Source organism: Laceyella sacchari (assembly GCF_004343255.1).
GTDB classification, from domain to species: Bacteria; Bacillota; Bacilli; order Thermoactinomycetales; family Thermoactinomycetaceae; genus Laceyella; species Laceyella sacchari.
On the sequence record NZ_SMDD01000001.1, the window covers coordinates 346,030 to 461,372 of the forward strand.

General features: G+C 48.3%; 100 protein-coding genes, 1 pseudogene, 1 CRISPR repeat array and 1 riboswitch (2 of these 103 only partly in view). Of the genes and pseudogenes, 67 read left to right on the top strand and 34 right to left on the bottom strand.

Annotated features, from left to right (window positions below; translation table 11 throughout):
- Positions 1-627, top strand: partial view of a homoserine dehydrogenase gene (locus tag EDC32_RS01680; protein WP_132219773.1) — the end only. The gene continues 675 nt to the left of window position 1, outside the view; 627 of the gene's 1,302 nt are visible here — the last part of the coding sequence; its start codon lies off the left edge, out of view; it ends in the stop codon at positions 625-627.
- Positions 628-843: 216 nt separating this feature from the next.
- On the opposite strand, the gene EDC32_RS01685 is transcribed toward EDC32_RS01680, so the two are convergent.
- Both EDC32_RS01685 and sigJ read right to left on the bottom strand, forming a co-directional pair.
- Positions 844-1,296: a carboxymuconolactone decarboxylase family protein gene (locus EDC32_RS01685; protein WP_132219774.1), complete on the bottom strand. Its 453-nt coding sequence runs from the start codon at positions 1,294-1,296 to the stop codon at positions 844-846.
- A 131-nt stretch (positions 1,297-1,427) separates the two neighbouring features.
- Positions 1,428-2,291 (bottom strand): RNA polymerase sigma factor SigJ, encoded by an 864-nt coding sequence (gene sigJ / locus EDC32_RS01690; RefSeq protein ID WP_132219775.1) that lies wholly within the window; start codon positions 2,289-2,291, stop codon positions 1,428-1,430.
- A 318-nt stretch (positions 2,292-2,609) separates the two neighbouring features.
- Here sigJ and EDC32_RS01695 point away from each other — a divergent pair, with 318 nt between their 5' ends.
- Positions 2,610-2,858, top strand: a complete 249-nt coding sequence (locus tag EDC32_RS01695; protein WP_132219776.1) for a hypothetical protein — start codon at positions 2,610-2,612, stop codon at positions 2,856-2,858.
- A gap of 535 nt (positions 2,859-3,393) precedes the next feature.
- Here EDC32_RS01695 and EDC32_RS01700 read toward each other — a convergent pair.
- Both EDC32_RS01700 and EDC32_RS01705 read right to left on the bottom strand, forming a co-directional pair.
- A complete protein-coding gene (locus EDC32_RS01700) occupies positions 3,394-3,855 on the bottom strand; it encodes a hypothetical protein (protein WP_132219777.1) in 462 nt (153 codons plus the stop codon).
- 412 nt (positions 3,856-4,267) lie between these two features.
- Positions 4,268-4,897: a competence protein CoiA family protein gene (locus tag EDC32_RS01705; protein ID WP_132219778.1), complete on the bottom strand. Its 630-nt coding sequence runs from the start codon at positions 4,895-4,897 to the stop codon at positions 4,268-4,270.
- 387 nt (positions 4,898-5,284) lie between these two features.
- On the opposite strand from EDC32_RS01705, the gene EDC32_RS01710 reads away from it, so the two are divergent.
- The 11 genes from EDC32_RS01710 to EDC32_RS01760 all read left to right on the top strand — a co-directional run bounded on the left by EDC32_RS01710 (position 5,285) and on the right by EDC32_RS01760 (position 19,707).
- Positions 5,285-5,746: a hypothetical protein gene (locus tag EDC32_RS01710; RefSeq protein WP_132219779.1), complete on the top strand. Its 462-nt coding sequence runs from the start codon at positions 5,285-5,287 to the stop codon at positions 5,744-5,746.
- Between the two features lie 461 nt (positions 5,747-6,207).
- The gene (locus EDC32_RS01715; protein ID WP_132219780.1) at positions 6,208-7,737 is read left to right on the top strand and encodes a multicopper oxidase family protein; all 1,530 of its coding nucleotides are present in this window, start codon (positions 6,208-6,210) and stop codon (positions 7,735-7,737) included.
- A 215-nt stretch (positions 7,738-7,952) separates the two neighbouring features.
- The gene (gene sbnA, locus EDC32_RS01720; RefSeq protein WP_132219781.1) at positions 7,953-8,939 is read left to right on the top strand and encodes a 2,3-diaminopropionate biosynthesis protein SbnA; all 987 of its coding nucleotides are present in this window, start codon (positions 7,953-7,955) and stop codon (positions 8,937-8,939) included.
- Between the two features lie 30 nt (positions 8,940-8,969).
- Positions 8,970-9,989, top strand: coding sequence for a 2,3-diaminopropionate biosynthesis protein SbnB (sbnB, locus tag EDC32_RS01725; protein WP_132219782.1), 1,020 nt, complete (start codon positions 8,970-8,972; stop codon positions 9,987-9,989).
- Positions 9,990-10,115: 126 nt separating this feature from the next.
- Entirely contained in the window at positions 10,116-11,951 is a 1,836-nt protein-coding gene (locus tag EDC32_RS01730) for an IucA/IucC family protein (protein ID WP_158283184.1), read from the top strand.
- A gap of 4 nt (positions 11,952-11,955) precedes the next feature.
- Positions 11,956-13,200, top strand: a complete 1,245-nt coding sequence (locus tag EDC32_RS01735) for an MFS transporter (protein WP_158283185.1) — start codon at positions 11,956-11,958, stop codon at positions 13,198-13,200.
- A gap of 29 nt (positions 13,201-13,229) precedes the next feature.
- Complete coding sequence (locus tag EDC32_RS01740) at positions 13,230-15,017, top strand: IucA/IucC family protein (RefSeq protein WP_132219785.1); 1,788 nt, start codon at positions 13,230-13,232, stop codon at positions 15,015-15,017.
- Positions 15,014-16,852, top strand: coding sequence for an IucA/IucC family protein (locus EDC32_RS01745; protein ID WP_132219786.1), 1,839 nt, complete (start codon positions 15,014-15,016; stop codon positions 16,850-16,852). The genes EDC32_RS01740 and EDC32_RS01745 overlap by 4 nt, the downstream gene beginning before the upstream one ends.
- Positions 16,839-17,603: an HpcH/HpaI aldolase family protein gene (locus EDC32_RS01750; protein WP_132219787.1), complete on the top strand. Its 765-nt coding sequence runs from the start codon at positions 16,839-16,841 to the stop codon at positions 17,601-17,603. Before EDC32_RS01745 ends, EDC32_RS01750 begins: the two co-directional genes overlap by 14 nt.
- Before the next feature lie 29 nt (positions 17,604-17,632).
- Positions 17,633-18,868 (top strand): type III PLP-dependent enzyme, encoded by a 1,236-nt coding sequence (locus tag EDC32_RS01755; protein WP_132220881.1) that lies wholly within the window; start codon positions 17,633-17,635, stop codon positions 18,866-18,868.
- Positions 18,856-19,707 carry a ParB N-terminal domain-containing protein gene (locus EDC32_RS01760; protein ID WP_132219788.1) on the top strand — a complete coding sequence of 284 codons (852 nt, stop codon included), beginning with the start codon at positions 18,856-18,858 and terminating at the stop codon, positions 19,705-19,707. The genes EDC32_RS01755 and EDC32_RS01760 overlap by 13 nt, the downstream gene beginning before the upstream one ends.
- 89 nt (positions 19,708-19,796) lie before the next feature.
- Here the strand turns inward: EDC32_RS01760 and EDC32_RS01765 are convergent, their stop codons facing one another.
- The 3 genes from EDC32_RS01765 to EDC32_RS01775 form a co-directional block, all read right to left on the bottom strand.
- Positions 19,797-20,393 (bottom strand): ATP-dependent Clp protease proteolytic subunit, encoded by a 597-nt coding sequence (locus EDC32_RS01765; RefSeq protein ID WP_170176046.1) that lies wholly within the window; start codon positions 20,391-20,393, stop codon positions 19,797-19,799.
- A gap of 74 nt (positions 20,394-20,467) precedes the next feature.
- The gene (locus EDC32_RS01770; protein WP_132219790.1) at positions 20,468-20,719 is read right to left on the bottom strand and encodes a hypothetical protein; all 252 of its coding nucleotides are present in this window, start codon (positions 20,717-20,719) and stop codon (positions 20,468-20,470) included.
- Positions 20,712-21,323: a winged helix-turn-helix domain-containing protein gene (locus EDC32_RS01775; RefSeq protein WP_425460152.1), complete on the bottom strand. Its 612-nt coding sequence runs from the start codon at positions 21,321-21,323 to the stop codon at positions 20,712-20,714. Before EDC32_RS01775 ends, EDC32_RS01770 begins: the two co-directional genes overlap by 8 nt.
- 100 nt (positions 21,324-21,423) lie before the next feature.
- Here EDC32_RS01775 and EDC32_RS01780 point away from each other — a divergent pair, with 100 nt between their 5' ends.
- Together EDC32_RS01780 and EDC32_RS01785 are read left to right on the top strand one after the other, a co-directional pair.
- Complete coding sequence (locus tag EDC32_RS01780) at positions 21,424-22,056, top strand: TetR/AcrR family transcriptional regulator (RefSeq protein WP_132219792.1); 633 nt, start codon at positions 21,424-21,426, stop codon at positions 22,054-22,056.
- A 54-nt stretch (positions 22,057-22,110) separates the two neighbouring features.
- Positions 22,111-23,730 carry an FAD-dependent monooxygenase gene (locus EDC32_RS01785; RefSeq protein WP_158283186.1) on the top strand — a complete coding sequence of 540 codons (1,620 nt, stop codon included), beginning with the start codon at positions 22,111-22,113 and terminating at the stop codon, positions 23,728-23,730.
- Positions 23,731-23,775: 45 nt separating this feature from the next.
- Here the strand turns inward: EDC32_RS01785 and EDC32_RS01790 are convergent, their stop codons facing one another.
- Positions 23,776-24,303 (bottom strand): DUF420 domain-containing protein, encoded by a 528-nt coding sequence (locus EDC32_RS01790; protein ID WP_132219794.1) that lies wholly within the window; start codon positions 24,301-24,303, stop codon positions 23,776-23,778.
- A 379-nt stretch (positions 24,304-24,682) separates the two neighbouring features.
- Here EDC32_RS01790 and EDC32_RS01795 point away from each other — a divergent pair, with 379 nt between their 5' ends.
- The 5 genes from EDC32_RS01795 (at position 24,683) to EDC32_RS01815 (ending at position 29,604) form a co-directional block, all read left to right on the top strand.
- On the top strand, positions 24,683-26,176 hold the full coding sequence (locus EDC32_RS01795; RefSeq protein WP_246026817.1) for a sensor histidine kinase: 1,494 nt from the start codon (positions 24,683-24,685) through the stop codon (positions 26,174-26,176).
- Positions 26,154-26,843 carry a response regulator transcription factor gene (locus EDC32_RS01800; RefSeq protein ID WP_132219795.1) on the top strand — a complete coding sequence of 230 codons (690 nt, stop codon included), beginning with the start codon at positions 26,154-26,156 and terminating at the stop codon, positions 26,841-26,843. The genes EDC32_RS01795 and EDC32_RS01800 overlap by 23 nt, the downstream gene beginning before the upstream one ends.
- 225 nt (positions 26,844-27,068) lie before the next feature.
- On the top strand, positions 27,069-27,962 hold the full coding sequence (locus EDC32_RS01805; RefSeq protein ID WP_132219796.1) for a dimethylarginine dimethylaminohydrolase family protein: 894 nt from the start codon (positions 27,069-27,071) through the stop codon (positions 27,960-27,962).
- Positions 27,963-28,053: 91 nt separating this feature from the next.
- Positions 28,054-28,566, top strand: a complete 513-nt coding sequence (locus EDC32_RS01810) for a mismatch-specific DNA-glycosylase (protein WP_132219797.1) — start codon at positions 28,054-28,056, stop codon at positions 28,564-28,566.
- Between the two features lie 267 nt (positions 28,567-28,833).
- Positions 28,834-29,604: a DeoR/GlpR family DNA-binding transcription regulator gene (locus EDC32_RS01815; protein ID WP_132219798.1), complete on the top strand. Its 771-nt coding sequence runs from the start codon at positions 28,834-28,836 to the stop codon at positions 29,602-29,604.
- Here EDC32_RS01815 and EDC32_RS01820 read toward each other — a convergent pair.
- Positions 29,601-30,551, bottom strand: a complete 951-nt coding sequence (locus EDC32_RS01820) for a class I SAM-dependent methyltransferase (RefSeq protein WP_022738339.1) — start codon at positions 30,549-30,551, stop codon at positions 29,601-29,603. The two genes, EDC32_RS01815 and EDC32_RS01820, sit on opposite strands and share 4 nt — an antisense overlap.
- Positions 30,552-30,694: 143 nt before the next feature.
- On the bottom strand, positions 30,695-32,059 hold the full coding sequence (locus EDC32_RS01825) for a sigma-54 interaction domain-containing protein (protein WP_246026818.1): 1,365 nt from the start codon (positions 32,057-32,059) through the stop codon (positions 30,695-30,697).
- Between the two features lie 198 nt (positions 32,060-32,257).
- Between EDC32_RS01825 and EDC32_RS01830 the strand changes: the two genes are divergently transcribed.
- Entirely contained in the window at positions 32,258-33,178 is a 921-nt protein-coding gene (locus EDC32_RS01830; protein ID WP_022738341.1) for a proline dehydrogenase family protein, read from the top strand.
- A 147-nt stretch (positions 33,179-33,325) separates the two neighbouring features.
- Here EDC32_RS01830 and EDC32_RS01835 read toward each other — a convergent pair whose 3' ends face one another.
- Positions 33,326-33,571: a hypothetical protein gene (locus EDC32_RS01835; protein WP_022738343.1), complete on the bottom strand. Its 246-nt coding sequence runs from the start codon at positions 33,569-33,571 to the stop codon at positions 33,326-33,328.
- 380 nt (positions 33,572-33,951) lie between these two features.
- Here EDC32_RS01835 and ald point away from each other — a divergent pair, with 380 nt between their 5' ends.
- The 3 genes from ald (at position 33,952) to trhA (ending at position 37,676) form a co-directional block, all read left to right on the top strand.
- On the top strand, positions 33,952-35,085 hold the full coding sequence (gene ald / locus EDC32_RS01840; protein ID WP_022738344.1) for an alanine dehydrogenase: 1,134 nt from the start codon (positions 33,952-33,954) through the stop codon (positions 35,083-35,085).
- A gap of 231 nt (positions 35,086-35,316) precedes the next feature.
- Positions 35,317-36,924 carry a PucR family transcriptional regulator gene (locus tag EDC32_RS01845; RefSeq protein ID WP_022738345.1) on the top strand — a complete coding sequence of 536 codons (1,608 nt, stop codon included), beginning with the start codon at positions 35,317-35,319 and terminating at the stop codon, positions 36,922-36,924.
- Between the two features lie 89 nt (positions 36,925-37,013).
- The gene (gene trhA, locus EDC32_RS01850) at positions 37,014-37,676 is read left to right on the top strand and encodes a PAQR family membrane homeostasis protein TrhA (protein ID WP_246026819.1); all 663 of its coding nucleotides are present in this window, start codon (positions 37,014-37,016) and stop codon (positions 37,674-37,676) included.
- Positions 37,677-37,733: 57 nt separating this feature from the next.
- Here the strand turns inward: trhA and EDC32_RS01855 are convergent, their stop codons facing one another.
- Together EDC32_RS01855 and EDC32_RS01860 are read right to left on the bottom strand one after the other, a co-directional pair.
- Positions 37,734-38,699 carry an L-threonine 3-dehydrogenase gene (locus tag EDC32_RS01855; RefSeq protein WP_132219799.1) on the bottom strand — a complete coding sequence of 322 codons (966 nt, stop codon included), beginning with the start codon at positions 38,697-38,699 and terminating at the stop codon, positions 37,734-37,736.
- 86 nt (positions 38,700-38,785) lie between these two features.
- Positions 38,786-39,976: a glycine C-acetyltransferase gene (locus tag EDC32_RS01860; RefSeq protein ID WP_022738349.1), complete on the bottom strand. Its 1,191-nt coding sequence runs from the start codon at positions 39,974-39,976 to the stop codon at positions 38,786-38,788.
- A gap of 829 nt (positions 39,977-40,805) precedes the next feature.
- On the opposite strand from EDC32_RS01860, the gene EDC32_RS01865 reads away from it, so the two are divergent.
- The 3 genes from EDC32_RS01865 (at position 40,806) to EDC32_RS01875 (ending at position 43,910) form a co-directional block, all read left to right on the top strand.
- Positions 40,806-41,537, top strand: coding sequence for a M15 family metallopeptidase (locus tag EDC32_RS01865; RefSeq protein WP_425460163.1), 732 nt, complete (start codon positions 40,806-40,808; stop codon positions 41,535-41,537).
- 85 nt (positions 41,538-41,622) lie between these two features.
- On the top strand, positions 41,623-42,792 hold the full coding sequence (locus EDC32_RS01870) for an MFS transporter (protein WP_132219801.1): 1,170 nt from the start codon (positions 41,623-41,625) through the stop codon (positions 42,790-42,792).
- 146 nt (positions 42,793-42,938) lie between these two features.
- Positions 42,939-43,910, top strand: a complete 972-nt coding sequence (locus EDC32_RS01875) for a DMT family transporter (RefSeq protein ID WP_022738353.1) — start codon at positions 42,939-42,941, stop codon at positions 43,908-43,910.
- Positions 43,911-43,999: 89 nt separating this feature from the next.
- Here EDC32_RS01875 and EDC32_RS01880 read toward each other — a convergent pair whose 3' ends face one another.
- Complete coding sequence (locus tag EDC32_RS01880) at positions 44,000-44,938, bottom strand: DMT family transporter (protein ID WP_132219802.1); 939 nt, start codon at positions 44,936-44,938, stop codon at positions 44,000-44,002.
- A 173-nt stretch (positions 44,939-45,111) separates the two neighbouring features.
- Here EDC32_RS01880 and EDC32_RS01885 point away from each other — a divergent pair, with 173 nt between their 5' ends.
- A complete protein-coding gene (locus EDC32_RS01885) occupies positions 45,112-45,990 on the top strand; it encodes a LysR family transcriptional regulator (RefSeq protein WP_022738356.1) in 879 nt (292 codons plus the stop codon).
- A 60-nt stretch (positions 45,991-46,050) separates the two neighbouring features.
- On the opposite strand, the gene EDC32_RS01890 is transcribed toward EDC32_RS01885, so the two are convergent.
- A complete protein-coding gene (locus EDC32_RS01890) occupies positions 46,051-47,487 on the bottom strand; it encodes an NAD(P)/FAD-dependent oxidoreductase (RefSeq protein WP_054096118.1) in 1,437 nt (478 codons plus the stop codon).
- A 381-nt stretch (positions 47,488-47,868) separates the two neighbouring features.
- Here EDC32_RS01890 and EDC32_RS01895 point away from each other — a divergent pair, with 381 nt between their 5' ends.
- The 3 genes from EDC32_RS01895 (at position 47,869) to EDC32_RS01905 (ending at position 50,371) form a co-directional block, all read left to right on the top strand.
- Complete coding sequence (locus EDC32_RS01895; protein WP_054096117.1) at positions 47,869-48,864, top strand: fatty acid desaturase family protein; 996 nt, start codon at positions 47,869-47,871, stop codon at positions 48,862-48,864.
- 132 nt (positions 48,865-48,996) lie between these two features.
- A complete protein-coding gene (locus tag EDC32_RS01900; protein ID WP_022738359.1) occupies positions 48,997-49,731 on the top strand; it encodes a B3/B4 domain-containing protein in 735 nt (244 codons plus the stop codon).
- Positions 49,732-49,753: 22 nt separating this feature from the next.
- On the top strand, positions 49,754-50,371 hold the full coding sequence (locus EDC32_RS01905) for a LysE/ArgO family amino acid transporter (protein WP_022738361.1): 618 nt from the start codon (positions 49,754-49,756) through the stop codon (positions 50,369-50,371).
- Between the two features lie 122 nt (positions 50,372-50,493).
- On the opposite strand, the pseudogene EDC32_RS16575 reads toward EDC32_RS01905, so the two are convergent.
- A pseudogene (locus tag EDC32_RS16575) lies at positions 50,494-51,078 on the bottom strand (IS701 family transposase); the annotation flags it as partial.
- A 206-nt stretch (positions 51,079-51,284) separates the two neighbouring features.
- Here EDC32_RS16575 and helD point away from each other — a divergent pair.
- Positions 51,285-53,618, top strand: coding sequence for an RNA polymerase recycling motor HelD (gene helD / locus EDC32_RS01920; protein WP_054096181.1), 2,334 nt, complete (start codon positions 51,285-51,287; stop codon positions 53,616-53,618).
- A gap of 27 nt (positions 53,619-53,645) precedes the next feature.
- Here the strand turns inward: helD and EDC32_RS01925 are convergent, their stop codons facing one another.
- The 4 genes from EDC32_RS01925 to EDC32_RS01940 all read right to left on the bottom strand — a co-directional run bounded on the left by EDC32_RS01925 (position 53,646) and on the right by EDC32_RS01940 (position 57,953).
- Positions 53,646-54,161 carry a DinB family protein gene (locus tag EDC32_RS01925; RefSeq protein ID WP_132219804.1) on the bottom strand — a complete coding sequence of 172 codons (516 nt, stop codon included), beginning with the start codon at positions 54,159-54,161 and terminating at the stop codon, positions 53,646-53,648.
- A 522-nt stretch (positions 54,162-54,683) separates the two neighbouring features.
- The gene (locus EDC32_RS01930; RefSeq protein ID WP_022738366.1) at positions 54,684-56,024 is read right to left on the bottom strand and encodes a helix-turn-helix domain-containing protein; all 1,341 of its coding nucleotides are present in this window, start codon (positions 56,022-56,024) and stop codon (positions 54,684-54,686) included.
- Positions 56,025-56,342: 318 nt separating this feature from the next.
- On the bottom strand, positions 56,343-57,056 hold the full coding sequence (locus tag EDC32_RS01935; protein ID WP_022738367.1) for a hypothetical protein: 714 nt from the start codon (positions 57,054-57,056) through the stop codon (positions 56,343-56,345).
- A 36-nt stretch (positions 57,057-57,092) separates the two neighbouring features.
- Complete coding sequence (locus EDC32_RS01940; protein WP_022738368.1) at positions 57,093-57,953, bottom strand: protein phosphatase 2C domain-containing protein; 861 nt, start codon at positions 57,951-57,953, stop codon at positions 57,093-57,095.
- A gap of 340 nt (positions 57,954-58,293) precedes the next feature.
- Positions 58,294-58,654: a CRISPR direct-repeat array (repeat unit 30 nt; unit sequence GTTTAGTTGGAACCATAGTGGTATTGAAAT).
- A 376-nt stretch (positions 58,655-59,030) separates the two neighbouring features.
- Here EDC32_RS01940 and EDC32_RS01945 point away from each other — a divergent pair.
- Both EDC32_RS01945 and EDC32_RS01950 read left to right on the top strand, forming a co-directional pair.
- Positions 59,031-59,441, top strand: a complete 411-nt coding sequence (locus EDC32_RS01945; protein WP_054096114.1) for a DoxX family protein — start codon at positions 59,031-59,033, stop codon at positions 59,439-59,441.
- Positions 59,442-59,529: 88 nt separating this feature from the next.
- Positions 59,530-59,949, top strand: a complete 420-nt coding sequence (locus EDC32_RS01950) for a YugN family protein (protein ID WP_022738371.1) — start codon at positions 59,530-59,532, stop codon at positions 59,947-59,949.
- Positions 59,950-60,045: 96 nt separating this feature from the next.
- On the opposite strand, the gene EDC32_RS01955 is transcribed toward EDC32_RS01950, so the two are convergent.
- Complete coding sequence (locus EDC32_RS01955) at positions 60,046-60,978, bottom strand: CobW family GTP-binding protein (protein ID WP_054096113.1); 933 nt, start codon at positions 60,976-60,978, stop codon at positions 60,046-60,048.
- A 297-nt stretch (positions 60,979-61,275) separates the two neighbouring features.
- Here EDC32_RS01955 and EDC32_RS01960 point away from each other — a divergent pair, with 297 nt between their 5' ends.
- Both EDC32_RS01960 and EDC32_RS01965 read left to right on the top strand, forming a co-directional pair.
- On the top strand, positions 61,276-61,632 hold the full coding sequence (locus EDC32_RS01960; protein WP_106343170.1) for a (2Fe-2S) ferredoxin domain-containing protein: 357 nt from the start codon (positions 61,276-61,278) through the stop codon (positions 61,630-61,632).
- 234 nt (positions 61,633-61,866) lie between these two features.
- Complete coding sequence (locus EDC32_RS01965; RefSeq protein ID WP_132219805.1) at positions 61,867-62,649, top strand: class I SAM-dependent methyltransferase; 783 nt, start codon at positions 61,867-61,869, stop codon at positions 62,647-62,649.
- A 292-nt stretch (positions 62,650-62,941) separates the two neighbouring features.
- Here EDC32_RS01965 and EDC32_RS01970 read toward each other — a convergent pair whose 3' ends face one another.
- Positions 62,942-64,333, bottom strand: coding sequence for a S8 family peptidase (locus tag EDC32_RS01970; protein ID WP_054096111.1), 1,392 nt, complete (start codon positions 64,331-64,333; stop codon positions 62,942-62,944).
- 412 nt (positions 64,334-64,745) lie between these two features.
- Between EDC32_RS01970 and EDC32_RS01975 the strand changes: the two genes are divergently transcribed.
- Positions 64,746-66,068, top strand: a complete 1,323-nt coding sequence (locus tag EDC32_RS01975; protein WP_132219806.1) for a 6-phospho-beta-glucosidase — start codon at positions 64,746-64,748, stop codon at positions 66,066-66,068.
- A 53-nt stretch (positions 66,069-66,121) separates the two neighbouring features.
- On the opposite strand, the gene EDC32_RS01980 is transcribed toward EDC32_RS01975, so the two are convergent.
- The 3 genes from EDC32_RS01980 to EDC32_RS01990 all read right to left on the bottom strand — a co-directional run bounded on the left by EDC32_RS01980 (position 66,122) and on the right by EDC32_RS01990 (position 72,000).
- Entirely contained in the window at positions 66,122-67,441 is a 1,320-nt protein-coding gene (locus EDC32_RS01980; protein ID WP_132219807.1) for a Na+/H+ antiporter NhaC family protein, read from the bottom strand.
- A 94-nt stretch (positions 67,442-67,535) separates the two neighbouring features.
- Positions 67,536-67,645, bottom strand: a riboswitch (SAM riboswitch).
- Positions 67,646-68,302: 657 nt separating this feature from the next.
- Positions 68,303-70,168: an ATP-dependent helicase gene (locus EDC32_RS01985; protein WP_132219808.1), complete on the bottom strand. Its 1,866-nt coding sequence runs from the start codon at positions 70,166-70,168 to the stop codon at positions 68,303-68,305.
- Positions 70,165-72,000 carry an ATP-dependent nuclease gene (locus EDC32_RS01990; RefSeq protein WP_132219809.1) on the bottom strand — a complete coding sequence of 612 codons (1,836 nt, stop codon included), beginning with the start codon at positions 71,998-72,000 and terminating at the stop codon, positions 70,165-70,167. The genes EDC32_RS01985 and EDC32_RS01990 overlap by 4 nt, the downstream gene beginning before the upstream one ends.
- A gap of 529 nt (positions 72,001-72,529) precedes the next feature.
- Between EDC32_RS01990 and EDC32_RS01995 the strand changes: the two genes are divergently transcribed.
- Together EDC32_RS01995 and EDC32_RS02000 are read left to right on the top strand one after the other, a co-directional pair.
- Entirely contained in the window at positions 72,530-75,568 is a 3,039-nt protein-coding gene (locus EDC32_RS01995) for a hypothetical protein (RefSeq protein ID WP_132219810.1), read from the top strand.
- Between the two features lie 142 nt (positions 75,569-75,710).
- Positions 75,711-79,259 carry a hypothetical protein gene (locus EDC32_RS02000; RefSeq protein ID WP_132219811.1) on the top strand — a complete coding sequence of 1,183 codons (3,549 nt, stop codon included), beginning with the start codon at positions 75,711-75,713 and terminating at the stop codon, positions 79,257-79,259.
- Positions 79,260-79,519: 260 nt separating this feature from the next.
- Here the strand turns inward: EDC32_RS02000 and EDC32_RS02005 are convergent, their stop codons facing one another.
- The 3 genes from EDC32_RS02005 to EDC32_RS02015 form a co-directional block, all read right to left on the bottom strand.
- Entirely contained in the window at positions 79,520-80,281 is a 762-nt protein-coding gene (locus tag EDC32_RS02005; protein ID WP_132219812.1) for a DUF3800 domain-containing protein, read from the bottom strand.
- Between the two features lie 169 nt (positions 80,282-80,450).
- A complete protein-coding gene (locus EDC32_RS02010; protein WP_132219813.1) occupies positions 80,451-81,170 on the bottom strand; it encodes a YqjF family protein in 720 nt (239 codons plus the stop codon).
- Between the two features lie 68 nt (positions 81,171-81,238).
- Positions 81,239-81,856 carry a YczE/YyaS/YitT family protein gene (locus EDC32_RS02015; protein ID WP_132219814.1) on the bottom strand — a complete coding sequence of 206 codons (618 nt, stop codon included), beginning with the start codon at positions 81,854-81,856 and terminating at the stop codon, positions 81,239-81,241.
- A gap of 245 nt (positions 81,857-82,101) precedes the next feature.
- On the opposite strand from EDC32_RS02015, the gene EDC32_RS02020 reads away from it, so the two are divergent.
- The 4 genes from EDC32_RS02020 (at position 82,102) to EDC32_RS02035 (ending at position 83,456) form a co-directional block, all read left to right on the top strand.
- Positions 82,102-82,410: a hypothetical protein gene (locus tag EDC32_RS02020; protein ID WP_132219815.1), complete on the top strand. Its 309-nt coding sequence runs from the start codon at positions 82,102-82,104 to the stop codon at positions 82,408-82,410.
- Between the two features lie 2 nt (positions 82,411-82,412).
- Positions 82,413-82,631, top strand: a complete 219-nt coding sequence (locus tag EDC32_RS02025) for a hypothetical protein (RefSeq protein WP_102991797.1) — start codon at positions 82,413-82,415, stop codon at positions 82,629-82,631.
- Positions 82,632-82,642: 11 nt separating this feature from the next.
- Positions 82,643-82,936, top strand: coding sequence for a hypothetical protein (locus tag EDC32_RS02030; RefSeq protein ID WP_132219816.1), 294 nt, complete (start codon positions 82,643-82,645; stop codon positions 82,934-82,936).
- 139 nt (positions 82,937-83,075) lie between these two features.
- Entirely contained in the window at positions 83,076-83,456 is a 381-nt protein-coding gene (locus EDC32_RS02035) for a DoxX family protein (RefSeq protein WP_132219817.1), read from the top strand.
- Positions 83,457-83,870: 414 nt separating this feature from the next.
- Here EDC32_RS02035 and EDC32_RS02040 read toward each other — a convergent pair whose 3' ends face one another.
- On the bottom strand, positions 83,871-84,428 hold the full coding sequence (locus EDC32_RS02040; protein ID WP_035952743.1) for a hypothetical protein: 558 nt from the start codon (positions 84,426-84,428) through the stop codon (positions 83,871-83,873).
- A 172-nt stretch (positions 84,429-84,600) separates the two neighbouring features.
- On the opposite strand from EDC32_RS02040, the gene EDC32_RS02045 reads away from it, so the two are divergent.
- From EDC32_RS02045 to putP, 4 genes are all read left to right on the top strand, one after another.
- Positions 84,601-84,930, top strand: a complete 330-nt coding sequence (locus EDC32_RS02045; protein ID WP_132219818.1) for a hypothetical protein — start codon at positions 84,601-84,603, stop codon at positions 84,928-84,930.
- A 166-nt stretch (positions 84,931-85,096) separates the two neighbouring features.
- Positions 85,097-86,119 (top strand): NADP-dependent oxidoreductase, encoded by a 1,023-nt coding sequence (locus EDC32_RS02050; protein WP_132219819.1) that lies wholly within the window; start codon positions 85,097-85,099, stop codon positions 86,117-86,119.
- Between the two features lie 201 nt (positions 86,120-86,320).
- Entirely contained in the window at positions 86,321-86,671 is a 351-nt protein-coding gene (locus EDC32_RS02055; protein WP_158283187.1) for a chorismate mutase, read from the top strand.
- A 192-nt stretch (positions 86,672-86,863) separates the two neighbouring features.
- Positions 86,864-88,330 carry a sodium/proline symporter PutP gene (gene putP / locus EDC32_RS02060; protein WP_132219821.1) on the top strand — a complete coding sequence of 489 codons (1,467 nt, stop codon included), beginning with the start codon at positions 86,864-86,866 and terminating at the stop codon, positions 88,328-88,330.
- 46 nt (positions 88,331-88,376) lie between these two features.
- On the opposite strand, the gene EDC32_RS02065 is transcribed toward putP, so the two are convergent.
- Together EDC32_RS02065 and EDC32_RS02070 are read right to left on the bottom strand one after the other, a co-directional pair.
- On the bottom strand, positions 88,377-89,192 hold the full coding sequence (locus EDC32_RS02065) for a polysaccharide deacetylase family protein (protein WP_246026821.1): 816 nt from the start codon (positions 89,190-89,192) through the stop codon (positions 88,377-88,379).
- Between the two features lie 224 nt (positions 89,193-89,416).
- Positions 89,417-90,325 carry a R2-like ligand-binding oxidase gene (locus tag EDC32_RS02070; RefSeq protein WP_246026822.1) on the bottom strand — a complete coding sequence of 303 codons (909 nt, stop codon included), beginning with the start codon at positions 90,323-90,325 and terminating at the stop codon, positions 89,417-89,419.
- 412 nt (positions 90,326-90,737) lie between these two features.
- Between EDC32_RS02070 and EDC32_RS02075 the strand changes: the two genes are divergently transcribed.
- The 10 genes from EDC32_RS02075 (at position 90,738) to EDC32_RS02115 (ending at position 99,537) form a co-directional block, all read left to right on the top strand.
- Entirely contained in the window at positions 90,738-91,166 is a 429-nt protein-coding gene (locus tag EDC32_RS02075; RefSeq protein WP_132219823.1) for an RrF2 family transcriptional regulator, read from the top strand.
- Between the two features lie 160 nt (positions 91,167-91,326).
- Complete coding sequence (locus EDC32_RS02080) at positions 91,327-92,202, top strand: AraC family transcriptional regulator (RefSeq protein WP_132219824.1); 876 nt, start codon at positions 91,327-91,329, stop codon at positions 92,200-92,202.
- Positions 92,199-92,375 carry a hypothetical protein gene (locus EDC32_RS16200; protein WP_158283188.1) on the top strand — a complete coding sequence of 59 codons (177 nt, stop codon included), beginning with the start codon at positions 92,199-92,201 and terminating at the stop codon, positions 92,373-92,375. Before EDC32_RS02080 ends, EDC32_RS16200 begins: the two co-directional genes overlap by 4 nt.
- Before the next feature lie 57 nt (positions 92,376-92,432).
- A complete protein-coding gene (gene rsgA / locus EDC32_RS02085) occupies positions 92,433-93,494 on the top strand; it encodes a ribosome small subunit-dependent GTPase A (protein WP_132219825.1) in 1,062 nt (353 codons plus the stop codon).
- A 199-nt stretch (positions 93,495-93,693) separates the two neighbouring features.
- The gene (locus EDC32_RS02090) at positions 93,694-94,386 is read left to right on the top strand and encodes a copper homeostasis protein CutC (RefSeq protein ID WP_132219826.1); all 693 of its coding nucleotides are present in this window, start codon (positions 93,694-93,696) and stop codon (positions 94,384-94,386) included.
- Between the two features lie 202 nt (positions 94,387-94,588).
- The gene (locus EDC32_RS02095) at positions 94,589-95,290 is read left to right on the top strand and encodes a response regulator transcription factor (RefSeq protein WP_132219827.1); all 702 of its coding nucleotides are present in this window, start codon (positions 94,589-94,591) and stop codon (positions 95,288-95,290) included.
- Positions 95,287-96,291, top strand: a complete 1,005-nt coding sequence (locus tag EDC32_RS02100) for a sensor histidine kinase (protein WP_132219828.1) — start codon at positions 95,287-95,289, stop codon at positions 96,289-96,291. Before EDC32_RS02095 ends, EDC32_RS02100 begins: the two co-directional genes overlap by 4 nt.
- Before the next feature lie 85 nt (positions 96,292-96,376).
- Positions 96,377-97,147 (top strand): ABC transporter ATP-binding protein, encoded by a 771-nt coding sequence (locus EDC32_RS02105; RefSeq protein ID WP_106343181.1) that lies wholly within the window; start codon positions 96,377-96,379, stop codon positions 97,145-97,147.
- Complete coding sequence (locus EDC32_RS02110) at positions 97,122-99,014, top strand: FtsX-like permease family protein (RefSeq protein ID WP_158283189.1); 1,893 nt, start codon at positions 97,122-97,124, stop codon at positions 99,012-99,014. Before EDC32_RS02105 ends, EDC32_RS02110 begins: the two co-directional genes overlap by 26 nt.
- Positions 99,015-99,096: 82 nt before the next feature.
- The gene (locus EDC32_RS02115) at positions 99,097-99,537 is read left to right on the top strand and encodes a Dps family protein (RefSeq protein WP_022735771.1); all 441 of its coding nucleotides are present in this window, start codon (positions 99,097-99,099) and stop codon (positions 99,535-99,537) included.
- A gap of 109 nt (positions 99,538-99,646) precedes the next feature.
- On the opposite strand, the gene EDC32_RS16690 is transcribed toward EDC32_RS02115, so the two are convergent.
- The gene (locus EDC32_RS16690) at positions 99,647-99,778 is read right to left on the bottom strand and encodes a hypothetical protein (RefSeq protein WP_022735772.1); all 132 of its coding nucleotides are present in this window, start codon (positions 99,776-99,778) and stop codon (positions 99,647-99,649) included.
- A gap of 362 nt (positions 99,779-100,140) precedes the next feature.
- Here EDC32_RS16690 and EDC32_RS02120 point away from each other — a divergent pair, with 362 nt between their 5' ends.
- From EDC32_RS02120 to EDC32_RS02130, 3 genes are all read left to right on the top strand, one after another.
- Positions 100,141-103,077 (top strand): insulinase family protein, encoded by a 2,937-nt coding sequence (locus EDC32_RS02120; protein ID WP_132219830.1) that lies wholly within the window; start codon positions 100,141-100,143, stop codon positions 103,075-103,077.
- Positions 103,078-103,227: 150 nt separating this feature from the next.
- Complete coding sequence (locus EDC32_RS02125; protein ID WP_132220891.1) at positions 103,228-104,157, top strand: ABC transporter ATP-binding protein; 930 nt, start codon at positions 103,228-103,230, stop codon at positions 104,155-104,157.
- On the top strand, positions 104,150-104,917 hold the full coding sequence (locus tag EDC32_RS02130) for an ABC transporter permease (protein WP_158283190.1): 768 nt from the start codon (positions 104,150-104,152) through the stop codon (positions 104,915-104,917). The genes EDC32_RS02125 and EDC32_RS02130 overlap by 8 nt, the downstream gene beginning before the upstream one ends.
- 291 nt (positions 104,918-105,208) lie before the next feature.
- Here the strand turns inward: EDC32_RS02130 and EDC32_RS02135 are convergent, their stop codons facing one another.
- Positions 105,209-106,126, bottom strand: a complete 918-nt coding sequence (locus EDC32_RS02135) for a sporulation protein (RefSeq protein ID WP_158283191.1) — start codon at positions 106,124-106,126, stop codon at positions 105,209-105,211.
- 216 nt (positions 106,127-106,342) lie between these two features.
- Here EDC32_RS02135 and EDC32_RS02140 point away from each other — a divergent pair, with 216 nt between their 5' ends.
- The 4 genes from EDC32_RS02140 to EDC32_RS02155 all read left to right on the top strand — a co-directional run bounded on the left by EDC32_RS02140 (position 106,343) and on the right by EDC32_RS02155 (position 109,381).
- Complete coding sequence (locus tag EDC32_RS02140; protein ID WP_132219833.1) at positions 106,343-106,645, top strand: hypothetical protein; 303 nt, start codon at positions 106,343-106,345, stop codon at positions 106,643-106,645.
- Positions 106,646-106,764: 119 nt separating this feature from the next.
- Positions 106,765-107,289 carry a PolC-type DNA polymerase III N-terminal domain-containing protein gene (locus EDC32_RS02145; RefSeq protein ID WP_158283192.1) on the top strand — a complete coding sequence of 175 codons (525 nt, stop codon included), beginning with the start codon at positions 106,765-106,767 and terminating at the stop codon, positions 107,287-107,289.
- A 599-nt stretch (positions 107,290-107,888) separates the two neighbouring features.
- Complete coding sequence (locus EDC32_RS02150; protein ID WP_132219835.1) at positions 107,889-108,647, top strand: YheC/YheD family protein; 759 nt, start codon at positions 107,889-107,891, stop codon at positions 108,645-108,647.
- Between the two features lie 146 nt (positions 108,648-108,793).
- Positions 108,794-109,381 (top strand): LOG family protein, encoded by a 588-nt coding sequence (locus EDC32_RS02155; RefSeq protein ID WP_132219836.1) that lies wholly within the window; start codon positions 108,794-108,796, stop codon positions 109,379-109,381.
- A gap of 202 nt (positions 109,382-109,583) precedes the next feature.
- Here the strand turns inward: EDC32_RS02155 and EDC32_RS02160 are convergent, their stop codons facing one another.
- Positions 109,584-110,909, bottom strand: a complete 1,326-nt coding sequence (locus EDC32_RS02160) for a helix-turn-helix domain-containing protein (RefSeq protein WP_158283193.1) — start codon at positions 110,907-110,909, stop codon at positions 109,584-109,586.
- 273 nt (positions 110,910-111,182) lie between these two features.
- Here EDC32_RS02160 and EDC32_RS02165 point away from each other — a divergent pair, with 273 nt between their 5' ends.
- From EDC32_RS02165 to EDC32_RS02175, 3 genes are all read left to right on the top strand, one after another.
- Positions 111,183-111,482 (top strand): hypothetical protein, encoded by a 300-nt coding sequence (locus EDC32_RS02165; protein ID WP_022735782.1) that lies wholly within the window; start codon positions 111,183-111,185, stop codon positions 111,480-111,482.
- A gap of 388 nt (positions 111,483-111,870) precedes the next feature.
- Positions 111,871-113,418 (top strand): asparagine synthetase B family protein, encoded by a 1,548-nt coding sequence (locus EDC32_RS02170; protein ID WP_132219838.1) that lies wholly within the window; start codon positions 111,871-111,873, stop codon positions 113,416-113,418.
- A gap of 136 nt (positions 113,419-113,554) precedes the next feature.
- Positions 113,555-115,343 carry the 5' portion of a terpene cyclase/mutase family protein gene (locus EDC32_RS02175; RefSeq protein ID WP_158283194.1) on the top strand. Its footprint extends 86 nt past the window's final position, so only the first 1,789 of its 1,875 coding nucleotides appear in the window; the start codon lies at positions 113,555-113,557; its stop codon lies off the right edge, out of view.

The following is a 115,343-nucleotide window of genomic DNA, read 5'->3' on the forward strand; positions in this document are numbered from 1 at the left end:
GATGTGAAAGGGATCCGCGGAGTGACCCAAGACGATATCGCATTTGGAAAAAAGCTGGGCTATGAAATTAAGCTGATGGGACTCGCTCAGCGTGACGATGACAAGATCGAAGTGAGTGTCGAGCCGACGATGGTTCATCACTCCCATCCCCTGGCTTCTGTCAATGGGGTGTTTAATGCCGTGTATGTGTATGGCGAAGCAGTAGGCGAAACGATGTTTTACGGACCAGGTGCGGGCGAATTGCCCACGGCTACTTCGGTCGTATCAGATTTAGTGATGGTGGTTAAAAATATGAAGCTACATGTGAATGGGCAGGGGATGGTTGCCCCATACAAAGAAAAACGGATGAAAGAAGAAACGGAAAAGTTGTCCAAATACTTTATGCGCATGGTGGTGACGGATCAGCGCGGGGTGCTGGCTCGTATCACCCAGTTATTTGCTGACAATAACATCTCTCTCGGCCAAGTGATCCAACAGCCGCTTCCAGAAAGTGAAGAAGCGGAAATTGTGTTGGTGACGCATGAGATTACCAAACATGATTTGCGGCAGGTTTTGCTGGCGTTGGCGGACATGGATGTGACGAAGGAGATAAAAAGTTGGTACCGGGTGGAGGGCGGCGACGAATAACCCTTAGCGCAATAAGAGGATTTAGTAACGTTTGAAGATCGTGCTCTGGTTGGTTCGCAAGAAGTAGCTCAACCGTGTCCAGGACGAGAGGAGAGAGTGAGGTCATACATCATATGTCTAAGTATCAAACGGTCAAGCAGATCTGCCGTGACATGGAATCGAGGCAGTGTGCAGAAGAAAGCGGGATAGGGTGTGTTACCCCATCCCGCTCTTTTTTTACCAATCCCGATCACATCCGGGGAACATGCCGGTAGAGATGGCGATGCGATTCCAGCTGTTGATGGTGTTAATCACCATGATGAGTGTTACGAACTGTGTCTCGTCGTAGTGAGCTCGAACTTGTTCATACAAATCATCAGGCACGCCAGCCTCGGAGATGTGCGTGACCGCTTCTGCCAAGGCCAGAGCCGCCCGTTCTGCTTCAGTGTACACAGGGGCCTCACGCCATACGGGGAGCAGGTCAATGCGCTCTTCCTCCACCCCCAATTTGCGCAAGTCTTTGGTATGCATGGCTACACAGTACGCGCAGCCGTTTAGTTGCGAAACGCGAAGCTTGATGAGTTCTATCAATGTTTTATCGAGCCCTGAGCTATTGATAAACTTTTCCAGCTGAAACATCGTTGCCAATGCACCGGGATTGGCTTGGCGGTAATTCATTCTCGTTTTCATCGTATCTCCTCCGTTTGTCCATAGATTGGGTACTGCATAGTAATAGACAACGGACAATGGGGAAATGTGACATTGCGGCGCCATAATTTTTTTATTTATTCCCGGGACGATATTGCAGGATGGCTGAGGTGCTACAATTTATCGGGATTGTTGACGAAAAAGATGTGCGTTGCTTGCGTCCCGTTCTCATGCGGGGAGAAGCTGATAGCCATGCTGACAGCTTGTTGTCCGTTCTTTATCAACAACAGCCCGGGTTGCCCATTCAAGGTCACTTGGTACAAAGTGCCATTGAAGGCTCCTTTTCTTGTGATGCCTTCCAAGAAGGCGCGGATGCGTTCGCGGCCGATGATCGGTTGAATGGCGGCACGAACTTTTCCGCCACCATCAGACAACAAGACGGCATGTTCGGTCAACAAGTCGATAAAGCGGTCAAACTTTCCGGTATGAACCGCTTGCTGAAATGCTTGCGCCAGTGCCTCGGCCTGAGCCGATTTATAAGAGGGGAGGTCGGAGGACGTTTGCAATTTGGTTTTAGCACGACTGTATATTTTGCGGCAATTGGCTTCTGATTTGCCCAAGACACGGGCGATTTCGGCATGAGTGTAACCAAGCGCTTCCCGTAACACGAACACAGCCCGTTCCACGGGGGAGAGCTGCTCCATCATCACCAGCAAGCCGTAGGCCATGGTTTCCTGCTGGATCACTTCCGTCACTGGGTCTGCGTGGTCGCCGGAGCTTTGCAGGGGTTCAGGTAACCATGGCCCTACATAGGTCTCCCTTTTATGGCGTGCGGATGTTAAGAAGTTCAAACAACGGTTGGTGACCAACTTGATGAGATAAGCTTGCGGATGGCGGATCAGTCCGATATCGTTGCGCTGGATGTTCACAAACACATCATGAACCAAATCTTCGGCGTCTGCGAGCGTGCCTACCATCCGGTAAGCGACTGAGATCAGCAAGGGTTTGTAAGTTTCATAGAGTGTTTCATATTCCATGTTGGGTTGCCACTTCCTTTGATCATGAACGTGTTCCAATCTCATCATATGCAATGGATGTGGGCGAACCAGAAGAGGTCTGTGAATCTTTCCGGAACATGTGGGTCCGGTGGGGCATCGGCCTGAATATAGAGTAAATGGTTGATTCACCCAGAGCGGAATAGGAAAGTGCCACATATATTTTTTCATGACAATTACACAATGCCAAAAGTGAGGGATAACATATGGATTTGTTGGATTTCTATCCGGATATGCTGAATGACGAAATGATGGGTGAATGGGAAGAGTTAGAAGCGATGTTGGAAGAGGAAGCCAATATTGATCAATATCAAAGCTGGTTCTGCCGCCAAAATCCTTGGCATCCGTCCTGCCGTCGCGATCGTCGTGACCGCCGTCGCTTCTGTCGTGAAAACCCTTGGCATCCATCCTGCCGCCGTGATCGTCGTGACCGCCGTCGCTTTTGTCGTGAAAACCCCTGGCATCCATCCTGTCGCCGCGAACATCGTGATCACCGCCGCTTCTGCCGTGAAAACCCTTGGCATCCGTCTTGTCGCTGGAGATAAATGATCCGCGCCGGAGTGTTGATTTCATCATCCCTATGCTGACCGAGAGGATGCTACGGCTCAAAATGGGTTTACGCGACTCACAGTTCCAATTGCCGATGTCGGTTTTCAGGCCGACCAAAACCACTGCCATCAGAACACCGATTTGGCTGAGTTCTTCGATTAGGGCGTGTCTGATATATAGGCCAGCGGTTCCTTAACCATTTTCTCATTCGCTTCCCTTGTGCATCGGTGCTCATCGAGAAAAGGTTTTTTCCACCGCTTCTTCTCACCAACTTGATTTGCTAGGCACACAATGGTGCAGAGTCTTCCTTCCAAGTGATTGCATGTATCCCCCATCCTTTATCGCAGTGCAACCAGAGCGCATAATAGCAGGCTTTGTCCATACCAGTTTTTTTATGTGAAATGGGTGCAGATCGTCGAAAAGCGTTAGCAGAAATAAGTTTATTCGTAGTAGCCGTGGGCATGATAAAACCCTTAAAAGCAACGGCGTGAATGCTTTTAAGGGTTTATTAGTTTTGCTGTTTAGTGTAGCAGAGTTAATGGGCTAGCACACCGTCAAAACCCAAGTTGTGTGCGACAACCTTCACTTTGTAGCTGCCTTTTACTTTTTCGTAATAGTGGACATACCGCTTTTTCCCGATGTCGGGGATGTCGGTCACATCATGTCTGGATTCGTACGCCAGCTTGCCGGTTTTGTCATAAAACTGAACAGCGATATATTTGCCGCCTGGCTGTTGTGGGAGGTCAGGGTTGTCAATCAAATAAAGCGTGCCGTCAATCCGGCTGTTTGGATTGCCAGTAAAACGGAGGAACTTGCCATCTGCAATCCAGACTGATTCATAATAAGCACTTATGTCTACTTGATTAAGGGTTTGCGTTTGCCGTTCGATACTTGTATTGCTTGCGAAAGCAAAGGCAACATTGGTATGGCACATGCCAGTTGAGAAAAGGATGGTTGCCGCTGTTGTGATTGCAAATGATTTCATTTTTCTATTCATAAGAATCTCCCCATTCGTTATGGTATGAAGCCATGTTTTTTCATCGATGGTTTTGCATGTATTTTCTTTTTGTCTGGGGCGTGTCTGGCAAATTAAGTTGATGAGGAAGAAGTGGCGGAAAAACCTTTTCTCGATGAGCGCCTCGTCACGTGTGAAGCGAATGAGAAAATGGTTATGGATCCGCTGACCTATTCATCAGACACACCCTAGTGATGCATTGGTTCGTTTGCTGATTTCTTCCAAGCAAGCCCTCCTAGCCGTGTTATGTGCGCGGCAACGAATGCTCATTGGGAAAAGGATGTTCCATTTGCTGATGATTTGTGAAATCACTCGTTGGTTTTTTCACCAGAATCGATCAAGATAGTGAGCCGATGAAAAATGGCACTCCTCTAATAGAAAGGCAAAGTCGTGTTTAATGGTGGTTAGGCAAGGAAGGATAGGGCGGAGCGAAATCAAATAAATTCAATTGGGTTGGCATGGATGTTGAAAAGTTCATATGTGGGTTGAGTGATGAAAGTAGGTAGGGATTAGATAAGACTTCTTCGGCGGAGACTTCCAGCCAAGAGGGATGTTTGATGTGCCGGATTCGGGGCTTATCCCGGATTTCGATGTGCAAGATGGGATAACCGTGCCGATCAAGCAGAGACAGGTGGGAGTGGAGCGTCCGTTTGGGGTAGATGCGAATACTGTGATTCAGTTTGATTTGATGAATCTCTTCCCGTGGGAGTTCGTAACGTTTTTCGCAGAAGGGTTGCACTTCTACCGGATCACCGTTTCCCTTTATCCAACGGGTCAACACCCAATGGAGAACATGTTTGGCCAGGACGACTGACGAATGCTCCAGTTTGCACTTGGCTTTGGTCGTGTGCGCGAAATAGGGGTTTTGCAATTTGCTTAAGCGCAGGCTCAATGCGTTATTGCATTCAGGGCACCGATGCAGGTTACCACGTACTGCTTCTTCGGGCGAGATGACTTGCCCATCGGGGGCCAGCGCACACGGGACGAGTTTATATCGTTTCCGATGTTTGGCTCGAATTGGCATATCCCTTCCTCCTTTCAAATTTTATCATACTATTTGTAAATATTATACACCTAACGTCGGGATGAATAAAAGGAGAAAGGCATATTTCGTTGCTATAGACATGACATTGCAAATGGTATATTGCTGGAATTCAAACTTATATTTTTATTTGAAATGTAAATTTGTTTGCTACGCAGACTTTTATGATTAAAGATCGACATGTGCCCGGCTGATATGAAAGCGTTTATCACGGGTGTCCAATCCTATTTTCAATGTAAGCCCTAGTCCAGATCGTGTCACAAGTCAGAAATGAAATAAATTGGTAACAAATTAATGGAAAAAGATGGATGATATATTGGGATGATGAAGAATTTATCTGTATTAACGGAATTTGAGGTGAGTTGACCAATGTCATTGCAATTAGTGGAGAACAAACAAATGAATGGGTCGTCGAATGGGATTGATACAAGCAAAACGTATAAATTGGTCCCTGGAAACAATGGCCAAAGGCCGTTGACTTTTGAAAGAATGTCTGGCTGGGAGCAAGCGGTGTTGCTGAATTACGCGTCTGATCCATTGGGTGGGACGCCGATCAGGCTTCATCGGTTTGATGATACCAGATATCGCATCCAAGCGCTAATGTTGGATAAGGAAGAGTCGGTGACTTGGGTCAGGGGGCTGAAGCGTTGGTTGGTTCTTGACAAGGAACGGGAGTCAACGGTTTGGCACTTTGAGCAGAAAGGGGACAATCTGTACGTCATTTCAGGTTGCTTGGGCTATTGGAATTGGCTCCAACCACCCCATTCGCACAGAAAGTGGGTTCATTTGTCGACAGAGCCGTTGACATGGCACTTGGTGCCGATCAGCTGAAGGAGCCAGCTAGTCGGGATACTGGTGCCTGGGAACAATCGAAGAAAACAAAAGTAAAAGAACGGTCATTGCGACGGTTCTTTTACTTTTGTTAGTTCATATGAAATGTTGCTCCCTTTAAGATCGGATGACGTTTCTTTTGTCGATCGCTCAAGAAGAGAAAGGAGGGGAATCCTCTTCGTAATCTTGGGTTTGACTGTTTTCTGATCGGCTTTTACATGGGTCGATCAGATACAGGCCATTTGCCAATCATCGTCAAATTGGACGGAGCATCTGTTGATGTTGGTTCCATTTAATTGGATTGGCGGCACCGACTTTGCCAGATGCTCCTACCCTTATGAAGATGTTTTTTGTAGTAATAATTGAATAATAATATTATTTCATCGTCTCCTATCTTCATCACATCTACATAACCGGTCTTTATGATAATTGTTAGATATGATGAGGGTAGGTGAAACATAATGAAAAAAATAATTAACAAATGGACTTTATTGAGCATCGCAGCTCTACTTGTTGCGGGTATTATCGTCTCGGTGTTTATATACAACTCGAAAACTAAAGTAACCACCGAAAATAAAGAAGGTGGACAGTTTGCAACTGCTAAAGTCTCTAAGGATCAACAAGGCCGTACTTTAAAACAATTTACCGTTGTAGCTAAAGAGACAAAATGGTTGCTTGACTCTGATATTGAGGTAAATGCTTTGGCTTACGATGGAACAGTTCCCGGCAAGACCATTCAGGTTAAACAAGGGGATCGGGTACAAATTAAGCTAAAAAACGAGATGAGAGAGCCCGTTTCGATCCACTGGCATGGCTACCCGGTTCCAAATGCAATGGACGGCGTTCCTGATATTACTCAAGATCCGGTGGCACCTGGAAAAAGCTTTATGTACGACTTTGTTGCTACCGTTCCCGGAACCTATTTTTATCATTCCCACTTTGACAGTTCAAATCAGATGGATCGTGGCCTTTACGGAGCGTTCATTGTTTTGCCAAAACAAGAGACCCCCAAATATGACCGTGAATATGTTCTTACCTTGGATGAGTGGATGATAGATAAAGAGACCGGTAGAGAAATGAACATGGAGGGTTCAGCAAATATGGATCACTCCAATATGGATCATTCCAATATGGATCACGATGAAATGATGAATAAAATGTATAACGTGTACACGGTAAACGGTAAAACCGGTTCATCTGTTAAACCAATCATAGTGAAAAAAGGAGAACGCGTACGCATCCGCTTTATTAATGCCGGCTTTCAAACTCACAAAATCCATCTTCAAGATCAAGAGTTCCAGGTGATTGCCAGTGACGGGAATAATATAAAAAATCCGGCTGTTATTAAAAATCGAATCATTGCCATCGGGGCTTCGGAAAGGTATGACATCAGCTTTATTGCAGGAGAGAACAGTTTTGCCATTGATCTTCATGACGGAACTGCCGGGGCAAAAACACTTTTGATTCCGGTACAAGTGGAAGGAGACAACAAAGCCGTATTCAAATCCGACCAGTCTCAGTTACCAACATGGGATATGGTAAATTATAACAAGGACTCAACCTATCAATCGGGGGATTTTCAATCTTCTTATATACTTCGCTTAAATACCAAAATGGAAAATGGGGAGCAAGTTTACACGATTAATGGCAAGACTTGGCCCAATACAGATCAGATTCCAGTAAAATCCGGAGAAAAAGTCAAGATTAAGCTGATTAACGAGGGCAAATCGGATCACCCGATGCATCTCCATGGTCATACATTCCAAGTACTGACTAAAAACGGTAAGTCTGTTTCTGAGAACATCAAAAAAGATACCCTCGTTGTGAAACCGGGTGAAACCTATGAAATTGGCTTTACAGCCAACAATCCCGGACACTGGATGTTCCACTGCCATGATCTTCATCACGCCGCGGCAGGAATGATGACCGACGTTAAATACAGTGATTATCAAGCAAAATATCAACCTAATCGAAATAAGGCACATGAATAAGATGAAATGCTGAATCTTTCAGGCGACCTAATCTCTATAGGTCGCCTTTTATCAGGAATTTGTTGAAAGAAGCATTTTAGAAAGCGGCGCCAAGCGGGTTGTTGCCAGGAATATAAAATAATGCAATTAATTCTTACGAAATGGATTGACCTGATAATGATTATCATTTAGTATTGTTATTGAAAATCATTATCATCTCAGAAAGGGTGAGACACATGCCCGTCTCCATCCATAAACAGGATGAGAACAAGGCTCTCCCTTCGTCAATCATCGAGTGCGTGGGGAATACGCCGTTGGTTAGTTTGCGGCGGTTGTTTGCGGGAACCGGTGTGGAGGTATTTGCCAAACTGGAATACATGAACCCGGGAGGTAGTATGAAAGACCGTCCCGCCCGCTTCATGATTGAACAAGGGTTGCGCGACGGCACCATCACCGCCGATTCGCACATCATCGAAAGTAGTTCCGGCAATCTGGGTGTGGCAATCGCGATGGTGGCTCGCGTGTACGGTTTGCCATTTACTTGTGTCGTCGATCCCAAAACGGCGCCAAGCAATCTCAAAATCTTAAGTCAGTTGGGCGCCAAGATCGAGATGGTGACAGAAGCTGATGATCAGGGCGGTTATCTCAAGACGCGAATTCGTCGCGTGCAAGAGTTGTTACATAGTATTCCGAATGCAGTATGGATGAATCAGTATGCCAATGAGCGGAATTGGCAGGCTCATTATTATGGAACGGGGAGCGAGATGGCAAAACAGCTGCCTCAAGCGCCGGACTGCCTGATTGCGGCGGTGAGTACGAGCGGCAGCATCTTGGGGTGCGCTAGACGGCTGAGAGAAACGTATCCCGATGTCAAAGTGATCGCCGTGGACGCAGTTGGTTCTGTCATCTTCGGTACACCACCCAAGCGCCGCGAGTTACCGGGTATCGGCTCCAGTCGTGTTCCCGAGATCCTGGTCAGGGAAGAAATTGACGATGTGATCCATGTCAATGACCGGGAGTCGGTCGAGGGGTGCCGGGACTTGTTGTACCATGAAGGGATTTTTGCAGGGGGATCTTCTGGTTCGGTAATCGCCGCGATCAAGAAGTTGATTCCCACTGTACCCAAACCATTTCGCATCTGTACAATTTTGCCCGACCGGGGAGACCGGTATCTGGACATGGTGTATGACGAGGACTGGGTAGACCGTTTGCCAACTACTTAAACCAATCATAAACATAAGAGGTGTTTCAACATGACACAAACGCAACAACCTGAACTGCTGTATCTGTCCAAGCGAGACATTGTGGAGCTGGGCGGAGATCATTCCAATCTGTATGTAGCGGCGATTGAACGGGCGCTCACCCTGCATGCGGAAAAGAACTTTGTGCAACCGCTAAAGCCATATCTTCGCTCGCAGGGCGCGGATGGGCATATCGCCGACCGCATCATCGCTATGCCGGCGCACATCGGAAATCCGGGCATTTCAGGGTTGAAGTGGGTCGGAAGCAAGCACGACAACCCCAAAAAACGGGGCTTGGAACGGGCCAGTGCGTTGGTGATTCTCAATGATCCCGAAACCAACTACCCCGTCGCTGTGATGGAAGGAAGCCTGATCAGCGGGATGAGAACGGCGGCTGTGACAGTGGTCGCTTCCAAACATTTGGCCAAGCCAGGCTTTACCCATGTGACGAGCATTGGATGCGGTGTTATCGCAAAAATGCAATTGTTCTCGATGATCGAACAGTTCCCCCAAATCAAAACCATCCATCTTTATGATGTATTCCCAGAGGCCGCGGTGAAATTGTCCAAGGCGATTCGGCAGAAAGCCCCGGAAGTGGAAGTCGAATGTTGCGACACGGTAGAAGCGGCGGTTAAGCAAGGGGAAGTAGTAATTACTTGTACTGTGGCGGACAAGCCTTATATTCCGTACGCTTGGATTCAAAAAGGGGCGTTTATCAGCAACGTCTCCATCATGGATGTGCATAAAGAAGTATATTTGCAAGCGGACAAAGTGGTTGTGGACGATTGGGAGCAAAGCAATCGCGAGAAAAAAGTGATCAATCAGCTCGTGTTGGAAGGGCGCTTCTCGCGTGAGCAGTTGCATGCAGAATTGGGTGAAATCGTGGTGGGGAGAAAACCCGGACGGGAGCGCGACGATGAGATCATCCTGCTCAATCCGATGGGGATGGCCATTGAGGATATCGCCTGCGCGGAACAAATTTATCGTGAGGCAGTCAAAAAGCAGATCGGTACCAAATTGAGCCTTTACTAGACGCTCATCAAAGAGAGATTTCTCGCCGTTTCCCCGGTTGACGAGTGGATTTGAACGCGACCGGGGATGTTTTTAGGAGAGCAAACGAAACGACAACATGATTGGACGGGAAAGGACGTAGAGGCAATGAAGCTTTCAGATAACCCCCATGCTACACAAAAAGCCGATGCCGAGGAACAAGTGTTTACCGACTTGGTAAATGCCCTGATCTATGAGGATTTCATGGGGATGAGGAGTCGAAGCATGCTACTTCGCGATCCACAGGAATTACTGGCTCAGACGGGTATGACTTTAGCTGAAGCGGAGAGTTTGCTTGCGTTTCCGCTTCGGGATGGCCGAACCTTGCATTTTCGCGTAATTCCAGACAGCCGTTTTCAATCTTACCGTTTCAGCCGTCCCCCGATTCTGTTGGCGGGGGCGGAAGAAGGGGAAACCAGGTTTCGCCCGCTAGAAATGGATGAATACGTGCGGTTGTTGGCCGAGGAGGCGGAGGCTGGTCCCTTCCCCAATCTGGCTGGATTTTGTGACGAGTTGAAATTGGCAGTTGAGCAGACCATCCTTTCTTCACAAGCTTCGACGGCACTGGAGATCACGAGGGGTGTCGTGAGCTTGCGGGAGTCTGAACGTTACGCTTCTTTGCGGGATCGCCCTTTCCACCCTACTTCCCGAGTGAAAAACGGGTGGGACAAAGACGATTATTCCCTGTATGGGTCGGAGTTTGGTCAGGTGTTCGGATTGGACTGGGTCGCTGTTCGCAACGATCGGGTGCGCTGGGGGGATAGAGGAAAATCCCCGCTTTACACTGAGCTGTTGTCCGGTGAGGATCAAGAGCGTTTGCTTCGTTCCCTCCAAGCGAAAGGCTTGTCACCCACGGATTATTGTCTGATGCCTGTTCACCCTTGGCAGATGAAGCATGTGCTTCCTCGCGTGTTTGAACAGGAGCTGGCGGAGCAGGTTATCATTCCAGTGGCGTCCGGACTGGGGCAGTTTACGCCGAGTTCTTCGGTGCGTAGCTTGATTCCGCTACACAATCCGACTGTGCACGTCAAAGTGCCGTTAGGTGTGTATGCGTTGGGTGCCATTCGGATCATGCCGCCGCGCTATTTGGAAAACGGGGTGAAAGGGCAGAAAATGGTGGAGCGGCTTTGCGCGGGCGAGGCGCAAGCGACTCCTTCCATCGCTGTCTGCGATGAGGAAAGCTGGGTGGCATACACCGCCCCCGGTGAAGATCCGTTTGCTGACAAGCCGGGTCATCTCGGCTGTTTGGTGCGGCGATATCCGCAAACGATGCTGGAAGCGGATGTGGTTTGTCCGATGTCTGCACTTGCGGTATTTACGGAGCGGAGAGAGGCTCCTCTGATCGAGCATTTATTGCGCCAACGGCAGGAGACGGACGGACGAGCCTTGTTCCGTGACATTTGTCAAGCGTTTATCGGGCGTGCAGTGTGGTTTGCCAAGGTGGGCATCTTGCCGGAGATGCACGGACAAAATGTCGTGTTCCTGTTTGAACAGGGACAGCTTAAGCAACTGTTGTTGCGGGATCATGATACGGTACGCGTCTATCCCGAATGGATGGAGCGCGCCGGCCTGCCGCCTGTTCCATACACGGTGAAACCCAACACGCGAAACACGCTGATCCTGGGTACAGCGGCCGACTTTTTATCCTATTTGCAGACGTTAGGCATCCAAGTAAATCTGGCGTCGATCCTGCAGGCATTCGCCGCGTGCGGATGGCTGTCTGAGGATGAAGGGTGGCTCATGATCCGGCAGGAATTGGAGCGGGCTATCAAACAGGAAGCGCCGGCCGGGGTGATGACGGAGATGGCTGAGGTGTTGTTGGAAGCCGAACATTGGCCGGTCAAGGAGATTATCGCTCCCCTGTTGCGCCGGAAGGGCACCGGCGGCGGAAGTATGCCGTCAGGCCAAGGAAGCATTGCCAACCCATTGCGGTGGGAGGGGTGATGGGATGAACGGACTTGCCTGGAAGCGCAACTTTGTCACGTTGTGGACCGGACAGTTCATCTCCACCGCTGGCTTGACGGTGATGGTGCCCCTGCTCCCCTTTTATCTGGGAGAACTAGGTGGACAAACCGGCGCCCAGCATGGCTGGATGGGGCTATGCTTGGCGGCGCCGGCGCTGACCATGTTTATCTTCTCCCCGCTTTGGGGGCGGATCGGCGATCGGATCGGCCGCAAAATGATGGTGGTTCGGGCTTTGATGGGACTGGCTTTCAGTCTTCTGCTCATGGGGTTTGCGCAGACACCTTTGCAACTCTTTTTATGTCGGCTGTTGCAAGGAGCGTTTGGCGGCGTAGTGGACGCTTCGGCGGCTTTTGCCAGTGCGGAGGCGCCGCAAGGAAAAAACGGGAAAACGCTGGGAAGCTTGCAGGGGGCGACCGCGGCTGGCTCCTTTTTGGGCCCGCTGTTGGGAGGGATTCTGGCCGATACGTTCGGTTATCGCACCCTGTTTGTAGCGATGGCGGCTTTGACAGGTGTCAGCGCTCTGGTAGCGGCTTGGCTCTTGCACGAGAGCAAGGGCGCTTCCACCGCCAGTCAAGCGGAACCACGTCTCCCTCTCTTCTCCGCATTGCGATCGCTTGTGCAGAAGAAAGAAACGCGAGCCTTTATTGTGGCCGGGATTTGCGTGCAATCGGGCATTTACGGTTTGACGGTGATCTTTGCGCCTTATGTGCAAAGCATGACCGATGGAGGGGAGCGCGCCGCGACATGGGTGGGCGTGTTGCAGGCGGTGATGTGGTTGGCGACGATGGTAGCCTCACCGTGGTGGGGGAAACAAAACGATCACAAACCGGTGCGGCTCAACTTTTTTGTCGCTGCGTTGGGTTGCGGGATCAGCATTTGGCTCCAACTGTTACCCACATCTGCGGTCTGGTTGATCCCACTCAGAATGGTACAGGGGCTCTGCTTTGCGGCACTGCTTCCTTCTGTGTATTTTCAAGTGAGCCGTTCATCCCGCCGCCAAGACCAAGGGATGAACATCGGATTGACGAACAGCTGCTTGGTCGGAGGGCAGGTTATGGGCTCTTTGGCCGGTGCCGGACTAACCGGATTTCTATCATTGCCGACGGTGCTTTTTTGTATGGGAAGCCTGTTCGTGTTGGGCGCGTGCGCCGTTGCAAGCGGCAGGCCGACAAACTCGGACCGGACTTTCCATCTGCCCTTTGTATCGCGCAATGATCAGGTAAGCTGATCGCATCATCAATAGAAAGGTAGACGGAGATGGAACCAAATCTGTATCAGATTGCAGAACATCAAACAGTGGAACGCATTTTGAACGCCTTCATCCGGGAACGGGGCGATGCGTCCCTTTTCGCTGAGAGCGATGACGCACTTGTTCGTTGGATGGACGCACAGGAGCCGGGGGCGACGTGGCTGAGTTTGCCTCTGCCGAAACGGCTGGGGAAATTGTTGGGAATCGTTACATATTCATCGGTGTTTGGCCACCACCGGTATGGGAAGCAGTTTTGGATTGCGGACGCAGATCAGCGCGTGACTCCCGTACCATCCGCCACCCAATTAATCACTTGGTTGGTGGAGGAGCTGGCCGGAGAGGATGAGGCGGAGCCTGTTGACGAACTGTTGGCTCAAATTCAAAACAGCATCGAAAAAACGGCTCTCTATCTTGAACACGCGTTGGCACATGGGGTGCGGGACGGGTGGGAATTGCACCCGGAAGAAAGGCTGAAATGGATGGAACAGCGCCTGTTGAGCGGACATCCTTTTCACCCCACGCCCAAAAGCTCAGAAGGGTTCAGTATGGAAGATTTGCGGCGATTCTCCCCGGAATTGCAAGCGTCTTTTCCGTTGCACTTTTTTGCGCTCCACCCGAACTGGATCGATGAAGAGTGGACGGAGGAAATCGCTCCGGCCAAGGCGGCCATCTTGCCGCCGGATGTGGCTGAGCGCACCGCTCGTGCCATTCCGGAGGGCTACCGTCTGTTGCCGATGCATCCATGGCAGGCAGCGTATGTGCGGCGGTTTTTAGCTTGGCGCACGGGACTGGAACAAGGTTTTATTATCGATTTAGGCCAGCTGGGGCCGGAGGTGTATCCTACCTCGTCAGTGCGGACGGTGTGGAGCGCCCGCTATCCTTATTCGTTCAAATTGCCGCTTCATGTGCGTATCACCCATTTTGTGAGGGAAAACACGGCGGAACAAGTGAAGCGATCCCTTGATGCTAGTCGCGTGATGGCCGTGTTGCGCCAGGCGTGGCCACATGCGTCCATGTCCGTATTGGCTGAGGCGGGTGCGATCCGGTTCCACCCTCCGGCAGACTTGGACGGAGAGTATTCACCGGCCAGCTTCAATGTGCTATTGCGGGAAAATCCTGATTTGGCCAAAGGGCGCACGCCGTTGGTGGTGGCTTCCCTGCTGGAATGTTGGCCCAACCAAAGTGAACCGCCACTCTTGCAGGCGATTCGGCAGGCGGGTGGAGTGACGGAAGGGACGATCCCGTCGGAGCATCTGGCAACCTGGCTGAGAAAGTATGTGGAAGTGGTGTTCCTTCCAGCGCTGGATCTGTTTGCCAATGAAGGGGTGAGCCTGGAAGCCCACGTGCAGAATTCATTACTTCATTTGGAACAGGGATGGCCCGATCATTTTTATGTGCGGGATATGGAAGGGGTCAGCATCAACCGGGACTTGGCTGAGGCCAAAGGGTATTACGATGGCGCGATCACTCCAGACAGCCCCGTTCTCTACTCCGGGGAGCAGGCATGGGAGCGACTGCAATATTATCTGATCACCAATCATTTGGGCCATCTTTTGCATGTCATCGCGTACTATGGACGCTGGTGTGAACGAGAAGCATGGGCGGTGGTGCGCGATCGCCTGGAACGGGAGAAAGCGGTTGCTTCCTCGCTTATGCGCCAAGTGCTGGAGCGATTGTTGGGAGCGCCTGCTATTCGGGCCAAAGCGAATCTGCTCAGCCGGTTCCAAAACCGGTCAGACTCGGCCGTTTATCTGGATTTGATCAACCCCATGCACAGCGAGGTGAAGGCGAAATGAAAAATGTATCCTATGCCTGGTTGGACGAAGCGTTGCAATCGCCGCTAGCCACTGAGGTACGCCGCCGCATCTTCCGGCAGCTGGTGGAGTCGCTGGTCTATGAAAAGGTGATTCCCTGCCGTAGCGAACGGTTCCAAGGAGAAGAACAGTTATATGTGATTGAGACAAAGCAGAAAGACGGGCAAGAGGTAAGCTATCAGTTCCGGGGTGTGCGGACAAAAACATTTGGGCGCATCCGCATGACCTCTGGCTCTGTGCGCCGCCGTCTAGGTGAAGAGGAAGCAGAAGCCGTTTCCTTGCGCCAGTTTTTGCTTGATTTGCGCCCGATCTTGAAAGAAGTAGACGAAAGCAAACTGGTGCAATTCATCCGTGAATTGGAACAGACGTGGTTGAAGGACAGTGTGGCCCAATTCGTCCGACATCGGGATGGGTTGGCTTTGGCAGGATCGGATTACAATCTCTTGGAACACCGGATTATGGATGGCCACCCGTATCACCCGTCCTATAAGTCGCGTATCGGATTTGACTTTGATGACAATATGCGGTACGGGCCGGAGTTTGCAGAAGGCATCCGCCTGGTGTGGTTGGCCGTGAAGCGGGAGGAGGCGCTTCTGTCATTTGGAGAGGCTGATCCAGTCCAATTTATGATGGAGCAGGTGGGAGAAGAGCGTTTTGCAGAGATGCAGGCGCAGATCCGGGCCAAAGGGCGGCGACCTGAGGATTACATCATGGTGCCGGTGCATCCGTGGCAATGGGAGAAGCACATTGTGCATCATCTTCAAGATTATCTTGCGGCCGGGTCTATTCTGTATTTGGGCGAATCGGCGGAAGAATACGGGGCACAACAATCCATCCGCACCCTGGCCAACCGGACGCATCCGGAGAAACCATATGTCAAGTTGGCGCTTAGCATTGTAAACACCTCCACCGGGCGAATTTTGGCCCCACACACGGTGCAAAACGCTGCGCCTATCTCCTTGTGGCTGGAAGGGATTGTCAGCAGAGATCCATATTTGCGAGATGAACACCGCTTGATTTTGTTAAAGGAAGTGGCGGGGCTCTCTTATCATCCACCTGCGCCGGAATTGTTGCAGGCTGACACTTATGGTGTGATCGGTTGCATTTGGCGGGAGAGCTTGGAGTCCAAACTCCTTCCAGGTGAACGAGCTATTCCGTTCAACGCGTTGACGGCGTTGGATGTGGACGGCAAACCGTTTATCGATATTTATATTCAGCAGTCCGGACTGGAAGCGTGGGTGAAAAAACTTCTCCACACCAGTGTGTTGCCGTTGGTTCATCTGTTGTATGCCCATGGAATTGCGATGGAATCCCACGCGCAAAACATGGTGCTGGTCTTAAAAGATGGTATGCCGGAGCGGTTGGCCTTAAAGGATTTCCATGACGGCCTTCGCTTTTCGCGCCAGCATTTGACCGAACCCGAGCGGTGTCCCGCATTGCAGGGAACCCCTGAATACCATGCTCGCGTCAACCGCAACTCTTTCATCGAAACAGATGATGTGTTGCAGGTACGAGATTTTATGCTGGATGCCTTTTTCTTCATCAACTTGGGTGAGCTGGCGCTGTTCCTGGACAAGCATTACGGGTTGGCGGAGGAGACGTTCTGGAGCTTGGTTCACCAGACCATTCAAGCGTATATGCAGACGTTTCCTGACCAAGCAGAGCGATACCGCTTGTTTGATCTTTACACAGAGACGATTGAAGTGGAGCAGTTGACCAAAAGACGGCTTTATCCCGACACGGAATTGCGTGTCCACGCTGTGCCCAATCCATTGGCGGACATTCGCCGACAGGAGGAAAACCATGCGATTCATTAACCGCACCAAACAGAAAATCGCTCGTGGCGAGCCCGTGTACGGTTTGTTTTGTTCCAACCCTTCGCCGCTGACTGTGGAGATGATCGCAGCGGCTGGATATGATTTTGTGATCATTGATATGGAGCATACCTTGACCAATCCGGAGACGATTCAACATATGATCCGCGCTGCGGAGGTATTTGAGATTACGCCGTTGGTACGCGTTCTTGAGCGTTCGCCGGGTGTCATCCTGCAAGTGCTTGACGCTGGCGCCCAAGGGGTGGTTGTTCCCCATGTCAGAAACCGGGCGGAACTGATGGAGGCCATGGAAGCCTGTTACTACACGCCCAAAGGCAAGCGCAGTTTGAACGGAGGCAGAAATGCGCGCTTTGGCGCGGATGATCTGCGTGAGGTGATGGAGCGAGCCAACCGGGAAGTGATGTTTGTCCCAATGATTGAAGACAAGGAAGCTTTGGAACACTTGGATGAGATCTTATCAGTGGAAGGCATCGACTTCGTGCTGGAAGGGGCCGCTGATTTGTCGGGTTCTTTGGGAGTGCCGTGGCAAACTCGGCATCCAGAGGTGAAGGAAGCATTGCGGACATTGCATGAACGGGCCGTTCACCACGGGGTTCCGTATGGTGCCATACCAAGGAACAAGGCTGACCGGCAGAGATGGTGGGACAAAGGGGTTCGCGTGTTCGTAGTGGGCGACGACCGTGGGATCTTTTACCGGGCTTTGAAAGCGCAGCTCAGTGAATATGTTGATTAAGTGCAGGTGGAAAAGCAATGAATAAGCAGATGGAAGCGATTCTCACGCAGCTGAAAGAGACCAGCGGCCAACCGGTGTGCGCGTATGTGTATGACTTGGATCGTTTGCGGGCGCATGTGAGCGGGGTGGTATCCCAACTCCCTGAACGATGTGAGATGTATTATGCGATGAAAGCCAATTCCGAACGCCCTATTTTGGAGGAGTTGGCGCCATTGGTACGGGGGTTTGAAGTAGCATCGGCTGGTGAAGTGAAAAAGGCACGACAAGTGGACGGCCAGATTCCAATCATCTTCGGCGGGCCGGGCAAGACGGACACAGAGTTGGTGGAGGCGATACAAGCTGGCGTGAAGTTGATCCATGTGGAGAGCATGCATGAGCTGATGCGTTTGGATCATCTGGCGGGACAGATGGATGCGACCGTGTCTATCTTATTACGGATCAACTTGGCGGGCCCGTTTCCAGACGCGGCCACATTGCATATGGCTGGCCGCCCTACCCAATTTGGGATCAATGAGCGTGAAGTGCCGGAGATCATGAAACAGTTGGCCCGGTGTAAGCATGTGCGGCTGGAAGGGTTCCACTTCCATTCCATCTCCAATCACTTGCATGAATCGAATCATATCTCCCTGTTGCGCATCTATGTGCAAAAGGCCAAACAGTGGGCAGGCGAATACGGACTGGAGATCACGAGGTTGAATGTGGGTGGCGGCATCGGGGTCAACTACCAAGCGTTGGAAGAGCAATTCGATTGGTCTTTGTTCGCGTCGCTATTGGCAGAGTTCGTAGAGCGCGAAGTGCCTGGAAATTGGAAGTTGATGTTTGAGTGCGGGCGGTTTTTGACGGCTTCCTGTGGTTATTATGTGACTGAAGTGCTGGATTTGAAAGAAAACCATGGCGAACGTTACGCTGTCGTCCGCGGGGGGACGCATCACTTCCGTTTACCTTCGTCCTGGCAGCATAATCATCCCTTTGAGATCGTGCCTGTGGAGCAGTGGGCATACCCATTTGCCAGAAAGGAGTGGGAAGCGGTGGATGTGACGGTGGTAGGCCAATTGTGTACGCCTAAAGATGTGATGGCCAGAAAAGTGCCAGTGGGCCGCATCCGGATTGGGGATTGGATCGCATTTCAATATACGGGTGCTTATAGTTGGTCGATTTCCCACCACGATTTCCTCAGCCATCCCCATCCCGCTCATGTCTGGGTTCGTCCGTCAGTGAACAAGTGGAGCGTGACGGGAAAGGTGGGGGAAGCATGGACATCATAGCCGCGTTAGAGCGCATTCCTATCCAAGATTTGCATCTTCATGAAGCACATGAACCGGGTCGGTTACAAAAGACATGCGACAGCATCCGCCAAGAAGGGATGCTGCGCCATCCTATTCTGGCCACTCCGATGGACGGGGGATACCTGGTCTTGGACGGGGCACACCGCTTGGCTTCGTTGCGCCGTCTCGGTTGTGTTTATGCACCGGTGCAAATCATCGGGCAGGAGCATCTTTCCCTTTCCGCATGGGATCATGTGGTACCTGACGGAGAGTGGCTCGATGACTGGATGAACGAGGCCAAGGTGCGATGCGTGCCGGAAACGGAAGCGGCCAACGAGGAAGTGGTGGTCACGCTGATTCGCCAGCGCAAGCCTTATGCCCTGTTGTTGCCTGAGGGTGAGAATGCGGCGGGGAAGCGTTTGTCCCTGTGGCGAAGCTTGGTGGAAAACTACAGCCGCCGGTTTAAAGTGATCCGTTTGCCTTACGGAACAGGGGTGCATCAAGATGAAAAGATGGTTTGCATACGGCATGTCGTCTGTGATCTGAAAGACGTGATGAAAACGGTGATGCGTAAAGAAGTGTATCCGGCCGGGGTTACCCGCTTCTTGATCGAAGGGCGCCTGCTGAACTTATGCATTCCGCTTGCGCTCATGGCCGATGATCCGTTTGCGCAACGCGCTTGGGAGCATGCTTTGGCTCATTGGCGTTCGCATTTGCGCTGTTACACGGAGAAGGTGTATCTCTGTGAGGCTTCTGCCAGTGCATTGTTGATGGGAGAGAAAGCTGGGCAGGCGCCAAATGTGGTTGGTGACGTTGCTCCCATCCTGTCCGCAAATTGAGGACGGGACGAAACAATGTGGCTTTTGAGGGCAACGATGAGAAAAACCCTGCGGCATAGGTGGCCGTAGGGTTTTTTGGTTGTGCAGGATCAAACCGACTTCATGCTCCCTGGTTGAATCACTTTGTCAATGATTCCATATTGCAAGGCTTCATCTGCGGTCATGTAGTTGTCGCGATCGGTGTCCCGTTCGATTTCTTCAAGTGTCTTGCCGCAACGCTCGGCATAAATTCCGTTGAGCACAGTCCGACTGTGCAAGATGTGTTTGGCCCGAATTTCAATGTCAGACGCCGGCCCTTGAATTTGTTGCACCCAAGGCTGATGGATCATGATTTCGGTGTGAGGCAAAGCCATCCGTTTCCCCGGTGCCCCGCCGACCAAAATGGTTGAGCCCATTGAGGCGGCGAATCCGATAGCGATGGTGGATACATCCGGTTTGATGTATTGCATTGTGTCATAGATAGCGAGGCCGGCTGAGACGGAACCGCCGGGGGAGTTGATATACATGTGGATGTCTTTGTCAGGGTCTTCGGCGGCTAGAAACAGCAATTGGGCAATGACGGTATTGGCCAATGCATCATCAATGACTGACCCGATGAATACAATCCGGTCTTTTAACATCCGCGAATAAATGTCATATGACCGCTCTCCCACATTCGTCTGTTCAACCACATATGGAATGTGCATGATTTTCCCGCCTTTCTAAGCATGGGGATGGCATGGAATGATATCCATGCGGAGTTTGTCGGTACGATGGCGCTTTAAGCTGCGGACAGCATCGCGCGGGGGGAGGCGGAAGTATGCACGCCCCCAAACCCAGAAGAGATGATGCGGATGGTAGCGACAGCATCTGCTTGCCGAATGGTTCGCTCTTCGTGGAGCACTTCTCTTTGGATAGGAAAGGGGACGACTTGTTGCCCGTTGGTGCCGGTTGCGCGAGATTCCCAAACGATGGTTGCGTCACTCTTTTCTTCCGCTTGGCGCGGAGATGTTTGCTCCTGTGTTTTATTCACTTTTATCACTCCCGGGGTCAAGGTCGGGGTACACCGCCAGCAACACTTGGTAAGGGTGGGAACCCGACGCTTTGGTCTGGTATTTGCTGATCAATTGCTTGACCAGCTCCACATAATCTTGCACAAACTGTTGCCGTTCCGCTTCGTCTTGCAAATAGACTTGCATGTGCATGGAGGCGCTGGGGACGGTTTCATCTTGGTCAACTTGCTCCATCAAGGCCAAAGCATCTTTTTTGATGCGCTCCGAAGTGTGGATCAAATGAAGCAGGGAACTTTGGTCTTTCATTTTTTTTAGGGTGTTTTTTCCATAGGACAATGCTTCGGACAATATAAAGGTGCGGGCTATGCTTTGATAAAGCACTTCCACCAAATTGCGCACCTGCCGGGTGCCCATGCGTTGAACCAACCCGACTTTTTCCAGTGCTTTCAAGTGATAATTGATGCGTTGTGGCGTTTCGCGGAGAAGCTTTGCCACCTCTGTCGCGGATGCAGGTTCCTTCAGATGAGACAGGATTTCGGCTCGCAGTGGGTTCATCAGAGCGGAGGCTTGCTCAGGAGATTCAACTACATAGGTTTCGCGAATTGGTTGTTTCAAAATGACCACCATCTCAATGATGCGGTTGCGGATGTTGTGATAAATGTGTGCAATGTTTGGAATTATTGTATAATAAAACTGTACAGTCTAGTTTGATTGGAGGTGCCTCATGGAACGTCCACTCAGTCCGCGCGCCCAAGCAAAGAAAAAGCAGATTTGTGAAGCGGCCAAAAAGCTGTTTTTGGAGTCAGGCTTTGCTGCCACAAGCATGGATGCCGTCAGCAGAGAAGCGGGTGTCTCTAAGCAGACGCTATACGGTTATTATGACGGCAAAGAGGCATTGCTCGTCGATGTGTTAGAGCAACTTATTCAAAATCTGGCGCAGGAGCGATTCTTTGCGCTGCCAGAGCCATTGGCGGATCGTACGCAACTTCGGGAAGCATTGAAACAGATCGCCGAAGCAGTGGTGACCAGTCTGATGCAGGTTGAGTATTTGGCGCTGGTGCGGGTAATCATTTCCGAATCCCCACGGTTTCCACGATTGGGCCAACTGTTTCGAACCACGGTACCTGAGCAGATGTTGAAGCGGGTTTCTAGCTTGATGCGGCAAGCGCAGGAGCGGGGCTTGGCCCAATTTCCTGATGCTGAGAGTGCGGCGCGGATGTTCGTCGGTCCCTTACTTACGTATGTGTTGCTTGATGGGCTGTTTACGCCTGCTACTCAGCCACAGGCCCCATCACCGCAACAGATCGAAGCGGTTGTCGATTTGGCGATGAAAGCGATGGCGGTGGAATCTGTCTAAAGGGAAAGAGCGCTACCGTCTGATTTATTTTCACCCAAAGAGAGGATGAGGGGAATGGCAGAAGCGGTATCTGCACATGTCACCGAGGTACTGGTTGTCGGTGCTGGCCCTACTGGTTTGACGTTAGCCAATGAACTGGCTCGGCAAGGGGTGCACTGCCGGATCATTGATCGCGCCCTGACGCCGTCCATTCATTCCAAAGCGCTGGGTGTGGTACCCAGGACATTGGAGATACTTGAGAAGTTTGGCATAAGCCAATCGCTTGTGGATCAAGGGAACAAAGTGAGAGGGGTAAATCTGTTTAGTCGGGAAAAACGCCTTGTTCATCTGGAGTTGGCGCCGCTTTTTCACAGTGAATACCCGTTTCTGTTGATTGTGCCGCAGTCGGTGACAGAAATCGCACTGTTGGAGCGATTGGCTCGGTGGGGAACGAGGGTAGAGCGCGGAGTTGAACTGGTGTCGTTGGCCGCGGAAGGAGAGCATGTGGAGGTCACGTTGCGATCGGGAAACGGTAAGGAGGAGCGAGTGATCGCCAATTGGGTGATTGGTTGTGATGGTGCGCATAGTACGGTGCGCCACCAGTTAGGTATGTCGTTTGATGGGCGTGCTTTCGCGCGCCGGTTTGCCTTGGCCGATGTTGGTCTGGATGTTGATCTGCCCCGGGATGAATTACATGCCTTTTGGGTAAAAGGGGGATTTGTCGGCATTTTCCCGATGCGAGAGGAGAGTCGGTACCGCCTGGTGTTCGACCTGCCATCAGCGGAGGAAGAGGTGACTTTGTCGGAGGTGGAACATGCTTTAGCGCGATGTGGCCTCGGGCGGGCGCGGGTGTTTGAACCCACATGGCTGTCGCGGTTTAGTATCAATCAACGGAAAACGAAACATTATCGCCAAGGACGGGTGTTTTTGGCTGGAGATGCGGCCCACATCCACTCGCCGATCGGTGGGCAAGGGATGAATACAGGCATCCAAGACGCCTTTAATTTGGCTTGGAAACTGGCGATGGTGGTGAAAAAAGAGGCACCAGCGTCATTATTGGACAGTTATGAGGCGGAGCGGGAGCCGATCGGCAAACGGATTGTGCAGTTGACGGCCTTGGCGACGCGCGCGATGCTTATTCAAAACCCCGTGGCCAGGGGGATACGCGACCGGTTGGTACCGCTTGTAGCTGCCAGTCGAAAGCGGCAAGAGAAGATGGCAAACGGGCTGGCGCAACTTTCCCACTCTTACCGAAACAGTCCGATCGTACGCGACCAACGGCCAGGCCGAAGTGAAGGCAGCCTGAGAGCCGGAGATCGCTTGCCTGCCGGGTGGCTGAATGCGAATGGTGTGCAGGTACGCCTCTGGGATCTCTTGCATGATACCGGTCACACTCTTCTCTTGTTTCAAGGGAATCAATCGGGAGATGTACTGGTGAAGCAGTGGGGGGAATTGAAGAGAAACATAGTGGACCGCTATGGGGACAAGATTCGTGTGCAGGTGATTGGCTGGGATGGCTCAAGCTCATGCACCGTACACGATGGCGGAGGCGTGATCCACGCCATGGCTGGTCTGGAGCAAGGGGGTGCACTGTTGATCCGCCCCGATGGGCATATCGCCTTGGCTGTGGGGCCGTCTCCGGAGCGCGTTTGGGATGACGTGGCACAGTGGGTTGTGCCGACAGGGATGGAATAAGGAAAGCCCGCCTTCTGACGAGATGGGAAGGCGGGCTTGTTTGCATCAATAATATGGAGAGATCATCAGATAGACGAGCACGCCGGTGATGCTCACATATAACCAAATCGGCATGGTGTAGCGGGCGATTTTGCGGTGTTTTTCTACATCCATCTTATAACCGAACACCGCTGTGTACAGTGCCAAGAACACGGTTGGCGCGGCCAGCACGATATGGCTGATCAGCACGATGTAATAGATCACCTTGATTACGCCTTCGCCGCCAAAGGGGGTTGATTCGGCGTTGAGATGATAAAACACATAAGTGATCAAAAACAAGAAAGTGCTGGTGAACGCCGCGAAGATGAAGCGACGATGCATGGTGATGTTTTTCCGTTTGATGAAGATCAGCGCCCCCAACAGAAACAACGTGGTGAAGCTGTTGAAGACGGCGTTAAGCGCGGGCAAAAACGTCAAATCCAAATGGGAGAGCCCTTCATACTTAGGCATAAAAAAAAGCAGGGCAATGACGGAATTGAGCAGGATGGTAATGCCGACAATCCAGGGGGTGTATTTGTCTGTTTTCACTTTCATTTTACTTCCCACCAATCTGTGCGTGCGATATAAGAATAAATTTGTAGACGAAAGCGACTCCCTGGCAGCTAGGCTGTGGCAGGGGTTCGCTTGGTCATGCGTCATTTTGGTTGATGTATGCGCTTGGCTCAGCTTCCGACTAACACGAATACTCTCATTGGCTATTTTAGAGATTCGATTTGGGATAGTCAATGAAGCCGATGGTTACGTGACAGGGACGTACCATCTGGTCATTGCGTTTGTTCATCAATTCGTCACAATGATATTGGCATTTGTACAATTTTTTCTGTTGTTTTTTATCCATGCGCGGGTATGATGGCAGGGAAATAACCAAGTCGCGGAAAAAGACCTTGTCCGTCGCAAAAGGGGGAAGGGGAAGTTGAAGAACACCTCACTGCGCCTCCGGTTTTTGCTCACTTTCACATCCATATTCATCCTTTCCCTGGTACTACTCGTGTCCGGCATCTTGGTGAGCATGGTGGCGCTGGCCGGGGACATCACCGGTGTAAGCCATTTTTACACCCACTACATCGCGCAAAAACCGCTCAGCGCCCAAGAGGAAAATCTATATCTTGACTTAAAATACATGGCCAAGAAACAGCCGGATCTGCTCGAAAAAAAGCAGGTATGGCACAATCTGGAGAAAGAGCGGCTGGCTTCGGTGAAGATGGCTTTGGTTGTACGCAAAGGGCAAACCGTTTTGTATCAGTCGCCCACATTGAAAGACAAACAGGTCGCCCAGGTCTTGCCGCCATACGAACCGGCCAATCTTAAGGTGCGCGATACCTTGGAAGTGAACGGGCAATATTATTCATTTATCAAATTTGATTATGATTGTCCTGATCAAGGCGATGGCAGTTTGTATCTACTGAAAAAGGTTAATCCTTTCACCGAATTGGTTCGCAAATGCCTGCCATTCTTTTTGGTGATGTTGCTGATTTTGTTTGTCGGTAGCAATGGGTATGTGTATTACCTGGTTTCCCGCAGTGTCATCCGTCCGCTCAATCATTTGGAGCAGGCTGCCAACCGGATCAAGGAAGGGGAATTGGACTTTCGCATCGCGCCCATGGCCCGGGACGAGATTGGCAGGGTGGCCAGCGTTTTTGAAGAGATGAGATCCAAACTCAAAGATTCAGTCGAACAACAAGTGCAGACTGAGCAAAGCCGTAAGGAAATGGTTTCGTCCATTTCTCACGATTTGAAAACCCCCATCACCTCCATCATCGGCTATGTGGAAGGCATTCGAGACGGAGTGGCCAATTCGCCTGACAAAGTGGAACAATATTTGGCGACGATTGCCTCCAAGGCGCGCTACATGGATCGCATGATTGATGAATTGGCGTTGTTCTCCAAATTGGATTTGAAGCAAGCTCCGTTTTCGTTTCAATCGATTCATCTGCAAGCGTATTTGCGGGATGTGCTGGAAGAACGGGCGGTTGATTTGGTCAAAGCGGGGTTTGTGGTGCGCCATGACTGGCCGTCGGAACCCATCTACGTGTGGGCCGATCCGGAAAAACTAGCCCGGGTGTTGGGCAATGTGCTGGACAACAGTGTGAAGTACGGGGACAAAGAAGAGAAGTGGTTGGCCATCAACGTCACTTGTGGTGACGGCAAGGCGACCATTGAAATGAAGGACAATGGCGCGGGCATCGAGCTGCTTAGTCTGTCTCGGGTGTTTGAACGCTTTTATCGTGCTGAGCCTTCCCGTAGCTCCCAGACAGGGGGGAGCGGATTGGGATTGGCGATCGCCAAACAGATCGTGGAGGGGCATGGCGGGCGGATTTGGGCTGTGAGTGAAAAATCCAAGGGAACAAGCATTTTCTTCACCCTACCGATGGCAGGTGAACATGGTGAAACGAGTGTTAATCATTGAAGATGACACCAGCATTGCGCAATTGCAAAAAGATTATTTAGAGGTGAACGGCTTTCAGGTGGAGGTGGAGCATTCGGGGCACAAGGGGTTGCAGGCCGCACTACGCGCCGATTATGACTTGATCGTGCTGGATTTGATGTTGCCCAACATTGACGGATTTGAAGTGTGCCGTCGGATTCGAGCGGAAAAAGACGTTTGCATCTTGTTGGTGACCGCTCGCAATGAGGATATCGACAAGATTAAAGGGTTCAGCCTCGGTGCCGACGATTATATTACCAAGCCGTTTAGCCCCGGTGAGTTTGTCGCCAGGGTGAAAGCGCATCTGGCGCGTTATGAACGCCTTTTGGCAAAACGGGAAGAACAGCAGCAGGAGATTCACCTGCACGATGTGGTCATCAACCAATCCTCACACCGCGTCCATGTCAGGGGGCGGGAAGTGTTTCTGACGAGTAAAGAATTTGAGCTGTTGTGCTTCTTTGCCAACCATCCCAACCAGGTGTTTAGCAAAGAAAATTTGTTTGATCGGCTGTGGGGCGTGGATGCGACTGCTGATCTGTCCACCGTGACGGTGCACGTGCACCGATTGCGTGAAAAAATTGAAGCCAACCCTTCCCGCCCGCAGTTGATTGAAACCGTGTGGGGGGCCGGTTACCGTTTGAACGTCTGACCAACACAGCCCTTGCGTTTGGTATCGATATCGGCGCAAGGGCTGTTTTGCGCATGGGCACCACTCCTTGCCTATCACACGGGACAGGCTGTTTGAAAGGCAAATGAAGTGGGAACTGAACCTAGTACAGAGGTTCAGCCGATGCGGTTGTGCGTCTGTTAAGCGAGCGGCAGGTGGGATGGATGGTTGGCTGTTCAAAGAAGCGGAAAGGAGTGAACACCGCCGATGGCGACCACAAAAAGCAGACAACGTGAGGGTGATTTTATCGAGCGGTCTGTATATTGTGAAAGCGAGTATGACCGATTGCAGGAGGTGCTGATGTGTCCGCCTGCTTATATGTCCATTAAAGAAGTGATCAATCATACGCAACAACATTATTTCCGGGAAAACATTGATGTGGCGCGGGCAACCGAACAATTTAACGAATTTATTGAATTTTTGGTTAATATGTCCATCCGGGTGGAGTTGTTGTCGCCTGTACCCACCCTTCCTGAACAAGTGTTTACTCGGGATATCGGCGTGGTGATTGGAAATCGCCTTATTTTGTCAAGGATGGAGCAATCCATTCGGCGGGGGGAGGAGAAAGCGTTAGAAGCTTGGCTTCGCAAACAAGCCATCCCATTTACCAAAGTACAGAGTGGAAGCTTGGAAGGGGGAGACATTATGATAGACGGCCACCAGATCTGGGTTGGCGTTGGCAATCGCACGTCCCCTGAGGTGGTGGACGAGTTGCAGGCATGGTTTCCCCACCACCAGGTTTCGACTATTGCCGTGCGACCACGGTATCTGCATTTGGACTGCATTTTGAATGTGGTTGCACCTGGGGTGGCATTGGTGTATGTGGATGCCTTTGATATCGAGTCCTTGGCAACGTTGCGCCGGTTTTATCGATTGATCGAGGTGACTGAAGAAGAGCAGTTTCGGCTGGCGACCAATGTGCTGTCGCTAGGTGAGGGACGTATCATCAGCTTGCCGCAAAACAGACGTGTCAATGAAGAGTTGGGGAAAGCAGGGTTGGAAGTGTATGAAATCGACATCACGGAAATTACGAAATCGGGTGGTTCGTTTCGGTGTATCACCTTTCCTTTGCGCCGCGGCGGGGTTTTTGTCGGTGACTGACGGTTATGCCATAATATGAGTGCGCGCGGGAGCCAGTTCGCTAAACAGCTGAGCCAAGCGCGAAGAACCACGCTAACGGAGGTGAGCGGGATTGCCAACCGCTATTCCTGACCACTTGGCTCCCAATTTGGATATTTTGTTCGTCGGATTCAACCCCAGTCTTAAATCGGGGGAAACCGGGCATCATTATGCGAATCCGCACAACCGATTTTGGAAAATCTTACACTTGTCGGGATTAACCCCGCGGTTGTACCGTGCGGAAGAAGACAGGGAGTTGTTAAAGCTGGGTTATGGCTTTACCAACATCGTTGAGCGTCCGACCCAGCGGGCGGACCAGATTACGAAAGAGGAATACCGTGTCGGGCGACTTCGGCTGATGCAGAAGATTGCGGACTGGCGCCCTCGAGTGGTCTGCTTCGTGGGCAAAGGCGTGTACCTCCAATATAGCGGCAAGAAAAGCGCCGCATGGGGATTGCAGGAATCATCCGTCATTCCAGGGGTGCAGGAGTTTGTGGCCCCTTCTTCCAGCGGGTTGGTCCGCATGAAGTTGGATGAGATCGTGGCCATTTATGCTGAATTGGCGCGGTTGATCAAGACTCAATAAAAAATCCGCTGAACGCGCAATAAGTCAGGCGCCACAGCAGATGACATAGGGATGAACGGCGGCGATATCACGCCTCCCGCATGCTGGAGTAACGCTATCGCCCCGTTCATCAATTTCCGTCTCTCTCTTTGTACCACTATACCCCGAGCGGAAGCGGTCAAGCAAAACGCTGTATAAGTAATTGTAAGTGAAATTATAATATATTTGACCATATAACTTAAATATGCTTATATTTACGTAAGAATACTGATCGAGCGGGAGGATTTCATGTACCAAGAAGAAAGATTGGTCGCCATCATGCGGTATCTCAAAGAACATCAGCGCATGAGTGTGCAGGAGATTTGTGAACGGTTTGGTGTATCACGCGATACGGCCCGCCGCGATTTGGTGAAATTAAGCGAACAAAACGCCATCATCCGGACACGGGGTGGAGCAGTATTACCCGTGTTGCAAAAGGAGATCGAAAGCTACAAGGAACGGCTCGATTTGAAGAGTGAAATGAAGAGTAGGATCGGGGCAGAGGCGGCCCGCCACATCAAAGATGGGGATGTGGTGCTGATGGATACCTCCACCACCGTGCAACACGCCGCTCAAGCGTTGCAGGCGGAAGAGGTGACCGTGGTGACCAATTCCATTGACATCGCCGATATTCTATCGACGAAAGAGCGAGTGACCGTTCATTTGCTCGGGGGAGTGTTCCATGCGCACAGCCGCTATTTGTACGGGGTGGGCACGGTAAAAAAGTTGCAGGAATACCATGTTAACAAGTGTTTTATGGGAGGGGGCGGAGTGGCCGAGGACGGCATTTATTTTCCGAGTGAAGATGATGGGCAAGTGGTGCGGCAAATGATTGCTCAGTCAGAACAAGTGATTGTGTTGGTGGATCGCACCAAGTTTAACAAAAAACTATTTTTCAAAGTGTGCCCGTTGGAACAAATCGATGTCCTGATTGCCGACGATGTGCCCGAGGAGTGGCAGGAGAGATTGGCGCAGGCGGAGGTGGAAGTGATAAGGGTGATGCCGGGTGCGTGGAGCTAAGAGAAATAGGTGCGGAAAAAACGGATCTGCGGCTCTGCTTCCCGTTGCTTCACTTGTACCAAGGCAGCGCGGTAAAACGGGTAACCCGCCAGATGGGGGCCTTCGGGGTTTAGATATCTCCGCCGGTAGGTGACGGCATTGACATCCTCTACCAAAACCAATCCGCGTGCCTCCAGATAAGCAGGCAACTGTTCGGGAAGCATCCCAAATGTCCACGGTTCCCCGATACGTTCCAACAACCGGTGGATGCGCCGTGTTTTTTTGTCTGCTGCCAACTGCTTGATGGCGTGTTGGTGCACATAGGTGAACAGCAGAAAACTGCCGGGCGCGGTGGTGCTGATAAAGCGCAGAGTGCTGTCAACCGCTTGTTCAGTCAGGTATTGGGTCACGCCTTCCCAGATAAAAAAAGCGGGTTGGGATGGATCGAAGCCGGCGGCGCTCAAGGTTCGTTCCAATTGCTGCACATTGAGGTCGGTTTCGACAAACGTCACGCTTGTGGGCAATTGGCCGAGCAAGCCGGCCAGCTTTTTTCGCTTGGCGGAGAGCGTGTGCGGTTGATCCACTTCAAACACCCGCACGTTTCGCATGCGCGGGATGCGGTAAGCACGGCTATCGAAGCCAGATCCTAAGATCACCACTTGGTTTATGCCCTGTTCCAAGGCATGGGTCAGGTGATCATCAATCAAGCGGGTGCGAGCCACCCCTGAGGTTCGAGCACCGGGGCCAAAGCGATCCAGCAACATCGGCACAATTCTGCCAATGAAGGGTAGGCGGGCAAACTGGGTGGCCGCTTGCAAAGGGGTGCAAATAAACCGCACAGCAAAAGGGTCTTCAAACAGACGGCGCTCTTTAGGGAAGCTTTTTTCCAATGCGCGGAACCAAGCGGCAAATTCAGCAGTCCAACTGGCCTGCCCTGACTGGCGCCTTTCGTTGGTCGATCGGATCATGAAAGTGAACTCACCTCTAAGCACCGATATTTCTTTCTATATATTCGATATTTCTATGGATATGTCTCTTTCATTTTGACAAAAGGCAACCAGCCGTCCGGAATGAAGCGGGCGGCTGGTTGTTGTGTGGTGATGGACAAGCCTCATCGCAACCCGTACTTTTTCATTTTGTTGTAGAGCGTTCCCCGGGAGATGCCTAACAACTTGGCGGCAGCCGCTTTGTTCCCATAAGTGGTGCGTAGTGCATTTTGTATCGCGTGATATTCGGAGATTTCTTCCCCCATGCCGCTGGGGAGAGTAGGGGGGAGTGGTGCTTCAGCATGGAGACGGGGTACTTGCACGGCGGTTGGCAAATGCTCACGGCTGATCGGTCCATCTTCGGTCAGGATTACCAGCCGTTCGATGATGTTACGAAGCTCACGGATATTTCCGGGCCAATTGTAGTTCATTAAGGTAACCAGTACTTCCGGGCTGAATTCAGGATTGGGCTTGCCGTATTGCACAGCGATTTCCCTGGCGAACAATTGGATTAATTCGGGAATGTCCTCGATCCGATCGCGGAGGGGAGGCACTTCGATTGACACCACATTGAGGCGGTAGAAGAGATCTTCACGAAAAGCGCCCGCGTTGACGCGCTCTTCCAAATTCCGGTTGGTGGCGGCGATGATGCGGATGTCCACTTTGACGGGTTCGGTTCCTCCCACGCGGTAAAATTGTTTCTCTTGTAACACGCGCAACAATTTTACTTGCATATCCAAGGGAAGTTCGCCGATCTCATCCAAAAACAGGGTTCCTTTATGTGCCAACTCCAGCTTGCCCGCTTTTCCTGTTCGATCCGCGCCTGTGAAGGCGCCCCCCTGGTAGCCGAACAGCTCGCTTTCAAATAGGGAAGCCGGGATCGCTCCGCAATTGATGGCGACAAAGGGGTGTTTGGCCCGTTGGCTACCATGATGAATGGCATGGGCGAACAACTCTTTGCCGACCCCCGATTCGCCGGTGATGAGCACGGTCGCGTCGGTTGGTGCGACGCGGCGAGCCACTTGCACCGCTTGCAAAATGGCCGGGCCGTTTCCTTTGATGCGGTGGAAAGGGTCCGGGGCAGAGGCCAGTTGGCTGATTTTTTCTTCCAGAGTGTGGAGCTGGGAAGTGGTGGAAAACAATTCATTCCCCAAGCGGACCAATTTGGTCACATCCTGTTCGCAAGAAATGGCTCCGATCATGGTGCCGTTTCGGAAAATAGGGGATGTGTTCACCAAGACGTACACGCCGGGGCGTGGTTCATGGTAGGCCTCCTGAATTGGTTGCCCTTCTTCCAACATGCGTGAAATCATGAGGGAATTCCAGCTGAAGTCCGATATGTTTTTGCCGACGATCTTTGCCGCGGGAATGTCATACAGCTGTTCTGCGGCTTTGTTCCAGTGAAGCACCGTCCCGTCTGTGTCGACAATGGTGATCGCTTCGCTGACCATGTCCAACAAGGTGTTTAAAATCGTTTCCGCGTGTAACAATGGCGTTTCCTCCTACCCAGTGCCGGGTTGATAATCATGAACAAAAGTGTAATCGATTAAACATAGATGTGCAAGTGATTGAACACCTTTGTGTACATTTAGTGAATAAATGGCCGCCAAATCCTGTGAAAATAAGTTGGTATGATTTTTGCTAGATTGTTTATTACTAAAACAGGAAAGGCACAAGGGGAGATTATGATGGAACAATTGATGCGGGATATGTTTTTATTCTTGTCAAAAAACAAAGTAGCCAATAAAGCGGCTAAAAAATGGGGGCTTCGGTTTGGGGCGAACCGATTCGTGGCCGGTGAAACCATCAAAGCGGCGATCTCCACAGTCAAAGAGCTGAATGAAAAAGGCATTGTTGCGACGTTGGACCATTTAGGCGAATTCGTATTTAGTGAAGAAGAAGCGATCGAATCGGCTGATTATTGCATCCGTACTTTGGAAGCGATTGCAGAAGCGGGTGTAAAGTCCAATCTGTCATTAAAAATGACGCAGTTGGGTTTGGACATTTCGAAAGAACTGTGCATGAAAAACATGCGCCGCATTCTTGATTGCGCCAAACGCCTCAACAACTTTGTGCGGATCGACATGGAAGATTACGAACACAATCAAATCACCATGGACATTTTTAGTGAGTTGCGGGAAGAATACGGTGAAACCGTAGGCTTGGTCGTGCAAGCATATCTGTACAAAGTAGAGCAGGATATCGATGAGTTGAACAAGTTCAAGCCAAACCTGCGCTTGGTGAAAGGTGCGTACAAAGAATCGCCAGAAGTGGCTTTCCCGGCCAAAGAAGATGTGGACCGCAATTTCATCAAGATCATCGAGAAACACCTTCTTTACGGGAACTACGCAGCCATCGCCACACATGATGATAACGTGATTGAACACGTCAAAAAGTTTGTGAAAGAGCACCATATCCCCTTCTCGCAGTTTGAATTCCAAATGCTGTATGGCATCCGGGTGCAAAGACAGCTGGAACTCGCTAGAGAAGGATACACGATGCGGGTGTATGTGCCTTATGGCAACGATTGGTACGGCTACTTCATGCGCCGCTTGGCCGAGCGTCCGGCCAATGTCGCGTTTGTGTTGAAGTCGATGTTCAAAAAATAAGATTCCGTTTTACTGACCGGCTTTCGGACGTTTGTCTGTGGGCCGGTTTTTTGATGGATAACCTTTCCGTGAGCGGCTGGGAAATGGGTTTGGTACCCGCCCCTCGCTCTTCACCCCAAAAGCTAGCCTCTCTTATTCTCGCTACTACTATAACGCCGTCAATTTTTCGAGATAGTCGGGATAAAGTTCATCGAATTTGTGAGACATGTCCTGCAACATCTGATGCATTAGATCAAATGTCAGGGGTTCATGCAGAGGATGGCAGACATCCAACGCTTCAAAGTGATAATTGTGTAGAATGTCCCACACTTCCAGATGAACTTGGTTTTCCATGACGACGAAAAAGAGTTTTAGATCAATCCGATCTTTAAAGACAACACCTAGTACCTTCATGTAGGTCTCCTCCTAAGATGCGTAACAACGATGATAATGACCTATGGTGCGTGTTACGATAGTCGATGCCCATTCCAAGCGCGGCCACTGGTTAGGGTGTGTCTGGCAGATCAAGTTAGTGGGAAGAAGCGGTGCAAAAACCTTTTCCATCAGACACGCCCTAGTCCCATCCGGACAGCGCCGGATGCATTGCTGAAAATGGAATGGACATTGGTTGATATGAATAAACCAACTCTATCATAGCAGGTTTGCGCATCAAATGGGTGACGTTGGCAGGATGTTGAAGGAAAACGGCTTGAGTTTATACATGTTGTCTAATGTAATCGTTTTCCTTTGGTTTTATACTTTATTTTATCATACTGAATGTAAAGGTGATGGCGATGATCATTGGTGTACCTAAAGAAATAAAAAACAACGAAAACCGGGTTGGTTTGACCCCGGGCGGCGTAGCAGCCTTTATCGGCCAAGGGCATGAAGTGTGGGTGGAAACAGGCGCTGGTCTGGGAAGCGGATTCAGTGATGAAGCGTACAAGGAAGCGGGTGCGAAAATCGTTTCCAGCGCCAAAGAGGCATGGTCGGCCGATATGGTGATGAAAGTGAAAGAGCCGTTGAAGGAAGAGTACGGTTATTTCCGTGAAGGCCTCATTCTTTACACATACCTGCACCTGGCGGCGGAACCGGAGTTGACGAAAGCGCTGATCGACAACAAAGTGGCGGCGATCGCTTATGAAACGATCCAACTGGACAACGGTTCATTGCCACTGTTGACTCCGATGAGTGAAGTGGCAGGACGGATGTCGATCCAAATCGGTGCCCAATTCCTGGAGAAAGCGAAAGGCGGCAAAGGGGTTCTGCTCGGTGGCGTGCCCGGCGTGTTGCCTGCGGAAGTCGTGATTGTCGGTGGCGGTATTGTAGGTACAAACGCCGCAAAAATGGCAGTGGGCCTTGGCGCAAGTGTAACCATTCTCGACATCAGCGCCGATCGTCTGCGCCAATTGGACGATCTGTTCCAAGGACGGGTTAAAACATTGATGTCCAATTCTTACAACTTGGCCAATGCAGTCAAAAAAGCGGATCTGCTGATCGGCGCCGTGCTGATCCCTGGTGCGCGCGCACCGCGGTTGGTGACGGAAGACATGGTGAAAAGCATGGAAGAAGGATCGGTGATCGTGGACGTGGCCATCGACCAAGGTGGTTCCATTGAAACGGTTGACCGCATCACCACACACAGCAACCCAACTTATGTAAAACACGGCGTCTTGCATTATGCAGTGGCCAACATCCCGGGATCGGTCGCTCGTACTTCCACGCTGGCCCTGACCAACGTAACGGTACCATACGGATTGCAGCTTGCTAATAAAGGGGTAGTACAGGCGGTTTCCGAAAACAAAGCCCTCGCCAAAGGGGTAAACACGCTGGATGGTGTGTTGACTTGCCGCGCGGTAGCGGAAGCTCATGGACTGCCTTTCCAAGAGTTGGCAGAAGTCCTGCGCAAAGAATCCGTCGTTCATTAATAAAAACCGATTCACTCCTAAAACACCACACGCAGATAAACAAGAGAGGTGGCGAACATGCCGCCTCTCTTGTTTTTTTGTGATTTGCTGGTGTGCGGCTCTGCTATAAGAGAAGCGATGGGAAAAGGTGATGGAGTTATTAGTCATCACTATCATTTCACAGCAAAGTTCTTTACAATAGGATTATTGGGTTTATGACGGAAATAATCAGTGGCAAGGGGGTGAGATAAGATGAATATCCTTGATTCTTTCACCGTAGCAGAAATGTTAAAACGCCCCTTGTTTCAAAAGGCAAAGGTTATTGCCGGGCAAGGCGGGTTGAACCGCGCCGTTCGCTGGGTTCATGTGCTGGAGATCCTTGACGGCTCTTCCTATGTCAAAGGCGGGGAGTTGGTGCTGATGACCGGGGTAGGGATAGGTGAGGAGAAAGAGCTGAAGCTGGATTATGTCCGTGAGCTCGTTGAAAGCAAAGTGGCCGCATTGTCGATTGAGATGGTACACCAATTCGTCGTCATTCCGGAGGCGGTCAAGCGCTTTGCCGATGAAAGCCAGTTTCCCATCATCATCTTTGAGGAGCCGGTCTCATTCGTGGAGATCACGCAGGACATCCACACTTGGCTGATCGCGCGGCATCAAGACCAGCTGTTGTCGTTGGAGCGCATCTCGACCCAATTTTTGCAATTGACTTTGCAACCGCAGGGGTTGAGAAAAATCCTGCAACTCCTGCACAAGGAAACCGGCTTTGTGGTCTGGATTGAAGATTATCTGGGCAAGACGTTCATCTACCCCGAGACGGAAACGCCGATGAAGAAGAACGCGCTTCGTCGCCCAATCACGGTGTTAGAAGTGAACATCGGCGAACTTTACATCAAAACCACCCGCAAGCTGACGGAGTATTTGAACCTGATCATCGATCGTGTGATGATCGCCATCGCCCAAGAGTATTTGCGCCAATTTTTGTCCGAAGAGTGGGAGCTGGAAGAAGGCAAGCGGTGGATGGTCGATTTGGTAGGCGGCAAGCGGGGCGAGGTGCCGTCGAGCCTGCTCGGGGTGTTTGAGAAACGGAAAAATTGCGTGCTGTGTGCGCTGAGCCAAGACGAGTGGACGTTTGCGGATGAGAGCGGACTGGGGCGAGTGTTTTTGGTGCAGCTGATCCGTATGATGCAACATGTGTTTGAGCAGAAAGGGATCAAAGTCTGGGTGGCTCCGGTGGAGAACCGCTTGGCGATCATCCTCGCCGAACAGCAAACATTTGCTGCTGATCCCTTTATCGCTCGTGTTGACAAAGGGTTTGACATGCTGTTCGCACAATTCTGTCGACTTCATCCGCGCTTGACGACCCGATGGAAAGTGGGGGTCAGCCATCGGCTTGACCATCTTGACCGGATGGCTAAAGCGTGGGAAGAAGCCTGTCTGGCTTTGTCCATGGACGAAGTGCCTCGGGATGATCTCCAGGATGAGGAGGATGGGAGCGCCGTCATGGGTACGCATACGCTGATCCATTATGAGAAGTTGCGGGCGTGGCAACTGTTTTTGCATATGGACACGGCGGCAGTGCAATCTTTTGTCGACCTTCACTTGGGCCCATTGTTGCAATACGACGCCAGAAACAAGACGAACTTGGTGCGCACCTTGGAAGTGTACTTTCAAACTGGCCTGCAAAAACAGCAGACGGCCAAATCTTTGTTCATCCACAGGCAAACCTTGTACTACCGCCTGGAACAAATCGCTGCCATGCTGGGGGATGATTGGGAAGCACCCGCCCGACGCCTCGCGTTGGAAACGGCCGTCTCCGGCTATCGATTCTTGTCAGCGCGCCAAAAGAAAAGAGACTGGTAGTGGCGGCCGCGCATTAACATGGTTTTTCTGCTGCTTTTACGCGTCAACCTGAGTTGCCAGGCACGACCTTTACAAGGAGAGATGTGAATATGTGGAATGCGTTGAAAATGAAAGAACCCGTCAATACTTGGACCCACTTTGTCACCTGTTTGGCGGCGGTTGTCGGCTTGGTATACCTGATCTTGTTGAGCCGTGAAAACATCTCTACCTTGATCACTATGACCATCTACGGAGTTAGTCTCATTTTGCTGTATGCTGCCAGTTCGATTTATCATTGGGTGAGAACGACACCAAAGAAGGAACTGATCCTGAAGAAGATCGACCACTGCGCCATTTACCTGCTGATTGCCGGTTCCTACACTCCAGTTTTTTATCATGGGTTGGACGGACTGTGGAGAACGGTCATGTTAACGGTGATCTGGGTGATGTGCGTCATAGGTATTGTCTTGAAAATTGCCTTCATCCACCTTCCGCGTAACGTGTCGACTGCGTTTTATGTCACACTTGGATGGATCGCGGTGATTCCTTTTGTCAAACTGGTGAAAGTGCTACCGCTGGGGGCAATCATCCTGATGATCGTGGGCGGTGTGTTGTACACCATCGGCTCTATCATTTATGCCACCAAGATATTTGATTTCTTTCCCCAAAAATTTGGGTTTCATGAGATTTTCCATCTGTTTGTCTCTGCCGGTTCCGGTGTCCACTTCGCCATGATGGTTGCATATATCATTCCGCTGGGAATGCAATCATAACAAAAACGTCTCCCCGGATAGATGGGGAGACGTTTTTTGTTGTTTATGATGTTGCCGTTACGGGTGCAAGTTGGCGGGAGTAAGTTTTTCACTCAGCTTTTGCAACATGTCCGCTGTCATTTTTTCCAAATCATAAGCGGCTTTGAAACCCCATTCTTCCTTGGCCGCCGTGGCGTCGATGGAATTGGGCCAGCTTTCGGCGATTCCTTGGCGCACTGGATCGACATCATAGTCCAAGGTAAAGGAGGGGATATGCTTGCGGATGGCCGCGGCAATCTCTTCCGGTTCAAAGGACATCGCCGTCACATTAAAGGCATTGCGATGTTTCAGCTTGGCGGCGTCGGCTTCCATCAAGGTGATGATGGCGTTCAAGGCGTCGGGCATATACATCATGTCCATGTATGTGCCTTGTGCGATGTAAGAAGTGTACCGGCCCTGCTTGATCGCTTCATAATAGATTTCCACCGCATAATCGGTCGTGCCGCCGCCGGGGGGAGCCACATAGGAAATCAATCCCGGGAAACGGAGGCCACGGGTATCCACTCCGAATTTATGGTAGTAATAATCACACAACAATTCGCCCGATACTTTGTTTACCCCGTACATGGTGGTAGGACGCTGAATAGTGTCCTGCGGAGTGTTGTCTTTGGGTGTAGAAGGGCCAAAGGCACCGATTGAGCTGGGGGTGAAAAATTGGCAATCCAGCTCGCGGGCTACTTCGAGGGCGTTGACCAATCCGCCCATGTTTAGATTCCAAGCCAAGAGGGGTTTGGCTTCGGCGGTTGCCGACAGCAATGCTGCCAGATGGATAATGGTGTCCACCTGCCGTTTTTTGGCGACGGCGTACATCGCTTCAGCATCGGTGACATCCAATATTTCAAAGGGGCCCGATTCCACGACGGGACTATCCGTCCGCCGGATGTCAGTGGCGATTACATGGCTTGCGCCATAGATTTCCCGCAAACGCATAACGAGTTCTGATCCGATTTGCCCCAAGGCTCCAGTAACAAGGATTCTTTTCATAAGTCTTCCTCCAACCAAATGGAACGATTTGTCATCAGGTGACTTGCATCTAATGAAGTGCTAAGGATTGCTGCGTTGTGAAACCATTAAATGATTCCCATTTCTTTACCCACTTTGGCATAGATCTCCAAGACGCGATCCAGCATCTCTTTGGTGTGTGCGGCAGTAGGCATGTTGCGCACCCGTCCGGTTCCGCGTGGTACGGTTGGGAACACGATTGCTTTGGCGTAAACACCTTCTTCGTTCAGGCGTTTGCTAAATGCCTGCGTTTCCACTTCGCCCCCGATGATGCAAGGCGTGATCGGTGTTTCACTGTCGCCGATGTTAAAGCCCAGCTCCTTCAGGCCTTGTTTCAGGTAATTGGCGTTATCCCACAGTTTTTGCTGCAGTTCGGTGCTGTCCATCAGGATTTCAATCGCTTTTTTCGCCGCGGCCACATCACCTGGCGTCAAGGCAGTGGAGAACAGGAACGGACGGCTGCGTACCTTGAGCCAATCGATCAGTTCTCGTTTCCCAGCCACATATCCCCCGACTACGCCAATTGCTTTGGACAAGGTGCCGATTTGGAAATCCACTTTGTCAGACAGGCCGAAGTGTTTGACTGTACCAGCGCCACCACCCAACACGCCGGAGCCGTGTGCGTCATCCACATAGGTGATGAGATCGTATTCTTCGGCAATCTCCACGATTTCCGGAAGTTTGGCGATATCCCCATCCATAGAAAAGACACCGTCGGTAATGACCATGATTTTGTTGTAAAGGCCGGATTCTTTTGCTTCTTTCGCTTTTTGGCGCAGGTCATCCATGTCGGAGTGGTTGAAGCGGATGATTTTCGCTTTGGAGAGGCGGCAACCATCAATGATCGAAGCATGGTTCAACTCGTCAGACAAGATGGCGTCGTTTTTGTCCATTACAGCTGAAATCGCTGCCATGTTGCAGTTGAATCCAGATTGGTAGGCAATGGCTGCTTCCGTCTTTTTGAAAGCAGCAAGGGTTTCTTCCAGCTCGACGTGAAGTTGGAGGGTACCATTGATGGTCCGAACGGCACCAGCACCGACCCCGTATGTTTCGATCGCGTTGATGGCCGCTTCTTTAAGCCGCGGATCGGTGGCCAGACCCAAATAGTTGTTGGAAGAGAGGTTGATCAATTCCCGTCCATCAATCTTGATCACAGGTCCGTTGGCGCTTTCCAGAGGATCGATCACATTATAAAGTCCTTTTTCTTTCAGTTCTTGTAAATTTTCCTGTAAGAATTGTGATAATACCTTGCTTGACACGATAAAATCCCTCCAAAGTCCCGGGTATTCTTTTGTTCGTAAACATTTGTCCATGGTGAATGGACAAATGAATCGCATGCAAGCGCTGTCATGACGCGGTTTACACCATTACTTTAACATATTTTTTTCATTGTGTTTATGCCAGGTGGACAAAATATTTTTTCTTTCTTCATAAGTATGGGCATTTGGTCCCGTAAGCATGAATTTGTTATAAAAAGGTTTTATTGGGTTTATATGTTGAAATAAACCAAATAAATGATGAATGGATACATGTTGTTCGGAATGTGGGTGGGCCTGTTCGGACCAGGTCTTATCCAGCTGTTGGTGGCAAATATTTCCGATTGCTTCAAGTTCTTTCTACAATCTCAATGGGCAAACAAGATAGCTTTCGCTTTTCCGAAGATATGGTTATTTTGCTAACGTTGGGGATTGCCCCTTATATCTCTGCTCATTTTAAGTTATTATTTTATATTGGAGAATCACAGGCATGTTTTGCGTCGTGTTTTTCAAATGTCGTCTCGATCGTCGATGGACGAGAAGCGAATGGGGAAACGTGTTAAAACACGGTCCTCTCGTTATTTTTGTCCATAAGATGGTTTTGAAATAGCTTAGAACGAAATTGTTTTTTTTAATGCTGTTGATGAGCGGAGCCAATTTTTCCGCATGCACGCGCTTGGCGCATGAAGGGTATGGAAGATGAGTTTCGCTCTACCTTAGCCATGTTCTCCAGAGAGAGGTAAGAGAGGTTTACATTGATTGAGATAATATGCGTTACGTAGGAGGGGAGAGAGTGCGCAAGACAAAAAAATCGATTCACCTGGCTACTTTGATGTTAGGAGCGGCTCTTCTTTTGGGCGGTTGCGGGGGATCACTGGCTGCTAACGATTCGACGCCAACCCCTTCCAAAGAGACGGCAACCAAACAAGCCAAACCGGAAGATCAACCTGTGTCCAAACCGCCAGCCAAACAGGTGATTGCGATTCCGTCAGACCCGGCTTCGCTCGCGGTACTGGTCAACAAACAACGTGCTTTGCCGTCGGGGTATAAGCCTGCAGACTTGATACAGCCCGATGTGCCGTTTTCTTCATGGGGCAAGGATGAGAAAAAGTTGATGCGCAAAGAGGCGGCCCAAGCGCTGGAGCAATTGTTTGCCGCAGCAAAAAAACAAGGGATTGAGCTGGTTGCTGTATCAGGGTACCGTTCTTATGAAAGGCAACAAGCGACTTATGAGTCGGCGTTAAGGAGAAAAGGGAAAGAGAGCACAGCCAAATATAACGCTGTGCCTGGTCATAGCGAGCACCAAACTGGCTTGGCGATGGACGTGTCGGCCCGCAGTGTGGGCTTCCGCTTGATCGAGTCGTTCGCCGCAACAGCGGAAGGGCGTTGGTTGGCGGACCATGCGCACGAATTTGGTTTTATCATTCGCTATGCCAAAGGGAAAGAAGATGTGACTGGCTATGGATACGAACCTTGGCACATCCGCTATGTTGGTAAGGAAATAGCCCAAGAGATCAAGAGCAGAGGCATTGTCTTGGAAGAGTATTATTCGGTACCAAAATAACAGGCGTGGTCTGATGACAGATCATCATACAAAATAACCGACCCATTGTGTTGGGTCGGCTTTATCTGTTTGGGGAGTTGGAGGAATGAATAAACAAGCAGGCATGTCAGTGCAGTTTTATTTGTTTTTTTTCACCTGGGGCGTCTTTATTCCATATTGGACAGCCTGGCTTAAAACGAAAGGTTTTTCGATTGAAGAAGCCGGTTGGTTTGTCTCTCTCAGTCTGATTGTGCGGTCCGCGTCTACGTTGTATGGTTATCCAGCCTTATGCCGCGTGGCCCCTTTGTCTCAGTTGGCGCGATGGCTTCCTTTCTTGTCGGCGGTCATCTTGCTTGGATTTATTCCATTTCAAGGTTTTGTGCCCATCTTGGTTCTGACCGTGTTGTTCGCTTGGACATATCCGGTGTTGTTGCCGATGAATGAAACCATTGCCAACATGTTGGCCAAAGAGAAACAGATTGATTATGGCCGAAGCCGTTTGTGGGGTTCGGTGGGATACATCGTCGGCCTGTATGTGACGGGCTGGATTACATCCCGGCTGGGGGATGCTAGCACCCTATATGTTTTGTTTATTGGAATAATCATTGTATATCTGCACTCTTTTGTCGGGGTGTCCAACCAGTTCGCCACAAAAGCGTCCACCAGGGACAACGTGTCCATGCGCAAGCTATTCAAGTCACGTGCTTTCATTTGGTGCCTGTTGGTATGCATTTTGCTGCAAGGGGCACATGCCGCATATAACAGCTATGGTGTCGTTTATCTGCAGAAGCTGGGGATTGATAACTCCCAGATTGGCTTGATCATGATTGTGGCAGTTGTCGCTGAGATCGGGTTCTTCTATGTTGCTGACCGGTTTATGGCCAACGTGCCGATTGCGGTGATGTTTTTCATTGCTGCGGTGTCGTCCGTCGTTCGTTGGGGAGCGATTTACCTGTTTCCCGATGCAACGGTGTTTATCATCACGCAAGTGTTGCATGCAATTACGTTTGGCTTGACTCATTTTGCTTATATGCGATTCGTCAACCAATGGGTACCCAATGCATATATCCCTTCCGCGCAGGGAGCGTACGCTTCCTTGGCGATGGGGCTTGGCACGGGGCTATTGACGATTTTGTGCGGATATGCCTACGCAGTGTCGCCGCAATTGCCTTTCTTGCTGATGGCGGCGTTGACGATGCCTAGCTTCGGGCTGGTGTTTTTGTTACATGGTGCCTTGAAACGGCAACCATTGCCCACGGCGTCAACGTCAAGCTAAAGACCTCTTATATCAATTTCTTCTATAAATGTTTTTTAATAGGGCATTCTACCACGGGTGTGTGGTAGAATGTTTTTGTGTAAAGGAGTCATACCATTCAGTTTTTAATAGAATACGACCTTGTTTGGATGGGAGAGGATGGCAAGATGCGGCCGATACTGTTAGGTGTGATCGCGGCATTCTTTTTTGCGTTTACTTTTGTGTTGAATCGGGCGATGGAATTGTCCGGAGGGAGCTGGATTTGGAGTGCGTCGTTGCGATATTGGTTTATGGTGCCCTTTTTGTTCCTGATCGTGGGCTTGCGTCGAAATGTGAAGCCGCTCTTCGCCCATATGCGGGCTCATCCCCTCCCTTGGCTGGGATGGAGCATGGTGGGGTTTGGTTTGTTTTACGCCCCGATGTGCTTTGCGGCGGCATACGGCCCCGGCTGGTTGATCGCCGGTACATGGCAGGTGACGATTATATCGGGTACCTTGTTGGCGCCCTTCTTTTGGGAGGAGGTGCAGACGCCGACGGGCGTGCGAAAAGTCCGCCAAACGATTCCATGGCTCGCTCTGGGTGTCTCCATGTTGATCGTCGTAGGGATTGCGCTGATGCAGTTGGAGCATGCCCGCCAACTCTCCCTCACAGAGATCGTCGGGGGAATCCTCCCGGTGCTGGTGGCCTCATTCGCTTATCCACTGGGCAATCGGAAAATGATGGAGGTTTGCGAAGGGAAATTGGACGCATATCAGCGGGTATTGGGCATGACGCTGGCGAGTCTCCCGTTTTGGTTGGCGCTGTCCATCTATGGCGGGTTGACGGTTGGAGCGCCGAGCGAAAGCCAACTCTTCCAGTCGTTATTGGTAGCGCTGTGCTCGGGAGTGGTGGCCACGGTGCTGTTTTTCCAGGCGACGGATATGGTGAAGGGAGATATGCAACAATTGGCCGCCGTCGAAGCGACGCAATCAGCTGAGGTGCTGTTTGCCGTGTTGATGGAAGTGGTTTGGTTGCAAGCGGAACTGCCGTCACTGTGGTCTTGGGCGGGCATGGGCCTGGTTGTGATCGGCATGATTTTCCATAGTTATCTGTCCCACCGAAAGCATGCCCCCCGCCCATCGGCCAAGCCGGAGTTGTAAGCCAAGCGCGGCTCTGCTGTTGTCAGCATGTAAGCGTATGCCCGGTGGCATGAACATCGCGTTTCGCCCTGCATTGAAAACAAGCCGACCTAGACGCTGGTCGGCTTGTTTGCGTTTGACAGAGATGTGGTTGAGGAGTCAGATCTGGGTTGTTTGGTTTTGAGATTCATCACGATGATACCGATCAGGACGCATGCGCCACCGATGATGTGGGCAAGCGTGACGCGTTCATTCAGGAACAGAGCTCCCACAGCTACGGCGATCACCGGTGACACATAGGTCCATGTGACAGGGAACAGCGGATTGGTTTCACGCATTAACCAATAAAACAGGCCAGAGGCGACGATGGAGACCACGATGCTCAAGTGGAGCAGGGACAGGAGAGTAACCGGCGTGAAATCGACTTGCGCGTTTCTTTCTATCAACAAAGAAAGCGCGAACAGACCGAAACTGGCGAAGACCATTTGCCATCCGTTAAGTGTGGCGGGTGACACCTTGTCCATGAGCCGTTTGGCGTGAATGGCACCGAGTCCGTGAATAAATTCAGACAGGACGATGGCCAATTTTCCATAAAACGGGAGAGAGCCGAGTTGGAAGGCCGAGGGAGTCTCGCCGATGACGAACACCATCCCGCCACCGCTCAAGAGCAAGCCTGCCACCAGCATCCATGTAAAAGTGAGTTGCCTGAAGAGCAGGGCGAGGATGGCGCTGAAGAGGGGGGATGTCGCCACCAACAGGGCGGCTTCCCCTGAATCAATGTGTTGCTCCGCCCAGTACAGCGCGGCGAAGGGAATGGTTGTCATGCAGAATCCGATCCACGCTAACTCCAAATATGTTCGCCAGTCAAGGGATTGCCACCGTTTGGATAGGCCGAGGCATAGGCAGAGCAAGCCGCCAGCAATGGCAAAGCGCAGGCCGGCCGCCAAGAAGGGGGGCATGCCGTCACCAAGCACCAGTTTAATAGCTAGAAAGGAAGTACCATAGATAAGGCACATCAGTGCGTAACCGAACCAAGTGATCCAAGTCATGATGATCCCCGCTTTCGTGTGTTGATGAGGAATAGGATATCAGGAAGCGGGAACCCATGGTATGATCAAAAAGAGATACCGTTATAACCTCAAGTTATATCCCGTGTATAAGATAACCATGTCCAATCAAAATGTTGTTGTCTTCACTTTTGCAAGGCAGGAGAGAGCGAATCGTGTTTACGTTGCGACAATTGCATGCCTTTGCCACCGTTGTGGAACAAGGGAGTTTGAACAAAGCGGCCGATGCGTTATTCGTTTCCCAACCGGCTCTCACCAAACAGATGAGCCAATTGGAAGAACAGCTGCAATGCCGATTGTTAATCCGGAAAACGACGGGAGTGGTCTTGACAGAAGCAGGCCGGCACTTATATAGCCGGGCGCGTGCCATTTTGGCGGAAGCTGAACAAATCGAGCGGGAAATGAGGCAGTTTGCCGAGGAGGCGCCGCTACGGATGGGAGGATTGCCCAGCCTGGTCAGCTATTTTCTCCCTTCGTTTATCCATGATCTCCACACCCGCGGCCAAACAGTGGAGATGACCGTGGCGGATACCACCGACCAGCTGATTGCCAAATGGCGGGATGGAAGGTGTGATGTGGTGTTTGTGCAAGACTTTGCCGGCGGTTCGGGGATGTTGTCCCGGCGCCTGTTGGAAGAGCCTTACGTCGCCGTATTGCCTGTTTCGCATCCCTTGGCTCAGTTGCCGTCGCTTGCACCGCAAGAATTTTTGACGGAGCCGTTGGTGGTGTACAAAGAACCGTGCGACATGCGGGAATCATGGCTCAGGTGTTGCGAACGGTGGGGAATTCCGCCAAAGACGGTACTGGAGCTGGATGCGAATGAGTCCATCCCCATGTATGTAGCGCGGGGCATTGGCATTTCGTTTGTGCCGCGGATGATGGCCGAGCATTTGCATATGCCCGCGTTGGTGACCAAACCTGTTCGAGATGCACAATTTTGCCGCTCCATTGACGTAGTGTATACCCCGGCATGGGAGCGGGTGATCCGGCAGTGGTGGGGTGCTCCCCAGCCAGCAGGACAATCAGGGGGTTAAATTTAAAAACAAAAGCCCCTTCATCGGGGCCTTTTGTATATGGGTCTAAAAAGCTTTATCTTACCCTAACTTGCTGGCGATATCGCGCGCGATCCAAACCCCGCACGCTCCAGCCTGGGCCAATCCTCGCGTGACGCCCGCTCCGTCTCCGCCCAAATACAAGCCGGCAATCTCCGACTCGAAATGGCGGTTTAGTTTGGGGCGGGCGGAGTAAAATTTTGCTTCGACTCCGTAGAAGAGAGTGTGTTCTGCGGCGATACCAGGGGTGACTTTATCCAAGGCTTCCAGCATTTCAATCAAACTTTTCATGGTGTTGTAGGGTAGGACCAGTCCCAAGTCGCCGGGCACCGCTTCCTTCAATGTCGGGGAGATAAACCCTTCTTTGATCCGTTTGGGAGTGGAGCGGCGCCCTTTTTTGATGTCACCATATTTTTGTACGATCACCCCGCCATTGGACAATTGGTTAGCCAATCGGGAAATGGCGTGGGCGTACTCGGTCGGTTGGTCGAATGGATCGGCAAACTGATGGGAGACCAACAGCGCGAAGTTGGTGTTGTTGCTGCCGAGTTCGGGGTTTTTGTAAGCATGTCCGTTGGCCAGCATGATCCCTGAATGGTTCTCAACCACTACGTGGCCGGACGGATTGGAGCAAAATGTGCGCACTCTGGTGCCGACAGAAGTGTTGAAGATAAATTTGCCCTCATACAGATGTTCGTTGATCTCTTCCATCACCAGGTTGGAGGTTTCCACCCGAACCCCGATATCCACTTGGTTGGCACTCATTTTGATGCGCCGCTTCTTCAGCAGGTTGCCTAGCCAATGCGAGCCATCTCGTCCGGGGACGATCACCACCTTATCAGCGAGTAGGGTGGTGCCGTCCTTAAGCTCGACCCCGCACGCATGATGCACACCTTCGGCTTTCTCCGTCACCAGATCGGCCACTTCTGTTTGATAGCGCATCTCAATTTTATCTTGTAGGTATTCATAGATGCTGGTCAAAATCTTGAGGTTTTGTTCCGTGCCCAAATGTCGTACTTGGGCGCGGAGCAATTTGAGTCCGGCAGAGTATGCGCGCTTTTCGATCTCGCGCACCCGTTCAGTCAGAGGATCAGTCAGCACATCGCTGGCTCCGTGTTTCAGATTGATTTGATCCACATATTTAATCAACTCAACTACCGTTTCCGCATCCAGATAGTCCGTCATCCAGCCGCCGAATTCGCTGGTGATGTTGAACTTTCCGTCGGAGTAGGCCCCCGCACCGCCAAAGCCGTTGGTGATGGAGCAAGCCGGCACACAACCGGCGTAATCTTTTTTTCCAGCGGCGGGCGGACACTTCTGAATTTTTTTCTGCAAAATAGGGCAATTGCGACGGTGGATGTCGTGCCCTTTGTCAATCAGCAAGACCTTGGCTTCCGGGCACCGCAATGTCAACTCGTAGCAAGTGAAGATTCCGGCGGGCCCAGCACCCACAACAATCACATCATAGCGGTTTTTCATGCGAACGCCTCCGTGTTTGCCAGAATGGATGTCAAATGCGTTGCTCTCATGTCATCTTACCCAAAATGGGAGTCGCTTTATCAGACTCATATCGAGAATCGTTGATTTTGACCGAATAAGCGTATGTCCTGGCTCTGTAACGGATGTGGGGAATGAATCTACCCCATGCATCATATCCATTTTGTGCTGTGAATGCGGAGAAACGGGTAATATAGTACTACAGTTGCATTTTAATCCAAATCATTAAAATGTATATCCATGAGTTTGTTATGACAATCAATACAAAATAAACATTATTTGAATTTGATTTTAAAGTCTAAATCATTGATCTATTAAATTATAAATATATAATATATTTAAAGGTTGAAGGAGATGATAACAATGAGGTCTATAAAGCTAGCTCACGACCAAGAAGATTTAGCTATCAAAAGAGTGCAGTTTCCCAAAGAAATTCGAACACGGATTCAAAAACTTCAAGAGAGAAACAATTGGTACAATTTTTTTGCGTTGGCTTATGATTGGGGCCTCATTGCCCTTTCTATCATCATGTATAAGCTTTTCCCCTCGGTTTGGGTCTACTTCTTGTCCATCCTCATCATTGGTAGCAGAATGAGGGCGTTTGATAACTTAATGCATGAGGCAAGCCATGCCCTGCTGTTTAAAAACCGCGTACTTAACCGTTGGATCGGTTCGTTGTTTGCCGCTTATCCCGTATTCACTTCTTACAGCACTTATTGCAAGTCCCATTTCTCTCATCACAAGTATTTATGGGATACCGAGAAAGACCCTGACACTAAGCGCTATGAGCTAGTTGGTTTGGACAAGCCCCAAGAAGACCCATGGAAGTTTTTGTTTGCCCATGTCGTCAAACCTATTTTTTTGCTTCATGTGCCCAAATACATATATGGGACAATTTGTGTGAACCTCTTTTCCAAAGATGAGAGCTTGACGGAAAAATGGAGTCGCTTTCTCTACTGGATTGTAATCATAGGAAGCTCCATTCTGTTTGACTTTTGGATGGACTTGATTTTATTCTGGTTTGTCCCCCTGTTAACAACCTTTCAGGTGCTTCGGTATTGGGCGGAAATGGCGGAACATTCCGGTTTAAAAAGCACAAATTTACTCTTATCCAGCAGAAATACGTTTGGTAACCCCATTGAACGATTTCTCATTCATCCGCATCATGACAATTATCATCTGGTGCATCATTTGTTTCCTGCCGTTCCCCACTACAATTTGAGGAAGGCGCATTTGATTTTAATGGAATTGCCTGAATACAGGGAAGCGCACCATTGTTCAGGATACTTCAAGTCATTGCTGCCGGGGGTGCGTTCCGTCATTGAAGACATCGGGGGCCGCTTTGCAAAATTGAATTAAGCAACCTTGCACCAAATAACCGATGGCCCCAAATCCGAATGTTCCCATGCGTTTCGCTCATTGTTGGCCCTCATGGGGACAAGGGTTTCCGGCCATCAATCATACTCTTATGAAAGATGGAGTTGAACCGCAATGAAGTCCTTTCATGTATCATTGGATGAAAAAATAGTCCAGCGCTATCCCGACGCCAATGTTCATTTTATGCTGGCATCCAACCTGCATCGCGTGAACCACGAATTGATTCGAGATTATCTCGCCACGGTGGAAACTCGCATCGACCACGACCGGGCTAAGGAAGTGAGTACGGGTTGGCGGGCCGTTTATCAATCTATGGGCATCAAACCCAGCAAATATCTGTGTTCGTTTGAAAGCCTTTATAAACGGGCGGTGAAACAAAAGCCGGTCTTTGGGATCCATCCGGTGGTGGATGCGTACAATGCCATTTCCTTGTCCTATCAACTATGCATGGGCGCGTATGATTTGGATACGGTGCGGGATGAAATCATCCTGCGGTTGAGCGCGGGGGGTGAGTTGTTTTATGGCATCGGCATGCAGACTCCTCTCACACTGGATGCGGATGCCGTGGTGTATGCCGACAAAAAGCGCATCCTCTGCGCTTATTGGAATCATCGCGATGCAGAAGCGACCAAGATAACCGAGGCGACCCGCACCGCTATCTTCTTTGCGGATGGGGCAAAAGCCGAGGATCGATCCCGAGCCACCCTGGCCCTGCGCCAATTGGCGGACCTACTCGGCTCCGGTGTGATCTGCTCTTCGCTGTATTCACTGGACCAACACAAACCATCGGCCAGCCTAATGCTTCCATTAGATGAATGTGAAGAAACAGGTTCAACCTGTTCTTTTTAAATTAACTGGAGGGTTTTCACCTATGATTCAAGCATTGATCCATGGCATGATTCTCGCGTTCGGCCTTATTTTGCCGTTGGGCGCGCAAAACGTGTTCGTATTTAACCAAGGCGCAACCCAACCCCGCTTCTTCCGGGCCTTGCCAGTCATCCTCACCGCATCGATTTGTGATACGTTGCTCATTTCTTTGGCGGTGTTGGGCGTTTCTGTCATCATTCTCACCATCGAATGGCTCCAACTCATTTTATTCTCGGTGGGGATCCTGTTCCTGCTCTATATGGGTTGGACCGTATGGAAGTCTAAACCCAATCCAGTCGGGGGCCAAGCGGAACGGATGTCCACCAAGCAACAAATCTCCTTTGCCGCTTCCGTTTCCTTGTTGAATCCCCATGCGATCCTTGATACGATCGGGGTCATTGGAACCAGTTCCATCCAATATGAGGGTATGGAGAAATGGGTGTTTAGCCTCGCCTGTGTAGCCGTTTCATGGATATGGTTTTTTGGACTGGCCCTGTGTGGGAAACTGGTTGGACAGTTGGATTCATCCGGCAGGGTCTTGGGCGTCATCAACAAAATCTCCGCCCTGATCATCTGGGGTGTGGCGGTCTACTTAATCGCCAATCTCATAAGCGGAACATAAAAAAATAATTGTTATTCACCGTCTTTCAGTCCAGCAAACGCGCCAACGATGATGTTGGCGCTTTGTTCAAGTATCATTCCGTGTAATCTTGCTGCAGGTCGGGGCCACTACGGACAGCTGAGCAACATCTGGCGTGCAAGTTGAGGTTTGGTATAAAATTCTGTATGATTTGGTACCCCAGTTTTTTCACAACGTTGTGGATCTTCTATCCAAGCTTTAGGAAGATAGAGACTACGGTCAATCAAGGTGGCTCCTTTTGGACTGGCATAACTTAAGCATACTCCCATTTGACAATTTTCAATCCGACCAGCGGTTCCGCTATATTGACGTTGAACTCCTACAGACTTCTGACCTTTTTTAAGAAAACCCGTTTCGTCTATTACTACAACCGCCTCAGGATGAGATAAATGTTCTTACATATATTGTTGCAAGTCATCGCGAACGGCTTCAGCGTCCCATCGCGCTCTTCCCAGCAAATGCTGAATGCCGTATGGAGTCGAGACACCCGTATACTCAGCTAATTGCCAACCGTTTTTTCGTTCAACAGAACTCAGCAATCCCAATAGATAAGCGCGACAACGTTGCCGCTCTTCCACACGTGGAAACTGTTTACCAATCCGGTTGGCTAATGCTTCAAATTCAGCAGACCAGTTCAAAGCATCTATTCCATTATGTTCAACAAGTTGTTCATCCATTTGAAAGTCCATAAAAAATCCTCATCAGCTAGTTGTAGTGAATTCATTATCTTTATATTATACTAAGTTCAAAAAATTACAACTATAGTACTAGAAGGAAGCGTATGGGTTTTAGCGAACTTGTTGTGAAAACCTTGATTTGTAGATCGAAACCGGGGAGCGTCTGGAAAAGTGGGTTGAGAAAAGATGCGCCCCGGCAAATACAGGCGGTGGATAGGATGTCCATAGGCAAAGAGGAATGGCAATTGGAAGAACGGCGTTTACAACATGTGCTCACAGAAATGAATGAGGCGATCTCCGAGCTGAGCAAGCAGCTATCTACCCAAGGTGAAGATTTGCGCGTCTGGCGTGGGGAATTTTGGGAAGATGTGACCGTAAACATGGCCACTGCGGAGGACGCCTTGGAAACGGTGGCGAGTATCACCCAGCAAGCGCGGGTGATGTCTGAACAAGAACGAAGACAAGAGCGGGATCGCCGCCGCTTTCATGTGCTGAAGCGCATGGTGAAATCGCCGTATTTTGGCCGGGTGGATTTCACCGAAGCGGGAGAAACCGACACGGAAGAGATTTACATCGGCATCGCTTCGTATTTTGATGAAAAGACGGATGCCCATTTGGTTTACGATTGGCGTGCCCCGATTGCTAACATGTATTATGACGGGATGCCAGGGCCGGTTGAATATGAGACGCCGATGGGGACGGTTCAGGGAACCATGCACTTAAAACGGCAATACCTGATTAAAGATGGCAAGCTGTTATCGGCATTTGACATGGGCGCAGTGATCGGCGATACCATTCTCAAAGAAGTGTTGGGTCAACGCTCCGACACACAGATGAAAAATATCGTCGCGACGATCCAGGCGGAGCAGAACCGCATCATTCGCGACGACCGCAGCAAGGCGGTGTTTGTGCAAGGGGCTGCGGGAAGCGGCAAAACATCGGTCGCCCTGCAACGGATCGCTTATTTGCTCTATAAGCACCGCTCTTGGCTGTCCCACTCGCAAGTGCTTCTGTTTTCGCCCAATCCGGTCTTTATGAGCTATGTCTCCAATGTTTTGCCGGAGTTGGGTGAAGAAAATATCAAGCAGACGACGTTTCAAAAGTATGCGGAACACCGGTTGGGAAATGCGTTTCGCATCGAAGACGCATTTGACCAGCTGGAACATGTGCTCACCCATGAATCTGATCCAGCGCTACCCGCCCGCATGAGTGGGATTCGGTATAAGTCTTCTATTTGCTTTTTCCACTTGTTGCAAGGGTACAAACAATGGTTGGAGCAAGACGGTATGCAATTTCGGGATATCATGCTAAACGGCCGGGTGCTGGTTTCCCGTGAACAGATGGAAGAGCGATTTTACACACATGCCCCCGATGCCAAATTAGCCAGCCGGGTGCAGATGATGCGCGCCTGGTTGTTAGATGAATTGGAGCGGCTGGCGGAACAATGCATCTGGGACGATTGGGTAGGAGAGGAAGTCGAATTCCTCGAAAAGGAAGATTATTATCGGGCGTACAAGTCCAGCATCTGGGGCGATGCTGATCCGGGAGAGCACCACAAAGCAGAGTCGACTTTGCGCAAGAAAGTGGTTCGTCAGCGGTTCGCGCCGCTTCGCAAACAGGTAAAGCAGCTCGCGTTTGTTGATGTATATGGCGTGTATCAACAGCTCTTTGTAGAAGGCATGGTGGAGCGGTCTGCGAAAAGGGAGGACATCCCTACGGATTGGCCGGAAATTTGCGCTTATACGCGACGCTTTTTTCAAGAAGGCACCATTCCCTATGAGGATATTACGCCTCTTTTGTATTTGCAGGAATTGATTCACGGCGTCCGCCGGTATATGGATATCCGGTATGTGCTGATCGATGAGGCGCAAGATTATTCGCCGTTCCAATTGCAAGTGATGCGGACTCTGTTTCCGATGGCCAAGCTGACGGTCTTGGGGGATTGGAACCAAGCCATCTTGCCGCACCAAACGCGTCAATCAGGTTTGGAGCAGATGACAAGCTTATTTGCTGAAGGAGAAGCCCAGCAATACGAGATGAACCGTAGTTATCGATCCACTTCGCAAATCGTCGCGTTTACCCGTGAATTGCTGACTGATGCTAAACCCGTGACGCCGTTTAATCGGGAAGGGCCGTTGCCAGTGGTGCGGAAGTTGGCAGCACCGGAGGATTTAGCGCGCAAACTGCATGAAGATATCGCAGCCATCCGAGCTGAGGGATATGAATCGCTGGCCGTCATTTGCAAAAGCCATCAAGAATGCGTGCAAACGTATGCGAGGCTGCAAGGGCATGTGCCGATCACTTTGGTTGATAAAGAAGACCAGGAGTTGGCATCCGGCGTGGTGATCCTTCCGGTGTACCTGGCCAAAGGCATTGAATTTGACGCGGTGGTGATTTACAACTTTTCGCAGGAGAATTACAGCAGAGAAAGCGACCGGAAACGTTTGTACACGGCTTGCACACGGGCCATGCACCGGCTATTCCTCTATGTGCAGGGAGAAGTTTCCCCGTTTTTGGCCCAAGTGGACCCAAACAAATTTACCTGGATGTGAAACAAACGGATAGTGGCGAAGAAGCCGCTATCCGTTTGTTGCTTTGGCATGCAGATAATAAATATAGTCCATCGAGGTGAATGGATGCCCCAATTGTTGCAACATGGTCATGATGTTGCCACGGTGATAGGTGTCATGATTGACAGTATGTTGCACCAATTCATAGAGTGGGGTTTCCATTCTCCCGATATGAGCATGTTCAAGCACGATGGATTGAGTCAGATCGCCTTGACGTTCAAAAAATGCGCGATACTGCTGGCTCAACGCCACAAACATCGTTTCCAGCTCAGCCATGCCAGCCGCTTCAGCCTGCTCTTGAAAAGTTTCCCCCATCGCCAGTACTGCCATCATATCGCCGCCAGACATGATGTTAAACCAAATCTGATCCACCGCATACATGTGTGCCAACACCTTTGACAGCGAAGAGAATCCCGTTTCAAACTCCCGGCGATAGAGATCGGCGGGCAACTCTTTCAAACGTTCAAACATCTTTGCATTAGCCCAGGTATGATAATCGTAGAGCTGTCGTGTGTTTTCATTCATAAAAGATCTGGCTCCTTTGTGCCGTTTTTAAATGTTGGTGTCTTCTCATCGTGCAGGTTGTAAGAGATGAGCCGCCCCGCCTGCTTAAGGGTCCGCAGGCCAACGCCGTATTCCATTCTCTTCACTTCTAGGGAAAAAGGAGGTTCCGCCGATGGCCGTCTGCACATATGGACTATTCTTCTTTAGGTTTATAAAAACCTTTCTCATGTTCCACTATCTTTTGATAGCGGGTTGGTTAAATAACGATTCGCGTGTTTGAATGTCATGAATGAGGTGGTTTAATGGGTGTTATGCAAGATTATATTTATCAACGTAACAAAATGTGCGTTTTGTAACCTATATTTCGTTGGTTTTTGTAAGAAATTATCCGTCGAGCATGAAATGTCCTCTTTTTGGGTGTGTGCATTGTAAATAGGTGGGGTTGGATCATGTTATATACATAAAAAACACCAAGCCCTTGCTTGGTGCAGGTTCACTCAATCTGTATCTGTATCATCATCACCGTATCTGCTGTTGGAAAATTTAGCAAACGTCAAAGATGTCATCCTCGTCCTCCTTAAAGTTTAGTTCTTTCAACAGGAAGAACAAAAGATTGGTCGAATCAGTAAATTCTTTTTCTTCTTTCATCTTATCATAACATTCAGCCATTAAATACAATGCTTTTGCTTCCATTGATTTGTAATGGTGATTTTGAGCCAAAATCATAGCTTGTTTGTATGAAGTAACTGCATCATCATAATGGAGTTGATTTTTAAGGCTGTTTCCACGAACAATGTAGGCTTTGGTTATACGATAGGCATCATTTAGCTTTTTGCCTAACTCGATGGCTTGTTCTAAATGTTTTTCTGCTTTGTTCCAGTTTTGTTGACCATCATGTAAAATGGCTAGGTATGTATGAGCATCGATATGTCTACGGGGAAATTTTACGTCTTTGTCATTATTAATCACTAACTCAAAATAGTAAGCAGCTTTACCATATGCTTTTTGCTGTAGATAAATGCTACCTAACACATTAAGCAAATCATAGGTACGACTCAAGAAAAGGTTCTTTTTCCCTTTCCGAATTCCCTCTTTGCAACAGGCAATGGCTTCCGAGAACATTTTGCTTTTTCTGAGTAAGATGGCTCTGAACTTATATAAGTTCAAGGTAACCCTTGTTAACTCAATTTCTTGGATAAGTGGCCAAATCTGGTTTAATAAGTGACTCGCTTGTTCTGTTTGTCCTGCTCTTAGCAGATACAAAATTTTATTACTTAACAGAATATATCGAACCTCTTTTCGTTCTTTATCTGCTTGAAAGGCCTCTAAACCTTGATTAACAAAGGACAATGCTTGGTCCAAGTCATTTTGATGATACGCGCAAGTGCTTAATTCTTTTAAGCATAGAGCAATGATGTTATCCGACGGATTGAGTGAATGGTGTCGGCATAATAATATAGCTCGCTGAAAGAAATGCTCTGCTTTGTGCCATTCTTGTTTTTTTAAGTGAGCCAATCCCATCAGGTAGTGAAAATGTGGTGCAAGTGGATGAAAGTCTTCTAACTTTGTACCTAGTAATAAGTCATAAATTATTGTTGTTTCATTGTTGTCTAATAAGGCTTCAATAAAGTCAAGCTGAAACCGAAGCTCTTCGATTCTCTCTGCTTCTTCTGCAATCAAATGTTTTAAAGAAGCTGGATCGATATTCAATTTTGTTAGTAAATAGTGCAGTTTTTCCTGTGAAACTCTTTGTTCGCCATTTTCGATAAAACTAATCGTTGCAATAGAGATATTGCGATCTTTTAGATCTTCTAAACGAAGATTTTTTTCTTTACGTCTCTTTTTTATGATATAGCGAATAAGATCTTGAGACAAATCAGTCATACATTGCTCCCTCCTTAATTGCCACCATTATATATCGAAGTGAGGTTGTTTGGAATAAAAAGGAATAACATCGTGTGATTTAAATGGTGTAGCTTAAAAGAAGGAGAGCCGCTGAAATTTGATTGATCAGTAATAGCCCGATTGTATTGGATTTTGTATAAATTTAACCTAAATAATTTAAATCAGGAAAATAATTGAAAAATGATTGCGGATTGGATTACTATTGATATAGATTGCAGAAAATGGGTGTTAGTTGTTGCAGAATAGGGAATCCTACTCTGCAACAATTGTAAAAATTAGAAATTCAAATTTGGTGAACTAATGCTTTTTTAAGGGCATTTGTAAACCACTTGAGAGGATATTCATGGATTGAGGATCATAATATGTTGAAATGAGTGTGGAGAAACGCTGGTTACCGGTTTCATTGTCAATTTGTTTTAAGACTTTCAGGTTGGTTATATAATGGACAACTCCGTAACTTCCGATTGCATGCAATCCTGCAATCATTGTGACAAAGTTGGGATCATTCTTACCTAACTGAAGTCTACCAAAATAGGCAATGTCTATATTTTCGGCGGGTTGCTTGTCTGATGGGGATAGAAGCTCATTGTTAGTGGTTGTATCAATAAATTTCCACAACCCACCTTCTTCTTTAAATTTGTAATAGGGATCTGTAGAAAGAATCTCTTTAGTTCTAGGAGAGGATTTAGGACCACAGATGACAATGGAACCTGGTTCGAAATTAATATTTGCGTCAACAGGAATATGTTTTAGATTTACTTCTATACGATGATTGCGCAGAAATTCGGCCAAATGATACGCAGCATAAAAATCCTCTGCTGCAATTACAGGCATTGTTCGCCCTAAATTTCTACCTGGAAAGTAGATAGTGATACGTTCTGCCCCAAAAAAGCGAGCGACTACTCTTTTTTTACTCCATTCCATGAGTTGTGTGAAAATCCAACTACCTATAAGTAGTAAGTTGATCAGCAGAGAGAGGATCAAATCCAGTTTGTCTAACAAGTTTTCCAAGTAAAATCAATCCTCCGGCATTTTATCAGTAGGTGGTTAGTTGATGCTGATTAGCAATGCGCTGGCATCATCGTATTGTTTAAAACGTGGATATGTTTGTCCTTGAGGATCAGCTGATTCTTTGCTCCTGATCAAATCTAAGCATTTATCAAGCCCATAATTATTCACGAACTTGAGTAATTCTCCCCAAGATTTGAAAAGGTCTAATGTTGTTACAGCCCTAGCAAAGCCGTCAGTCATCAATAAAACGTGTTTACCCTTTGTTTTGATTGCCAATGTTCCTGTCATAGCATGATAAGCTGCGTCGGGTTTTTCTGAAGCAATCCAGTAACCATCTATTTGATTTCGGGATGACACTTCTAATTTTACCAGATTCATTTTAATATTGTTAATTGAGTCTGAATGATAGCCATTGCCACTTTGTAAAAGGTGGTTGATTTCACTTCTCATTTCCACACCGACCTTTTCTAAACGATTATCTGTGAAACAGCGAATTGAATCACTTATATCTGTAACTATATAGCTGTCCCCCAACACCAAGTATTCCATCTGTTTATTGTTGATTTTAACCATAGCGACAGTGCTACTTGGTAAAACAAAATTGGCGACTGAACGATACTCCCTTAGATTAGAATGATCAAGTACGTATTGAATAGCATAGTGAAGAATCTCTTTAAGATGATAAGGTTCGGCAAAGGAGGTTAGTGCTTTTTTAATACCTTTATCTAATTGTTCAACATACCACTTCGTATCAATTTTACTAGGAACCTTAAGTCCATTTGGTACAGAAGCACCATCTAATACCCAATAAACATTCTGAAAAGAACTCACTAAATCTTCATTTTTGTTTTTGTCTGGGTTTGGATTTGAAATTGAGTGTAAACGGATATTTGTCATGTTTTCGCTCCTTGTCGTCTTTGTAATATTTCTTTTATAGGATATACCTTTGTTTGCTCACTTAGAAACTGTCTATTTATTTGTTTAGATAAGGCCTTGGATAACCCTTTTTATATACAATGTATTGTTAAAGAGGGAATGAAGCGGCGGCCTTTTCCCGTAGAGCGTCGATGCACAAGTGGAGCAATGAGAAAATGGTTATGGAGTCGCAGCTCCGAGACGCTTTCACTCGCTAAAAAGTCTGTGAACCTCCCGGGGTTTTTGCATTATCAGAGGTTCACAGACATTTTCGGCTTTTGCTATAATGAAAGTGCTTGAGATGACTGGCGTTCACATACGGGTTTAGTTGGAACCATAGTGGTATTGAAATCCGATCAGCAACACGATCCAAGCGGCAACGAAAGGGTTTAGTTGGAACCATAGTGGTATTGAAATTTCTCAAGAAGAAACGCAACTAAAACTAGACCTAGAGTTTAGTTGGAACCATAGTGGTATTGAAATATACAAATGAATTCCGGAAGATACCACTCCACCGTCGTTTAGTTGGAACCATAGTGGTATTGAAATTGTATCTTGCAAGTGACAGACGTTCGGCTTTCTTGCCGTTAAGTTGAAACCATAGTGGTATTGAAATTTGTTCTTTTCTGATAGCGAAGATGCGGCGATAATGCGTTTAGTTGAAATCATAGTGGTATTGAAATAGCTCATCATTATCTGGATCACTTTTGTCCCCGAACGGTTTAGTTAAATCCATAATTGTATTAAAACTTTCCTGTTCCCTGACCACTTACATCGCACCACGCATCAATAGATGATCCCAAGAAGAAGATCCTCCCAGCGAGCTTTGCAAAATAAATCCAACCATAAATATCTGAATTGTTATACGATAAGGAGAGGGATTTTAGCCGGCGGGGTTTCTCACTGTATACAGTCAGACATTAACCGCTCATCCCTCCACAGGCGGATGGTTTAACCCATTTGCTTGACAACCATCTATTACTATTTTATGCTAACTTACATTAAGTAATTTAATTGAATTTTTTATGTCCTATATCCATTTGAGAAAGGATGTATCACATGCGTTTGAATACAGCAGTGAGTGTGTTGATTTTGAGGATTGTGCTCGGTGTGACGTTTCTGGTGCACGGGATTATGAAGTTTACCATGGGCTTGGATGCCGTGGCAGGGATGTTTGCAGGGATGGGGCTTCCCGGGTTCCTGGGGTACGCGGTGTCCGTGATTGAGTTGGTGGGCGGCGCGGCGATGATTCTCGGTCTGGGTACGCGGGTGGTCGCGTTTTTGTTTGCCTGCGTGATGGTGGGTGCGATTGTGACCGTTAAATGGTCTGTTGGTTTTGTGGGAAATGAGGATATGGCTGGATATGAGTTTGATCTGGCGCTGTTGGCGATCTCGGTGTCCTTGCTTCTCACCGGGGGTGGCCGGTGGGCATTGGACCGTTTCTTTGACAAAGAAGAACATTTTAGCTAAAACGGCATGTTTCCTTTAGTAGATGGATGAGGCATGCGGTTTCCGCGCATACTAGGATGAGAAATATGCGCAGATAGGAGACTCATCCATGATACCGATTGATTCAACCATTGAGGGCATTCGGCTGACGCTGGGGAAGGCGGAGCAGATTTTGGCTCCGGAAGGGTTTGTGCTCGGTGGCGGGCATCAATATGACCATGGCTATTTTGACTATGCCTTAGATGAGGAAGCGGAACATGGCCACCGTTATTACTTGCGCGTACCAGTGTACGCCGTGTCGGGCGACATTGAGATGGGGCGCGGGGATACGGTGGTGGACTTGGGCAAACCGTTTGTCATCAAGCATGAGTTTCGCACCGGCAATGATCCGGTCGGAGATAGCGGCGTGGTCAGTGCGCTTGTCAATCAGTTTAGCAAGCCGCTTCCCACAGAAACAGCTGATATCGCACCGCAGTGGGTGGACCGGGCTCGCCAGAAGGTTGCGCGGTTGGAGTCCCTGTTTACCTAGTGCAAAGCGTGTAAGAAAACAAAGGCAGGACGGGACAGAACTCCCGCCCTGCCTTTGTGCGTTGTGCAGAGGGTGTCCCGCGTTTGGAAGTTGGCCTTAGAGCTTGGCCAATTGTGCTTTTAATTCAGTTTCAGGCAAGTCTTCGCCGATGAAAACCACGGTGCTGGGATAGGGAAATGGCTCTTCCGTAAACATCGGCATGCCGTAAGCGTATTGAAACAGCATGGTTTGCTGGGGCTGATCGTGAAAGCGCAGATATCCTTTTGCCCGGTATAGTGTGTCTGGCGTTGTGCGGAGCCACGCTTCAAACATGTTGCGGTCGATCGGTTTGTCCCATGTGTAGGAGAAGGCGCGTACGCGCAAGTGTTCCGCGGCATGCGCCGGTTGGTGTGTTTCTGTGCGGTAAAACGAGGTGTGTGTGCCGACTGCGTCATAAAGGAGCGGTAAGTCAAATCGCGCAAAATCGGTTACGATCTGGGGCGCGGTGCTGTTGATGCGGGTGAGGTCAGTAGTCAGGCGCTCGCGTTCACTCTCGGTGACATCACTGGCTTTGTTGATGATCAAAAAGTCAGTAAACCGCACCTGCTCCTCCATCAGGCGTCTCACCCGCACGCTGAGCCGATCCCGGTCACGCCAGCGGGGCAAGTCCAAGGTGGTGACGATTTTGCACGTTTTGAGCTGCTTAGCCATCAGTGGCGTGATGCAAGCGTCCAACACTTCGATAGGATGGGCCGCTCCGGTCGCCTCGATATAGATGGCGTCAGGCGCATGCTGTTGGCACAAACTCAGCAGTTGATGCGACAGCTGCGCTTGGATCGTGCAACAGATGCAGCCGTTTAACAACTCCTTCAACGGGGTGTCCTGTGGCAGGAGGCGCGAATCGACGGAGATATTGCCGATCTCATTCATCAATACGGCCACCTGGCGGCCACGCTCTTTTTCCCAGGCCAACAGCTGGGTAAGGAGCGTAGTTTTGCCGCTGCCCAGAAATCCGCTTAAAATATAGATTTCTACTGGCTTTGTGGTCATGTTCTATTTCACCTCAACCAAGACGAGACACTGACTAGGGTGTGCCCGTTCAATATGCTGAGCGGCTTCAATGTTGGCCGCTTGCATGTGTCTGCGTGATTTGCCTGACACGCCTTCACTCGCGTCAAATTAGATCTATCATAACTTGTTCTGCTATCTATGTAAATGATAATTGAACCTGTTTTGTTGAGATAGAATTCACTACAAAGTTATAATATAATTGCGATATAAAGAAAGATAGAGATTATTGGTTAAATCATAATCATTCTTATTAAGTCGATACAAAAAGGTGATTAAGTGAGCACATGGGATTTTTCGGAGCTGCAACATCATCTCCTGATCTGTAATGGCGGAAGTTGTATGAAACGGCAAGGGGAAGAGGTGACGCAGGCAATTCGTGCGGAAATCTCCCGCTTGGGCCTGGATCAACAAATACACACGTCACGGACGAGATGCAATGGGCGTTGCCAAGACGCATGTGTTGTCATCGCATATCCCCAAGGGACGTGGTTTCGCAATGTGAGTCCGGAGCATGCGCCAGCGTTGCTCGAGCGGGTGCGGACGGGGCAAGGGTTTGAGGAGCATGTTAGCCACATCTTGGTAGACGGGAAGTTTGTTAGAAGTGAGGTTGCGCCGCTTGGAAAGAAAAAGTGACCCCTTGTTAAGGGGTGAGACTGCTGACAAAGGTAGAATAGATCACACATAGATTACTCCAAAAATCATTGCAATACAAAGCTTCCCATTACCCCAAAGGAATGGGCATGCTAGACCACGAACGTATTTTAAAGGTCAGAAAACTGTTTTTTTTCGCAGAAAATGGAGGCGCGAGCCTTATAAACTCTGTTACGTCAGTGTTTTCATACTGTGCCGCACGAGGAGGAGTATTTCATGCCGATTGACTTTCATTCTGAGAACAACCGTTTCACATATGCTGCACGTCAGGCTTACTTATCTTGGATATCCACCATCCAAAATATCGTGGATGTGAAAGGCAAACGCGTTTTGGATATGGGGTGCGGTGGCGGGATTTATTGCAAGGCGTTTGCCCAGATGGGCGCAAAACATGTTACCGGAATCGATTTTTCCAGGGAGATGGTCAAAGGCGCCACAGAAAACTGCAAGGACTATCCCCAAATCACCTTTGTCGTAGGGGATGCACTTGATACGAACATGCCAAGTTCAACGTATGATGTGATCCTAGCAAGAGCACTCATTCACCATCTGTCGGACTTGGAATCGTGTTTCCGTGAGACTTACAGGTTATTGAAACCTGGCGGCATTTTCATCGTGCAGAACCGCACCATCGAGAATGCATTGCAACCACCGAGTGAAAATCATATTCGAGGGTATTTCTTCGAAGTATACCCAAGACTTATCGACATAGAAGCCGAACGTAGGCATGATGGCAAAACAGTTAAGGAAGCCTTACTAAAGGTGGGTTTTCAATCCGTTGACGAACATCCATTATGTGAGACAAGAAAAACTTACACCGGTCTTGAAGAGCTTAAGAAGGATCTGTTAGCGAGAACAGGTCGGTCCATTTTGCACGAGCTGTCAGATCCGGAATTGGAATATCTCGTTCAGTATATAAGCGAACGCTTGAGCAATCGCAGTACACAGGAAATTGTCGAACAAGATTATTGGACGATTTGGGTGGCCAAAAAGGAATAATTGTCAGGCAAATCCGTCAACCGGTCAACGTTCCAGACAGCGGTTTCAATCGCATTCCTCTCACTCAAACCGTTCCCATCCGTAGCATATCAACATCGAAACGGTGCAAATTATCGCAAAAAAAACCGTCCTTTTCTCACGAAAGGACGGAGAGGCTATAGTCTTTGTCAACAGCTTTTTTGTCGTATTGAAGTGAAATAAAGATCCATACAACCCCTGGCCCTTTTCTCATGAAAAGATCCAGGGGTTTGTCCTCAAGTTCACCCCTTGTTAAGGGGCCTTATTCATTGTGTTAGAAAGAATATAAGATTTTTCTCAAGTCAGGCATTACGCCGATCTTGTCAGTAGACGGATTGGCTGATGGCGTTCCAAACTGAGGATTGCTCAGGATGCTCCGCAAGGTGGCCGGGGAGTAATGGCTCTGATATTTGGCGTAAGCGGCCCCTTGTACGGCGACAGCTGCACCGGCCACAATGGGTGAAGCGCCGGAAGTTCCATTGAAACTTGTGGTATAACGGTTGGTCTCACCCAAGTTGCCATAGGTGGTATCAATGTTTTCCCCCCAACCGTAGCAATCAATGCGGCTGCCGTAATTGGAGAATGACAAGCGCTTGTGCACGGTGCCGGAGCTGGCGGCGCCCACCATGATTGCTCCCGAATCACGGAAATCGGGACTGTTGCGATTTAACACGTATTTGCCCTGACTATCCTTATAAGCGTCCAAGTCGTTGGCGCCGTTGCCGGCCGCTTCTACGATCGTAATGCCTCGATCCGTTCCCGTGCGAATGGCGTCAAAGACAGCCGGCTCCACTTCCACGGGCAAATACGTATTGTAGCCCGGTGCGGTTGTTTGGGCTTCCAATAACAGCACATCGCCTGGCTTCATGGTATTGACCGCACTTAAAATAGCGTCCGCGGTGCTGTATGTGGATTGGGTGCGCCACTGTGACACGACTTTGGCCGTAGCGTTGGGAGTGATGCCGATATCGCCGATGGTATTATCCACCGCCACCACTTCACCCAGCACGGCGGTGCCATGGCTGTGGTACGCTTTGTTCACCCCGGAGATCAGCTGGATTCTTTTGGCGGCCAGATCTTCGTGGTTCAATTCCCACCCTTGCTCCAAATCGACAAAAGTGATGCCACTGCCGTCCCCGCCGGCTTTGGTCCAAGCGAAATGGGCGTCAATCCCTTCCGGGGCCGGCTTCAGATATCCTTGGTTGCCCGAGCGAGGGTCGTCTTGGGGAGTGACTGCCGGCGGTTGCACTGGGGTGCCTTCGACATAAGCCAATTCCACCAAGGAAGAACGTTCATACTGCTTGGCTAATTGCTCGGCATCCATTCCTTTGGGAACCGTTACCGCATAATATTGCATCAAATCGGGTCGTGCCTGCTTGGCATGGATCATGTTGTGCAAGCGGTTCGGCTCGATGGAACGGAACAAGCGCTCCATTTTCAAGTTGGGCAGGGAAGCGGTTTTATCTTTCGCACGGATCGTTTTTTCCACGCCATCTTGATAGGATGGGACGAGGTGATCTTTGAGTTTGACAACAACCCGTTTTTGGTGCGGGTTTGTTTCATTCGCCGCAACAGAAGATTGGGCGCCACCCATGATGGTGAGGACGGACGCGCACAGCAAGACGGCGGTCGACAGCGACAGCCATTTGAACCTTTTTTTTCTCATGGTGTTCCCCTCTCTGATGTGGATTCACGGGTGATGAAACATTAGCGTGTGTCTGGCAAAGCAAGTTGGTAGGGAAGAAGCGGCGGAAAAAACCTTTTCTCGAGGAGCGCCTCGTTACGCGTGAAGCGAATGAGAAAATGGTTTTGGAGCCGATCAAAAAAGTTTTTACAGTTTATTAACGACTTCTTCATGCAGTAGCCTGCGGGTATAGTGGTGTTGTTAGGTGCGTTGAAAACTTGGCTTCTCACCCCCAAAAAATATTTGTTGATGACGTAATATATTTAATTTTATATCAAATGATTTAATTCATCTATTATTTGAACAGATCATAAGATTAATTAATTTAGTTGGTTGGCCAAAGGCAAGGGGGATGACTCTGAGAAAAAATGAAGCGGGTGAAAGGGGATGCTGTATGCGTAATGGGTTGAAGATGGCGGTGATCGGCGGAGGTTCAAGCTACACGCCGGAGCTGATCGATGGGCTCATCAAGGGGCAACATGAGTTGCCGGTAAACGAGGTCTGGCTGGTGGATGTGGAAGAAGGGAAAGAAAAGCTTGCGATCATTGGGCGTCTAGCCCAGCGCATGGTGTCCAAGGCGGGAGCGCCGATAACGATTCATTGGACATTGGATCGCCAAGCAGCGCTCAAAGACGCCGCTTTCGTCATCACCCAGTTTCGGGTGGGCGGGTTGGCGGCACGGATCAAAGATGAAACGATTCCTTTAAAATATGATGTGATCGGACAAGAGACCAATGGGCCCGGCGGTCTGTTTAAAGCCTTGCGCACCATTCCGGTAATCTTGGACATTTGCGAAGAGATGGAGGAGTTGTGCCCGGAAGCTTGGCTGATCAACTTTACCAATCCGGCGGGGATTGTGACGGAAGCGGTGTTGCGGCATAGTCGGATCAACAAAGTAATCGGCTTGTGCAACGGCCCGATCAGCATCAGCAGGGGGGTCGCCGCGGCGCTCAATGTGGAGCCTGCACGGGTGCGCATCTGCTTCGCCGGTTTGAATCACATGTCGTACGGTTTGAAGACCACCCTTGATGGAGAAGACATTTCTAGCCGGGTGATTGCTAAGTTGGCTGGGCGTGGCGAAGATGGACAGATGATCCGCCAATTGACTGGTGTCGAGTGGGTGCCGGAGTTTGTGGAAGCGCTAGGGGTGATTCCTTGCGGTTATCATCGGTATTATTATCAACCGCGCACCATGCTGGCTGCGATGAAGCGAGAAGCAGCACAAACCGGCACCCGGGCGGAGGTGGTCAAACGGCTGGAGGATGAACTGTTTGCGTTGTACCAAGATCCTAATCTGAACGTCAAACCGAAGCAATTGGAGGGGCGTGGCGGTGCCTATTACAGTGAAGCGGCGGTGCAGTTGATGCGTTCCATCTACACGGATAAGCGGGACATTCAGGTAGTTAACACCCGCAATCAGGGGGCGATTGCCGGCATCCCTGATGAGTCAGCGGTGGAAGTGAGTTGCGTCATCACCAAAGAAGGGCCACGCCCACTCGTGATGGGTGAGTTGCCGGTTGCCGTCCGCGGATTGGTACAACAGATCAAATCATTTGAACGCGTCACTGTCGAAGCCGCAGTGTCAGGCGATTATCGTACTGCGTTGTTGGCGATGGTCATCAATCCGTTGGTGCCTTCGGATGCGATTGCCAAACAGATCTTGGATGAGTTGTTGGAGGCGCATCGGGCTTATTTGCCGCGTTTCTTTGGTGATTGAGGAAGGTTCAAACCAAAAGAAAACCCCACCTTCGTCATGAGGTGGGGTAAATATTATTGGTTGGCCGGCAATGTTGTTTTTTGTACAGCGGGTTGAGCTCCTTTGGCGCGTGGATAGCCGATCAAAATGGAGATAGATGCGCAGACGCCGATCAACAGCGGATAAACATTGTACTGTAAGATGGACAGCGGGGAGATCGAAGCCACACCCGCGGCCACGAGCAGTTGTGGGCCATAGGGGATCAAGCCCTGGATGCAACAAGAGAAAATATCCAACAAACTGGCTGATTTGCGGCGGTCGATCTCATATCGTTCAGCGATTTCTTTGGCCAGTGGCCCGGCAATGATGATGGAGATGGTATTGTTGGCGATGGCCAGATTGGTGGCCGAAACCAAACCGGCAATGCCGAATTCAGCGCCTTTTTTCGAACGGATATTGCGGGTGATCGCCTGCAACAAGAAGTCAATGCCGCCATAGTGACGGATTAATTCCACCATGCCCCCGATCAGGAGAACCAAAATGGAGAGTTCTTGCATTCCGGCAAATCCGTTGCCGATCTCTTTGATGAAGCTCATCACGGTGTATGAACCGTCCACCAGACCGATCGCTCCGGCAAACACAATCCCGCCCGTCAATACGAGCAGCACATTGACGCCGGCCAACGCTGCGATCAATACAGCCAAGTAAGGCAACGTTTTAACCCACACCACTTGGTCGGTGGCGACATGACTTTGTCCGCCCAATGTTAAGAAGGTGAGGAAGGCTACGGTGACCAGTGCGGCGGGCAACACGATGAAAAAGTTCACTTTGAACTTATCTTTCATATTGATGTTTTGCGAGTTGACTGCGGCGATGGTTGTGTCGGAAATGACGGACAAATTATCCCCGAACATAGCACCACCGATCACGGCCGCAATGGCCAATGCCACCGGAATGTCTGTCTGTCCGCTGATGCCGACACCGATGGGCGCCAGAGCTACAATCGTCCCCATGGAAGTTCCCATCGACAGGGAGATAAAGCAGGCAATCACAAACATACCGACGATCAGCAGGTTTTGCGGCAGAATGGAAAGAGCTAAGTTGACGGTGGCGTCGACAGCTCCCATCCCTTTGGCTACTGCCGAAAAAGCGCCGGAGAGCAGAAAAATGATCACCATCAAGATAATGTTGTCGTGTCCTGCTCCACGGCAGAAAAGCGCCGTTTTTTCGTTTAAGGATAAGGAACGGTTCATCAGAAATGCCACACCGGACGCGATCAGGACGGCGACCAACACGGGGAATTTGGTGAAGTCCCCGGTTACAAGTCCGGCGCCGGCGAACAAGGCCAGGAATATGACAAAGGGCAACAATGCCCATGGATTGGCTTGTTTCATGCTTATAACCCCTTTCTGTGGTTTGAACGGAAAACTGAAAAGACCCCTTCTACACACAACAGGAAGAAGAGGTCTTATGGTTATAAGCGCACTCTTCTTATCTGCCAAGCTTATCGCTTGCTGGATTTGGCACAGCACTCTCCATGAGAAGAGTCCGTTGCCGAGGTTTCCCAGGGCCAGTCCCTCCGCCTCTCTTGATAAGAAGACGATCTTCATTATTCCGTTTTTACATGCATACTAACTGCGTGTCGATTTCCCTATGCCATAGTAAAATGATTATATGTAAATGTCAACGATTTGTTGGTTGTCAGGTTTTGGTTGAAAGGGGGGATTCACAATTGACAGGACATCTACGCCAGATATTGGATGAGTTGCGGCTTATAGGGGAAAAACACGGGGTGGGTTAATCAAGTCAGTGATCGTACAGGGAATGTGGATGAAATCGAAGGAGTAAAAGAACTTGCGGATAGTTTGCCCTAGTAAACAATTGAAAAAGGCTCCCTATGGCAGTAGAGAGCCTCGGCCAGCATTACGAGTTTATGTTAGTGGCATGACAGTTTTAGTACTGGCTTAAGTCACGTACAATTCTTTAATGAATACCATAATTCTAGATAATTGTGTTTCATTTAAATAAATAGTGCGCCCTAAAATGACAAAAATTAGATCGGATGCTGAGGTAGAGCATGAACCTTTGTGGAATAACAGTGTTAATGCCAAGATATTATTCGAGAATCAAAATAAGGGAAGTAAGATATAATATTTTCGGCAAATTAAGCTAGTTATTTTTGTCGTGTAAAAACTTCAATGACAATCAAGTATAATATATTACACCCTTATAGTTATTCATCATCAAGCACATATTCAGCGGATTTTGTGGGCAAATCTCTTTACATCTATTTCTTCAAAAAAGCGACTTGGTTGTTTTCTTTGTCTGTCGCGTTGCTGTGCATAAGACATGTACAATTTGCTTTCTGAACGAGTCATTGCGACATAAAGTCCACGCCTCTCTTCAGCCTCATCATACCTTGCGGGAACAATGTCGTCCTCTAGGGCAATAATAAACACAGCCTTATATTCCAAACCCTTGGCCGCGTGGAACGTGGAAATGCCAACTTCATCAATCGAATTTTCTATATAGTTAGATTCATCTTGGAGATCAAGCTCGCCAACCAAATCGATGATGTTTCTTGATCGAGATTTTATCATTTTCTCTTTCAACAATTCTAGATGCCTACTTTGTTCATAAGCGTCGTTCTTTTCAAGCAAAAGCAAGGTACTAATCTTCAATAAGTCGTACAAATCATTATATATCTTGAGATAGCTTTGTGTGTGATTGTACTCTGCACAGAATTTCGCAAACTGCTTTACCGCGTCATCCATCTCATCCTCTGGTGTGATTTCGGTAAGCTTTGTAACCGACAACTTACCCTCAATAAGCTCCTCGTAATGATTTACTGTTTTATTAGAGCGGTAAAGCTTTGAATAGCGAGGAATCAGCGACTCCAAAATCGATTCCAGAATTAAGTCATTTGAAGGCTCTACTATCAATTTTAATGATTCCTTCATCAGATCAGAAAAGAGCTCCACCTTGTTGAAATTCTTTCCGAAATGACGGAACGGTATCTCTTTTTGGATAAACATATCATCGACAATCTTAAGTCCAGGGTGCCTGCTTCGATAAAGTACAATTATTTTCTTATATTCAATCCCCTCCTTGTGAATCTCTTTTATCTTATCGGCTACCCATTCAGCTTCTTGGATGGCTGTGGTGAAGCCTTTTATCTCCAAACAGTCATCAGGCTCCGTCTCACGGCCTAAAAGAGTCTTTTTTTCTCTTTTATCGTTGTGCTCTATTAGCGAGTTTGCCGCGTCCAAGATAATCTGAGGCGAGCGATAATTACGAACCAGTGTAATACTATGTGCATTCAACTGCTCAATGTATTCACCAATAACTGTCGGAAGAGCCCCCCGCCATCCGTATATGGATTGATCATCGTCCGCTACAGCCATTACATTTCTTGCACCTTCGCCTAATAAGCGAATAAGCTCAAGTTGCATACGATTGGTGTCCTGCATCTCGTCAATCAGCAGATAAGGGAAGGCGTTATGATATAACCATAACAGTTCGGAATGATTTTTTAATAGTGTTACCGTAAGTAATATAGCGTCATCAAAGTCAATCATATTATTTTCGCGCAAACGTGTCTCATACTCGACTGCGGCGGACGTAAGACCTATGGTTTTTGTTTTTTCGGTTTTCCTTAAATATTCTCCATAATCAACAGATGAATTCTTCAATTTGCTAATCCAGTTAGCGAATGCGTTTTCTCTCATATTTCTTACATTATTATTCCTTAAAACAGAAAGGATTAGCTTATTTTTTTGTGCAGGAGACACAAAAGTAAAATCTCGCGGAACCTCTATTTTATCTCCATATGCCCTAAGCACGGACTGGCATAAATTGTGGAATGTTCCCAAACGAATACGACGACTGTCGATTCCAAGATTCTGCACTCTTGATCTCATCTCGTTTGCTGCTTTATTGGTAAACGTTATTGCTAGTACCTTCCGAGATGGTGGAACCAAGTCTCTTTCGAACAAATAGGCGATTCTTTGGGTTATAATACGGGTTTTTCCTGTACCCGGACCCGCGAAAACTATGGTATTTCGGTCTATTGTTTCTACCGCTTCAATTTGCTCTTCGTTTAATCCCTCAAGACTTTTCATCTTTCTTGCTCTCCTTCAATATCATCCCAATATCCTGCTAGCTGTATAACGGCGTCGAGTGTGTTTTCGATAAATTTTTCAGTAAAATGATCACTGAACTTCTCCCCGATCAGTCTTCCTGTTGTCCTACCCTTTATTTTTCGAAAAGAATTCGCCAATGTTTCTCTTATTTTCGACTCAACCTCAGAGGTATGGGTAATAACTTCATTTAATATTGGAATCGCTTCCTCTAAACTTTTGTTGTTTTTTCGCATATCACGTAGCTCGTTGGACTTCTCCACATCAGCTTTTTTTATTGCCCCTTTGAGATCTGAAAAAAGATCTTCTTTCCTTTCTGGAGAAAGTACTTCCTCCAAGAACATTATTAACTTATCAATCGGTACATTGTCACAAACATATCCCTCAATGTCTCCCATATTAGGTTTCCGTGGTAATTCATAAACATTGGGGCAGATCTCTTTGATTTCCTTTAACTCTTTTTCGTGGTTTTTATCCTTAGAATCGTAATCAATCACGGTGACACATGGGATACCGAAATTATTTAAAAGCCTGATAAATGCTTTTATGTTTGTTTTTCCACCAGCGTTAATCACGGATACACCAATACGATCCAAGTCATAGTTACTGTCCTTATAAATAAGAGAAAGTCCCAATTCAGGAAATAACCCTTGCTCAGTTGGCCCTTCCGTCAACAAGACTGCTTTGGAAAAAAAAGCATCCGCTTTTCCAACATCAAGGTGTTTTTCGTAAGAGGATACAAACTCTTCGGGGAAATTCTGGGGCAATTGCACGCTGGTTGATGTTCCTTGTGCATCCTTTCGCATTAAACAAATTTGCCTTGGATTAATAAGCTCAATTAATGAGGGCGAATGAGTGGCAACAAACACTTGCCTTGTGCGGGATAATTGCAAGATTTCCCTGTACATTTTGCGCTGGGCATGCGGATAAAGGTGAGATTCAGGTTCATCAATGGCAAATATCCCTTCCCGTAATTTTCCAATGCCTGCAAAGGCTCTAAATATGCTGACAGTGAGTACGCTTTGAAGCCCTAAACCTAGTTGATCAACATCGAGGTATTTGTCAGCTGCGTGATGTTTAAGTTGCATTTGAATGTATTTTTTTACATCCACAGCAGTTGATGTTGCAATGGTAAGGCGCAAAAGATCATCGATCCTTGGCAAGTCTATTATTTGCTTGGTGATGTCAGCAACGACATTTGTGAATTCCACAATTTCAGGGTTATTTTTTAAGGAATCACTCGCTTCATTGAGTTTGGATAATATAGCTTCCTCCTGCTCAGTAAGATTGATTTGATTTAAGATACGACCGAATAAGCTACCTTTATTGGGTTTGATAGCCCTGTAATCGCGCATTGCATCCTGAAAAAAGAACGAGATCAGTTTCTTCTCCCCAAACGAAACTAAACGATCTGGCTGGCGTGCATATACCAACGACGGCTCAGCTTCCCGTGTGTTTTTATCATAAATAACGGAAAATTTAAGTGAGAGAGAATATTTGTTTTGTCCTCCCACTTGCTCGGCATCGACCAGGCCAATAAACTCTGCGCAGAGCTCTTCGCTAAGATCCTCCAGTACAACTTCTACTTTAATGGGCTTGTTTAAGTCATAAAAGTCCGTTTCCTCAAATTCCAATGTTCTGATTGATCTCTCTGGATTAAAGAGCATATGCAAAATTGACAACACATTGGATTTACCAGCATTGTTTTCCCCAATGAGCACTACGATATCGTGGCCATTAATTTTTTGCGGTACGATTCGAATTTCATCTTTGAAATTTCGAAAGTTGCTTATTCGCAGATCTTTAATTCTCATTTGTTACCTCCATGTTCTAATAAGATTGTCTAAAAATTGTTGTCTGATATATGATTGGTTGGAGTTTCAAGTATAATTTAATTTTTCTCTATGGGAACGCCTGATACCAAAATCCAAAAAACACCCAATCAAATCAATCATAATTGATCCAATTAATACCTTGCAGTATTTTTTATAGTATTACACTTCAGGTTCTGTATGTCAAACGGACTTAAAGAACCTTGCGATCAAAAATCAAATATCTATATATATTCATCTGAAATCGGCAGTAAAATCTTTATCCATTGATGCAACTTTTTGTGACATATAATTATATGACCAGTCGAAAAATAAACTTTTTTGGTAAAAAAATAAAGGAAATTCGAGGAATAGATCGAAATAGAGATGCTAATATGGCATATTAGCTAACATAGAGTGTGTACATCCCTGTGATTGGAGTTAAAATTCTTCTTGGTAGTTTGTTGTTATATTATTGTGCTGTTTGAACATAATAGGCGACTATTGATAACAAATATGGGGGGTTGTATCCATGGCCAACGAATTGAATGATAAGAAAAATCCTCTTAGTACCGTTAGCTACAAGGTGATTTATGATGCGATAAGCAAAAAAATATCAAAAATCGAAGTGATTGAGAAAAATGGAGATGTATTTTTTGCGAAAAACTTGAATTCCTTATGCAAAGATGTGCTTGATGAGTTGAAACCAAAATTGTCTAATCAATTTTTTGCAGAGATGAAGATGGATGAGACAGCGATATATAAAAACAAGGTAACGCTCAACTTTCAGGATAAAGAACAAGAACATAATGATTTGCAAAAATTAATCGATCAAATGAAAGAATTGCTGGAGGCAAATGGAATCTCTCCTAAAACCAATCCGTTAAGTGAGATTCTTACACAAGAAAGGCCAAAGCAAGGCACAGGGTCTTTTTCGGTAAGATTGCAGAAGCAAGAAAAACAGGTTTCCTTTGGGAAATTGGAATATAATGCATTTGATTCGATCGGTCAAAAAAATATTCTTCGCCATGATAATGTAAAAATCAGTTATAAGGTTGATTCTTTAATGGAGTCAATCAAACAGTCATTGATTCGCTACATTGAATCAACCCCCCAAGTGGATGAATTTCATAAAGAGGACATCATTAACGAAATTCGTTCTGAAGGCATTTTAGCAGAGACAATTTATACATTTATAAAAGAAAATCGCTTTGCCGCCGTAAAGCGGGCTTCGGCTTTTTTATATTTGGATTATTTAATTAAGAACATGGATTCTGGATTTATGAAAAGACATAAAAAAGCAGTCAAGTGGTTAAAACGATATACAGAAAGATACGAACAACTTGAAGACCTTTGCACGCAGTTTTTAAAAGAGATAAGGTTTTCACCAGTAGATTTTTTGGGAGAAACACGTGATATTTTAAATACATTTCGTCATAAAGACGTATATAATTTTTTGCCTTTTGTTGGGATCCTTTCTCAAATCATGGTTGCAACACATGATGAGGATAAAAACATGGAACAATATGGGATCTCATTGAAGTTAAATGGAGAAGTGCAAAACGCTAAGGTTCTTGAAGGACAGGGAAAACAATCGTTTCTTTATCACATCGAGAAGATAAAGGCACTTGTTAAGCATGGTGGAAAAAAAGGTTATTTTCAAGATGAGAAAGAGATGGTAGATCGATTTTGGTATGGTTCTATACAGGTAGTTCTGCTCAAATACTTTTTGCTTCATCTTGAAGATGAAACATATGATCCCTCTTTAGTGTTGAAGGAAGATTTGGATTATATAGCTGGGTATAATGGTAGCCCTAAACAAGAAGAGGGATATAAGTGGTATTGTAAATTGGCAAAAACCTTGCTAAATAATCAAGAGGCTATCAAACAAATTCAGCAACAATTAGATGAAGTTCGGAAGATGCTTCGTTTGTGTTTAGATCCTAAATTGAATCAAATGCAAAAAAACATATCAATGCAAACGTATAAACGGCGTTTGACATTTCTAAAAAGTATTTTAGCACCAAAGTTATTTGATCCGAACCGAACCAGCTTGTTACAACATGAGTTGGATACCCACAATTACAAATATATCATTCTAACAAAAGATATCTTGGAAGATAGTTTGTTTAGCTTTGAGTACGAAATTGAGTTTAGTAATACTTTTTTATGCTCGACACAACATCAGGAAAAGGTTCAATTTAAATATGAAGTGGGGGAGCAAGACGAAACCTTAGCAGTCATGTTTTTGCCATACGATGCAACAACAAAAAGGATAGAAAAGCAAGTAGTTGATTTTACAAAACATTGCCCGGATTTAAGAAAAGTATGTATTCTATTTCCTATATATGATCATTGTGATTTCGAAACGCCAGTGGATCGGTTTGTCTTTTTATTTACTTATAAGCTTTTTGTCTATCTGTTTTTGATTGCATATACGAAACAGATAGAGGACAAGGGAAGAGATTTGTTTATTGCTTTTTGGCATTTTCATGTAACAAAAGATAAAAGGAAAGAATATCTAAGTATGGATACGTATATCCGTCAATTTGCAAAAGAATTAGAGTTTTTATTTGGAATGAATCATAACACAGGGTCTCAAGGGTTTGATTTTGGATTTGAAACAAAACCATATAAAGTCGCTAATACCCTAAACTCAATGTATGCAAATGTCCCAAAGAAATTTATATTGGACGTTCCTATAGAAATTCCCAAAATCGCGATGATTGTTGTTACCTCTATGAAATCGGATGACCATAAGAAGAGTGATCAATACCGAGCAGGAATTTTCGGTGAGGTTTATACAGTAGACAGTGAAGGGAGAGAAAGCATTTTCAGTCGCTTTGGTACGTTCTTTGATCATGACAATGAGACGACGATCTATCGGCAATCGGATGTATTGGTTAGTGTGGTGCAAACGTTGTATAACGAGGGATATAAACATATCTTATATGTCGCAAAAACTCCATATACCACGAAATTTCTAGACAAAAAAGATGACAAAAAAGAGTTATATTTCATGAATCAGGAATTGATTGAATCATTGTATGTTGCAAAAGATATGGCAATATATCCGATGCATTTTACTCTCACGCGTGCGTACGAAGCGCGTTTGGATGGAAAAAGTAGAAAGGTCGCCCTTTTTGTGGATGACACCAGCCATATTCAAAGGAACCTTTATGAAGACCACGAAGGAATTGTCCCTATTTTGCAACTTTATAGTGGTAACGGATTAAAAGGAAACGAGCAACGTCATGTGTACAATAGTCTCATTACCTACCAGACGTTGAATCGTTTATACAGTGATGATTTGCTTAACAACAAAATTCAATTAGCTCTCATCGATCCGGAGGGTATTAAACCAAACCTTATTCGTGCCTTATTGCTTTTTCATACTAGCAGGTTTGAGTCGAATTATAATATTACGATTAAAGTGAACCCATACAGCCGACTGTTGGGGGATGATGGGGTAGCAAAAAAATCCCTGATAGATATAACTTGGAATGGGAAATTTTTTAAGATGAACATGATTGCCTACTTTGCATATCTTCATACAAAGGTATTTGCTTGAAAGGAGGTAGCAGGGCGTTAAAACACGCCTAAAAAAGATGAAAGCAACTTATAGGTACGATTATGGCTTCGTGTATGAGTATGGATATAACATCGGTCTTTTTTCGGCATTAGTCCAATTACAATCCAGCAAGAAGTTGAAGATGAATTCTGGTTTACAGCAACGTTTGACTGATTGGTTGGCAAGTCCAGAGCGGCGCTTTTCGCGTTTTATCGATGAGTTTTTAAAAAAGAATGGCATGACAGATGAAGCGGTTTTTGAGGAAATACGAAAAAATATCGAAAATATTTTTTTCTTCGGCTTTTTGCAAGGTCAGCATACAATGAGGCATTATATTCAATCGCTACCTCTTAATAAACTGCTTAAAACGGAAGTGGTTTATTTTCAGATGAATGTCTTGGATCCTTTAAATCGAAGTGTTCATATAGAAGAAGTGAAGCAAGCGGTGATACACGATATTAAACAAGCTTTTGGCTATGAGATGGAAGCGGGGGAGATCGGGTACTATCAGAAAAAGGGACACTTCCTGAGAGCAGATAGCCTTGTTTTATTGAGACAGGGAAAACGGTTTTATTTGCTGATCATTGATACTAGCTTGAACCTCCATCGTTTGGAAGGGATTTTTACCCCTCAAAGCCTTTTAAAGAGCTTACAACAAATACGAAGTGACATGGGCAGGAAAACAAAATTTAGCCACATGTCAGTAAATACATCAGGCATTGGAAACATTCGTCTTGATTCTTTACTGCTGAAATACGCCAGTATCGCCAAGGATAAAACGTTGGGAAAAATCGTACAAGCAGGTTCTTATGCCTATTCATTTTTACGGTTTATGACAGAAGCAGTAAAGAAAACAGAGGGAAAATGTGATGTTTCTATTATGGGGATGGTCGATTATGCCTACTCTATCATAAACCTTACTCTATCATTGAACCATTGGATTCATTCGAAAGAGGGAGTCTTATTAAAACGATGCAATGAAGAATATGTAGCTGGTCATTGCGCATGGTCTGATTCGGATAGGAAAACGATCCCTCGAGCCGCTAAAGAAATATTGCTTAATAACACAATCTGTCATACAAATATGGATCGCGAAGCATTGTCTGCGTTTGTAAAGGAAGGGAAGGGGTATTTTGTTATCACTGACCGAATTAAAGGCTTTCAGAATACGGCTGGTAAATATGGGGAGGGAAAAACATTTAGGGATGATCACTCCTCGTATGTTAAGAAGGGATTGTATGGTAATCAGCATATCCTTTTCTTGACAGGCAATCCCGGTATCGGAAAAACATCAGTGATTGTAGACGAGCTGAAAAAGCATGAGCGATTTCTGTTTTTGTATACAAGCTGTAGAAGAACAGTAAATGATGATATATTGCTAAAGTTTTCAGAAGGAAATCGTTTATTTGCTGACGATCTTGTAGCATTGAATACTAGTTCAACGGATGAGCAAGTAATCAATGGTGTACCTGTGAATGTTGTGAATGTTTTTATCAATTCGATGGACCGATTACAAACAAGCCCTAAATTAACATATCTTCAGAAAAACAGAATTCGCCATTATGGAAATGAGGTAATCAACTTTCGAGAAACCGGAGATAACGAATTTGCAGAAGATATTCGATTAAAAACGGGTGGCGTGCTGAAGCGGTTGTGTGAAGGAATCCAAGAGCAAATGAAAAACCCCAATATAAGGAAGATCGTTGGGACGTTTACCATTCAAGCGTTAAAAAGTACAAAAGACGGAACCACTATGCATCACATACAAAAGCTGTTTCCATTTGTACATTACTCTGAAGAGATGGGGGTTCGGCTTGATCCTGAAGCTTTTGATCAATTTGTGGAAAGGTATCCAGTTTGTTGGATCATGATAGATGAAATTACTGGAACGGATGAAGGGGCAGAACTTTATAAATTGTTGAAAATATGGTTATTTGATCATATTTATTTAAGACTAGATCCGGAAAGACAAGCAAAGTGGAATTTGAAGCTGATTGTAGCGGATGCCTCTATTACGAATGAGACAATTATGCAGCAATGTCTAGCTTCAGCAGTTCGATTTGATCATCCCAAAATATATATCACAAGTGGAGAGGAACAAAGTCTACCCATTCAAGCTAAGGAAGTTGAAGTACACGGAACAGCGCCCCTTAATGGTTGGTTTGTGAATACCAATTCCTATCCAGCAAAAGAATTACATCTTATGTATCACATTTGTGTTCAGGGGATATCAGAGGAAGAGTATTTTTCTGGAAGGCGACCTGGGAGGGATCGGTTGGACCGAGAAAGGAGTCTATCGGAAGAGCAAGATAAAGTGATTTTACAGCGCGTTTTTGAATATTTGTCTGCCAACCAAGAAGAACAAGTGATTGTTTATGTGCAAAACATTAACCGGATTGAAAAGTTGAAAAGCGAATTTAAACAACGATATCGTGATGTTTTTGGAGAAGAAGCGGTAGAGTACAAACACTATATGGCGATTACGTCGCAATTGACAATAAGAGGGAGGGCACAAGCGCTTGAGGCAACCAATCATGTACGATGTGTGTTTATGACTAGCTCGGCGTCTCGGGGTATTTCGTTTAAAAGAGCAACCAAAATTTTTGTTGTGTTACAATCGTTTAGTATCGAGAGAGAACTGATGGAACAGGTTCAACTCTATTATCGGATGAGAGGCGATACAGACTGGGATATAGAAAAAGATAAAAGCATCGAGTTTTTTATTGTGGATTCATATGTTCATAAGGACACTGATGAAGAATGGCACAAGAATAAAACTTTGATCCATTTATTATCGTTTCTGACATTAGTGCGCTCTTGCTTGGTGAGCCGAATTTTTGGAAAGGCCGAAATTGGAACGCGCTCCTATAGTGTTGTACCACTTGGAGGCAGAGGGATTTCGCCAGTAAAATCTAATCTGATACAGGATGTAGCAGACAGCATAAAACTCCTTGCAAAAGAACTAACAGGTAAAGAACGTTTTAAATTGATTCAGGAATTCAAACAAGAATTTCATTCTGTATTTGGTAGCATGACTGTACACACGAATGAACAAATTTTTCGACCAGGATATAACGAGAAAAATATCTTCTCACAGTTTTTGAAACGCGCTCGTCAAAACTTGTCCCAGTTGATAGAATTTCAGCCATTTCATTCTTTTCTTTTTTTAAACGGGATGCTTATATTTCGTATGAATGATTTTATTAGTGAACGGTTTACATTTTTTGTGAATAAGAGAGAGCATAGTGAGCGCCTCATGAAAATAATTGAATGGGCTATGAAAGAAGATATTACGGATGATCTACGAAAAAAGCTTGTTCGTACCATTGAATTATTGAAGTATGAGCGTGAAATGCAAGGAAGACTTCCGAATGCCTATGTGGAATGCTCTCGTGATGAAAAACGATATGTGGCATTTCCTGTGCTAGCTTTTACGATGTTTGAATCTTTGAAGGATTATAAGCCATATGATGGTGAAGAGACATTTTTAGAAGCCCTTTATGGTTTGATACGTACATTTACAGATGTTACATCAGTGACCCCCATCTCAGGGGATTATCAAAATATTCCTTTTATTACATTTAAAAGTGATACTTTAGAAGAAATGTTTGAAAGCCGTTTTCAACAGAATTACCTTTTAACATCGACGGAGACAAATATTTTGAATTTACTTCTACTTGAAGAAATATAGATTATTTCATTCGTTAGAATGACGGATTTCAATAAAAACATCAACGGGACAGTGAGAGGCAAAGTAAATACACCCGTTCAACGTTGCTTGCGGAAAAATCGTTTTGAAACGGTTTGGAATTAACGTATAATAAAATTACTGAGTGCATATACTGGAGCGTCGGCGCCACCATCTCCCGAAACCATGACTTTTCGGTCGTGCGGAAATCGATGTGCGGGTCCAACCGCCTGGCACAGGATAGGGAATGGGGCGCCGTTATTTTATCTTTTGAAGCAAAAGAGGTTAAATCCTTTATGTTCATTGCGGGCATGGCAGTCTTTGAGCGAGAAGCCGAGCTGCGCCTCGAGATGGTTGACCACGGCCCGTTTGGGATTGCGCGAACGGTTGGCGACGGCTTTTTCGTAGTGTCCGTTGCGGACATAGGCGATTGCCCCGGCCAGGACATCAGCCATTTGCAAAGGCGTTTGGGTGCCGTCCCGCGATTCGACGCGGCGTACCACAATCAAGGGATAGGCAATGGTTTGCTTTTCCTTGGCCCCTGAGGTCTGCTGAATAAGCTTGATATAGTCGGCTGCCATTTTGCGGTTCAGATAATATTCCAAATCCTGCAACCTTCCGGGTACGGAATTGCTTTTGCGATCCAAAAAGATGTCATAATGATGTTCAGGAGCCAACCATTTATAGATCAACCAAAAAAACATTTTGTAAAAATGCGCTTCTTTGTTGTCGCCGGTTTTTACGTTTTTTTTGTCCGTCATATCTACAATGAGGGCTCGAAACTTTAAGTTCCCTTGCCTCATGTGCTTGATAAACAAATCGATGAAAGCAATATATGCATCTCGATGGGTTTTTTTCATTTCATTCCAGTGAAACTCGCGTTCAAATCCGAGTTGCCGCCGCAAGCCAGCAACTTCTGCCTCTAATGCTTCGTAAGTGTCCGCACGCTGCCAGATTGTGCCCAACACCATGTATTTGTGAGCATTTTGACTGCTTTCATCTCCCCAAATCACGATTAGACTCAAAGTGATCGGCTCCGTTTCACAGATTATATACTGATTATATATTCTTTTAATTTTTATTTGAATAATCAATCTTTATCCTTGCCGAAAATGCTGGTTATGTGCAAAAAAGGTGCCCCGCCCCAGTTGCTTGATGCGAGAGATATTTCCTCGCTCCAACCGGTTGCGGGGTTTATTGATGGTTGCCGGAGTCCAACTGCACGAATGGCCACACATGGGCAGTTACGCCGTGAGCATAATGGCATAGGGGGTTTTCGTCTAAGATGGGAAGCTGGATGGAGGCTGGAAAAGTATTGGCCTGAATAACCCCCTCTGCTTGCTGCAAAGGCCAAGGGGCATGCCGAATATCCCCACGGTGGAGGGCTCCACGGATGAGTAGGTATTGCGAGAAACGTGCAGTCAGCCAATTGGCCAGTGATCCGGGTTGGATGGCAGCGGGTGTGGGGGATGGGTGCATCTGCGCCTCAAATCGGGCCGCGGGTGTGAACAGCTTTGGCCGTTCACAGACAAGGGAAGTACGTTGGTCGCGCGCGGTGAATTGCAAGCGAGCCGGAAGGTAGGGCAGGTGCCACATCAGCCGGGCGGCCAGAGCGTGCAACCAACTGCTGACATCGCAACTCAAAAAGAAGACGCCAGGTTCTGCGTCATATGTCACATACGTGCGTAAATTAAGTTGCATATACGAAGAGAGCCCTGGTATGGGAGGGAGAAACCGCAACCGCTCCTGTTGTACCCGAAAGGCCACGATGCTGATCCAAGCGGAGCCATCATGGCAATCCAATGAAAGCGGAGCAGGGATGTGCGGTTGCAGGGAGGCGGCGGGGACAGGCCAATGAAAGAAGCAGACATCAGCTAACGTCTGCGCAATGAGCCAAGGTTGGGGATGGTTCATTATTGTCAATCTCCTTCTTCATAGGCGGATATTCGTAGTATGGAGAAGGAGCGAGGTTCCCATGCGCGTTAGGAACGGGTGGTTGGGGAGTCGGTGAAGAGAAGCCGTTCGATCTTGGGGATGAAAAATTGGATGAAGGGTCCGCACAAAAAGGTGTAAATAAAGGTTCCTAAGCCGAGTGGACCATGCAACATCAAGGCGAACAACAAGGCACTGCCGTCGATCACCGTTTTGGAGGCGGTGAGGCTCATCGCATATCGTTCAGTCAGGATGTACATCAACTGGTCAGCGGGGGTCAAGGCGTATTTGCTTTGCACATAGATGGATATGCCGATGGTTGCGAGCAAAAAACCTCCCCAAAAAGTGAGCACTTGGCAGAAAAATTGGACGGGATGAAAATCGATTATGCCCAACCAAAAGTCAATGCAAAAACCCAAAACAAAAATAGTTAGCAAGGACAGTGGATTGGGAGGTTTTTTGGACAGAAATCCGTTTAGCAACGTAATCAGTATCCCGCAGGTGATGAGCCAGGACCCGACGGTGAAGCCGATCCATTCCGACATTGCTACAAAGAACCCATTCCACGCGTCAGCACCCAATTCAGAGCGCAGGATCAAGGAAATGCCGAGCGATTTGATAATTAAGCCGCAGATATATGAGAGGCTTCTCGTCATTGTTTTACCCATGGCATACCAACCTTACGGAGAGATTTGTTCTAATATATGTGTACAAGTTATCTGGCAGAAGTGTAAGTTGCTTTTTTATAAGGAGCGGAGCTGGCGTGCAACAGAGGTTCCTTTCATCATGTCCAATGGAAAATATTTGAAAAATGATGATTTCTGAATTATAATTCAAGTGCAAAATGTAATTTTTAGCGATGTATCCTTGTTATTGCAACGATCGACTTTGTCATTTTAAGGAGGAATAAAAAATGTTTGTGATGCACTTGCGTGGAGAAAAGGACCGTGTTTTGCCGTTTGTTGGGGAGTTACAACAAAAGCCGCATGTGACAGTCGTTGATGCTGAGATGGAGAAAGAGGGGGAGATGGTGCAACTGTCATTGACGGTCGATCACCAGCCGCGCAAGCGTGTGCAGGTGATTCGGCTTCATACCGAGTCAGGCGCAGTGGTGCCCATTCCACTGATGGATGTGATGCAGGTGGAATGGGAAAAAGGAAAACATTTATTCTGCGGATGGTCGTATGACATTTTTGGAACATCGCGCAACAGGAGAGGATGAGGATGGCTGAAATCTGTTTTTGGTATGATCGGTCGCGCGAGCGGTTGGTGATCCGACATTGTCCCACGGGAGAGATGCGCGTGATACATAAGTTGCAGCCGATGATCCGGTTTTTGTCGGCTTATGGAATAAGGGAGTTGGAAGAGGCGGTTGCTCCCTGCCATGGAGATGACCGGTTGCATTTGTTCAAACGGATGCAGGTGCATCAGTTGAAGCGGTAGGAGAGGTGTGGATGGTGTGGTTGGTTTCGTCATTACTTACTCTGCTTGGAGGGATGGGGTCTGTTTATTATGTGTGCTTGTTGGGCAAATGGCTGGAGGAGGAGCGTATGGGCAAGCGGGAAGCGAGCTTAAGCATCTTGACCGGATTGTGCCTCCATGTTGCCTTAGCGATGGCCAGCCGGGGGTTGCCAGCGGTTGTTTCGATTCATTCAGAAACCGCAATGTGGTTGACCCATGGCGGTATGATGCTGTCGCTTTGCACCAGTGTTATGACGCTCCATTGGTTGCGGCGGAAGTGCGGTTGATAGCCGGGTTGGTGTGGATGTTGTCCGTAGCGTTCGCAATTTGGACACATGTACTTAAGAAAGATTTAATCTCTGTTTATCAGGGGTTTAGGACTGAGGGGTATGATGGCATGGATAAGAGATTGAAAGGGGAAACAACATGAAATTACAGGCGAGTTACGGCCCTGTGTTCCTACGGATTGGGCTGGCTCTCATTTTTCTTATTCATGGTGCGCAGAAATTAATGGGCATGGAACAGACGATCGGATTCTTCGGCCAGGCAGGCATTCCGATGGCGTCGTTCACGGCTTACGCGGTAGCGGGCTTGGAGGTGTTGATCGGGGTGTCCTTTATCCTTGGCTTGTTCACTTCTGTCGCTGCAGGGGGTGCGGTTGCGATCATGGCGGGGGCGATCTTGTTTGTGAACGGGAGCAAAGGATTTGCGGGCGGGTATGAATATGACTTGTTGATTCTGCTCACCGCCGCGTCGCTCCTGTTTACTGGGCCTGGCGCACTAAAAGTGCCCATCGGCAAAGGTTGAGCGCATCGATCTGACAAATGGCGGAGCCCATATGGGCGGACGTCTTTGTTCGTTTCAGGTCATAAAACATAAAAAACCTCCCAGCCAATTTGGTTGGGAGGTTTTGCTTTCATGGCAGCCAGCACCTCAAACCCCAACAGCTGCGAACTGCCCTCGGTCAGGAAAGTCAGAGCTGGGTTTTGTCGATCACTGAAGGCTAAGCCCTGAACACTAGGTTAGAAGAACACTGAGCACGTGAACACTGGACGCCAACCGCCGCTTACGTAGCTGCGTGGCTCACTGAGCACTCAATCTTTTAAGAGGAGTCCATGATATGGAACTATCTTGAAAGGATAGTCATATCAAAGGACCCTAATCTCAAGGCATTTTTTGGGGTTTACTACGCCATGAAAGCAATGAGATGGAAATAGCTGTTTATTCGTCGATACCGATCAAATGGGTTGTGGCGTTGGCAATTTGCAACGCTGCATCAACCTGTTCCATGAATTCAATGTTGAATTGGTTGACTTTGTCCACTTCTTGCCGTGGGAAGAGGTAAAGCAAGTCAGCGTTGTCGACAGAGTCCCGCTCTTTCTTGCTGTTATACCGCTCCACTTCGGCTTCAGCGCGGCGAATCGCCGTGTTGCAGGCTTCAACCAAGTCTTGGTTCATGCCGATGAGATGGTTTTTATAAAGCAATGCTTCGTGCAGGGAGAACGTTTTGCCGGCAACGGTGATTTTTGTTTCCAAGTTGGTACGATCAATCGCCGATTTGATGATGAAAAAGCGCTGTGCCAGATCATGGTATGCTTGAATCTTGGCTTGCACTTCTTTCTCCGCCTGCTTGACACTGTATTCTTGGTTAGCCCCTTTAATCCCCCAAGGGTGTTTCTTTTTGGAGGACCAAGCTGAGTAGGTGCTTAATTCTTCTTGAATCTTGGCCATACGTTTTTTGATGAGTTTCAATTCGGAGAGTCCTTGTTGAATGAGCATGATGCGCTCCCCTTTTCGTTCAATTAATTAGGAAGATGATTTCATAATAGAGGGTTTGCGCTTTTCAGTCAATCATTTCATTTAAAATTAAGATACAGGATTAAATATAAAATATTGTTCTTGCTATAATGAATGATTGGAGACTTGTGTTCATGCAATGTGGAGGTGCGAGATGAAATCTTTCATCGATGAATTGGCGAACAAGCTGAAAATCGATGCAGATATGGGTATATCCTGCGAAATCGTGGACTTTTTCAGCAATGAAGAGATTGAAAGTTATCAACATAAAGTGGATGACCACAAACATATCTGGATTGACGTGAAAATGTACGAATATGGTTTTACCGCCGCCAATGCTTTGTTTATGTCTTTTATGGCTTATATGAGTTATGCTCACTTCGCAGTGTTCTCCTCCACAGGGGGCGTTGATTGGACCCAGTATGATTTTCTTTCGTCAATGGATGGAAAAACAGGCTTTTATTGCCATGTGCGGATTTCATGACCGTGTTAGCAAATGATAAACCGATAAAGGCGCATTCGCTTCACAACAGAGCGAAGGCGCCTTTGTTGCATTAAAAGTGAAGTAATTTGATTGAGTACAATTAAATAGAGTAAAATAGTAGAGGTGTATATAAGTTCTTTTCCATCGAGAAGGGAGAAATGGCATCATGAGCAATCACAACCAACAAATCTTGCTGATTAACCGACCTAAAGGGATGCCGACTGAAGCGGATTTCAAGTGGGAAGAGATTCCGGTCCCCCAACCCAGTGAGGGGGAAGTGTTGGTCAAAACGCTCTATTTGTCAGTCGATCCATATATGCGAGGTCGTATGAATGATAGTAAATCTTACGTAGCTCCATTTGAACTGAACCAACCGATTTCCGGCGGCGTGATTGGCGAAGTGGTTGAATCCAAAGCGCCGGGGCTTGAAGCTGGGGATATCGTGGTTGGTATGCTGGATTGGAAAAAGTACCAAACGGTTTCCGTTCAAGGAGTGAAAAAAATTGATCCAACCGTCGCGCCGATCACGACTGCTTTGGGAGTGGTCGGTATGCCTGGACTAACCGCTTACTTCGGCCTGCTTGACATCGGTAAGCCACAACCCGGGGAGACCGTCGTGATTTCCGGAGCTGCCGGAGCGGTGGGCATGGTGGTTGGACAAATTGCCAAAATCAAAGGTTGCCGTGTGGTGGGTATTGCCGGGTCTGATGCAAAAGTAGAGTATTTGGTCAAGCAACTGGGCTTTGATGCAGCCATCAATTATAAGACGGCGACGAATTTAAAAGCGGCGTTGAAAGAAGCTTGCCCCAATGGAGTGGACATTTACTTCGACAATGTGGGTGGGGAAATTTCGGATGTGGTGATAACCTTAATCAATCCACATGCGCGAATTCCGTTGTGCGGTCAAATCGCATTGTACAATATGGAGAAAGTGGCGATAGGGCCGCGTATCCAGCCGTTGCTTTTGATCAATAAGGCGTTGATGAAAGGGTTTATCGTTGGCGATTACGCTGAGCGCTTTGAAGAGGGTACCCGCCAGCTGGCTCTTTGGGTCAAAGAAGGCAAGCTCCGGTATGAGGAAACCATCGTGGACGGATTTGAAAACACCATCCAAGCGTTTTTGGGACTCTTCACCGGTGAGAACCTGGGCAAGCAATTGGTGAAAGTAGCCGAGCCTTCCAAGCGCTGACGGCTGAATAGGAGCATGGAACATGACCCGTTTCCCGTGACTGGGAAACGGGTTTTTGTGTGGTAAGGAATCACCCGTTGACATAAAAGTCGGAAAGGTGGTTAAATAAATAAAATATTCTAGTAAGGGAACCATTGACGCATGTGAAAATACAGTGGTTGATGGCGTAGCATGTTCCCTGCTTTAACAGGGTTAAGCGTTATGGCGTTAATTACAGACAGTGGAGATGAGGGGAGAGAGCCAGTGAATAAACAGGCGAGTCAAGATAAAGGGATAGTTGAGAATCTGCGGAACATGTCAGTGTTGCGTGAGGAGATGAACCGCATCAACGCACAAATGCTACACCTGCTGAATGAGCGGGCGCGGGTGGCCATTGAGATCGGGGAAATCAAAAAACGGCAAAACCGGCCGATTGTCGATGAAAAACGAGAAAGGGAGATCATCGTCAAAATGCAGGAGGAAAATCAGGGTCCTGTCACAGATGAACAAGTAGCGCGTTTCTTTGGCAATTTATTCCAGATCGCCAAAGAATTGCAAGCGGTTCGCCGTTAACCAAACGAAAAGCCCCGCTGTCTGCGGTCGGACAGCAGGGGCTTTTGTCCTGGTGGAGAGAGAATTGGGGTTCTTTCCGGATTGTCAAGAAATTGACGAAAATTGCTTCATGTGTCATACTATGTTACCAAGTTAGTATTTTCTTTGTATTTATAACTAATTTTTGTAAATATTTTGAAGGGGGATTGGCGGATGGAATATGGCGTGATTATCTCAATCGGCATTTATATGGTAGCGATGCTGATCATTGGTTATTTCGCCTATAAGCGAACTTCGGACCTCTCTGATTATATGTTGGGCGGGCGGAATCTGGGTCCCGCGGTGACAGCCCTCAGTGCGGGCGCTTCCGATATGAGCGGCTGGCTACTGATGGGGTTGCCCGGTGCTATGTATGCAACAGGGATCAGCAGCGGCTGGATTGTATTGGGCTTGTGTGTGGGTGCTTATCTCAACTGGCTGTACGTGGCCCCGCGCTTACGAACATATACGGAAGTGGCGCAGAACGCGATCACCATTCCAGTCTACTTTGAAAACCGTTTCAAAGACCAATCCCGTATTTTGCGCGTAGTATCTGCATTGGTTATTTTTGTTTTCTTCACCTTCTATACCTCTTCTGGGATGGTATCTGGCGGGGAGTTGTTTAAAACTGCGTTTGGGATGGATTATTTGTGGGGAGTTCTCATTTCTGCGGGTGTCGTAATTCTGTATACGCTGTTTGGCGGATTTTTGGCCGTCAGCTGGACAGACTTCGTCCAAGGAACCATCATGTTTGTGGCTTTGATCTTAGTGCCATTGGTTACAGTGATGGAGGCGGGTGGCCTCGGTTCGACGCTGGCCGAGATCAAAAGTATCGATCCGGCCTTGCTCGATGCGTTTAAAGGGACGAGCATGATTGGCATCATTTCCTTGCTGGCTTGGGGATTGGGATATTTCGGACAACCCCATATCATTGTGCGTTTTATGGCGCTCAGCTCGGTAAAAGAAGCGAAAAGCGCGCGCCGTATTGGCATGGGCTGGATGATCTTTTCGATCATTGGCGCGATGTTAACAGGCCTGTTTGGAATCGCTTACTTTAACAATGCCGGTATGAAGCTGGAAAATCCGGAAACGGTGTTTATCAAATTGGCTGATGTGCTGTTCCATCCGCTGATCACCGGTTTCTTGCTGGCGGCTATCCTGGCGGCAGTTATGAGTACGATTTCTTCCCAACTGTTGGTGACCTCAAGCGCGTTGACGGAAGACTTCTACAAAGCGTTCTTCCGCCGTTCGGCCACAGATAAGGAGCTGGTGTTGGTCGGACGCTTGTCACTCTTGGGTGTATCTTTGATCGCTTTGTATTTGTCCTTGAACCCCAACGAAACCATTCTCAACTTGGTGGGTTATGCGTGGGCCGGCTTCGGGGCCGCATTCGGACCGGTGGTGTTGATCAGCCTGTTCTGGAAACGGATGAACAAATGGGGAGCGCTTGCCGGCATGCTTACCGGGGCGGTTACCGTCATCGTATGGGAGCAAATTGAAGCGCTCAGCGAAGTGTATGAGATCATTCCTGGCTTTATCGCGTGTACGTTGGCTATTATCATCGTGAGCCTGCTTACGCCGAAACCACCGGCTGAGATTGAGGCTGAGTTTGATGAAATGGTGAGACAGACGCAAGTGTAATCGAAAAGAACCCATCGCCTCCTATCAAGGGCGGTGGGTTCTTTGCTTATTTATATGCAGGAACTTGCAACAATTGGTCAATGGTGACGAATTCGTAGCCTTGTTGCCGCAAGTGTTTGATGATGCGGGGGAGTGATGCGACGGTTGCGTCACGTGGCCCACCGGCATCATGTTGCAAGATGATGCTTCCCGGCAAGGCATGATTCTTGACTGTCTGAACGATATCTTCTGCCGTTCTTCCTTTTTTCCAGTCAAGCGTGTCAACATCCCATTGGATCATCTCATAACCCATTTGTTCCAAGCGTTTGATCTTGCCTTTGACCGCTCCGTATGGCGGGCGCATCAAGCGCAGGTCTTTGCCGATGATTTGTTTGACGGTGGCATTGGTTTGATTCATTTCTTGCACCAACTGCTGATCGGTCAAGCTGGGAAGGTACGGATGCCGCCATGTATGGCTACCGATCACATGTCCTTCATCATATATCCGCTTAAGCATGTTCGGATGGGCTTTGGCTTGCTGACCCAATACGAAGAATGTGGCGCGAATTCCGTTTTGCTTTAAGATGTCTAAAATTTGATTGGTATAACGATCATTTGGCCCATCGTCAAATGTCAACGCGACCCATTTCAGCCCGCGCGGACCGTGATAATGCATATGTTTCGATTCGGATTTGATCACGGTTTTTTGTAGTGCGGTCAATTCTGGCGGCAATTTGATGCGCTTAGGCATAGGTGAGAGCTTGGCGAGGTGTGAATGGTCTGCTTGCCATCCGGGTTCTGCGGATTGTTGGTTAAAGCAACCACTGAGCAATGCACTGCTCATAAGTATTGCCGCAAGAAGACCATATATTTTTTTTTGCATGGTAAATCTCCAATCCCTATAAATCTATTTATATCAATAATAAATTAATCTAAGATAAAATTTATCTACTTTGCTGAGCTGAACTTGACGATCTTGTGGACGTTTTTTTACGGATTGGTTTCAAAAAACGTCCGTGCGTTGGGCACGGACGTGTGAAGGGGAGAAGAGGAGGTCTGCTTGGCGATAAACCAATGCTTGGGGAAAGCGTATGTGTCGACAGGGTGTTAAAGCGATTCCAGATTAAATTGGCGATAAATTTCTTCTAAGGATTTATCTTTGGCGCGGGCGATGATCTGTTTGCGAATGGCAAATTGCTTTTGAGAAAATGCGAAGCGTCTTTCTAATCCGACGCCAAATGCGTCAGGATAATTGGCGATCATGGTGGGTGTAGGCTGTTCTGCAGGGTTCCATTCGTCCATGCGTTGCATGATATATTCATAGAGATGGGGATGTTCTTGAATGAGACGGTGCAGAACATATGTGCCGTAACTGATGTGCCGGGATTCGTCTTTTTTGATCAGGCGGATGCCTTCCATCAAGCCTGGCATGAGCCCCCGCTTTTCAAGTGCTTGCTCAAAAAACCAATAACCGGTTTCCGCGCCAACGCCTTCAATCAACATGTTGTATAACACGGCAGCATCAGCGAATGCTTCGGGGGAGTCGTCAGTCAACAGCCGGTTCATGGTGCGAGTGAGGGTATTGCTATCCTGTTGGGCCGCATCTGTGTCATACAAGTAAAGCTTGGGTACGCCACGTCGATTTAGATAGGGGGTCAAATCTTCGGTGACACCGAGTGTATTGATGAAAAGGCGGAAAAACTCCGTATGTTTGGCTTCTTCAAACAAAAACGTGGTCAAATACATCTCTTCTTCCAATCTTCCTTCACGGGCTACAGCAATCAGAAGCGGTAGCAAATCGACCGTCACTGCTTCTTCCCCAGCCAAGAAATTAACAATCATCCCCAGGATCTCTCTTTTTTGCTCCCCAGTGAAATGACTCCAATCTTTGACATCCTGTGTCAGGTCGATATCTTCCGGATTCCAGGTGCCCAGTCGTTTGGCTTTTTGATACAGGCGGTAAGGAACAGACTGCATATCCAGTCCTTTGCTCAACGTAATAATATGTCGTGTCAAGGAAACCCCTCCAATCATGAAATATGAACCGGCGGGTCAGTCGGTGCCACCCATGCTACACCCATTGAAGAATGGGATCGAGTCTAATTTTATACCGAAAAATGCGATTTTTCTACCATTCCCTTCCGTTTGTGTGGCGAGTGGGAACGCGTTGCTTATATCGCATTCCGAGCGAGGCAATGGAAAGGGGGATTGACAAATTACAGATAATTATATAAAATTTAAATTGACAGATTAGAGATTGCCCTCATCGTTGCTATGGGTGAGGAAAATGGGATTTTGCACATCCAAAACCGACTATTCTGCTTGATTTTATAGAAAAAACGGTGCGTTGTCGGTCCATGTTTCTTTTTACCGACGATAGCTTAACATATCCGATCCCCACGACGCTGGAAGACGGAGGCTGATAGGCATGAAAATATCGACAAGAGGCGAATACGCATTGCGCGCGCTGATCATCTTGGGGCAAGAACCGGCGCGAGTGATGACGATTAGCGACCTTGCGGACAAAACGCTGGTGCCGACAAGTTATTTGGAACACATCTTATTGCAACTCAAACATCTGGGGTATGTGGTCAGCCGGCGTGGAAGTCGTGGCGGATACCGGATCAACCGGCCGCCGGATCAGATTGTGATCGGAGAGATCATCCGCCAGTTGGAAGGGCCGTTGGCACCAATGGGTTGCGTGAGTGTGACTGCTTATGAGTCATGTGAATTGGAATCGATGTGCTTGCTCAGACCCTTATGGATGTCCATCAGGGAAACCGTCGCAAATCTATTGGAGAAGACCACGTTGGAAGATCTGCTGCGCGGCAAAGTGCCTCAGGCGGCAAAAGGATAAATAAAACATGAACTTCCCTCTCGGGATGTTAAAGCCATGACCACTATGGTTATGGCTTTTTTATATTGGCCGGAGTGGGTACCCTTCATTTTTGTGCTTGAAAATGTCGGATGGTGCCAGCCGCATCTTGCTAATCTATTGATGAGGGGGTGAGGTGCTTGTGAACCTGCTGCAACATATGAATGCAGCGCTCAGCTATATTGAAGACCATCTCGCTGACGACATCGACTTTAAAGAAGTGTCCCGGCGGGCGATGTGTTCGGAGTACCATTTTAAACGGATGTTTTCTTTTCTCGCCGGTGTGACGTTGTCCGAATACATTCGGCGCAGACGGCTCACCCTGGCCGCATTTGAACTGAAGGATCGCGATGTGCGGATCATCGATATTGCGATCAAATACGGATACAGCTCTGCGGATGCGTTTGCGCGGGCGTTTCAAGCCATGCATGGTGTGACACCATCCGAAGCCAGAAACAATGGAAAGCCGTTGAAAGCTTTTCCGCGGATGACTTTTCAATTGACTGTCAAAGGGGGAAACGAAATGAATTATCGCATCGAGGAGAAAAGTGCGTTTCGCATTGTCGGCATCAAAAAAAGAGTTCCACTGATTTATCAAGGGGTTAATCCGGAAATTGCCTCCATGTGGGCCAGCTTGGATGAGGCGAAGATCACTCGGTTGAAAAATCTCAGCAATGTCGAGCCGGTTGGTTTGCTTAGCGCATCTACGAATTTTTCTGAAGGGAGAAAGGAGGGAGGGGAACTGGATCATTACATTGGCGTGGCAACGACGCAAGCGTGCCCGGAAGATTTGGAGCAGTTGGAAGTGCCTCCTTTGACCTGGGCGGTATTTGAAGCAGTCGGTCCCTTTCCAAATACATTGCAAGAGACATGGGGGCGCATCTTCTCCGAATGGTTCCCATCTTCCGATTATGAACTGGCTGAGGGGCCGGAAATGTTGTGGAACGAGCACAAAGATACTTCATCGCCCAAGTTTCGTAGCGAGATATGGATTCCGATTCAGAAAAAGCGCCAATGAATAGATGGGATGCCCGCAATGGCCAATATAAGGCCTTGCGGGCATCGTTGCTTATGTCGGATCATTTGAAATATAATAAAAGCAAGTTGCAAAAAGGAGTGGTGACGATGATTGTGATGAACAGCAAGCTGAACACGACAGGACAAGACGTGGAGAATCCTTTTTGCTGTTAGTGCGGACGGGGGTTCTCCATGATCTGCCGCAGATCCTGATGATAGGAGGACTCACCATTGAATAAATGGACATGGGGCTGGACCCCTGCCTTGGAGGAAGCATTTGATCGGATCAAAGAGGACGGGCTCGCAGTTGGGCGCGTGACCCTTCAGCATAAACGCTTGTATCGTTTGCAGACCGAATACGGGGAGCTATTGGCGGAATTGACTGGCAAATTCCGCTATGAGACAACGAGAGTGGAAGAGTATCCTGCCGTGGGCGATTGGGTGGTCATTCGACCACGAGTGGCGGAGGGCAGAGCCTCCATTGAGGCTGTTTTGCCTCGCTTTAGCAGGTTTTCCCGCAAAGTGGCTGGCCGGACATGGGAGGAACAGATTGTTGCCGCCAACGTCGATACGGTATTCTTGGTCAACGCGTTGAACCAAGATTTTAATGTGCGACGGATCGAGCGTTATCTTACCTTGGCCTGGGAAAGCGGTGCGCAGCCGGTGATTGTGTTGAACAAGGCGGATTTGTATCCTGACGTGATTGACAAGGTGGCGCAAGTCGAAGCGGTGGCCTTGGGTGTGCCGATTCATGTGGTAAGTGGCTTGACCGGCAAGGGATTGGATGAATTGATGGCGTATTTGCAACCGGGAAAAACAGTGGCCTTGCTTGGTTCCTCCGGAGTGGGCAAATCCACCTTGACCAATTGCTTTTTGGGGACGGAACAGCAAGAAGTGCAAGCGGTTCGCGCTGGGGACGACAAAGGGAAACATACAACCACCTATCGAGAATTGTTTCTCTTGCCGCAAGGGGGATGCCTGATCGACACGCCGGGTATGCGTGGAATCAAACTTGTCGACCAGGAACACGGTGTGCAAGAGACATTTGAGGAGATTGAGCAGTTGGCGCTCTCTTGCCGTTTCACCGATTGCCAGCATCAGGGTGAACCAGGTTGCGCAGTGGAGCTCGCGTTGGCCGAAGGGCGCTTGGCGCCGAAACGCCTTGCTAATTACCGGAAGTTGCTTCGGGAGTTGGCGTATTATGAGCGCAAAGAAAACCGGCAGCTGGCTCACGCGGAAAAAGAGATATGGAAGAAAAGAAGCAGACAAGCGAAGATACATGCGCGCAAGTGATTAATACGTATGCGGCGCCCAATCCGGCGGAACATAACCGGATTGGGCGCTTTTTTGCATTTCGTTTAAGCATTCGCTGGGGTGGTATGGTAAAATCTCTGTTATTGGAAAGGGCCTCTATCTCGTAAACGGTGGCGGTAAGCCCAGCCCGAACGTTAGAGGCGTATGGAAAAATGAAGAGATTGAGTGAGGGTAGGGCATGCGAATAGAAGTCATAGCAACAGACTTAACTGATGCCAAATTGGCGGATCAGCATGGAGCTGACCGGATTGAACTGGTTACAGGTATGGCGGAAGGGGGATTAACTCCCAGTTACGGGTTGATTGAGGAAGTAGTGCGTCGCGTCACAATTCCGGCTTATGTGATGATCCGACCCCACAGCCGTTCGTTTTGTTACAGTCAGGATGATCTGGACACGATGATTAAAGATATCCAAACCGTGAAACGCCTAGGCGCGCCAGGAGTGGTCTTGGGGGCGCTGACCAAGGAAAAGACCATTGATGAAACGGCGCTGTCACTTTTGCTTGAGGCGGCGGAAGGGTTAGACATCACTTTTCATCGCGCATTTGATGAGGTGGTCGATCAGGAAGCGGTGCTAAAGGTGTTGCTCCGCTATCCGCAAGTGACGAGGGTGTTGACTTCCGGCGGCAAGCGTAGCGCGCTTGATGCGGTTCCGCAGATGGCGAAGTTGGTGCGCTTGGCTGAGGGAACCCACCTGACCATTCTGGCGGGTAGTGGCTTGACCGTTGAGTCGTTGCCTGCATTTAGCGCGCAAACAGGGGTGAAGGAAGTTCATTTTGGCTCGGGGGTGCGAGTGGGCGGCAAGTCTTTGGCGCCGATTGATCCTGCCAAGCTGGAGGCATTAAAAGCAATAGCTGATTCAAGCATATAAAAGAAGCATAAAGAAAGGCGACAAGCGGTCGCAAACAAGGGCTCCCGCCGGCACAATCGCCGTGGGAGCCTTAACTGTTTGGTTTTCATAAAAACCGAAGAGAAAGGGGAGGCGGTTTGGTAAGTTGATTCATAGGGAATGGAAACAAAGCCGATCCTAATCCAAGGTCGGCTTTTTATGGTTACACAGAGGAGGAAAGCGCATGACGACCATCATGATTGTGGAAGATGACGAGAAAATTGCGACACTGTTGCAAGAACATCTTTTCCGCTACGGATACAAAGCTGAGCGCGTTACTGATTTTACTGCGGTACTGGATGTATTTCTGGATATCCAACCGCAATTGGTGTTGCTTGATGTCAACTTGCCTATGTATGACGGATATTACTGGTGTCGCCAAATCCGCCGCCACTCGACGTGCCCTATCTTGTTTATCTCTGCTAGAGAGGGGCAAATGGATCAGGTGATGGCCTTGGAAAACGGCGCCGACGATTACATAACCAAACCATTTCATTATGAAGTGGTGATCGCCAAGATTCGTAGCCATCTTCGCCGCGCCTACGGTGAATACGCGGGGGGCGGTGTAGAACGGCGGGTGGAAGTGAATGGATTGACTCTTTTCCCGGAACGGCTGGAGTTGGCGTGGCAGGGCAGGAAAGTGGAATTGGGAGGCAAAGAGGCTTTGTTGCTTGAAGCGTTATTGAAGCGGCCTGGGCGTGTGGCGACCAGGGATGTATTATTGGAAATCCTGTGGAATGAGCAAGCGTTTGTGGATGATAACACGCTGAATGTGTATATCAACCGTGTTCGCGGCAAACTGAAAGAACTCGGCATCACAGGCCTGATCGAAACCGTGCGGGGAACGGGTTACCGCTTGAAACCTCCCGGGGAGGAAGGGGCATGAGGCTGTTCATTAGGGAGCATGGCTCGCTCATCGCCTTTACCCTGCTCCAGTGGGTGGCACTGTTGGGATTGATTTGGCTGGCCGGTTATCGGTCGATTCGCATCTTGGGGTATGTTTGGCTGTTGGGCGTGGTTTCATTTGCCGCTTTTCTCACATTCTTTTATTTGCGGAGACGTAGTATGTATCGGCGCTTGTCCCAATCGCTTGCGTCAATGGAAGATGCCCTTGTCGATCATCAACCATCCACACCGGCGGCAGAAGCGTTCGCGCAGTTGCTTCATAATCAATACCGATTGTACCAAGACCGATTACATGCTTATGAACAGCGGCAACAACGCCATCTCACCTTTATCAACCAATGGGTTCACCAGATGAAAACGCCGCTGTCTGTTGCTGATTTGCTGTTGCAAGAGGAGGAGACGCTGGCGGTGGACAGTGTGCGGGAAGAGTTGGATCGCTTGCGTGCTGGTCTTCAGATGATTTTGTACACCTCGCGTTTGGAAGCATTTGAACAAGATTTTCGCATCGAATCCCTGCCGCTGTCCGAGTTGGTGCAACAAGTGATTAAGGAGAACAAACGGCTATTTATCAGCAAGCGCGTCTTCCCCCGGTTGACGTTGGCGCCGGAAGCCCGGGTGATGTCTGACGCGAAATGGCTTGGCTTCGTCTTGCAACAGTTGTTGACCAATGCGGTGCGGTATTCCAGTGGCCGTAGCGAGCAGTTGCACGTGTCTATCCAGCGCGCAGGGGGTGCTTGGGAACTCACCATCAAGGATGAGGGAGTAGGCATTCCGCCCGCAGACTTGCCGCGCGTATTTGAGCCGTATTACACAGGAGAAAACGGCAGAAAATACAAGGAATCCACCGGGATGGGGCTTTATCTGGTCCGGGAAATCTGCCGGAAGCTGGGGCATGCTGTGACGCTCCAATCTCAAGTGGGCGTAGGGACGAAAGTGACAATCACCTTTGGTCGGCGGCAACCTTACACAAATGTAAGATAGGATTAAGACAGATCCATAGCAAGGCTGCGCAAAACCCATTATTCTGTTTCAAGAGCAAACGGCTTTTGAAAGGGGTTGTGCAACGATGGAAATCGTGAAAGTATCAAATCTGAGCAAAACATATGGCGGGAGCATGCCATTCCGCGCCTTGAAAGATATCAACTTATCGATTGACAAAGGTGAATTCCTCGGGATCATGGGGCCTTCGGGCAGTGGGAAGACCACATTACTCAACATGATCTCGACCATCGACCATCCCAGTTCAGGCGAAGTCTGGATCAATGGGCAGAATCCGCATCAGTTGAAGAAAAACCAATTGGCCATGTTTCGGCGCCGAGAACTAGGTTTTGTGTTTCAGGATTTCAATCTGCTGGATACCTTGACCTTGGGGGAAAACATTGTCTTGCCGCTAACTTTGGATCGGTGTCCTGTTCCTGAAATGGATCGCAAGTTGGCGGAGATCGCCGCCAAGTTGGGAATCGACGCCATTCTGGACAAGCGCACGTATGAAGTGTCGGGCGGCCAGCGGCAACGAGCGGCCATTGCACGCGCGCTCATCCATTCCCCGTCCTTGGTGATGGCGGACGAACCCACGGGTAATCTTGATTCCAAAGCGTCGCGCGATGTGATGGAGACGCTGGAGCGCCTTAATCGCGATGAAGAAGCGACCATGATGATGGTAACGCATGATCCGATGGCGGCCAGCTACTGCGACCGGGTCATTTTCATCAAAGACGGCCAGCTTTACAATGAGATCCACCGCGGTGACAATCGAAAGGTGTTTTATCAGCAGATTATTGATGTGTTGGCATTGTTGGGAGGGAATGCGCATGAAATTCCATCAGTTCGCGTATAACAATGTCCGGCGCAATATCCGCACGTATAGCGCCTATTTGCTGAGTAGCACGTTTGCGGTGATGATTTTCTTCGTTTATGCCATGTTCATTTACCATCCGCAATTGGCAGATGGCTCTGTCAGCCGGATGGTTAAAATCGGCATGCAGGCGGCGGAATATGTCATATTCGGTTTTTCATTTTTGTTTTTACTTTATTCTGTGGGCGGATTTTTGAAGGCTCGCAAAAAAGAGTTTGGCTTGTTGGCAATGCTCGGCATGACGCGGATGCAGCTGAACCAACTCGTCTTTCTTGAGAATATGCTGATTGGCCTGTTATCCGTCGGGATGGGTGTGATGTTGGGCTTGCTGGTGGTGAAAGCTTTCTTTATTTTTGCCGCGTACGCGTTAGAAATGCCGGAACTACCATTTTACTGGCCGGCGGATGCGCTTAAGCTGACCATCTTGTCGTTCTTGTGCATGTTTGTGGTGATTTCGCTGATGACGCTGTTTTTTGTGCGCAATCAGCGGGTGATTGCATTGTTGCAGGGCGCGAACAAGCAAAAACCGGAACCGAAAGCGTCCATTTTCTTGGCGTTGGTGGTGTTTGCCTGCCTTGCTGGTGCGTATGGTATTGCGCTCACTAAGTTTTCCAGCGATACCATGTTGCTGATATTGGGATTGGCCATTGTCGGCACGTATTTCTTATTCACGCAATTGAGCGTGTTTGTCATCCGCTGGCTGAAGCGTCGCCGCAGTTTTTATCAGCGTGGTACCAATTTATTATGGTTGTCTGACTTGGCTTACCGCATGAAAGACAATGCGCGGATGTTGTTTTTGGTAACGATCGTGTCTGCTGTTGCGTTTACCGCAACAGGTACCTTCCTGTACTTCAAACAGCAGGCCCGGATGATGTTGGAAGTAAATCCGTATCCGTTCATTTATGTATCAAGTCCCGACAATCCAAAGGCTAACGCCGATTTGGCCCGGATTGACCGTGAATTGTCCCGAGAGCAGGTGCAGGCAGAGAGAATCACCCTTCCGGTTCGCTATTATATGCCCACACAAGGAGATAAAAGAGTGGCTATTATCCGCCAATCTGACTACAACCGCCTGGCTCGTCTGCTTGACCGGGACCCGATACATGTGCGCGGACAGGCGGGTTGGCTTTTGCGGTCAAAAGATAAAGAAAACGATTTGGAGGAAATGAAGCGCATCACCTTCAAAGAGAACGGCAACGTCTTTCACATTGATCGGTCGATCGTTGGCACTATTCTGCCTTACTCCCCAGGCGATTTGGTGGTTGCTGACACAGCATTTACCAAATTGACGAAACCGGCCAAACAAGAAATATTTACTTTCTATATTGTCGACAAATGGATGGGGCAGGAACCCAAAGCAGGTTCTGTGGAACATCGGGTGAGTGAAAAATTGGTAAGCATGTTTCCTTTCAGTGTAGAGGCGAAAGGGGAATTGTTGGAGCGGGCGACAGTATATCTGACATTTAAGCAATTTACCAGTGTGTCCATGTTTATCGGGATGTTTATTGTGTTTATCTTCTTCATGGCAGCAGGTAGTTTCTTGTATTTCCGCCTCTACGCCGACTTGGACCAAGACAGCAAACGGTATCAGGCTATCAGCAAGCTGGGGTTGACGGAACGTGAGCTGGCAAGAGCCAACACCGTGCAGATGGCGCTGTTGTTCTTCGTTCCCTTTATTGTGGCTGTGGTGCATTCGATCGTTGCGTTGATGGCATTGCAGGAAGATCTGCAAACGCCGGTGATCGGGCCGGCCACAGTCGGTATCGGCTCGTTTTTCTTGTTGCAGTTCGTATATTTCCTGATTGTGCGGAGCAGTTATTTAAAATCACTGAAACGCGTGTTAAGCTGATGTGTCTGTTGTTTCTCTCAAGATTTGTGGCGGAATGGGCCATACTATAGTCAGAATTAGCCACAATGAAAGAGGGATGGAAATGACGACGCAAGCAGTATATGACGTGCTAAACAAACAGGTTGCCAATTGGTCGGTGCTTTATGTCAAATTGCACAATTACCATTGGTTTGTCAAAGGGGATCAGTTCTTCGAACTGCATAAGAAGTTCGAGGAGTATTATACGGAGGCGGCCGGTTATATCGACGAGTTGGCCGAGCGCTTGCTGGCGATCGGCGGAAAACCGGTCGCCACGATGAAAGAATATCTCAGCTTAGCTTCCATCACGGAAGGGACGGGCAATGAAACCGCTGAGCAAATGGTGAATAACCTGATCACCGACTTTAACACCTTGGTGGATGAATTGAAACAAGGCATCGATATCGCGGATCAAGCCGGTGATGAATCTACTGCTGATATGTTGACGCACATTCGCACCAGCTTGGAAAAACATCTCTGGATGTTGAATGCATATATGGCATAACTGATGTGGTAGCTTGCAATCAAGTGGAGCACCAAATGCAATCCAGCCCCTCTGTTTTAAGAGGGGCTGGATTGCGTTTGGTGCAGTGGGATGAAAGAAATGCAAAGGTTTAATGGAGAATGGAGAGCAAAATCGCCAGTAAACTCGACGGTTGGTTTTGTTCGCTTTCGATGACGAAAGATAGACTCACCGCCAACATGGCAAACATGATGAGGCTATAGATGAGCAATATTTTTTTCAATGAAGAACCCTCCAAGATGATTGGCACAGATCAATATTCACCCATATTATATCACCCGATGCTTGTTGTTTTTAGTTGGAGAAGCGTCGCCATTTAAAATTTTTAAGTTGAGATCTCTTTCAACAATGGCGTATAAAAAAGCGTTGACTGTTGCGTCGCTGTTTGGCATGAAAAGCAATGCACTCTATTTTTTGATACCGCCCATACTCAGATCGCCCCTTTCTGTGTAAAAATGAGGGTAAGCAGTTATTCTGAAAGCCATCGAAACGGAACACATTCTATGGTTCAGTTGCCGGTTGATGCCGATGGCAGGCTTTGATTGCATCCGCCGGCTAGACGAAGAGTAAGGGAGAGAAGGGCTTATGACGGCAAAAAACTGGAAAAAGGGCGCACGTTTGCACGGTTTTGTCCTGCGCGATGAACAAAGGGTGGAAGCAATCGATGCCACTGCTAGGCTGTTTGAGCATGAAAAGACAGGTGCGAAGCTGTTGCAATTGGCGAATAGAGATCCCAACAAGGTGTTTGCAGTCAGTTTTAAAACATTGCCACAAGACGATACAGGGTTGACGCATATTTTGGAGCATTCCGTCTTGTGCGGTTCCCGTAAATATCCGGTGAAGCAACCATTCAAAGAGATGTTGAAAGGATCGTTGTCCACTTATCTCAATGCCTTGACTTTCTCAGACAAAACAGTGTATCCGGTGGCCAGCCGCAATTGGCGAGATTTTCTCAATTTGGTTTCGGTGTATGTGGATGCCGTGTTTTTTCCGAAGATTCATGAGACACCGGAAATCTTCTTACAGGAGGGATGGCATTACGCGTTATCTGCACCGTCTGATCCGTTGGCGATCAGCGGCGTCGTATACAATGAGATGAAAGGGGTTTATTCCTCCCCTGATTCGTTGTTGGGACGGACGGCCAAAATCATCTTGTATCCGGACACCCCTTACGGGTTTGATTCAGGAGGGAACCCGGACCGCATTCCTGATCTCTCATTATCACAATTTTTGATGTACCACCGCACCCATTACCATCCATCCAACAGTTATTTTTACTTGTATGGCGACGGTGAACTGGAGGAAGTGTTGCGATTGTTGCAAGAAGAAGCGCTCGCATCCTTTGGGAAACAAGTATTGACTCATCGTTCGTTGGTGCAACCGCCCTTTTCGTCTCCAGTGGAGAAAACGGTCGCCTATCCGGCGGCGAGCACTGCGGGGCGAACCATGTACAGTGCTTCCTATGCGGTCGGGGAAGCGACGGACCCCCTCCAGATGATGATGCTGACCCTGATGGCGTATGTCCTTTTTCACAGTCCGGCGTCTCCGTTGAAGCAGGCACTGTTGGATGCTGGCGTGGGCAAAGTGGTGTCCGGACAGATCGACCCTTCCATGCGCAAGCCGATGTTCAGCGTGTTTGTAAAACATGCGGAGTCGGGGGTATTGGATCTTTTCCGCCGCGTGTTGACGGACACACTACGTCGGTTAGTGGAGGATGGCATCGATCCTGACTTGCTACATGCGGGTATCAACTGGCTGGAAGTGACGTTAAGGGAGCCGGATCAAGGCGGCCCGGCTGGGCTCACTTATTTATTCAAAGCGATGAGCAGTTGGTTGCACGGCGGTGACCCGTTGGCCCATTTGCGCCATGATAAGACGCTTTCGGCCTTGCGTGCTCATGTGCAAAAAGGTGGCGGCGAACAATGGATTCAAAAGAACTTGTTGGATAACCATCATGCTGCGTTCTTAACGTTGGAGCCCAGTGTGACACTGGCAGAAGAGAGGGAGCGGCAACACAGGCAGAAGCTTGCGCGGATCAAAGATACTTTGTCGGCGGCGGATATCAAGCGGCTCATCGAGCAAACTCAGCGGTTGCAAGCGAGGCAGCAGGCGGCCGATCCGGCGGAAGCCTTGGCATGCTTACCCTTATTGAGCTTAAATGAACTCCCGGCTCATCCGAACCCCATCCCGTTGGAGCAAACCGCTGTGCAAGGGGTTCCTGTTTTGTTCACGCCGCATGACACCAAAGGCATCCATTATCTCCAACTCTCGTTTGACACGAAAGCGGTACCGGAAGAGCATTTCCCCTATATCGCGCTCTTGGCTTATGTGCTGGGAAAAATGGGCACCAAGCGATACACCTACGGTCAATTGGCCAATGCCGTTCACCTGTTGACCGGCGGTTTGCAATGCAAGGTGCAGACGTACCAGCAAACACAATCGGCGCCGACGGTTGCGACGGTGTTTCATGTCAATGTGAAGCTCTTGTCCCACCAATGGCCGACACTCCCAAATCTGTTACATGAAATTTTGAGTTTGACCCACTTTACCGATCATGGGCGCTTGTTGCAATTGATCAGGGAGTTTAAAGCGCAACGGGAGACACTGCTTTTGCGTAGTGGCCACCAATTTGCAGTGATGCGCCTCGCTTCCTCGCTGTCGGACAAAGGACGGTGCGATGAGCTGTTGCACGGCATCGGTTTGCATCGTTTCTTGAGCCGGTTGGAACGGGAGTTTGCGCAACGGGCTGACGAAATTGCCAAGCGGTTGCAACAGACTGCGCGCTTGATTTTCCGGCGCGACGCGCTAACTGTGCATCGGGTGGCGGCGGAAGGGGAAGCTGGAGAGCATCTGCCGCGTTTTTTGGAACAGTGGGTGCCGACCCTTGGGATGGAGGCGGCTACTCCGCAAGTGCACCAGCAAGCGCATCGGGTGGTAAACCACAAACAAGACGAGGCATTTTTCGGCCCAGGACGGGTGCAGTATGTGGCCAAGGGAGGCGGGTTGTTCACGGCCGGCGGACGCTATGAAGGGCGGTGGATGGTGCTAAAAACGTTGTTAGAGACGGAGTATTTGTGGAATCGGATTCGGGTACGGGGAGGGGCGTATGGCGCAATGTGCAGTTTGAGCCGCACGGGTGCGCTTGCATTCGTCTCCTATCGAGATCCAAATCTGACAGAGACTTTGCAGGTGTATCAAGAGATTCCGGCTTATTTGCGGCGGTTGAACCCCAGTCGGGAAGAATGGCACCGCCTGCTGATCGGCACTCTCCGTAAGTTAGACCCTGCCCGTTCTGCCAGCCAAAAGGGCGAGGCGGCACTGATGCGCCATTTCAGCGGAATCACGGAGGAGATGGTGCGGGAAGAATGGGAGCAGGTATTGCAGACGAATGTCAATGATGTGCGGGAATTGGCGCCAGTAGTAGAAGCAGTGTTAAAAGAGGGGGCGGCCTGCGTCATTGGCGGTGAAGGGAAGATTAAAGCCCACGCGGACTTGTTTGACCGGATTGAGCCGCTTATTTGATAGCGGTCAAGATCTTCTCTCATTGAATATGAAAGAACCTGATTGTACCGATTTTGAAAGATTTGTCTTGATAATATTTGTTATTTTCCTGTAGGGTTGATGATGGAGGTCGTGGACAAAGGAGTGGAAACAAAAGTGAAAGGTGACAACATGCCGACGACTCCGGTGCTTCGCATACGAGACTTAACCAAAACCATCGGTAAACGAACCATCATCGACCGCGTTTCGTTTGATGTGAATCCAGGTGAGGTTTTTGGTCTGTTGGGCCCCAACGGAGCGGGAAAAACGACGATCATCCGCATGATTGTCGGGTTGATGGCCGCGACTGAAGGGGAAGTGTTCATCAACGGAGTCAGTCTGCAAAAACAGTTTGAAGAAGCGATTCAACATGTAGGAGCGATTGTGGAGAATCCGGAGCTGTACAAGTTTATGACTGGCTATCAAAACCTCTTGCATTTTGCCAATATGGTGGAAGGGGTCTCTCCAGAATGGATCGAAGAAGTGATCGCGCTGGTGAGGCTGGACGAACGGATTGATGAACCGGTCAAAACGTACTCGCTGGGTATGCGGCAACGGCTGGGTGTGGCACAAGCGATTTTGCATCGGCCATCGCTGTTGATTTTGGATGAACCGACCAACGGGTTGGATCCCGCTGGCATTCGCGAGTTGCGCGACTACTTGAGGTGGTTGGCCCAGTCAGAAGGGATTGCGGTCTTGGTTTCCAGCCACCTATTGTCTGAAATGGAGTTAATGTGTGACCGAGTCGCGATTATTCAGCATGGCCGGTTGATTGATGTGAAAAAAGTGGATGAGTGGGGAACGGAGCAGACAGGCGCCATGCCGGTGGAATTTGAAGTGGACCGTTTGGACCGTGTGGCGGATGTGCTTTGCCAATTAGGTTGGTCACAACCGTGGACGGAAGCGCCGCGCGGGTTCGCTATGGAATTGGAACGAGCCCAGATCGCCGATCTCAATGCCGCACTGGTGGCCAACGGTGTAAAAGTATATGCCATCAAGGCTCTGGAAAAACGGTTGGAGGACCGTTTCCTGGAGATCACGGGAGGTGAGACGGTTGGGTAAGTTTGTACGGTTGGTCAAAAATGAGTGGCTCAAAGTATTTGTGCGACCCCGGACTGCGGTCTTGCTGGCAACCCTGATCGCCTTGGTTTTTGGGACAGCCCTGTTTTTGGCATATGTGGCTTCTGCATCCCAAGTTGGTTCCGACCTGTGGGGGTTTGCGTATCAATGTAGTTATCTGCTTATCTTGCCGTTGGTTTTGTCGATGATTGTTGCCGGGGATATCGTTTCCAGTGAGTTCAATTGGGGAACAATCAAGCTGTTGCTCATTCGCCCCGCCAACCGGACCAAAATCTTGTACGCCAAGTATGCGGCCGCGGTGTTGTTCAGCGTGTTTTGTCTTGTTTTATTTTTTGTCGCGAGTTTATTGTTCGGTTTAGTCTTTTTCGGATGGGGTCCCCTCGATCAGATCGGTGGTCAGATCCTGGCTGAGTATGGATATTATTTGATTGAAACGGTGATGATGGTAACTTTGGCCTTTGCTGTTTCCACCGTCTCCCGCAGCAGTTCATTGGGAATCGGCTTGAGCATATTCCTGAAGTTCATTGGTATGTTCTTGGTGGGAATCCTCCAATCATTTGAGATGGAATGGGGTAAATACCTGTTGGCGGCCAATCTGGACCTGGGGCAGTATGAGGCGGGACAGCCGATCCCGTTCCCGGGGATGAGCGTCGGTTTTTCTGTCGTCATCTTGGTACTGCATTTTTTATTGTTTCATGCAGTGGCTTGGGTGTCTTTTACCAAGCGGGACGTGGCTGTGTAATACAAAACGACTGTTCTCCGGGCAGGGGAATGGTCGTTTGTTTTGTGACAGGGGAATCTTTGGTTTTTCCGAAAAACAAGAAGGAATTTATAGTATTGTTAATCAATTTATAAAAGATATGTTGTTTTTGGGGATGCATGCGGATGGTCAAACATCGTTGTCACAAATGCCTTGGCAAACATGGTTCAAGTCATTTGCAACAAGGACAAGCCTGAGAACGGATCAATCGGAGAACCGCCGTAAACGGAAGCCGTGATCGGGCCGGCAACAAGGCTTCCGTGGCGTTACTCTCTAATCGATTTCCTCTTCTGCTGAAAAAGCGAACAAGCCGTCTTTATCTGCTTCCGAGCCGTCCGTAAGAGCGTCTTCAAACAAATCCTCCAACAGTTCGGTTGCAAGCCAACCCGCCGCAAAGCCGCCAATCGCTCCCGTAGACCGGGACCACTTTTGATGGTAGTTGTGGTAAAACGTTTTTTTGTCATGCGCAAATGATAAAGGGGAGGAAATCATTTCGGCAATGATTTGCTTCAGCTGATCGGTCAACTCTGAGCCCTGTTCCAATAGACGATTGTCCAGGTAGATGTCTCGTTTGACCTCTTTTTTGGACATAAATGAAGGGATATCTACTTCAATCAACATATGGATGCTCTCATCCTCTATTTTGGCGACAAACTCAAGCTCTTTGATGTCGCCGCAAAATAGGGAGGTGGGTGCGAACTTGAACTCTTGCAAATGCCCGTCGAAGGAGCGCGAGCTGTACTTTTCGGTGAATCCGAGTTCAGACAGGGCGGCAAACACCTGCTTCAATCGAGGAGGAGCTTGAATGATGACGGGATCATGGTCTTTATGGTCAATCGCTTCAGCGATGTCCAAATGGGTGATAAAGGTGTAAGAGATAGCGTGGCCCGACAGCAAGAGATTGGTGGGTAAGGAATAAGTAAAAGGCAACACTTTCTGTTTCCCAGGTTGGATGGTGAACGCCTCGTGGAAAGGGAAACGTTCAATCAGATGAGTGAAAATTTGTTCTTTGCCATGGAGTTGAACCACAAAATCAATATCGATTTTGTTGATTTCCTGCGCAACAGCCCCACCAAGTATCATTAATTCTCCGTGGATCGTTTCACCTGAAGCATATTCTTCTTTATCGAGAATAAGATCAACTTTGGCTCCGCCTTTGCCGAGTTTGGCCATAAATTTTTTGAATACCATGGGTCTGTCTCCTTTTTTTAAATAAATATACCTGATTATTCCGCTGTTAAAACCGATTGCTTGATGTGCTCTTGCACAAGCGCTGATGGTTTGGCAAAGCATTGGCCTTACGCATGACGGAATAATGCTGAATCTTATGAATTTGCCGATGGTTGATCTTTGATGAGAGAGTTGACCGGGCATCATTCTCTGATTCGGATCAAGGAGGGACGCAGGATGGGAAGTTTCATGCACGAGAGGCAGGAGAGATTGAGAGAAGAAGTACAAAGCCGGAAGTTGATGCGAGTTGCACCGGTGGGTCGGGAGAAACGCGATGTCGAATGGTCATTAAAACAGCTAGGGATGGATTGTATGTGGGAAAAATCGCAAACCGGAGCGCACACGGTTTCTGTGTATGGAGAATTGACCCGCCAGACGGGGCGGATGGTTGTGATTTATGACAAGCACAACCGGGTGAGCGAGTGTCATGCATTTCATCCGTGCCATGTGGATGAGATCGAGTGGGTAAAAAGATCGTAGCATTCCGCCCTTTGTGGGCGGTTTTTTTCATGGCTGGGTAGAGGGTGTGGGCGTGTTCTGGTTACGGCATGCGAACATCTGTTAGAATGAAAATAAGAAGCGCTTATGGAGGGATGAGAATGGACCAAGGGCGCAAAGCATTGCGGCAATTGTTTACGGAAGTGGGATTGCCGCCGGAATGGTTGGAACGCGAATTGGCTCATGCCCGCATCAAAGAAGTGCGGGTGGATCAGGCCAAGCGGACGTGGCACGTGCACCTCCACGCGGGGGAACCGCTTGAGCCGGAGATATGGCAAACCTTGCAACAGCGCGTGAGACAGCACTTTGAACCGGAAGTGAAGGTCTCTTTTTTTTTTCAGTATGACCGTTTAAACCATGAGGTCATCTTGGCCAAATACCGGTTTTGGATTCAAAAATGGATCGAACAAGCGCACACGCCTGCTGCGGCGACTTGGTTCGGGCAAGCTGAATGGCGAGTGGAACGGCAACAGATCGAAGTGGTGTTTGCCAATCCGGCCGTATGGCAGATGGCCCGGGAGCGTGAGTTGGATTCGCTCATCGCCAAGTACTATCGCCGCATCACCGGTCAAGAGGTGCCCGTGCGCCTGACTTTCCGAGGGGAAAGCGGAAACGACCACCCGTGAGTAGCTTACCGGGTAGCGTCGTGTTTTCGCTTCTTGAGGGCAGCAGAAACACCGAAAAGATGTGTCACGACCATGTGTTTTTGGGAATAGAGTTAGGGGGAGCAACTACATTGTAATAAGACCACCCGTGCATTCTCCTTAAAAACGTGGCTTACACCAAAGGACAAGTGGTCAGATCATTTTCATTTGTTATGTGGCTTTTCAAACATCATCATGGTTCAGGTGACGACCCGATGGAGACAATCCTATGCACGGACCAAATGAGTCGGAGGCTTACTTTTCTTGAAACGACATGGATTGACAAAAGGACAAGCCCCCCAAGTGCAGGAATGAGGTGTACCTGCCAATCAGAACGGTCAAGCGGGTGTCATTATTGACACTGGAGATGATGTCCCCTCTGATTATTCAGCGGTTGGGAGATTAGCTTTTGTTGGTGTCAGCCATTGAGATGAAAGAGACTGAGACTGGGGACATGGTCTTCACTCGGATGGAAGTTGGTGATCCTGCCGCATAGAAATCAGGCCCTGTATCTGGGAGCCTGTCCGTCGCCGTCAGCAAACGGATGCATATCCTATTAATAGGTTTATAGAAAAGGGAGGATGCATTTGAAAAAGGTCGGGGTTCAATGGGATGGGGTTTATCAGCTTCTCCTTCATGATGAGATCATGGAAGACCATTTGCCGGAGACCTGGTTGTTGAATGCGGAGAGTTTTCATTGGATGTGGGGGCGGTATCCGGAATTGGTGCTGAAACCGACAGGTAGAAAAGAAGGCGGAAGAGAGATCCGCTTGCAGAGGATCGACTGCCAATGGGCTGAATGGCGCATGGACATGAAATCCGTTCGCATTCCGACGGAAGAGTTGCTTCCACGGTTGCAACGGCTGATGCATAAATCCAGAACTCCTTATTTGTTGCAACAGGCCATACCCCGAGCGGAAGTGCGCGGACAACCCTTTGAGGTACGGGTGCTGACGCACCGCATAGAACCTAAGCAGGCAGAGTGGCAAGTGCTGGGGATGATCGTGGTAATGGCGGAAGAAGCGACAGAGCGCAAGAAGCTTAAGGAAGATCGCCTCAGCCTTCAAACGGCGCTGGAAGAGTCCAACATCTGTTCTCCCGATGTGCAACGTTTGACGGACACGATGACTCGGCTGGCCATTCGTGCGGCAGAAAGATTGTCGCCGTCGTTTCCGCGACAACGCATGCTGGGATTTGATTTTGCAGTGGATTTTCAAGGCTGGGTGTGGTTACTAGAGGCTTTTCCCAAACCCTCCCTTGCCCTGTTTTTGGAACAGTTGCAAAAAAAAGATATGACTCAATATCGAGAAGCGGCAAAAAAAGTGCGGAAGCATGGATGAGGCGGAATTTTCCGCCTCTTGTTTCGTTGTGTAAGCATCGGAAGCCATTTTCCATTTTATGGTTGTCAATCAGAAAGTGGTTTGGTAGAATTTAGAAATCAGTACAGAGACAGCAAGATATGATGGGAAATCGGAGGAGGATGCAAATGGAACGGATATGTGTGTATGCAGGTTCTAATCCCGGCAACAAACCGCTTTACCGCGAAGCGGCTCGGGAATTGGGAAAATGCTTGGCGATGCGGGGAATCGAGTTGGTCTATGGGGGTTCGCGCTTAGGTTTGATGGGGGCAGTGGCCGAAGCCGCATTGGCAGGGGGGGGCCGAGTGATCGGCGTGATGCCGACGGCCTTGTTCCGGGGTGAAATGGTTCACCAATCACTCACCCAATTGATCGAAGTAGCGGATATGCATGAACGAAAAGCGAAGATGATGGAGCTGTCTGATGGTTTTATCGCTTTGCCTGGCGGCTACGGCACACTGGAAGAAGTGTTTGAGGTGTTGAGCTGGGGACAACTCGGCATTCACAAGAAGCCGATTGGTTTGCTAAATATTGACGGCTATTATGAACCGGTGTTGGACATGATCCAAAAGGCTGTCAGTGAGGGCTTTTTTCCGAAAGACCATGGGCAAATCGTGATTTGCGAGAGTGCCCCCGCTCGGTTGTTGGCGCTGATGGAGCAATATCAGCCACCAGCGTTGCAGACGAAATGGACGGAGTTGGCTGAGCGGAAATAACCTTCAGCAGTACCCACCAACCTGCTGGGCTTTACTAGGTGGGTGCTCTGCATGATGCTTTCAAAAAGATTGTGAGGATGTATTCATTTTCTATGGTCGGTAATGTTATACTATAAATGTATAAAAAGCAGTCATAGAGACATGACTGCTTCTTTATGAAATGCTTTTTATGCTTGAGGTGGTTCGCCGTGGCCGCGAAGCTTCATGTCGAATCCCCTCCTTTCACATAATGTTCCACATAATACTGAAATACCCTATTTTTGTATTTCTCGTAGTTTTCATGATCTTCCCCTTCGCAACATTGGGCCAGCTTTACCAGAACCTCGGGTTCATTGGTTTTCAGCGCGTGGCGTTCAACAAGATGAAGGGCTTGTTGAAAGCATTCCCGCGCTTTATTCGTTCGCTTCTGCGACATGTAGCAATCTCCCAGCGCAGTGAGTGCAGTGCAGTATTTCAATGCGTCGTTGGTCCGTTGCCCGAGCTGAACGGCCTTTTCCAAAGCTTGTTGTGCGAGGGTGATTTTTTTTGACTCTAAGTATAGCACACCCAATTTGGTATAGGTAGATACCAAGATATTTTTTTTTCTGACTTTTTTCTCTAATTTTAAAGCAGTCCGAAAACATATTTCCGCTTTGGAGGGTTCATTGGCGTTTTTGAAGCTTTCACCCAGAGCTGTCCATAATTCAAATGACCGATCCACGTTTTGATCCAAACGCGCCATGCGGATCGCTTTGGTGGCATATTCGACGGCTTTTTCATACAATTGTTGCTTGATGAGAAGCTGGGCATGCACTTCGTACATAATCAGCCGGATTTCCATGCTGTCGATCTTGCCGATGTCCGCCCACATCTCATCCAAGGTGCGCATGGCTTCTTCATTGCGGTTCAGCTTTTCCAAATAAATAGCCTTCGACGTCTTGAGGATGTATATAATATAATCGCGGTCGCTGTCTGGGTCTGGATGGTAGGCTTCCAATCCTTTTTCAATGTATGCCAATGCTTGTTCCAAGTCGTTTTGATAGTAACAGCAACGGCCCAACTCGTTATAAGTGGAAGCTTTCAGGTTGGACGTTTCCAATTCAGGATGTTGGTTGATGATGCTGAGTGCTTTCAGATATTGGGCTTGGGCTTTCTTCCAGTGTCCTTTGCGGTCATTGTATTTGCCTTTTAAAAACAAATGCCAAGCCTGCAAAGGGTGGTCATTGTCGATTTCTAGTTTGCGAAGCTCTTCCAATCCTTCTTCTGGTCCCACCATGTCTATGTCATGTTCGATGGCAAATAGCTTAAACTTCAGTTGTTCCTCGCCATCGCGTACGTTTTCATACGATTCGGAGAGATGTTCAGGATCGAGGGACAGTTTGTTGCAAATGCGGATAATGATATCCTCACTCACAATTTCCCCTTTCTCCACTTTTCTGATGGCATGCAGTTTTAAGCAGTCATCCACCAAATCACTTTGTCGCAACCCTAGTTCTTTGCGTTTTTTCTTGATCAGCCGCGCGGCGTGTTCGTGATCAAGCGGTAACAAAAGCTTCACCTCCTGGTTTTTAAAAAAAATTATTTTGTGGATTAGGAGGAAAATCCCTTCCTTTTTATGCAAATGTGCAACTTGCCAATGCATATGTTTGTCTAAATTGAGGGATATTTATTTAATTAGGCAAATATCTTCATAAACCCTGCCCTCATTTGTGATTTTTTATTAATTTGCAAATTGTCTTAGAGATTTATAAACTGGTATCAGTAACAGTTATTAATATGTGTGAGAAAAACAAAGAGAGAATATACCGGGAGGGTGTTTCATATGTTGAAGGTACAAGTAGAGGGTCAAATGGAAAAAGTCCAACCGTTTCTGTCGGATCTAAAACAGCGTTCACAGGTTGAATTACTGGAAAATCAGCCGATGGACAAGGAAAAAAGCCAGTGCGCGGATGTCAAGGTCACCTGCTATATTCATCATCATTCGCGGCGTTCCGTCAAAACCCTGCAACTTGAAACAGAAAACGGGCAAGTGATTCGTTTGCCGCTGATGGATTTGATCGAGGCAGAAGTGCAAGACGGTGTAAAAATCTTTGCTGGGCGTTCATTCGATATTTTTGGTTGATTTTTTAATAAGGCATTGATGTTTTATCATTTTGATTACTAGACTGCAAGGAACGCAAGAACAAACTCCACAAGCCATTCATCCATTCATCTCTGAAACGTTTCCCCTTTTTACCACTGTTGCTTCTATGATAGCGCGAAACGAAAAAATCCTTTGATATAAATCTTGGCAACGTATCCTCTGGCAGGTCCGACCAAAACCGATGGGTTACATAGAGAAGATAATAGAATATAGCGAATTGATGAGGACCTTTTCATAGGTCTTTTTTTATTTGATATAATGGAAGGGAGGGAGGTGCAGTCGCAAAAGTTGGCTGTGCTTTTTTGCGGTTTCATAACATCAAGGCGAAGAGGTGCGGCAATAGCGCGTGCGAAAGGATTGAGTCGCCATGGATGATGGGCAAGTGGTGAAGGGAATCGTCGACCCGTATTTTTTCCGGAGCGAGGTGCAGTTTTTTGGTGAGGTTTGGAGCTGCCAGTCGCCGGAAATTCATTTATTTTTAAAATATTTAAACGAGGGATGCAAGGCTGAAGCTTGGCGTGCATTGACGAATTTAGTGGAACGGGGATATGGATTTCTGAAAAAAATGGATGGGCCGTTCATATTGGTTTACTTTAACCGGCATCAGAGAAAAGGGTTTTTCTATCGCAGTTTTTTGTGCAAATCCCCTTTATATTATCGGCGGCGGGGGCGGCAATGGCTGTGGGGCATGGCGGTGCCCGATCTGCTTGAAGCAGGGCGTTCGGTGTTGGCGCAGGTGGATTCCGACCGGGTGCTTGATTCTTATTTGCACGGGGGCTTGCCGGAAACGGCTTCTTTCTACCGTGACATACACCGCCTTCCCGCCGGGGGATTGGCCGAGTATGAAAATGAACGCATCCGGGTTCGTACGTTTGACGTTCCTTCTCCGCAACCGCATCTGATGAAATGGCGTACCGAAGATCTGATGTCTTACTTGCACGATGCGATGGTGAAACGGTTGCTCTGGCGTGAACCAGGGCGCCGGGAAGAGAAAATGGGCGTACTGCTTAGTGACGGCGAACAGGGGCCAGCTACCGTTTCCTTGTTGAAACCATTCTCCGGCCCGTTGGTAGCCTATATGATCAATGAACGGGACACACAGCTTGCTTTTGCGCAAGCTCAGCGTATTTCACAATTGGCGGAAGTGCCCTGTGTTATTTTGGAATGGGAGGCCACTGCCAAGGCTTATCTGCCTGCTACATGGCTTCCATCTTTTCGTCTCGCGGCGCCACATCTTCATTATTGGCGAGAACAATGCGTACATGATCGGGTGACACGGTTGTGTTATGATGCGGTTTTTGCCGCAGGTAGCACGGAGGCGAGAAGGCCTGCGCTTTTTATTCACTGGGAACGGTGGCGCAACAAGCAGCCGTGGTCGCAAGCATTGTTTCCCGCTTTGACGCTGTTCAGTAAAAGAGCCAAAGAACAGTTGCTTGCGCGTGAGCTTGAGTTGCGTTCGCGTCATTCTCGCTTGTGGCCGATTCAAAGCTGGTTGAATGAGGAGGATGCTTTGTTTTACACCCCGTTTTGGCGGGAAGAAGGATTGCGCTTTTTGTATCCGGCTTTGAGTCGGGAATGGTTGGAAGTGGCTATTTCCGTTCCCAAAAAGCATGCTTTGTCCTTGCAGTTGTTGAGCGGATGGATGGGCCTTTCCGCTAATCTTCCCGCGCCGTTCGCCAGCTCTCCGGCCACGGTTGGCCGCAGAGAATGGATTCCGTCGCATTTGCGTGTATGGACGGGCAAACAATGGTTGGAAGAGCATCCCCATTTGGTGGAGTGGCAATGGGTCGACCCGGATCAAGTCATGCGGCTGTGGACAGAGAGAGGGAATATGGCGACTTTATGGGAGGAAATGCGGTGGATGAAGCAGGTTGAACAGTGGTTGAGTGGACTGGAACGACTCACTGTTTCTTAAGCCGGGGTGACAAGAGGGGCAAGCGGTTGCCATAACAAAGCTTGCCTCCAGAACCCCTTATAAGGGGGAGTGAGTGGTTTTTTCGCTTTCTGTGAATAAGTTAGAGAGGAGGGATGGTGGAAGAGGGGGGAGGTTCGTGATAGAACGGATCAGAGAACAAAGGGAGAGATTAAAAAGGCAATTGCTTGCTGCCCAGTCCGCGGACGGGAGTTGGAACTTTTGCTTTGAAAGCGGGCCGATGACCGATGCGTATTATCTGTTGTTGCTTAAGGTGCTTGGGATGGAGGCAGACGGGTTACAACCGGCTTTGATTGAACGTCTGTTAGCCAACCAGACCGATGAGGGAACATGGAAAACCTATCCCGATGAGTCGGAGGGTAACGTGTCGGCGACATTGGAGGCGTGTTTGGCTCTTTTCTATACAGGAGCCAAAGATCCGAGCGATCCACGGATGAAGCGGGCGCGCCAGTTTTTGTTGGAGCAAGGCGGGTCGAGCCGTGCGGGGAGTTTGACCAAGGTGACGCTCAGTTTGTTTGGTCACAAACAATGGGGGTTCAGGATGAGAGTGCCGGTGGAGTTTTTTTTGATGCCCCGCTGGAGTCCGATTCAATTTTTTGATTTGGTGGGTTACGCTCGGGTACATGTAGCTCCGGCCATCCTGGCGGCGGATCGTCGGTTTTCTGTCCAGTTGCCGGGGAAACAGGAGATTGATGAGTGGTTGCCGCAAGCACCGTCTTTGCCAAGCGATCAAGCTCTGCTACCGGATGGGTGGAGTTTGGAAGTGACGATGCGAGAGATTCGTCGACAAGCGGCGCTTCGGCGAGAGTTGCATGAAAAGGCGGTGCGATGGGGACGGGATTTTATGTTGAGCCGAATCGAAGGGGACGGCACGTTGTACAGTTACCTATCCAGCACCTATCTGATGATTTTTGCGTTGTTGTCCTTGGGCTTTCCAAAACACCATCCTGTAGTGCGACGCGCAATGGGAGGATTGGCTTCATTTGCTTGTTCAACACCGACTGGAACACATATTCAAGAAGCGACATCGACGGTGTGGGACACGGCATTGGTGTTGCAAAGCTTGGGAATGGCCGGGCTTGAGCAAGGCAGCGACACGTGGCAGCGCGGTGCCCGCTTTTTGTTGTCCATGCAACAGGATCGCCTTGGAGATTGGGCGCGCGACAATCCCGGTGTCCGTCCGGGCGGGTGGGGATTTTCTCGCAGTAATACCATGAATCCCGATATTGACGACACTTTGGCGAGCCTAAGCGCTTTGTCTCCGTTGCGTGGGAAAGGAGCCGAGGGAGAAGCGTGGGAGCGCGGCTTGGCTTGGCTTTTGTCGATGCAAAATGATGATGGCGGTTGGTCGGCTTTTGAGAAGAATAAGGATAAACGGTGGTTGTCTCTGATACCACTGAAAGAAGGGAAACAAGTGTGGGGAGACCCCTCTAGTGCAGACATAACCGGACGAGTGTTACGTTTTCTGGGCGAGCATGTCGGTTGGACGATTGACCGGCCCGAGGTGCGTCGTGCTTGGAGTTGGCTGTATCACCATCAGCGGTTGGACGGTTCATGGTTTGGCCGTTGGGGGATCGCTTATCTGTATGGCACGTGGGCGGCTTTGACTGGACTGGCGGCGGTGGGTGTGCCACGTCATCAGCCGATGATTAAAAAAGCACTCAAATGGCTGGTATCTAAACAAAACGAAGATGGTGGCTGGGGAGAATCCTGCAAAAGCGATGTGAAACGGACTTACATCCGATTGCCGCGATCAACCGTGGTGCAAACGGCATGGGCCCTTGATGCCTTGATCTCGTACCATGAACAGCCGACTCTGGTGATTGAGCGCGGAATGGCCTGTTTGCTGTCGCTGTTGGAACAGCCCAACTCATGGCAGTGGCGGTATCCGGTGGGAGCGGGGCTTG

What these genes read in the sequence shown, in the direction of transcription:
- EDC32_RS01815 (WP_132219798.1), top strand. Translation starts at nt 28,834, where the DNA reads ATGTACCAAGAAGAAAGATTGGTCGCCATCATGCGGTATCTCAAAGAA.
- EDC32_RS02145 (WP_158283192.1), top strand. Translation starts at nt 106,765, where the DNA reads ATGGACCAAGGGCGCAAAGCATTGCGGCAATTGTTTACGGAAGTGGGA.
- EDC32_RS01875 (WP_022738353.1), top strand. Translation starts at nt 42,939, where the DNA reads ATGCGGCCGATACTGTTAGGTGTGATCGCGGCATTCTTTTTTGCGTTT.
- EDC32_RS01765 (WP_170176046.1), bottom strand. Translation starts at nt 20,393, where the DNA reads ATGCACATTCCATATGTGGTTGAACAGACGAATGTGGGAGAGCGGTCA.
- EDC32_RS01955 (WP_054096113.1), bottom strand. Translation starts at nt 60,978, where the DNA reads ATGACCACAAAGCCAGTAGAAATCTATATTTTAAGCGGATTTCTGGGC.
- EDC32_RS01845 (WP_022738345.1), top strand. Translation starts at nt 35,317, where the DNA reads ATGAATATCCTTGATTCTTTCACCGTAGCAGAAATGTTAAAACGCCCC.
- EDC32_RS02025 (WP_102991797.1), top strand. Translation starts at nt 82,413, where the DNA reads ATGGCTGAAATCTGTTTTTGGTATGATCGGTCGCGCGAGCGGTTGGTG.
- EDC32_RS01805 (WP_132219796.1), top strand. Translation starts at nt 27,069, where the DNA reads ATGGCGACCACAAAAAGCAGACAACGTGAGGGTGATTTTATCGAGCGG.
- EDC32_RS02170 (WP_132219838.1), top strand. Translation starts at nt 111,871, where the DNA reads ATGGATGATGGGCAAGTGGTGAAGGGAATCGTCGACCCGTATTTTTTC.
- EDC32_RS01780 (WP_132219792.1), top strand. Translation starts at nt 21,424, where the DNA reads ATGGAACGTCCACTCAGTCCGCGCGCCCAAGCAAAGAAAAAGCAGATT.
- EDC32_RS02135 (WP_158283191.1), bottom strand. Translation starts at nt 106,126, where the DNA reads ATGGTATTCAAAAAATTTATGGCCAAACTCGGCAAAGGCGGAGCCAAA.
- EDC32_RS01950 (WP_022738371.1), top strand. Translation starts at nt 59,530, where the DNA reads ATGATACCGATTGATTCAACCATTGAGGGCATTCGGCTGACGCTGGGG.
- sigJ (WP_132219775.1), bottom strand. Translation starts at nt 2,291, where the DNA reads ATGGAATATGAAACACTCTATGAAACTTACAAACCCTTGCTGATCTCA.
- EDC32_RS02095 (WP_132219827.1), top strand. Translation starts at nt 94,589, where the DNA reads ATGACGACCATCATGATTGTGGAAGATGACGAGAAAATTGCGACACTG.
- EDC32_RS02125 (WP_132220891.1), top strand. Translation starts at nt 103,228, where the DNA reads ATGCCGACGACTCCGGTGCTTCGCATACGAGACTTAACCAAAACCATC.
- EDC32_RS01785 (WP_158283186.1), top strand. Translation starts at nt 22,111, where the DNA reads ATGGCAGAAGCGGTATCTGCACATGTCACCGAGGTACTGGTTGTCGGT.
- EDC32_RS02155 (WP_132219836.1), top strand. Translation starts at nt 108,794, where the DNA reads ATGGAACGGATATGTGTGTATGCAGGTTCTAATCCCGGCAACAAACCG.
- EDC32_RS01730 (WP_158283184.1), top strand. Translation starts at nt 10,116, where the DNA reads ATGAAGCTTTCAGATAACCCCCATGCTACACAAAAAGCCGATGCCGAG.
- EDC32_RS01900 (WP_022738359.1), top strand. Translation starts at nt 48,997, where the DNA reads ATGAAGTCCTTTCATGTATCATTGGATGAAAAAATAGTCCAGCGCTAT.
- EDC32_RS02040 (WP_035952743.1), bottom strand. Translation starts at nt 84,428, where the DNA reads ATGCTCATTCAACAAGGACTCTCCGAATTGAAACTCATCAAAAAACGT.
- EDC32_RS02110 (WP_158283189.1), top strand. Translation starts at nt 97,122, where the DNA reads ATGAAATTCCATCAGTTCGCGTATAACAATGTCCGGCGCAATATCCGC.
- EDC32_RS01735 (WP_158283185.1), top strand. Translation starts at nt 11,956, where the DNA reads ATGAACGGACTTGCCTGGAAGCGCAACTTTGTCACGTTGTGGACCGGA.
- ald (WP_022738344.1), top strand. Translation starts at nt 33,952, where the DNA reads ATGATCATTGGTGTACCTAAAGAAATAAAAAACAACGAAAACCGGGTT.
- EDC32_RS01940 (WP_022738368.1), bottom strand. Translation starts at nt 57,953, where the DNA reads ATGACAAATATCCGTTTACACTCAATTTCAAATCCAAACCCAGACAAA.
- EDC32_RS01945 (WP_054096114.1), top strand. Translation starts at nt 59,031, where the DNA reads ATGCGTTTGAATACAGCAGTGAGTGTGTTGATTTTGAGGATTGTGCTC.
- EDC32_RS02020 (WP_132219815.1), top strand. Translation starts at nt 82,102, where the DNA reads ATGTTTGTGATGCACTTGCGTGGAGAAAAGGACCGTGTTTTGCCGTTT.
- EDC32_RS01930 (WP_022738366.1), bottom strand. Translation starts at nt 56,024, where the DNA reads ATGACTGATTTGTCTCAAGATCTTATTCGCTATATCATAAAAAAGAGA.
- EDC32_RS01985 (WP_132219808.1), bottom strand. Translation starts at nt 70,168, where the DNA reads ATGAAAAGTCTTGAGGGATTAAACGAAGAGCAAATTGAAGCGGTAGAA.
- EDC32_RS02075 (WP_132219823.1), top strand. Translation starts at nt 90,738, where the DNA reads ATGAAAATATCGACAAGAGGCGAATACGCATTGCGCGCGCTGATCATC.
- EDC32_RS01925 (WP_132219804.1), bottom strand. Translation starts at nt 54,161, where the DNA reads ATGAATGAAAACACACGACAGCTCTACGATTATCATACCTGGGCTAAT.
- EDC32_RS01740 (WP_132219785.1), top strand. Translation starts at nt 13,230, where the DNA reads ATGGAACCAAATCTGTATCAGATTGCAGAACATCAAACAGTGGAACGC.
- EDC32_RS01880 (WP_132219802.1), bottom strand. Translation starts at nt 44,938, where the DNA reads ATGACTTGGATCACTTGGTTCGGTTACGCACTGATGTGCCTTATCTAT.
- EDC32_RS01975 (WP_132219806.1), top strand. Translation starts at nt 64,746, where the DNA reads ATGCGTAATGGGTTGAAGATGGCGGTGATCGGCGGAGGTTCAAGCTAC.
- EDC32_RS01870 (WP_132219801.1), top strand. Translation starts at nt 41,623, where the DNA reads ATGAATAAACAAGCAGGCATGTCAGTGCAGTTTTATTTGTTTTTTTTC.
- EDC32_RS01980 (WP_132219807.1), bottom strand. Translation starts at nt 67,441, where the DNA reads ATGAAACAAGCCAATCCATGGGCATTGTTGCCCTTTGTCATATTCCTG.
- EDC32_RS02120 (WP_132219830.1), top strand. Translation starts at nt 100,141, where the DNA reads ATGACGGCAAAAAACTGGAAAAAGGGCGCACGTTTGCACGGTTTTGTC.
- EDC32_RS02015 (WP_132219814.1), bottom strand. Translation starts at nt 81,856, where the DNA reads ATGGGTAAAACAATGACGAGAAGCCTCTCATATATCTGCGGCTTAATT.
- EDC32_RS01855 (WP_132219799.1), bottom strand. Translation starts at nt 38,699, where the DNA reads ATGAAAAGAATCCTTGTTACTGGAGCCTTGGGGCAAATCGGATCAGAA.
- EDC32_RS02045 (WP_132219818.1), top strand. Translation starts at nt 84,601, where the DNA reads ATGAAATCTTTCATCGATGAATTGGCGAACAAGCTGAAAATCGATGCA.
- EDC32_RS02165 (WP_022735782.1), top strand. Translation starts at nt 111,183, where the DNA reads ATGTTGAAGGTACAAGTAGAGGGTCAAATGGAAAAAGTCCAACCGTTT.
- EDC32_RS01745 (WP_132219786.1), top strand. Translation starts at nt 15,014, where the DNA reads ATGAAAAATGTATCCTATGCCTGGTTGGACGAAGCGTTGCAATCGCCG.
- EDC32_RS01790 (WP_132219794.1), bottom strand. Translation starts at nt 24,303, where the DNA reads ATGAAAGTGAAAACAGACAAATACACCCCCTGGATTGTCGGCATTACC.
- sbnB (WP_132219782.1), top strand. Translation starts at nt 8,970, where the DNA reads ATGACACAAACGCAACAACCTGAACTGCTGTATCTGTCCAAGCGAGAC.
- EDC32_RS02055 (WP_158283187.1), top strand. Translation starts at nt 86,321, where the DNA reads ATGGCGTTAATTACAGACAGTGGAGATGAGGGGAGAGAGCCAGTGAAT.
- EDC32_RS01965 (WP_132219805.1), top strand. Translation starts at nt 61,867, where the DNA reads ATGCCGATTGACTTTCATTCTGAGAACAACCGTTTCACATATGCTGCA.
- EDC32_RS01865 (WP_425460163.1), top strand. Translation starts at nt 40,806, where the DNA reads ATGTTAGGAGCGGCTCTTCTTTTGGGCGGTTGCGGGGGATCACTGGCT.
- EDC32_RS02105 (WP_106343181.1), top strand. Translation starts at nt 96,377, where the DNA reads ATGGAAATCGTGAAAGTATCAAATCTGAGCAAAACATATGGCGGGAGC.
- EDC32_RS01685 (WP_132219774.1), bottom strand. Translation starts at nt 1,296, where the DNA reads ATGAAAACGAGAATGAATTACCGCCAAGCCAATCCCGGTGCATTGGCA.
- EDC32_RS01820 (WP_022738339.1), bottom strand. Translation starts at nt 30,551, where the DNA reads ATGATCCGATCGACCAACGAAAGGCGCCAGTCAGGGCAGGCCAGTTGG.
- helD (WP_054096181.1), top strand. Translation starts at nt 51,285, where the DNA reads ATGTCCATAGGCAAAGAGGAATGGCAATTGGAAGAACGGCGTTTACAA.
- sbnA (WP_132219781.1), top strand. Translation starts at nt 7,953, where the DNA reads ATGCCCGTCTCCATCCATAAACAGGATGAGAACAAGGCTCTCCCTTCG.
- putP (WP_132219821.1), top strand. Translation starts at nt 86,864, where the DNA reads ATGGAATATGGCGTGATTATCTCAATCGGCATTTATATGGTAGCGATG.
- EDC32_RS01995 (WP_132219810.1), top strand. Translation starts at nt 72,530, where the DNA reads ATGGCCAACGAATTGAATGATAAGAAAAATCCTCTTAGTACCGTTAGC.
- EDC32_RS01905 (WP_022738361.1), top strand. Translation starts at nt 49,754, where the DNA reads ATGATTCAAGCATTGATCCATGGCATGATTCTCGCGTTCGGCCTTATT.
- EDC32_RS01890 (WP_054096118.1), bottom strand. Translation starts at nt 47,487, where the DNA reads ATGAAAAACCGCTATGATGTGATTGTTGTGGGTGCTGGGCCCGCCGGA.
- EDC32_RS02035 (WP_132219817.1), top strand. Translation starts at nt 83,076, where the DNA reads ATGAAATTACAGGCGAGTTACGGCCCTGTGTTCCTACGGATTGGGCTG.
- EDC32_RS02150 (WP_132219835.1), top strand. Translation starts at nt 107,889, where the DNA reads ATGCATTTGAAAAAGGTCGGGGTTCAATGGGATGGGGTTTATCAGCTT.
- EDC32_RS16200 (WP_158283188.1), top strand. Translation starts at nt 92,199, where the DNA reads ATGAATAGATGGGATGCCCGCAATGGCCAATATAAGGCCTTGCGGGCA.
- EDC32_RS02050 (WP_132219819.1), top strand. Translation starts at nt 85,097, where the DNA reads ATGAGCAATCACAACCAACAAATCTTGCTGATTAACCGACCTAAAGGG.
- EDC32_RS02090 (WP_132219826.1), top strand. Translation starts at nt 93,694, where the DNA reads ATGCGAATAGAAGTCATAGCAACAGACTTAACTGATGCCAAATTGGCG.
- EDC32_RS01970 (WP_054096111.1), bottom strand. Translation starts at nt 64,333, where the DNA reads ATGAGAAAAAAAAGGTTCAAATGGCTGTCGCTGTCGACCGCCGTCTTG.
- EDC32_RS01895 (WP_054096117.1), top strand. Translation starts at nt 47,869, where the DNA reads ATGAGGTCTATAAAGCTAGCTCACGACCAAGAAGATTTAGCTATCAAA.
- EDC32_RS01760 (WP_132219788.1), top strand. Translation starts at nt 18,856, where the DNA reads ATGGACATCATAGCCGCGTTAGAGCGCATTCCTATCCAAGATTTGCAT.
- EDC32_RS01990 (WP_132219809.1), bottom strand. Translation starts at nt 72,000, where the DNA reads ATGAGAATTAAAGATCTGCGAATAAGCAACTTTCGAAATTTCAAAGAT.
- EDC32_RS02030 (WP_132219816.1), top strand. Translation starts at nt 82,643, where the DNA reads ATGGTGTGGTTGGTTTCGTCATTACTTACTCTGCTTGGAGGGATGGGG.
- EDC32_RS01700 (WP_132219777.1), bottom strand. Translation starts at nt 3,855, where the DNA reads ATGAATAGAAAAATGAAATCATTTGCAATCACAACAGCGGCAACCATC.
- EDC32_RS02140 (WP_132219833.1), top strand. Translation starts at nt 106,343, where the DNA reads ATGGGAAGTTTCATGCACGAGAGGCAGGAGAGATTGAGAGAAGAAGTA.
- EDC32_RS02000 (WP_132219811.1), top strand. Translation starts at nt 75,711, where the DNA reads ATGAATTCTGGTTTACAGCAACGTTTGACTGATTGGTTGGCAAGTCCA.
- EDC32_RS01710 (WP_132219779.1), top strand. Translation starts at nt 5,285, where the DNA reads ATGTCATTGCAATTAGTGGAGAACAAACAAATGAATGGGTCGTCGAAT.
- EDC32_RS02100 (WP_132219828.1), top strand. Translation starts at nt 95,287, where the DNA reads ATGAGGCTGTTCATTAGGGAGCATGGCTCGCTCATCGCCTTTACCCTG.
- EDC32_RS01755 (WP_132220881.1), top strand. Translation starts at nt 17,633, where the DNA reads ATGGAAGCGATTCTCACGCAGCTGAAAGAGACCAGCGGCCAACCGGTG.
- trhA (WP_246026819.1), top strand. Translation starts at nt 37,014, where the DNA reads ATGTGGAATGCGTTGAAAATGAAAGAACCCGTCAATACTTGGACCCAC.
- EDC32_RS02010 (WP_132219813.1), bottom strand. Translation starts at nt 81,170, where the DNA reads ATGAACCATCCCCAACCTTGGCTCATTGCGCAGACGTTAGCTGATGTC.
- EDC32_RS01705 (WP_132219778.1), bottom strand. Translation starts at nt 4,897, where the DNA reads ATGCCAATTCGAGCCAAACATCGGAAACGATATAAACTCGTCCCGTGT.
- EDC32_RS01835 (WP_022738343.1), bottom strand. Translation starts at nt 33,571, where the DNA reads ATGAAGGTACTAGGTGTTGTCTTTAAAGATCGGATTGATCTAAAACTC.
- EDC32_RS01750 (WP_132219787.1), top strand. Translation starts at nt 16,839, where the DNA reads ATGCGATTCATTAACCGCACCAAACAGAAAATCGCTCGTGGCGAGCCC.
- EDC32_RS02065 (WP_246026821.1), bottom strand. Translation starts at nt 89,192, where the DNA reads ATGCAAAAAAAAATATATGGTCTTCTTGCGGCAATACTTATGAGCAGT.
- EDC32_RS01715 (WP_132219780.1), top strand. Translation starts at nt 6,208, where the DNA reads ATGAAAAAAATAATTAACAAATGGACTTTATTGAGCATCGCAGCTCTA.
- EDC32_RS02115 (WP_022735771.1), top strand. Translation starts at nt 99,097, where the DNA reads ATGACGACGCAAGCAGTATATGACGTGCTAAACAAACAGGTTGCCAAT.
- EDC32_RS01830 (WP_022738341.1), top strand. Translation starts at nt 32,258, where the DNA reads ATGGAACAATTGATGCGGGATATGTTTTTATTCTTGTCAAAAAACAAA.